We start from the raw sequence: 113,485 nt of genomic DNA on the forward strand, positions 1-113,485 counted from the left end.
ACCGGTTACCTGGGCCGTTGGTCCCTCTACAACGACGCGTGGGGTGAAGAACTCGACACGCTGGTCACCTACTTGGAAGAAGCCGCCGACATGCTCGAAGCCCCGGCGCTGGCCACGCGGGACAAGCCCGGCCTGGTCGGTGGGGCACTGGTGTGGCGCAGGAGGCTCGACCACGCGATGGCGGGCCGGTGGCGGCCCCTGACCGGCTGACCGTGCAAGAGGCCTCCGAGCACGACGCGTTCGGCCATACTGATCACATGATGGGTGTGCCGCTCTCCGTACTCGAAGTCGCGATGGTCCAGAGCGGTACGGACCCCACGGACACCTTGAGGGACACGGCCGAGTTCGCCCGTCGCGTCGAAGGGCTCGGCTACCGACGGCTCTGGTACGCCGAGCATCACCACTCCCCCGCCATCGGCGCCTTCCCGCCGGTGGTGCTGATCGCTCACTCCGCCGCGTCGACGTCCTCCATCCGGCTGGGCTCCGGGGGTGTCCTCGCTCCCAACCATGCTCCGATCATGCTGGCCGAACAGTTCGGCACGCTCGCCGCGTTGCACCCCGATCGCGTCGATCTCGGGATCGGCCGTGGCCCGGGTACCGTGCACGAGGCGACAGCCCTGGCGCTGCGGCGCGGGGCGCGGCCGGCGACGGACGAGGAGTACCGCGACGACGTGGTGGCGACACTGCGTTTCCTGGTCGACGAGGTCGCGCTCGGCTCGCTGCCCGAGCCGTGGCTGCTGGCCTCCAGCGCGGCCGGTGCCGCTGTAGCCGCGCAGCTCGGTCTGCCGATGGCCTTCGCCCACCACTTCCGCCCCGAGAACACCGCTGCCGCGATCGAGCACTACCGCGCCCGCTTCGTGCCGTCCCGCTGGTGCCCGAGCCCGCGTGTGCTGCTGTGCGTGGAGGCGGTGTGCGCCCCGACGCGCGAAGAGGCCGAATGGCTCGTCGGGCCGATGAACGTCGTCAAGGTCGGCCTTCTCCAGGGGCGAAGCGACATCGCCTTTCCCACCCCCGCCGAAGCGGCCGGGCATCCCTTCTCCGACCAGGAGCGGCAGGCCCTCGCGGCGTTCCACGCGCACCAGGCGTACGGCGACCCCGAGACCGTCGTACGCCGTCTGACCGAGCTGACCGACGCGACCGGCGCGCAGGAGTTGATGCTCGTGTCACCGGTGTACGCCCTGAAGGACCGCCTCCGGTCCTTCGAGCTCATCGCCGCGTTGTCACCCGCACAGGGCGGCGAGCCGGTCGCGGCCGTGTAGGGCAGGCCTCCCTGCCTCGCTCAGGGCCCGGCGTCACCGTGTCGGCGGCCACCACTCGAACAGCAGCAGCGTCGCGTCGTCCCGGAGGCTCCCGGGCTGTGCGTCCAGGATCGAGTGGATCAGTCGCCGTAGGGTCTCCGGCGCCAGTTCGCCCGCGGCGGTGGCGCGGATGATGTAGTCGGTGAAGTGCTCCAGGCCGAACATGCCGCCGTCCCGGGTACGGGATTCGGTAACGCCATCGGTGTAGAGCAGCACCCGGTCGCCGGGCTGGAGGGCGATCTCATGGGTCTGCCGGGTGCTCTGGGCGAGCAGCGACGGCAGCCCCATGGGCGGTTCGGGCTCCCGTTCCATGGCGTCGACGAGCAGTCGCTGGTCCCGGATGAGCAGCGGCGCGGGGTGTCCGCAGTTGGTCCAGCGCAGCACGCCGTTCGCCAGGTCGAGCTGGGCGAGGACGCCTGTGCAGAACTGGTCGGGGAGCCACCGCGCCAAGGCGTCGTCCACGCTCTGCACCAGTTCGGGCAGGTCGGCATCGGTGCGCCGGGCGTTGCGGCAGGCGGCGAGCGACACCGCGGTGGTCAGGCCCGAGGCCAGGTTGTGGCCCATGGCATCGAGGACGGCGGCGTGCAGGGTGGTCTCGGTGAGGGAGTGGTCGAAGGCGTCGCCGCCGAGTTCGTAGGCGGGCTCCAGTACGGCCGTGGACACGACGTGCGCCGTGCCGATCGTGCGGGGCGGCAGGAAGGCGCGCAGCATCTCGGCGGGCAGCTGCATCGGTTCGGTGCGGGTCCGTCGTACGAAGGAGTCCTTGTACGCCCGCTTGGACGTGATCATCATGGCCAGCAGCGCGGCGAGTGTACGGCTGCGGCGCAGCGAGGCCGGTGTCAGGGCCGGGGAGCGCACTGCGAGGACGCCGAGCCGCTCCGCGCCGTCCACCAGGGGGAGCCAGGCCTTCATGCCGCCGGCCTCGGACTCCTCAACGCGCAGGGACTGGGTGCGGTACGTCCAGCCGGCGAGCGAGTCGTCGACCGGCAGCGGGGAGCCCGCGGCGGTCAGTGGAACCAGCCGGCGCTGCTGGAGGTCGGCGAGGTAGATCACCGCGTGCTGCAGTCCCAGGGCCTTGGAGCAGCGGGCCACCGCGGTGGGCAGGTCCAGCGCCGCGTTCTCCGGGTCGGCGAGGAACTCCTCCAGCAGACCGTCGCCGGGCTCGGCCGTCACCACCTCGTCTCCTCTCGCCAGGACCGTGGGACGCGGTTCGGGCGCGTCGTTCTGCAGTCTCACATCGCGGCCCGTGGCGTGCCCGGCGACGGGGGCGGGCCGGGGCGGCAGCGGGCCCCGGCGACACCGCCGTACGGATGAGAGGTCCCTTCACGATGTCGAGGTCGGTCGTCAGTCCTCCTGGACCACAGAAAGCACGTTCCCGGCGGGATCGGTGAACCACGCGATCGCAGTGGGGCCGCCCTGGCCGACCCGAACGATGCCCTTCCTGTCGTGGTCGAAGCCCGAGTAGCGCTCTAGGGTCACGCCGCGCCGCTCCAGTTCGGCGACGGCGGCCTCGATGTCGTCCACGGGGAAGTTGAGGATCGTGAAAGTTGCGGGGGTGTGCGTGTCCTTTGGATAGACGAAGACGTGCCCGCCACCTCCGAGCCTCACGATCAGCATGCGCATCTCGCCCTGCCCCATCTCCTCCACCTGGAGGCCGAGGGTCTCACCGTAGAACCGGCGGGCCGCGTCGAGATCGTCGACCGAGAAGCCGCTGTACGCCTGCGATTGTCCGAGCATGCCGTGTGTCTCCTTCGTGGGTGAGCCGTTCTGGCATCTCAGGGCACATCACGCGCGCCGCGGCCGGCGGCGCGCCGCGCTGGCAGCCGTCCGGATGGTCGTGCGTCCTTCAGCCGGGCGGCTCAACTCCCCTACCGCGTTTGCGGATCGACGACGCACACAACGTGGGAGTTGGCCTATACCAAAGTCTTGACAGTGGTTTCCGTCACTTCTTAAATCATGCATTGAAATAAGCGCCGCTCCTCACCCCCTTCACCCCCCACTCATGCCGCTTCGCCGGCGCAGGAGAAGACATGCCCCCTACCTCGCGACCAGCCATCAGAGGCCGCGGTCCGTTGACCGCGGCCTTCGTCGCCGCTGCCACGGCCGCCTCGCTCCTCAGCGCCGTCCAGCCCACCCAGGCCGTCCCGGAACGCGCCGCCGATGCGGCCCCTTCCGCCGCCGCCCTCCCCACCAGTTGGTCCACGGTGGTGAACAGCGGCAGCGGCAAGTGCCTGGACGCGCGAGCGGCCGGCACCGTCAACGGCACGGCGGTGCAGCAGTACGCATGCAACAACAGCACGGCACAGCAGTGGAGCTTCACACCGACCAGCGACGGCTATGTGCGGATCAACAACCGCAACGACGCCCAGCAGGTGGTGGATGTCAGCGATGTGTCCACGGCCGACAACGCGGCCGTGCATCTGTGGACGTACGGCGGCGGCAACAACCAGCAGTGGCAGGCCGTCGACGAGGGCGGTGGCGCCTACCACTTCGTCAACCGGCACAGCGGCAAGTGTCTTGACGTGCCGTCCGCCTCGACGGCCGACAGCGTCCAGCTGGTGCAGTACACCTGCAACGGCTCGGCCGCCCAGCGCTTCCAGGTCGCGCCCGTGAGCACCGCCCCGGGTGATGTCGACCTCGGCCCCAACGTGGCCGTCTTCGATCCGTCGATGCCGTCGTCCACGATCCAGAGCCGACTGGACTCGATATTCCGGCAGCAGGAGACGAACCAGTTCGGCTCCGAGCGCTATGCGGTGATGTTCAAGCCTGGCACGTACAGCAATGACGTCAACGTCGGCTTCTACACGCAGGTGCTGGGCCTGGGCCAGTCCCCCGACTCGGTCACCATCAACGGCGCCGTGCACGTGGAGGCGGACTGGTTCCCGCCGCAGAACGCCACCCACAACTTCTGGCGGGGCGCGGAGAACCTCTCGGTGAATCCCACCGGCGGCACCGACCGCTGGGCCGTCTCCCAGGCGTCCGGGTACCGGCGCATGCACGTGCGCGGCAACCTCGAACTCAGCGACGGCGGCTGGTCCAGCGGCGGCTTCATGGCCGACACGAAGATCGACGGGCAGGTCCGCTCCGGCACGCAGCAGCAGTGGCTGACCCGCAACTCCCAGCTCGGCAGCTGGACCGGCTCCAACTGGAACATGGTCTTCGTCGGCAGCCAGGGCGTACCGGGCAACACGTTCCCCAACCCGCCCTACACCACGGTCAACCAGACCCCGACGGTACGGGAGAAGCCCTTCCTGTACGTCGACAACGCTGGCGCCTACCGCGTGTTCGTGCCCTCCCTGCGGACCAACTCCTCGGCCACGAGCTGGGCGAACGGGGCCGCCGCGGGCAGCTCACTCGGCATCGACCAGTTCTTCGTCGTCAAGCCGGGCGCAACCGCCGCGCAGATCAACGCCGCTCTCGCCGAAGGCAAGAACTTGCTGGTCACGCCGGGCGTCTACCACCTGAACCAGACCCTGCGGGTCACCCGCCCCGACACCGTCGTCCTCGGGCTCGGTCTGGCCACGTTCATCCCGGACAACGGCATCACGGCCATGACGGTCGCCGACGTCGACGGCGTGAAGATCGCGGGCGTCCTCTTCGACGCGGGCACGACCAACTCCCAGACCCTGGTGGAGATCGGGCCGTCCGGCGCCGCCGCCAACCACGGCGCGAACCCCACCTCCCTGCACGACGTGTACTTCCGCGTCGGCGGTGCCGCCGTGGGCAAGGCGACCACCAGCCTCGTCGTCAACAGCGACAACGTCATCGGCGACCACATGTGGATCTGGCGCGGCGACCACGGCAGCGGCATCGGCTGGAACACCAACACCGGCGACACCGGCCTCATCGTCAACGGCGACAACGTCACCATGTACGGCCTGTTCGTCGAGCACTACCAGAAGCACCAGACCATCTGGAACGGCAACGGCGGACGGACGTACTTCTACCAGAACGAAATGCCCTACGACCCGCCCAACCAGGCCGCCTGGATGAACGGCTCCACCCAGGGCTACGCCGCCTACAAGGTCGCCAACTCCGTGACCAGCCACCAGGCGTACGGACTGGGCAGTTACTGCTTCTTCAACGCCAACCCGTCCGTCACCGCCGAGCGCGCCTTCGAGGTCCCCAACACCCCGGGCGTCCGCTTCCAGAACATGGTGACCGTCTCGCTCGGCGGCACCGGAACCATCCGGCACGTCATCAACGACCGGGGCGGCCCCTCCAACTCCACCACCAACGTGGCCAACCTGGTGAGCTACCCGTGAGGCGGCTGGCAGCACGACTGCTGGCGGGGCTGGCGCTGGTGCTGGGGCTGACAGCGGCCCCGGCGCCCGCCGGACTCCACGCCGCCGCCGCGCCCCAGGCGCCCGCCTTCAAGGTCATCGCCTTCTACAACGGCACCTGGGACGCCGCACACATCGACTTCGTCAAGGAAGCCAACGAGTGGTTCCCGCGCACCGCCGCCCAGAACAACTTCACGTACCGGGCGACGACCGACTGGAACCTGCTCTCCAACGGCGGAGTGAACGACTACCAGGTCGTCCTCTTCCTCGACGACGCGCCGGACACCGCGGCCCAGCGAGCCGGCTTCGAGCGGTACATGCGGGCGGGCGGTGGCTGGATGGGCTTCCACGTCTCGGCGTTCACGACCGACGCCGGATCGTGGCCCTGGTACTACAACACCTTCCTCGGCAGCGGGAACTTCAGGTCGAACACGTGGGGTCCCACGACGGCGACCCTGCGCACCGAGGACCGTAGGCACCCCTCGACGACCACGCTGCCGGCCACGTTCACCTCAGCGGTGAGCGAGTGGTACAGCTGGTCCAACGACCTGCGCACCAAACCGAACATCAGGATCCTGGCATCGGTCGACCCGTCGAGCTTCCCCCTGGGCACCGACCCCAACCAGTCCTGGTACAGCGGCTACTACCCGATCCTGTGGACCAACACCCAGTACCGGATGCTGTACGCGAACTTCGGCCACAACGCCATGGACTACGCCACCAACACCCGCCTGTCCTCCACGTTCGCGAGCCCCGCCCAGAACCGCTTCCTCATCGACGGCCTGAAGTGGCTCGGCCGCGCGGCTGAATAGCTGTCACCCTGCCCGCACCCGCTGCCGGCACCAGACGGACGAGGAACGGCTGTGCCCCGAACAGGCGCAGCCGTTCCACGTGTACGGGCGTGAAGTGGTGCCGGATGGCGGTGGCGAGGTCGTCGCGGTCGGGAAGGAGGAGGACGGCCGTGCCGTCGGGCGCCAGGACGCGGTGCAGTTCCGTCCACCAGTGGGAAGGGGCGTTCGCGAGCAGACCGCGGGCCTGGACCTGGGTACCCCAGGGCGGGTTGCACAGCACACGGTCGACGGAATCATCGGGAAGGGGGAGCCGGCCGGCGTCACCAAGGCGGATGGCGACGGGCAGCTCACCGGCGTTGGCGCGGGCCGCGGCGACCGCGTCCGCGGAGACGTCGTAGCCGCGGAAGCGGGCGTCGGGTTGGGCGAGAGCCGCCTCGATGAGCAGGGTGCCGGCTCCGCAGCACGGGTCGAGGACGACGTGGCCGGGGCGGATGTCGGCCAACCGGGCCATGGCTGCGGCGAGCGGCGGGTGCAGGGTGCCCGGGATGGTGCGCTGCTTGTAGGCGCGGCGGTGCAGGGGGCGTTCGTCGAGCCGCAGCATCAGCGTGGCCCGCGTGCCGTCCAAGGTCAGCCGCCAGCCCCAGCAGCCGGCCGGAGGCGGGGTTCCTGCCCGCCGCGAGTGGTACGGGACGCGGAGGCGCCGCGCGAGGGCCTGTCCCACCACGTCCTCGGCGTCGTACCGGGTGAAGGTACGCCGACCGAGGAAGGAGGCCGAGACGTCGATGCCGGTGAACTCCGGGGCGGGCGTCGTCGCGCTGTGGCGGCGCAGGGACAGGAGGTGGTCGATCCCGGCCGGATCGGCGAGCTCGGCGAGGTCGTGCAGGGCCTGTCGCGTCGATCCGACGTCGGGGCGCCGGGCGGCGAGCAGGAACACGTCGTCCGCGGTGCGCAGTGGCATCGCCCTTTGCGTACAGAAATGGACTTCGCGGTGGCGCAGTTCGGTGACGGCGCCGAGCCCGGACCCAAGAACCTCGGCGGCGACCACGGCCTCCAGGCCGCGGAGGCAGCGCGCCACGAGGGGCGTGTGCATGGTGTTGTTTCTTCTTCCACGTCAGCACTCGGGACAGCGCTCCGCTGCCCCGCGTCGTCGGCGACGGGGGATCCTCGCTTCGCCGACGGTGCCTAGCGGAGGTGGAAGAAGTACGTCATGGGCGCAGTCTAGCGGTGGGGTTGCGGGGCCGGAGGCCGTGGCCAGGACCCTGCTCCATCGATATGGCGCAAATGTCCCTTACTGTGACTCGTGATCCAGAGCCTCCGCGGACGGGATGGAGTTGGGGCCGTGGCGTTCGCGGAGCAGTCTGCGGCAGGGGGCAGGCGTCGGTCCTCGGCACCGTTGCTGGCGGTCTGCGCCGGATACTTCATGGTGATCCTGGATGTGACGGTGCTCAATGTCGCCGTGCCGGTGATCGGCCAGGAACTGTCGGCCTCGCTGACCGGCATCCAGTGGATCACCGACGGGTACACCCTGGTCTTCGCCGGCTTCCTGCTGACCGGTGGTGCGTTGGGTGACCGGCTGGGCAATCGTCGGGTCTTCTGCTCGGGCGTCGCGGTGTTCACGGTGTCGTCGGCCGCGTGCGCGCTCGCGCCGAGCACCGCCTTCCTGGTGGTGGCCCGGCTGGTGGAGGGGTTGGGCGCGGCGCTGATCGTGCCTGGTTCCCTGGCGCTGCTCCAGCAGGCCTACCCCGAGCCGGCCGCACGCTCACGGGCCTTTGGGCTGTGGGGTTCGATGGCGGGCATCGCGGCTTCCGCCGGGCCGCTGCTGGGTGGGCTGCTCGTCTCCACGGTGGGCTGGCGCTGGGTGTTCCTGATCAACCTGCCCGTCGGCATGGTCTGTCTGGTACTGACGCTGCGTCACGTCGCACGCTCGCCCCGGCGTGCCGATCGGGCCCTGGACTGGCCGGCGCAGGTCGCGGTCGTGGCCGCGGTGGCGCTGCTGACCGCGTCACTCAACGAGGCCGGCCGGCGCGGCTGGTCCGACCCGGCCGTGCTCGCCGGCGTGGGCCTGGCAGTGCTGGCCGCCGCGGCATTCGTGATGCGCGAGCGGCTGGCCCGCGCTCCTGCCCTGCCGCTGAACCTGCTGCGCTCTCGCGCCATGAGCGGCGGGGCCGCCATCGGCCTGCTGTTCAACTTCGGCTTCTACGGCATGGTGTTCACCGCCAGCCTGTACTTCCAGCATCAGCGCGGCTTCAGCGCCCTCGGTACGGGGCTGGCGCTGTTCCCGGCCGTGGCGATGACCATGTTCGCGTCCGTCCTGTCCGGGCGGCTGACCCGCCGCACGGGCGATCGTCCACTGGTGATCTCCGGCATGCTCCTGGCCGCCGCGGGACTGGCCGGCTGGGCCGCGGCGGGAGCCGATCCCGCCTACGCGCTGCTGGTGGCACCGATGATGGCCGCCGGGTTCGGTACCTCCTTCGCCCTCACCGGCTCGACGGCCACCGTGATGGGCGCGGCGCCCCCGGCGTACTCGGGGGCCGCCTCCGCCCTGTTCAACACCACCCGCCAGATCGGCAGCGCCACCGGGGTGGCCCTCGGCGGCAGCCTGCTCGCAACAGCCACCGACTACAACACCGGCCTGCGCACGAGCATGGCCGTCGGCGCCCTCGCCTACCTCACGGCCGCGGGCCTCGCGTGGCTGTGCGTGCCGGGGAAGTCCGAGAGGGCGTAGGGGACTTGGGGTTGCGGGGCGGGCCACCCGGGGGACGCGCCCCTACGAACGCAAGCGCGCACGCGAATGCGCTGGACCCTCTGCTGCGCCCGGTCGCCGTGGCGGGTGTCGCCAAGGCGTCGCTGAGCGCTCTGGGCGCCCGCCGTGAGGAGCTCCTGGGCCGCGCCGAGGACAGAGCCGGCTGCCAAGGCTTCTCCTCGTCACTCTCGGCGACGACCCTGTGCACGGCTCGCGCTTGTGTGGTGCTCGACGGCACCCCGCTCCTCTGCGGGCGACCGCCGCTCCGCCCCAGGTGACCGCCCCCGAAGGCCTCGTCCCGACACTCAGCGACCCGCGCGTGAAATGCTGGGTGCACAGCCTCACCGAGGCGAACGGAGAGGTGGCGGGTGCGATGGACTGGGCTCGGTTCGCGCAGGATCTGGCGTCGATGGCGCGGGAACTGCTCTCGCAGGAGTCGGTCGATGCCACCCTGGAACGGATCACCAAGTCGGCCACCGACCTGGTAGAGGGCTGCGAAGCGGCCGGCATCCTCGTGCTGCACGGCAAGAAGGTTCAGACGCTGGCGCCCACGGAGCAACTGGTTGTCGACAGTGACCAGCTGCAGGAGCGGCTGCGCGAGGGGCCCTGCTTCGACGCCGCTCGCACCAAGGACGGAGAGCGGGTGTTCCGTATCCCGGACTTCACCCGTGACCAGCCGCGGTGGCCCGCCTTCGCTCCCCAGGCCCACGAGCTCGGGGTGGGCAGCATGATGGGGTTCCTGCTGTACACCGATGACGAAGACCTCGGTGCGCTGAACATCTACTCCCGCAAATGCGGCGCGTTCACCGAGGCCAGCGAGCTGGCCGGCTGGCTGTTGGCCTCGCACGCCGCGGTCGCCTTCTCCAGCGCCCGCGCGCACGCCCAGATGGAGAACGCCGTCGCCACCCGCCACGTGATCGGCGAGGCCATGGGCATTCTCATGGGCAGCCATGACCTCAAAGAGGAACAAGCGTTCGACGTTTTGCGCCGATACTCGCAGAAGAACAACATCAAACTCCGTGAGGTCGCCCGAATGATCTGCGAGCGCGGCAGTCTGTCGTGATGCCGCGGTCGGCTCCCCCGGCTCGAGGTCTGAACCAGAGGAGCCTGGTCAGGCCAGCCCCCAAGGGGAACGCCGCTAAGCCCGGCCTTATCGCCAAGTCCCCATCTCCCCGTGTTTCACGCATGCGCGGAGCCGCACGAATGAAAGCCGCCACTCCAACGGGGGTCTTCGGTGCGGAATGGCCGTGACCTCGGCGGCCGCTCCTTGAGGATCTTGCTCGTCAGCTGCTGTGACCGACCCTGACGAGGAGCGGAAGAAATGTCCCATCGCCGTGTCCGGCCTGCACCGCGTTCCCGCCTGATCACCTGGTGGGCAACCGCCGGTGCGGTCACAGCTCTGGCACTCGGCCTGCCCGGTACGTCGGTGGCGGCCGACCGCCCGGCCCCGCCCGAGGGAGGGATCGCCTCGGCCCCCGCCGCCTTCGTCCGAGGAACCCTCGCCCCGGACGCCGCGCCGCCCGGGGCGAACAACTGGAAGTGCAGGCCGACCGCCGCCCACCCCCGCCCCGTCGTCCTGCTGCACGCGACCCTCACGAACGCCCACACGAACTGGAGCATGCTGTCGCCCCAGCTGAAGAGGGCCGGGTACTGCGTCTTCGCGCCCAACTACGGCGGGGCACCGGGAGTCCCCTTCAAGGGCACCAAACACATCCCCGACTCCGCCCGCGAGATCGCCCGGTACGTCGACCGAGTGCTCAAGGCCACCGGTTCCCGGCAGGTCGACCTGGTGGGGCACTCCCAGGGCGGAGGTCTGCTCCCCCGCTGGTACCTGCGGTTCGAGGGGGGAACGAACCCCGCGCGTCCGTCGCACAACAAGGTGCGCCGGCTCATCGGTCTGGCCCCGTCCAACCACGGCACCACCCTGTCCGGTCTGGGTACCCTCACCACCGCACTCGGCCTCAACCCGACGGTGTCCGCCGTGGCAGGGCAGGCGTACTCGGACCAGCTGGTGGGGTCCCGGGTGAACACCGTGCTCGACCGGGACGGCGACACACAACGAGGCGTCGCCTACACCGTCATCGCCACCCGGTACGACGAGGCCGTCACGCCGTACCGCAACCAGTTCCTCACCGCGGGGCCGGGCGCGACCGTACGCAACATCACTCTCCAGGACATCTGTCCCCAGGACCGCTCCGAGCACCTGTCGATCGCCTACGACTCCAACGCCGCCCAGCTCGTCCTCAACGCCCTCGACCCCGCACATGCCGAACGCGTGCACTGCCGCTTCTCGGCACCCCTCCTCGGCGGGTGACCCCCGCAGATCAGGGACTGTTCGGGGCCGTCCGAGACGCGTTCTGAGGCCATCCGGCCCGGTCAGTTCGACCTGGCCGCGTCGATTGGGCAGAATCAGGGCCATGAGCGAGAACGTGTTCTTCAGTATTTCTGCTAATGGCGAGGACCTCGGCCGAATCGTCTTCCGGCTGTTCGACGATGTCGTGCCCAAGACCGCACGCAACTTCCGTGAGCTGGCCACCGGCCAGCACGGCTACGGCTACAAGGGTTCGCCCTTCCACCGGGTCATCCCGGAGTTCATGCTGCAGGGCGGTGACTTCACCGCGGGCAACGGCACCGGCGGCAAGAGCATCTACGGTGAGACGTTCGCCGACGAGAACTTCCAGCTGAAGCACGACAGGCCGTTCCTGCTCAGCATGGCCAACGCGGGCCCGGGCACCAACGGCTCGCAGTTCTTCGTCACCACCGTGGTGACGCCGTGGCTGGACGGCAAGCACGTCGTCTTCGGCGAGGTCGTCGAGGGTGAGGACGTCGTCAAGGCGGTCGAGGCCCTCGGCAGCCGCTCGGGCTCGACGGCCAAGAAGATCGTCGTCGAGGACTGCGGCATCGTCGCCTGACGCAGCCTCAGCCGCACATCAGGTCCATCAGGTCCGCACCACGCGGACCTGATGGACCTGATCTCTTTTCCGGCGGTCAGTGCGACTCACGGCTGACGTCCGAACCGCTGGAGCCCACGAGGAAGTCGAGGTCGGCGCCGGCGTCGGCCTGAAGGACATGGTCGACGTAGAGGCGTTCCCAGCCGCGCCGGGGGTTGGCGTAGGCCTTGGCGGATGCCTCGCTCGGGCTTCTGCGGGCCAGCTCGCCGGCGGGTACGTCGACGTCGATACGGCGGGCTCGGACGTCCAGGGTGACGAAGTCCCCTGTGCGCACGAGGGCTAGAGGGCCGCCGGCCGCGGCCTCGGGGGCCACGTGCAGGACGACCGTGCCGTATGCCGTGCCGCTCATCCGGCCGTCGCAGACGCGGACCATGTCTCGGACGCCCTGTGCGAGAAGCTTCTGCGGCAGGGGCATGTTCGAGACTTCGGGCATGCCCGGGTAGCCCTTGGGGCCGCAGCCGCGCAGGACGAGGACGGAGTCGGCGTCCACGTCGAGGCCGGGGTCGTCGATGCGGGCGTGGAAGTCCTCGATGGAGTCGAAGACGACGGCCCGGCCGCGGTGACGCAGCAGGTGCGGGGAGGCGGCGGCCGGCTTGATGAGCGCGCCGTCGGGTGCGAGGTTGCCGCGCAGGACGGCGATGCCGCCCTCGGCCACCAGGGGTTCGGCGCGGGTGCGGATGACCTCGGTGTCCCAGATGGGTGCGTCGTCGAGCGCGGCGGCCAGCGGCTCGCCGGTGACCGTCAGGGCGTCGGGGTCGAGCAGGTCGCGGACCTCGCGCAGGACGGCGAGCAACCCGCCGGCGCGGTGGAAGTCCTCCATGAGGAAGCGGCCGGCCGGCTGGAGGTCCACCAGGACCGGTACGCGGGAGCCGATGCGGTCGAAGTCGTCGAGGGACAGGCCGATGCCCAGGCGGCCGGCGATGGCCAGGAGGTGGACGACGGCGTTGGTCGAGCCGCCGATGGCGGCCAGCGCGACGATCGCGTTGTGGAAGGACGCCGTGGTGAGGAAGGTGCCCGGCCGGCGGTCGGCGCCCACCATCTCGACCGCGAGTCGGCCGGTGTGGTGCGCGGCCTCCAGCAGACGGCTGTCGGGGGCGGGGGTCCCGGCCACGCCGGGTACGACCGTGCCGAGGGCCTCGGCCACCAGGGCCATGGTGGAGGCGGTTCCCATGGTGTTGCAGTGGCCGCGGCTGCGGACCATCGCCGACTCGGAGCGGGTGAACTCCTCCTGCGACAGAGTGCCCGCGCGGACCTCTTCCGACAGCCGCCACACATCGGTGCCGCAGCCCAGCGGCATACCGCGGAACGTCCCGGTCAGCATCGGACCGCCGGGCACGACGACGGCGGGTAGATCCACCGACGCCGCGGCCATGAGCAGCGACGGGATCGTCTTGTCGCAGCCGCCCAGTAGGACGACGCCGTCAATGGGGTTGGCCCGCAGCATCTCCTCCGTGGCCATGGCGGCCATGTTGCGCCAGAGCATGGCGGTCGGCCGCACGTTCGTCTCGCCCAGGGACACCACGGGAAGGTCCAGCGGGATGCCGCCCGCCTCGTACACGCCGTCACGCACGGACGACGCGACCTCGTTGAGGTGGGCGTTGCAAGGGGCCAGGTCCGAGGCCGAGTTGGCGATGGCGATCTGCGGCCGACCGGTGAACGCGTCGCCGGGCACGCCTCTGCGCATCCACGCGCGGTGTATGTAGGCGTTGCGGTCCCGTCCCGCGTACCACTGTGCGCTGCGCAGCCTCGCCATGGGACCTCTTCCGGCAGTCGGTACTGAGGTCTACAGTCTGGAACGCCATGGAGCATACGCAGAGGTACGACGGCTCGACAGCCCCCGGTGAGGACGGCCCGACTGCCGTCGGCTCATGCGCGCGTTCGTCCTGACCGCGCCCGGCGCGTACGAGGTCCAGGACCTCCCGGCGCCGGTGGCCGCGCCCGGTGAAGTCGTCGTCGACGTCGAGCGGGTCGGCGTGTGCGGAACCGACATGGAGTTCTTCACCGGCGCCATGGCGTACCTCCACCAAGGGCACTCCTCCTACCCGATACGGCCGGGGCACGAGTGGGCCGGGCGGGTCGCGACGGTCGGCGACGGCATCGACCCGGCCTGGATCGGCCGCCGCGTCATGGGCGACACGATGCTGGGCTGCGGCACCTGCCGCCGCTGTCTTCGAGGGCAGCAGCACGTGTGCGAGAAGCGCCAGGAGGTCGGCATCCGGGGCGGGCGGGCCGGGGCGCTGGCGGAGCAACTCGCCGTACCGGCATCCTCGTTGCACGCCTTGCCCGACTCGGTCGACGCGGTACTGGGCGCTCTCGTCGAGCCGGGCGGCAATGCCCTGCGCGCGGCGCAGGCCGCAGCGGCCCGCGCCGGGGACCGTGCCCTCGTCCTGGGGCCCGGGACCATCGGCCTCCTGGTCGCGTTGTTCCTTCGGGCGGCGGGCGCGGAGGTCCACCTGCTGGACCGCCCCGGCCAATCCCCGGCGTTCGCGCATGCCTTGGGCTTCGGGCACGTATGGGACGAGCGGTCCCTGCCGGACCTGCCCTTCGACGCGGTCGTGGACGCCACGAACGCGGCTCATCTGCCGCAGAAGGCAGTGGAGTTGGTCGAACCGGGCGGCCGGGTCGTGTACATCGGGCTGGCCGGTGAGCCGAGCAGGATCGACACTCGCGCGCTCGTGTTGAAGGACGTGACGGCGGTGGGCATCCTGTCGGCCTCGCCCGGCCTGGACGCCGCCATCCGCGCCTACGCGTCCGGAGCGGTCGACCCCAGGCCCCTCGTGGCAGCGACCGTCGGTCTCGACGAGGTCGGCCCGGTTCTCGCGGGTGGGCGGCCGGAGGGTGCCGGGCCCGGCCCCAAGATCCATGTGGACCCCGGCCTGAACGGTGTCACAGCGATCGCGTCAGGCAGCGCGGACGGGCCGTAGCCGATAGGCGTCCCCGTGTGTGATCACATGGCCGGCGGTCGGCGGCGGGAAGTGCGTGCCCAGCACGAGGGTGTCCGTGTCGGCGACGGAGCCGAGCAGCTTGCGGCGCGATTCCTCGGACAGCCGCGGGTCGATGTCGACGCAGGAGCCGATGGCGGGATGGGCGAACTGGACGGGGTGATGGACGGCATCTCCGGTGATCAGCGCCGATTTCCCGCCGTCGGTCAACTGCACGGCGATGTGGCCGGGGGTATGTCCCGGGGTGGGGAGCAGGCGTATGCCGGGGGCGATGTCGGTGCCCTCGGGCTGCACGTCGACGAGGTCGAGCAGCCCTGCCTCCTCGACCGGGATCACGGAGTCGTCGAACATGTGCCGCCGCGGCTCGTCCATGTCGTAGCCGGCCCAGAACTCCCGCTCGATACGGGAGGTGACGTACCGGGCGTGGGGGAAGGTGGGCACCCACTCGCCGTTGACCTCGTGGGTGTTCCAGCCGACGTGGTCGGTGTGCAGGTGGGTGAGGAGGACCAGGTCGACGGAGTCCGGCGGGAATCCGGCGGCCGTGAGGTGCTCGAGGTAGTCGGTCCGCAGGTCGTGCCAGGCCGGGTTCGTACGCGTCTTGCCGTTGCCGATGCCGGTGTCGACGAGCACGCGCAGACCGCCCGCTTCGAAGGCGAAGCTGTGGCTGTCGATGTGCAGGGTGCCTTGGTGGTCGGCGAAGTCGGGGCGCAGCCAGTCGTGCCGGGAGACCACGTCGGTGGTCGCGTCGGGGAGCAGCCAGGGCCCGGTCGCCGCCGGCAGGGGGACCTCGTCGATGCGGTGGACGGTGAGGTCTCCCACGGTCCAGGAAGGGATGGAGCCCGGGGTGGCGGATTCGTCGACCGATGGGGTGCGAGTGGTCCTGCGCATGAGGTTCCTCCTTCTAAACGCAACAGGTTTGCTTTAAGGAACGCTAGGCCCTACGGTCGCTTAAAGCAAACCGTTAGCTTTTACCGGGAGCAGCTTCATGTCCGCCGATGAACTCACGCCGCCGGAGGCAGGCCGCTGGGCCGCCCGTGCCGGGCTGTCCCTGGACGAGGCCCGCCATGCCGGGGTGGCGGCGACCGCCCAGCACATCCATTCCGTCGTCTCGGTCCTGCGGGAACTGGACTTCGGCGACACCCCACCCGACTGCGCCTTCGATGCGGGCCACCGAACCGGAGAGGAGAGGCACGATGCAGCCGTCTGAGCTCTCCCTCGTCGCCGCGTCCGACGCGATACGGCAGCGGCGACTGTCGCCCGTCGAGCTGGTCGACTCCGTCCTGGATCGCGTCGAGCAGGTCGAGCCGCAGCTGGGGGCCTACGTCACGGTGGCGGCCGAGCAGGCCCGCCGGTCAGCGGTCGCGGCCGAGCGTGAGGCTGCGACAGGCCGCTTCCGGGGCGCGCTGCACGGGATCCCCATGAGCCTGAAGGATCTGATCGATGTCGCGGGCCTGCCGACGACAGCCAGCTCCCGGGTCCGCGCCGGCCACCGCGCCGACTCCGACAGCACGGTGGCCGCACGCCTGGCGGCTGCCGGCGCGGTCCTGGTCGGCAAGACCCACACGCACGAGTTCGCCTACGGCCTGACCACCCCGCAGACACGAAACGCCCGGGACCAGGGCCGGGTCGCCGGCGGCTCCAGCGGCGGGTCGGCCGTCGCCGTGGCGGCCGGGACCGCGACCTTCGCCCTGGGCACGGACACCGGCGGGTCGATCCGGGTGCCCGCCGCACTGAACGGGGTCGTCGGCCTGAAGCCGACGTACGGCCTGGTCCCCCGCCATGGTGTGACGTCGCTGTCCTGGTCGCTGGACCACGTCGGCCCCCTGACGCGCACGGTGGCGGACGCTGCGGTGGTCCTGTCCGCCCTGGCCGGACACGACCCCCGGGACCCGGCCTCACTGCCCGTCCCGTCCGGGAACTACGGGCACGGCGCCGGCGGACCGGGAGCGTCGAGCCCGGACCTGACGGGGGTGCGCGTCGGAGTACCCCGCAACTACTACTTCGACCGCGTCGACCCGCAGGTCGAGACCGCGGTCCGGCGGGCCATCGACCGGTTCAAGGAGCTCGGCGCACGGCTCGTCGAGGTCGAGATCCCGATGACGCGCTACATCCAGGCGACACAGTGGGGCCTGATGGTTCCCGAGGCCACCGCCTACCACGAGCGGACGCTGCGTGCGATGCCCGACCTGTACGGGGCGGACGTACGCATCCTCCTCGAAGCCGGCGAGCTGATGCCCGCCGGGGACTATCTGCGCGCCCGGCGCGCCCGGACCCTGATGCGGCAGGAATGGGCACGGCTGCTGGACGGGGTCGACGTGATCGCCGCCCCGACGGTCCCGACGACCGCGGTGCCGGCCGGCCAGGAGACGCTCACCTGGTCCGACGGCACGGTGGAGAGCGTCTCCGACGCCTACGTACGCCTCTCCGCCCCCGCCAACATCACCGGCGTACCCTCACTGTCCGTACCCGTCGGCAACGACGGCGCCGGGATGCCGATCGGCATGCAGCTCCTCGGACGCGCTCTCGGGGAGGCCATGCTCCTGCGGGTCGGTCACGCGTACGAGCTGAGCGTGCCCGCCCGCGAGACCCAGGCCACTGAAGGGCTCTAAAGCCAAGAATTCGCTTTAGTGGATACAATCCCTGTATGGCTCGCAGACAGATGGTGCGTCCGGGCGGGCGCAGCGCCCGGGTTCAGGCGTCGGTCCACACCGCGGTACGCGAACTCGCCTCGGAGGTGGGGCGGGACGCCCTGACCGTGCCGCTCGTCGCCCAGCGCGCGGGCGTGACGCCGTCGACGATCTACCGCCGCTGGGGCGACCTGCAGGAACTCCTGTCGGACGTCGCCGTCGAGCGCCTGCGCCCGGAGACGGCGCCGGAGGAGCACGGTGACCTGCTCTCCGACCTGACGGCCTGGGCCGAGCAGTTCCTGGACGAGATGGCCTCCCCCGCGGGCCGCGCCTACATCCGCGACGCCCTGCTCGGCGACCCGGACGGCAGCAACGCCGGTCAGTGCTCGGACTACGCGGCCGACCAGATCGGCGTCATCCTGGGCCGCGCGGTCGAGCGCGGGGAAGCCGCTCCCGACGTCGAGACGGTCATCGACCGCGTCGTCGCGCCCCTGATGTACCGCATCCTCTTCCGCCCGGACGGACTGGACGCCGCCTACGCCCGTCGCCTGGTGGCGAGTTCTGCCGGCGCAGGGGCGTGAAGTCCGGCTGGCCAACGAGTGAATCCACCCGCGCGGGGAGCGGCAGCCGCCGTTGGACGGGAAGGCCGTGCTTGTCACCGACAAGCGATGGTCAGGGAGCGTCCCGATGCCGAAGTACCTCATCCAGGCGACCTACACGCCCGAGGGCACCAAGGGGCTGCTCAAGGAGGGCGCGAGCGGCCGTCGCGCCGCTGTCGAACAGGTGGTCACCGGACTCGGCGGCACGGTCGAAGCCATGTACTTCGCCTTCGGTGAGCACGACTTCGTGTGCATCGTCGACTTCCCCGATCCCGTCTCCATGGCCGCTGTCAGCCTCACCGTGAAGGCCAGTGGCGCCCTCCACACCCGGGCCACGCCCCTGTTGACCCTTGAAGAGATCGACGAGGCGGCGCGGCGGCAGGTCCCGTTCCGGGCCCCCGGCAGGTAGGCCGCCGAGTGGGTGAAGGTTTACCTGTGTACTCTCCCGCGCTTCGGGTAGGCCCCAACTTTGATGGAGCCCAGGCCTGAGTCGACCGAGAGAGAACTCTTCGTGGGCCGCGAACCGGATCCCGAGAGCCCCTCGGACATCGTCGGACGGCAGTTCGTCGATGCCGTGGAGAACCTGGTGTCGCTCTGGTTCTCGGCCGTCGAGGAGGTCAGTCCGCGGCTGCCGCCGCGACACATACGCGCCCTGAGGGCCGTACGCCGTCGGCCGGCGCTCAATGTCACCGCCCTGGCCGAGCATCTGCGGGTCGGGCTTCCCACTGCCAGTCGGCTCTGCGACCGGCTCGAGAACGCGGGGCTGCTGCGGCGATGCGTGGAGCCCGGCGACCGGCGTGAGGTGCACCTGGAGTTGACGGCCCAGGGGCGGACGTTCCTGGGGGACGTCACCGAGCGGCTGTCGCTGCGGCTGGCCACCGCCTTCGACGGCGTCCCTGCCGCGCAGCGCGCGCGGCTCGAACAGGCACTGCGCGCCTTCCATGAGGGCGGACTCCCCGACGCCCCGGAACCGGGACCGGAACCCGGTGCGCACGCCGGGCCCGAACGCTGAGCGCGTCGCTCAGGCCTCCGCCGACCGCCGCCGGGCGTCGCCGTGCACGTGGCACAGCAACAGGCATACGTCGTCGTCGTGTTCGGAGTCGTGCAGCAGCGGGTGCAGAAGCCGGTCGGCCGAGGCATCCAGTTCGTCTTCGAGTTCGGCCGGGCGGAAGTCACCCAGTACCTCGGCGAGTCGCTGGATGCCGGGGTCGATGCCGTGGGCGCGGCGTTCCACCAGCCCGTCGGTGTACAGCGCCAGAGTCGATCCGGGCGGAAGCGGCACGGTGTGGTCGCGGATCTCCTGTTTCAGCGGGATGCCGAGCATCGCGCCGGGCTTGGCGTCGAGCGTGTGCACCTGGCCGTCGGGGGTGCGCAGCACGGGTGGCGGATGGCCGGCGGCGGCCCAGGTGAGTGTGGGGTCGTCCGGGTGGAAGCGCGCGATGACCGCGGTGGCGTAGAGGTCGAGGCGCAGGCGGTGCAGGAACAGGTGCAGTCGCGTGAGGAGTTCGCCGGGGCTGCTGCCGTCGACGGCGTAGGCGCGCAGCGCGGTGCGCAGCTGGCTCATCATCACCGCGGCGTGCAGCCCGTGGCCGGTGACGTCCCCGATGACGGTGATCAGGCTGCCGTCGGGCTGGCGGAAGGCGTCGTACCAGTCACCGCCGATGTTGAGGCCCCGGGTGGCCGGGAGGTAGCGCGCGGCCAGGGTCAGGCCTTCTGTGGTGGGCAGGTCGGTGAGCAGGGCGCGTTGCAGGGTCTCGGCGATGTCCCGGTTGTGCTCGAAGCGCCTGGCGTTCTCCAACGCGATGCTGGCTCTTCGGGTCAGCTCGATGAGCATGACGGCGTCGTCGGCGTCCCAGCGCTCGTCGGGCGCCGACAGGGTGAGGACGCCCTGCGAGGTCCGGCGGGAGAGCAGAGGGATGCACAGGAGGGGGCGGCCGGGGTCGAGGGCCGAGGGCGGCCGGTCGTCGACGCCGGGCAGGCCGCCGGGGTGGTCGGCGGCGTACTGCGGGCGCCCGCGGCGGGCGGCGAGGACGGCGGCGGCCGGATGAGGGCCGCTGCGCAGCGCGTCGTCCACACCGTCGAACAGCCAGACGTCGACGCTGCGCGCGTATCTCGGCACCAGCAGGGCGGGCAGGAGCCGCACAATGGCCTCGGGGTTGAGAGAGGCCGTCAGGGCGGCGCTGGCATCCGCCAGGAAGGTCAGTCGGCCGCGGGCGTTCTCCGCCTCCTTGCGGGCCTTCTGCTCGGCGTCGAACAGCTGGCGCTGGGCACGGCCGGCTGCGTCCAGGTCCGCGTGCAGGGCCAGCACGCCCTGGTTGGTCTGGTGGAGTTCCTCGCGGTGGAAGGCGACCAGCGCCTCCTGCTCGTCGAGCCGCTCCAGCAGCAGGGCCGCGTCCTCGTCGGCACCGAACAGGGCCTCGGCAAGCGTCGCCGGATCGTCGGCCGCGTGCTCGCCGCCGGAGACGTCCGCGTCCTCGGCGCAGGGGACGGACGCGCGCCACGGGGGCTGCCGGTCCTCGGTGCGACGCTTGGCCGGGGCCACCTCGACGTTGAAGTCGCCCCCGCCGGGTGACAGGGCCGTTGCCACGTCGACCCGCCAGTCACCGCCCTTGGTCAGGCACTGCTTCAGCTGTGCGGTGAGCGCGGTGACCAGGCGGGTGCGCTCGACGGGGGGCACTCCGCATGCGGCGGCCAGCCGCGCCGTGGCGATCCGGGCCTGCGCGGCGTCGGTGATGCTGCGGACGTACCAGGTGCGGGTCATGACGAGCGGTCCGGAGGGCAGGGGCTCAGCACGACGACGGCGGTGTCGTCGCGTACCGGCCGGGCGGCGCTGCTGGCGTCCCGCACGATCGAGGCGGCGATCACGGCGGGGTCGAGGGACGTCGGGGCGTGGACGGCCGGGCCGGGACTCCAGCGGCTCGGCAGGCCGTCGCTGTGCAGGACCAGGAGGCAGTCGTCCGTCCAGGTCTCCTGGCGCGCGGGCAGGTGTGCGGGGAAGTGGGCACCGACGATGCCGGGGTGCGAGACCAGTCCGTGCCAGCTGTCGCCGCGGCGCAGCCGGGCCCCTACGTTGCCCACTCCGGCGAAGTGGAGCCGTCCGGCGGTGACGTCGAGGTGTGCGACCGCCACGGCCGCGCCCCTGGTGTCGCGCAGCGCGCCGTGCAGCCGCCGCAGCAGGTCGGCCGGTGGCAGGTGCGGCGCGGTGCGCACGGCCTCCACCGCGGCGGAGGAGGCCCGGGCCGCCAGGGGGCCGTGACCGAGGCCGTCGGCCAGCATCAGCGTCACGCGGTCCGACGTCCGGACGCACGCCCAGGCGTCGCCGGAGAACTCCGCAGCCGCGAGGGGGACGTTGACTCCCCCGGCCCGCACCGGGAGCGGGCCGGAGTGCGGGGCGGCGGTGTCTCGCCTCGGGCCGGGACCGACCCTGGCCATGACGATCGTTCCCCGGCCGGGTGTGCTGTGCAGTCCGAAGTCGTCGGCCGTGCGCAGGCAGGTGCCGAGACCGGCACCGAGGGAGGCGGTGGTCGAGTAGCCGTCACGCAACGCCGCGTCGCTGTCACGCATGCCCGGCCCGTGGTCGACGGCCATGATCTGCACCATGGAGATCCTCTCGTCACCGTAGGCCGGAACGGGTGGGCCCACGAGGTCGAGCAGTATCTGCCCGCCACCGGCGTGCTTGAGCAGATTGGTGGCGAGTTCGGTTGCCACGAGCTCGGCGCCGGCGACCCGGTCCTCGGCGAGCCCTACCTGGCGGGCCGCGGCCCCGGCCGCCACGCGGACGTCGCGTACGCGGGTCGAGTCGTGCACCGGCACCTCCCAGACGCGCGGCATCAGGGCGCCTCTCGAGGACGGGGCGGCCCGGAGATCCAGGACGTCACCGTCACGGTGGTGCCGCTGCCACGGCTGCTGTCGATGGAGAACTCGTGGACCAGGCGCCGGGATCCGCCCAGTCCCATCCCGAGCCCCTCACCGGATGTGTAGCCGTCGCTCAGGGCCTGGTCCAGATCGCCGATGCCGGGTCCCTCGTCGCTGAAGACGAGACGCAGCCCCTGCAGCCCGCCGCTGGTCACCTCCGTGCACTCCATCTGTCCCCCGCCGCCGTGCACGAGGGCGTTGCGCGCCAGCTCACTGGCCGCCGTGACGAGTTTGGTCTGCTCGACCAGGCCGAACCCGAGTTGGGCGGTCACCTGCCGCACATGCTGCCGCACCCGCACCAGATCGAGGTCCGAGTGGATCGGCAGGCAGGCGGAGACGCTGCCGGTGCTGTGGGTCACGAGCGCTCCAGGCGTGCACGCCCGCCGCGGGGCAGGACCGAAACCTCGGCGCCGAGCAGGTGCATGGCGTCCTCGGTGCTGAGGGCGGTGCGCAGCCCCGGCAGGGTCAGGCCGAGTTCCACCAGGGTGATGGCCACCGCCGGGCGCATCCCGGCGACCACGGTCTGAGCCGCCAGCAGCCTGGTCATGGCCGCGATGTCACTGAGCACGCGGCCCATGAAGGAGTCGACGATCTCGACACCGGACAGGTCGATGACCACACCGGTGACCGTGCTGTCGGAGACCGTCTCGCCGATGTCCTGCCGGAGCCGCTCCGCCGTGCTGTCGTACAGGTCGCCCTGGAGGGTGACCAGAAGGACCCCGCCGAGCCTCAGTACGGGCACATGGCCTTCGTACGGGAAGGTGGCCACGCCCGTCACCGGGGCTCCACGGCCGATGTGGGGTTCGGCACGATGTGGGCGCCCTGCTGCTGCAGGGCGTAGGCCAGAGCGTCGGCGAGACTGGCTCGGGTGAGCACGTCGCTCAGGTCGATGCCGAGGTGGACGATGGTCTGCGCGATGGCAGGGCGGATTCCGGAGACTATGCACTCCGCTCCCATGAGTCGCGCCGCCGCCACGGTCTTCATCAGGTGCTGCGCCACCAGGGAGTCGACGGTGGGCACTCCGGTGATGTCCAGGATGGCGATGCGGGCGTGCTGCTCGACGACTGCATCCAGGAGCGTCTCCATCACCACCTGACTGCGCGCGCTGTCGAGCGTGCCGATCAGCGGTACGGCGACGATACCTTCCCACAACTTGATCACGGGGGTGGCGATTTCGAGCATTTCGAGCCGCTGACGGTTGATGAGTTCCTGCCCGGCGACCGTCGCCGTCTCCTGCATCACCAGGCGCAGTGTGCCCATCAGCACGGTCAGGGCCGTCGTGCACTCCCGCACATGCTCGGCGGGTGCCTCGGCGAGCTCGTCGAGCAGGAGGTCGGTGACGGGCACTCGCAGCGCGTCCAGCTCGGCCGAGATCTGCCCGAGGGTGGCGCCGGCCCGCGCCCGGGACTGCGCCGTACGCGCCAACTGCTCGCGGACGACCGTGAACCCGTCCGCCTCCGAGTCTTCGACACGCCTCGACGTGGCCACCGCGGCAAGCGCCTCCACAACGGCCCGGCCGGCTTCCACCGCCTCGTCCCGGGAGACGGTGAACACGGTGCGGAACAGCGCCGCGTCGGCCCAGCGCTGCGCGATCTGCTCCCTGCGCTGCCGCAGGAAGTCCCCGACCTCCTCAGCCGGATCGGTCTGGTCTTTTGCCGCTTGCTGCTCCGGCACGTACTTCCCTCCTCATACGGTGTGCGCTGCCCCGAACGCACGGGGAGCGCCGGACGGTACGGTCACGATGCCTGCCGAGGCCCGAACCAGTCCAGGCAGACCACCAGCGCATCGTCGTCGGGCACGGGTGTGCCGCGGTGACCTGCCAGTTCCCTCAGAACGGCGCGGGGGACCTCGGCCGCGGGCAGCAGGCTGGTGGACACGATGGCCCGGGCGAGCGCGCGCTCCCCGTACCGCTCACCACCGGGTGCGGCGACGGCGTACACCCCGTCGCTGGCGAAGACGAGCCGGTCCCCGGGCTCGATTTCGACGTCGAGCTGCTGGGCGGTGTAGTCCGTCTCCTCGAACATGCCGAGGGGCAACTGCTCCTCGAACTCGACGGCGGTGACGGTACGGCCGCGCAGCCGCAGCATCTGCGGGGAGCCCGCGTCGACGACCTGCAGCCGGCCCGTGCGCAGGTCGAGGTCTAGCAGGAGCACGGACAGGTGGGCGTCTCCCCGGTACTGGGCGTAGACGGCCTGGTCGGCGAGTGCGGCCTGGTCCGCGATGGACAGGCCCGCACGCCGTGCGTTGCGCAGCGCGTTGATGCCCAGGTTGGTCAGCAGGGAGGCCTCGATGCCCTCGCCCATGCCGTTGGTGATGTAGAGCATCAGGCGGTCGGCGTCCGCGGACCAGTCGAAGTTGTCGCCGAAGATCGCGTAGGCGGGTTCCAGTTGGGCGCCGACCGCGTATTCGGGGCGGGTGCAGGAGCGGCCCGGCAGGAGTTGCCACTGCATCTCCGCCGCCAGGGTGAGCCGGTCGGTGCGGCGCGCCCGGACGTACACATCGGTGTCCCGGTCGGCGACGACCACTTCGTGCCCCAGCACCTTCGCCACCTCGGCCAGTTCGTCCAGGCACTCGTCGGCCCGGGCTGCGGAGGGCATCGTAACCGCCAGGACGCCCAGCCGGTCGCCCCGCACGGTAACCGGCAGGTGCAGGCGCACCCGGCCGTCAGCCAGCTTCTCGACGAAGGGTTCCTGGGACCCGAAGGCCCGACCCGCGGGAGTGCCGTAGGCCGGCACGGACTCGGGCGGGTTCGGTGCCGTGTGGACGGCCTGGAGTGTGTGGAGGCTGTAGTCGGCCAGGTAGAGCTGGACGGTCTTCGCCGCGTAGTCGTCGCACAGTACTTCGCGGACCGCGTCCACCAGTTGGTGCGGGGCCGCGGAGCGAAGTGCCCGCTCGGCTGCCACGAATCTGTTCACGATGCTGGATACGCCATTCCTGTCACAGTGACGGCGCTGGACCCGCGCTGCCGCGGACGCCGCCCGTCGGTCCTTCTTGTCCGTATCTAGTGTTCTGCACGTATTGTCCGAACCGGTGGGCTGACAGTGCCCGTGAAGCCTGAAAGAGTGGCAGCGTGACTTCCTTCAACTCGCAACCGCGGCCGGACGAGGTGGCGCGTGTGACCTCCGAGGCGGCCGAGTTGCTGGAGGTCTTGTGGGGCCGGGCCTCGACCGCGCCGGTGTCCGCCTCTCAGATTCGCGTGCTGTTCATCCTGGAGCACAGCGACGGCATCAACCTGCGCATGCTCGCCGAGGCCCTCGGCTCCACGCCGCCGTCGACCAGCCGGCTGTGCGACCGCCTGCAGGCGGTCGGCTTCGTAGAGCGGGCGCCCAGCGCCTCCAGCCGCCGCGAGCTGCGGCTGCACCTGAGCCGTCGCGGACGGACCTTTCTGACCGAGCTGCGCGCGCGACGCGAGGCCGCGCTGCAGTCCGTGCTGGAGCAGATGCCCGCCACCAAGCGGACCGCTCTGCTGGAGGGCCTGGAGGCGTTCTGCGCCGCGGCGTCCGCGGAGATCCACGAAGGCGACGAAGCCTCCGACGCCAGGAGCGCCTGAATCCCGCCGACGCCGTGATGCGGCGCCTGGACAGGGCTGGGTACGCGCCGCCGCCCGGCGACGCGGACCGCCGTCGTTGCTGACCGGCACGTTCCGCACCCCTCCCACACTTGACTCGCTCACTCTGTTGCCTCATGGCCATAGTTGTCAAACGGCAACTGTTGGGCATGCGGGTGCGGCTCGCGATCGATGAACTGCCTCTTCGGGCAGCGGTCTTCAGTCCGTAACAGTCATCGTTCCGAAGCGGCCATCACTCCGCCGTCGCGGCCGGGGGCCCGGGATTCGGCCCCGCGTCCGCGGTGGCGAGCGCCTCCTCGACACTCCCCACGATCGGGACGGTGATGCTGACACCGGTGAGATCCATGATCCGCCGGACGGCGGGCGTCGGGGAGATCACATACACACCCCCCGGAATCTCCCTCACCTCCTGATACGCCCGCAGCACGATGTTCATGCCGGACGAGTCCATGAAGGGGACGCCGGCGATGTCGAGCAGGAAGTGGCGTCGGCCATGGTGCAGCTGATTGGCGAGGTGATGCTGCAACTCGGTCGCTGTATCCATGTCCAGGTCGCCCTCGACCGTTAGCAGCACGGCATCCTCGCGGGGCACTTCCACCTTGATCGACAAGGGATTCTGGGCAACGGACACAAGTACCTCCACAGGCGTTGGCGATCGTGACGGGTGCCCCGACGAACGGATTCAATGCATCGTGGAGCGAAGAATTCCCGGCAACCGGCCGATCGCGCCTCTCGCGGGCCCGTCGCAGGCGGTTTCGGGCATGACGCTCCTGTGCTGCACGCGTGTTGACCGTCCGTCGATGCGTTCGGCCGCCTACCCCCGAATCTCCCCAGCACACGGGGCACGTGCGAGCGAGTGGTACCCCGTCACGTTTCCGGGTGCCGCTTCTGACTGCTTTTGCGTGCAAGGGCTGGGCGGACGGTTTGGCGGGCGGTCGACGGGTCACGCGATTAGGGAGACATCACAGGATGTGGAGGAGGGAAGGGAACTCGGGCCTCCTCGCCTCTGTCAGGGAGCGTAAGGATGAGTGAGCAGTACCGGACCGGTGTCACCAAGAGCTCAGCGAGCGCAGGCCGTGTGCGCCGGGGGCCGCGGAGTCCAGCGGAGGCGCGCGGCGCTGTGCGGCAGGTCCTGTCCGAACAGTCGCACGCCCGCGGCGCCGCCTGCGAGCCGGACACCCTCTCGGACGCCCTGCTGGTGGCGTCGGAACTGACGACGAACGCGATGCTGCACGGCGGCGGCGTCACCGGCTTCGACGTCGAGGTCGTCGGCGAGGACCTGTATCTGTCCGTCAGCGACCGCGAGCGCCGCCGGCCGGTCGCCCTCGACCCGATCGACCGCCACGGCCGCCACCGCTGCGGAGGCCGCGGCTGGCCGATCGTCTGCAGGCTGTCCCGCACGGTGCTGGTCTCCGACCTCCCGACGGGCGGCAAGCGCGTCACCGCGGTGCTGCCGCTCCCGACGGAGTGCCGGGAGCGGGTCAACAGGGTCTGACGTGGCTGGGTCGGCTTGCCGACCTGATCGGGCGGGGCGCAGGTGGTGGGCCGAGCCGGGGAGGCTGCCGTGGCCGACGAGGTTGGCCGGGGCGACGCGGACTGGCCTCCGTGCCGACGGAGGAGACCGGTGGGTCGGTGCGATGGGGCCGGTGCGGCGACGGGACGGACCTGGGGGTCAGTGCGATGGGGCCCGGTGGGCCGACGGGACTGACCGGTGGGCTGGCGCGGAGAGGCCGGCGAGCCAACGGGACGGGGCAGTGGCCGGTGTAGTGGGCCCGGTAGGCCGCGGGAGAGGCGGCGGGCCGACAGGACGGGCCAGTGGCTGGCGTCATGAGCCGGTGGACCAGCGGGAGAGGCCAGTATCCGGCGCGGAGAGGCCGGTGGGCCGGCGGGGCCGGGAGCGGACAACAGGGCTCGACGCGGTCGGGTCGGCTACCGAACGGCCCGACGCGGGCGGGTCCGCTACCGACCTGATCGGATGGCGCACGGATGAGGGCCACCCCAGAGAGGCTGCCGCAACCGACGGGGACTGGCCGAGCGCCGGCGCGGCGAGGTCGGTGAGCCGATGGAACAGGCCGGTGGGTCGGCGCGATGAGGCCGGCGGTCCGACTGGACATACCGGTGCCCGAGGGCCGACAGGCCGAGGGCCGACAGGCCGAGGGCCGACAGGCCGAGGGCCGACAGGCCACTTGGCCGCGGCCCACGTTTGCTGATGCCACTCATGCGAACCGGCCGACGCCCAGCTGGGCGTCGGCCGGCAACCTCAGAATCAAGATGCTCGGGGTCAGGCGACCCCGGGTTCCAGCAGCCCCGCGCGCAGTTGCTTGATGATGCGGCTGATGAGGCGGGAGACGTGCATCTGGGAGACGCCGATCCGTTCGGCGATCTGCGCCTGGGTGAGCTCCTCGACGAAACGCAGATGGATGATCCGGCGCTCCCGGTCGTCCAGCCCGGCGATCAGGGGCGCCAACGAGTGGAAGTCCTCGACGAGTTCCAGCGAGGGATCCTCCTCGCCGAGCAGGTCGGCCAGAACGGACTCGCCGTTCTCGGCGTCGGAGGTGACGGCCGCGTCGAGGGAGGCGGACTGGTAGCAGTTGGAGGCCTTGCGGGCCTCGATCACCTCTTCCTCGGAGAGGGACATCAGCTCCGAGAGTTCGCGGGTGGTCGGCATGCGGCCCAGCCGGGAACTGAGTTCCTCGGTCGCCTTCGCCAACTCGGCACGCGCCTCCTGCAACCGGCGCGGCACATGGACCGCCCAGCTCGTGTCCCGGAAGAACCGCTTGATCTCGCCGACGATGTACGGGACCGCGAACGTCGTGAACTCGACCTCCCGAGAGACCTCGAAGCGGTCGATGGCCTTGATCAGCCCGATGGTCCCGACCTGGACCACGTCCTCCAACGAGTCCCCACGCGTGCGGAACCGCGAAGCCGCGTACCGCACGAGCGAGAGGTTCATCTCGATCAGCGTGTTACGTACGTACTGGTATTCGTGCGTGCCCTCTTCCAGCATGACCAGTCGGTCGAAGAACTGACGCGACAACTGACGTGCGTCCTGAGGGCTCACCCTCGTCGGATCCTCGACCAGCGGCAGCGCCGCCCCCTGCGTCGTGACCGTCTCCTGTGCCGTGGCCGTTGCCTGCGCCACCGTCACGGCTGCCATGCTGCCCTCCCGATCGCCGGAACCTGCTTTCGGTTCCCCGCGTGCCCGAGTTCTCGCGACTCACTCCTCTGCTGTCGTAAGGATCGCGGCACGAAAGCAAGTTCTGGCGTGAAGTCGCCCTTGAGAACGGCCGATCCGGCCACCGAGTCCGCGGATGCACCGGAGGGGCGCCGGCACTCCGTCGCCCACCGGCGTCGGAATCGGACGGCCCTTCTACGTCCGTTCGTTTGCGTGGTGAGTTGCGGGGCATGCGGATTTTCGTGCTTCGGACCAGAGGCGCCACGGTGCGAGAGGTGTGACCGCTCCAGGGCCTTCGTGCCCTATGCACCGTTTCCCACGGAGATTCCCTGAGAACGTCGTTCAGGAGCTGTTCCTCATGCTGGTTGAAACGTCCGCACATGGTTCCGACATCTCTGCCCGCCCCCGCGTGTCCGGCGGACGCGTCCACGACGACGCCCCCGACACCGCGGCCGACTTCACCCGGCTGGCCGCTCTGCCCGAAGGGCCCGAGCGCGACGCCGTCCGCGACGAACTGGCCCGGGCCTGGCTGCCCATGGCCCACCGCATCGCCGGCCGCTTCCGCAACCGCGGTGAGTCGCTGGAGGATCTGCGTCAGGTCGCGGCCCTCGGGCTGGTGAAGGCGATAGACCGGTTCGAGCCGGGGCGAGGAGCCTTCGAGAGCTACGCGGTGCCCACCATCACGGGCGAGATCAAGCGGCACTTCCGCGACCGGATGTGGGCTCTCAGGGTTCCCCGTCGCGTCCAGGAGCTGCGCAACAAGGTACGGGTCGCGCGCCGCGACCTCGTCACGACCTCGGGCGGCTCCACCCCCTCGGTCGCCGAGGTCGCCGCCCACGCGGGAATGACAGAGGAAGAGGTCAAGGCGGGGCTGGAGGCGCTGGACAGCTTCAGCACCCTGTCCCTCGACGCCGAGATGTCCTCCAGCGACGACGGCTTCAGCCTCGCCGACACGATCGGCAGCAATGAGGAGGCGTACGACGTCGTCATAGACCGGGAGGCGGTGAAGGAGGGGCTGCGGCGGCTTCCCGAGCGCGAGCGCGCCATCCTGTACATGCGGTTCTTCGAGGACATGACGCAGAGCCGTATCGCCGAGCAGCTGGGGATCTCCCAGATGCATGTCTCCCGCCTCATCAGCCGGTGCTGCGCGCAGGTACGGGAAGAGGCGCTCGACCGGGGGAACCGGTCCTGAGGCCACGCCGGCAGCAACCGCACCGCATGCGTGCGTGCGACGCAACAGTCGGCCCCTCGCGAGGCCTTCCATCGCCCATTGCTTTCCATGCAGGCCCGGCCGCCCCGCTCGGCGGCGGGCACCACGATCACTTCATCCGGGAGCGGATACCCATGCTGATGCCCCATCCGGCGATGCTGCGCAGACTCGTCGAGGAGTACGAGGCGCTCGTGGCCCACGACAGCGACCTCGAGGCCGGCACCGGTCGGCGTGACCTGCGCGCGCAGGACCTGGCCTACACGCTGTGCGTGTCGACCGGCACCCGCGAGGTGGGCAAGGCCCTGGAGGTGGCCCGTCACATGCTCGCCGCCGCGCACGACCCCGTTGCGGCGCAGCTGAAGCGACACGTGATCACGGCGGGCCTGGACGAGCCTTCGGCGGCGCAGGGACCGGCGGTGGTCGGCTGAGATGCACCAGGGGGACACGGCTCGGAGCGGCAACGGAGAGGGAAGCGATGTGAGCACCGACAGAATCTGGTCGTACCGTCCCGGGAGCGGCCACCAGGAGGGGCGGACGCTCACCGGGTTCAAGGTCGAGGCGACCGACGGTGTCATCGGCCATGTGGACCGCCAGGGCGACGGCACTCCCCTGCGCCACCTGATCGTCGACACGGGCGTATGGGTTTTCGGCAGGAGTCTGCTGGTCCCCGCCGGGATGATCACCGGCATCGACATGGCGGCCCGTTCGGTCACCGTGGGGTGCACCCGCGAGGAGGCCAAGGCGGCGCCCCGTTTCAGCACGGACCGCGAGACGCTCGATCCCGAGTACCTGTCCGCCGTCGGTGCGTACTACGCGACTTTGCGCCATGATTCGGGCGAGTCCGGGTAGCAGAGCCGCAAGAACACGGTCGGACGACGAGGAGCGGAGACAACGACGTGCGAGGAATGGTGAAGTGACGGGAGCCGCAATCTTCTTGGTGCGCACCTGTGATGCTCAGGGAGTGACGGGCATTCCGCAGGCAGCGTACGAGCAGCCGTGAAGCCGATGGAACGCCGTCCGTCCGGGGACGTCGGGACCGCGCCCGCCAGGCCGGTCCCGATCACCAGCGCGGCGGCGGCGCGGAGCTATGTGCGGTCGGTCGTGGCGGAGGGATGGCGCGCACCGTCCGGCCCGGCGGGTGAGCGGGCCGTCACGGATCTCCTGCTGGTGGTGTCGGAACTGGTCACCAACGCGATCCGGCACGGCGGCGGCCTCGCGGGGTTCGAGGTGACGCTGCTGCCCGATGCCGTGCACCTGAGCGTGCACGACTACAGCGACGCCGTGCCCTCCGCGGCCTACGGGCCCGGCACGCTGCCGCTCGTGCATGAGGGCAGCGGATACGGCTGGCCGCTGATCATCCGCCTGACCCGCGAGATCAGCATCGAGCGCCGCCGGGAGGGCGGCAAGACGGTCAGCGTGCTGGTGCCCCTGGCGTGAGGGGCCGAGGTGAGAGGCCGCCCGCCGAGGCGGGCGCCTCACCAGGGAAGGAACGCGTGCACGTCCTTGCCGTCGTCGCGCACCACCACGCTCACCTGATCGCACAGCGTGTGGATCAGGTACCAGCCGATGCCGCCGCCGGTGCCATTGCCGGGGTGGAACGGACGCGGCTCGGGTGGCGTGGTGCTGGTGTCACTGAACGTCACATGCACACCGTCGAACGTCCTGCGCAACATGAGCCGCAGCGGCCCCGGTGCGTACTGGATCGCATTGGCCGCCAGCTCGCTGACGACCAGCAGGATGTCGTCCCGGTACTCGGGCGTCGTCGGCGGCACCGACCGCGCGAGCGTGGTCAGGAACTCCTCCGCGCTGAGGCGGGCTCTCGTCACATCGCCAAATCCCCCGTCAAGCCTGACCTCCCAGTCCTCGATCTCTTCGGACGACGGTTTCTTCCCGCCCCCACGCGATTCGGTCGCCATCACACCTTCTTCGGCCCGCTGTCGTTGGCCGCGTGACTCTGTCGTGCATCTTTCTCACCGCTGCTGGTTCCCAGGCTGAGCACGGATACGCGTACGGAACGGTAGGAGCCTGCGGGACATCGCGGAAGAGGGAGGCCACGGGGCCTGCTGCGCCGGCTCTGGATGCGGCGCATCCCGACTTGATAGGCAAGCGGCGACTTGCCTATGCTGGGGTCGTGGCCGACGACCTTTTCAAAGCCTTGGCCGACCCCACCCGCCGCACGATTCTCGACGAGCTCACGGAGAAGTCCGGGCAGACACTGTTCGAGATCTGCGCGCGGCTGAGCATGAAGCATCAGCTCGGCATCTCGCGTCAGGGGGTCTCCCAGCACCTGGCCGTGCTGGAGGCCGCCGGGCTCGTGGAGACCAGGCGGGAGGGCCGCTACAAGTTCCACGACCTGAACACGGCCCCGCTGCGGCAGATCACCGAGCGATGGCTCGTGCCCGACCCATCCGGACCCGAGGAGAGCACCCCATGAAGATCCACCTGACCAGCGTCTTTGTCGACGACCAGGCCAAGGCCGAGCACTTCTACACCGAGATCCTGGGCTTCGTGAAGAAGCACGACGTCCCGGTGGGCGAGAAGGACCGCTGGCTGACCGTCGTCTCACCCGACGAGCCCGGCGGCACCGAACTCCTCCTGGAGCCCGCCGGCCACCCGGCCGTGAAGACGTATCGCGACGCCCTCGTCCAGGACGGCATTCCCCTCGCCCAATTCGCCGTCGACGACGTCCACGCGGAGTACGAACGCCTGAGCAACCTCGGCGTCCGCTTCACCCAGGAACCCGTGGACATGGGCCCCGTCACCACCGCAGTCCTCGACGACACCTGCGGCAACCTGATCCAGATCGCCACGGAGCCGCAGTAGGCGGTCGGCCCCCGCGATTCGGCGGGCCCTCCCTCAGGACAGGGCTCTTCGCCCCCGGCCCTGGCCGAGACATCTCCCAACGCGTCGTACAACTCCGGCTGTTAGCTTCTGACTGACGTGGCGTCACAGTTGGGGGGCGGACGGGCATGCAGGACCGGAGTCCAGCGGAGCGGATCGCCGGGTTGCGGCGGCGCATCGACGCCTACGAGAGCGGCGCAGGGGCTCCCGCCGTGCTCGGGCCGCAGGCCCTCGACGATGCCTACGCGGTGCTCGGCCTGCTCGACGGGCCCGAGGTGGAGGCGGCAACGGCGGAGGTGCTGGCCTGGTTCTTCTGGTACCGGCAGCGGGAGAGCTCCGACCCGGAGGACGCCCAGCAGGCGGCCTGGGCCGCCGTACGGCTCTTCGTGCTCATCCATGAGGGCGTACCGGACGCGGCGACCCCGCCGGAGCTCGACCGGATGCTCGCCGTGCACGACGCCGCTCTGGCCATGAATCCCGTCCAGGCCCGTGAGCTGGTCGACTGGGCGGTCGCGGCGCCCCAGCCCGAACCGCTGTACGGGGCGTTGGAGGTACTCGAAGCGGCGCAGGACATCGCCGGGCGGACTCCGGGGGCGCCCGACGAGCCCGAGTTCCAGTTCCTGTACGGGTATCTGCTGCGGACCAAGTTCGAACGTGAAGGCGTACGGGAGGATCTCCTTGACGCACTCACGGCGTTGCGGGCGGCCACCTCGCGCCCGCCGCCGAACGCCGAAAGGCGCGGCGTGTGGTTCGCCAACCTGGGGCACGCCCTGATGCTCGCCTACCAATACGCGTACGAGGACTCCCTGGCGGCGGCGGTGTCGGCCCTGCGTACGGCACTCACCGGTCTGGCACCGGATTCCCGGGAGCGGCTCATCTGTCTGCAGAACCTCGGCTCGGCGTTGCTGCTCGGCAACGAGTGGGGCGAGGCCGCGGCCGTGCTCGTGGAAGCCGAAGCCACCGCGCCGGACGGGAGCGTCACCCAGGCGGAGATCCGCAGCAACCTCGGGCAGGCGCTCTTCGCCCGCTACGAGGCGCACGGCAGCCACGACGATCTGACGGCGGCCCTTCAGGCGCTGCAGGCGGCGCACGGCGCCGAGTTGCCCGAGCCGTACGGCGCCAGGGTACGGGCCGCGAGCGCGCCGATGGTCGGCTTCGCTCTGCTCGCCCGGGCCTGCGCTCCCGGAGCAGTCACCGAGGCGGCTGCTGAGCTGGACGCCGCGGAAGAGGTGGTGGGGGGCGCCCTGCGGGAGGCCGCTGCTGATGGCGACGGCTCGGCGGGAGCGAGTGACCTGGGCAGCGGCCCGGCCGACGCCCCGGACCTGAGCGGTAGTCCGGCGCAGGCGCCCGGCCCCGACATGCGGGGACGCGCTCTGGCGCCGAACCGGCAGATCGCCCAGCTTCTCCACGTGCGCGCCCGGATCCGCTACGAGCGCCACAGGATCACGGGGGACGGAGCCGATCTCGACGCAGCGGTGCAGGACTCCGAGGACGCACTCCACTCGGCCGCGCTCTCTCCTTCGCACCGGGCGGTGGCGCAGCATGTTCTGGCCAGCGCCCTGCGGGACCGGTTCGTGCTGGGCGGCGTCCTCGCGGACATCGACCGGGCCGTCGAAATGGCCCGTCAGTGCCTCGCGATCGATGAGGAAACGGAACCGTCCCCGACGGCACGGCTGCACTTGCTCGCCGACGCCCTTGTCCGCCGCGGACAGAGCACAGGAGCCCGGACCGACCTGGACGAAGCCGTCGCCCTGTGCACCGAGGGCTCGGCCGCTGCGCCGGGCACCGGGCCGCCCGAACTGCTGGCTGTCCGGGGCAGCGCCCTGCACAGCCGTGCCCTGGTGGCCGGTGACAGCGTCGATCTGGACGTCGCGATTGCCGTGTACCGCAGGGCAATCGACTCGTCGTACGGCCTTGACGCAGACCCGCCCGGTACGGACCGCACTCGGCCGGATCCCGACCCGAACCCCGCGCGGTCGGGTCTGTGCCTCGCTCTGGAGCACCGCTTCGAGCGCTTCGGCGCACGCTCCGACATCGACGAGGCGGTCGCTCTTGCCGAGGCCACCGTGCGGGACGCCCGGACGCGCGACCGATGCGTCGCCCTCAACCTGCACACCATCGCCCTGCGCAACCGGTACGTGCGCTACCGCGACCCCGCCGACCTGGACGCCGCAGTCGAGACCGGCATCGCCGCCGTCGAGGCGACTCCACCGGCGCACTACCAGCGTCCGGCCCACCTCTCCAACCTGGGCCTGACGCTCTTCGAACGGTTCGAGGCGACCCAGGACATGGCCGACATCGACGCGGCTGTCGACACGTTGCGCGCGGCCGTGGACGCCCTGCCGCACAGCCACGCGCACCGCCCCGGACTGCTGACGAACTGGGCGCTCGCCCTCGCACAGCGCCATGAGCGCACCGCCCGGTGGCAGGACGCGGAGCAGGCGATCGAAGCGGTCGGGAACGCACTCGACTCGCTCGCCGAAGACCATCCGGACCGCGCCGCCCAGCAGTACCTCCTGGCCGGCCTGTTGCGCGCAAGGGGAACCTCCCGGTGGTCGGCCGAGCGCGCCGCGGAGGACCTGACCGCCGCCGACGAGGCCCTGCGAGCGGCGGCGGCCACACCGGGAGCACCGCCAAGCGTGCGCATGGCGGCACTGCGCCTGGGTGCCGAGGCGCAGACGGACCCGGCGGCCGCGCTCGAACGCTACGAACAGGCCGTGGACTGCCTGCAGTTGCTCGCCTGGCACGGGCTGAGCAGACGCGACCGCGAGGACCATCTCAGCGCCATCGACTCGCTCACCCAGGACGCCGCTGCGGCCGCGCTCGACGCAGGCCGCCCGCAGCGCGCGGTCGAACTCCTCGAACACGGCCGCTCCGTACTGTGGAACCACGCCCTGGACACCGGCGCCGACCTGTGGGACCTGCGCGCCACCGCACCTCACCTCGCCGAAAGAGTGGAGACGTTGCGTACCCAGCTGCGGCTGCTCGATGTGCCGGACGCGGTGGTGCAGCGACCCGGCGACGTCTTCACCTCCCGAACACCGAGCCCACAGGCGGACCGGGGTATCGCCCTGGGGCACGAGTGGGACGCTCTGATCGCCACGATCCGCAAGGATCTGCCGGGCTTCGAGGATTTCATGCGGCCACCCGGGTTCGAGAGTCTGCGCACGGCGGCGGCCGAAGGCACCGTGGTCCTGCTCAATGTCTCCAAGCGCCGCAGCGACGCCCTCCTGCTGACCTCCGACGACCTACGGGTCGTCCCGCTCCCACAGCTCTCCCCCGGCCTCGCGGAGCAGCAGATGGCCTGGTACCTGTCGGCCCTGCTGTACTACGACGAACCCGAGATGACCCTCGAGAAGCACGCCATGCTCGAGGAGTCCATGGCGCTCACACTGAACTGGCTGTGGCACTCGGTCGCCGAACCCGTCCTGGACGCGCTGGGTCACACCGACTCCCCGTCCCGCGACGGCCGTTGGCCTCGGATCTGGTGGTGCCCCACGGGCTCGCTCGCCTTCCTGCCCCTGCACGCGGCGGGCCAGCACCTGCCGGCTCCCGTGCCGGATGCGTGTGTGCTCGACCGGGTCGTCTCCTCGTACACCCCGACCCTTCGGGCGCTGATCCGCAGCCGCGCCCAGGCTCCCGCGCGGGGCGAGCGCAGGCGCATGCTGATGGTGGCGATGCCCGAGACCCCGGGCCGCAGGCCCCTCCCCAACGCGGCATACGACATGGAGCAGATCAGTGAGTCCTTCGCCGGCAGGTGCACGGTGCGCTCCGGCGCTGCGGCCACCCGCGAGACGGTGCTCACCGACCTCGCCACGCACGCGTGGGCACACTTCTCGTGCCATGGGGATCAGGAGCGCGGCGACCCGTCGCGCAGCGGCCTGTATCTGCACGACGGTTGTCTGACGGTCGCCGACATCGCACAACTGAGACTGGAACAGGCCGAGTTCGCGATGCTGGCGGGTTGCAGGACGGCGGTGAGCGGCTTCATGCTGCCCGACGAGGCGATCCATCCCGCCGCGGCGCTACAGGTCGCCGGCTACCGGCACGTCCTGGCCACGATGTGGAGCGTCAACGACCGCATCGCGGGGGAGATTGTCGACAGCGTGTACGAAGCCCTCGTGCGTGAGGGCGAGTTGGCGGCCGAGGACTGTGCGACGGCCCTGCACCACGCGGTGCGGGAGTTGCGAGCCAAGCCCCGGATGCCGCTGGTGGGCTGGACGCCCTTCATCCACCACGGACCGTAGGAGGCACCCATGGCAGACGAGGAAACCGGGCCGCGGCCGAAACGCAGACGCCCGCCGCTGGACGACGGCGAATCGGTGATCGTGTACGGCGACAACCGGGGCGGACAGGCCGTCGCACCGGGCGCAGCGGTCCCGACCCCGGTCTCCCAGCGCCCCGCGGCCCCGCCGAGCGCGCTGCCGCAGCAGCCGGACGCCGCGACCTCCGAACCGGACGGGCAGGAGGACTAGCGCCCCCATGCCCAGCACCTTCCTCGGTCTGGTCCTGCTCGTGGTGTGTCTCGTGCCGGGTTTCGTGTACTCCGCGGCACGCGACACCGTGCTGCCCGAGCGGACCTCGTCGGCGTTTCGCGAGACGACCCGGGTGGTCCTGGCGAGTCTCGCCCTCGACACGCTCGCCCTCGCGGTGTTCGGCGCGCTGCGAGCGACGGCGCCCGGCATCACCCCGGACGTGGGGCGCCTGGTCCGCGAGGGGTGGGGCTACGCACGGGACCACTATCTGGCGCTGGCCTGGTGGTCGCTGGCAGTCCTCGCTGTCGCGGCCGTCTTGGGGGCGGGTGCGGCCCGGCTGCTGCCACGCGGCGCCGGACCGGTCACCGTTGAGTCGTCCTGGTGGCTCCTGCTCGGCCGCTACCCCGCCGAGGCCGGTGCCAAGTCCGCGTACGTCGGTTGCGAACTGGTGGACGGCTCGTATCTCGGCGGCACGCTGAAGCACTTCGCGCACCAGGCGGAGGAGACCGGGGACCGTGAACTGGCCCTGGTCGCCCCGCTCGAATACCGCCCGCAGCCCGGACAGCCCGTACGGCCCCTCACCGGGCATCAGTTGGTGTCGGTGAGTGCCAGGCAGATCAAGTTCCTGACCGTCACCTATCTGGACCACGTTCCGACCGACGCACCGCGGCCCGAGCCGCGAGGGGAGAGCACAGCATGAGCGAGTTTCCCTACGCCTTCCACGTCGAGCTCCACCGCACCTTCGGGCTCCGCCTGGAACCGGGTCCGGTCGTGGGTCCCGACCCCGTCGAAGCCGCTCTGTCCGGCCACCGCCTGGGCATACGGCTGCGCCCCACGGGACCTGATCAGGCGTCGATCGTGGGACTTGCCGCGGAGATCACCGACCGGTTGCCGCCGACCACACGCAGCGTGATGACCGACGACGTCCTGGAGCCCTGGGAGCCGGACCTCGCCCTGCTTCTCGACACCAACCCGCCCGAACTACGGATGCTGCCGAGCGCGCCGCCCCTGTCCAGCACCGAACCCATCCACTCCCTCGACCTGGCACCCATCACCGCCGACCTCCGCGTCACCCGCTGGCTGCTGCGCGTCCAGGTCAACTGCGCGGGAGAGCTCTACGAGCATGTTCATCCGCTGTACGCGACGGCCACCACGAACATGCTGGAGATCGTCGGCGACCGGAGGAGTCCGATGCTGCCCGACCAGGTCGCGCCGACCCACTGGCACGGGCCGGAACACCGTTCGGCCCGGTGAGGGGATCAGCCTCCGTCAGCCGACCCGCCCGGCAATGGTCCGCGCGCACACCAGGGACTCGGTGTGCGTCGTGTCCACCTCCAGGTCATAGCCGACCCCTTCGTGCACCAGGTCCGCCTGCAGTACGGCCATCCCCTGGACCCGGTCTCCGCGTGCGACCTCACGGCCCGCGGCGACCGCGCTGTCGCACCTGACGCCGACCCACAGCACGGCGAGGCCGCTCAGTGCCTTCTGCCACCGGTGCTGGGACACCGCCCCGCCGAGGAAGACGTCGTCGACGATCACCCTGGCGCCCGCACGGGCCGTCGCGGCGACCCCCTCGATCCAGGCCGCGTCCAACGCGCGGAAGTCGTCCCCGACGCTCACCCCGCCGTCCGGCGCGAACGTGATCCCCTCGTCCGCCCCCTGCATCCTCGCGGGCAGGGCGGCGACGAACGAGTCGACCCCGAACGCCAGCCACGGGTCCGGCAGTACGGCTTGGAGACACCGTACGATCCCGGACTTCCCCGAGCTGGAACCGCCGTTCAGCACGATTACCTGTGTAGTCACCGCGCCACACTAGGGCGTTTCCCACCCTGCCCCCACGGAATTTCCCGCTGCCCGCCCCCGGCGAAGAACTCGGCGAGCGGCAGAATCGCCGCGCCGACCGTGACCGCGTCCGGACCGAGGTCTCCGAGATCGATGGAGACGCGCTCGGCCGGATGACGCAGGGCGTAGGCGGCTGCGTAGCGGCGTACGGCGGGCAGGATGCGGGGGCCGAGCCGCAGTGCTGCCCAGCCGCCGATGAGGATGCGTTCGGGCTGGAAGAGGTTGATCAGGTCGGACAGGCCGGCGCCCAGATATTCGGCCGCCTCCTCGAGGACGGCGAGGGCCGCCGGGTCGGCGTCGGTTCCTGCGGCGGGGTGGGCAGCGGCAAGCATCGCCGTCAGTGCGGTCTCCTCGTCGACGCCCTCCGGTGGGTGGCCGCCCTCCTCGCGCCAGCGGTCGAGGAGCGCCTCCGCACCCGCGTAGGCGTCCAGACAGCCAAGGGCCCCGCAGCGGCAGCGGCGCCCCCGGACCCGTACGGTCAGATGCCCCCACTCGACGGACCGGCCCTGCTCCACCTCCTGTGTGACGAGGCAGGCGCCGACGCCGGAGCCGAAGAGGACGACCACCGCGCTGCGGGCGCCGCGACCGGCGCCGAACCACATCTCGGCGTGGCCCAGGGTCCGGGCGCCGTTGTCGATGAAGTACGGGACGGTATCGGGGAGTTCGCACGTCGAGCGGAGCAGGGATTCGAGCGGTACGGCGTCCCAGCCGATCGTCTGGCCGTGGACCACGGCGCCCTGGTCAGGGGTGCGGGCGACGATGCCGGGGACGCCGATGCCCACGCCGAGGAGCTGTTCGGGGGCGATGTCCGTCTCGGCGAGGACCTCGGTGATGCCGTCTCGGATGTGGCCGACGATGACTTCGACGTCGTAGCCCTGGCGCTCCAGCGGCCGTTCGGTGCGGGCGAGTTCGGTGAGGGTGAGGTCGAGGAGCTCGACGCGTACGCGGGTCTCGCCGACGTCGACGCCGATCATGTGGCCGCCGGCGGGGGCCACGCGCAGCAGGGTGCGGGGGCGGCCGCCGTCGGACTCGACGGTTCCGGCCTCCTCGACGAGGCCGTCGGCCATGAGCTCCGCGACCACGTTGCTGATGGAACCGCCACTCAGTCCGGTGGCCGGGGCCAGTTCGAAACGGCTCAACGGCCCGTCGAAATACAACCGTTGCAGTACGACGGTGCGATTGCCCCGTCGCAGGTCACGCACTGTCCGCCCGTTCCGCCCTGCCATGTGGGTCCCTTCCGACGCCGCCTGAACAGCAACATACCGCCGCGCAGTCTCTTGACGCGCCCTTCCTTCGGGTCTTAAATCACGCTCTAAATTAACCCATGAGCGGCGTTCGGGAAGTGAACGCTCGCGTTGGGTATCCCTCAGGAAAGGGACCCCTGAGCCATGCGCAGAATCCGAGCCGCGGCCGTCGGTGCCGTCACCGTTTCCCTGTTGACCGCCGTGACCGCCTGCGGTGGCGGCTCGTCGACGGGCGGCGGGTCCAACGACTCACCGAAGACGCTCACCTACTGGGCCTCCAACCAGGGCGCCAGCATCGAGGTCGACAAGAAGGTCCTCCAGCCCGAGCTCGACAAGTTCGAGAAGCAGACCGGGATCGAGGTGAAGCTGGAGGTCATCCCCTGGTCGGACCTGCTGAACCGGATCCTCACCGCGACCACCTCCGGCCAGGGCCCCGACGTCCTGAACATCGGCAACACCTGGAGCGCCTCACTGCAGGCCACCGGCGCGCTGCTGCCCTGGGACGAGAAGAACTTCAGCGCGATCGGCGGCAAGGACCGCTTCGTCGACTCCGCGCTCGGCTCGACCGGCGCGCAGGGCCAGGATCCGGCGGCCGTACCGCTGTACTCGATGGCGTACGCGCTCTACTACAACAAGAAGCTGTTCGCCGACGCGGGCATAGCCAAGCCCCCGGCCACCTGGGACGACCTGGTCGCCGCGGGCAAGAAGCTGTCGGGGGACGGCAAGTGGGGCCTGGGCGCCGAGGGTTCGAACCCGTCGGAGAACATCCACCACGTCTTCGTCTTCGCCAAGCAGCACGGCGCCGACTTCTTCACCGCCGACGGCAAGCCCGACTTCACGAACGACGGCGCGGTCGACGCGGTCAAGCAGTACGTCGACCTGATGGCCAAGGACAAGGTCATCGCGCCGGGCAACGCCGAGTACGCCCAGAACCAGTCGGTCAGCGACTTCGCCAAGGGCAAGGCCGCGATGCTGCTGTGGCAGAGCGCGTCCGCCAACCTCGAGTCCCAGGGCATGAGCGCGGACTCCTACGGTGTCGCGCCCGTTCCGGTGCAGTCCGGAACCCCCGGCACCGACAAGCAGGTCAACTCCATCGTGGCCGGCATCAATCTCGCCGTGTTCAAGAACACCGACAACGTCGACGGCGCCAAGAAGTTCGTGAAGTTCATGACCAGCGACGAGGAACAGAAGGTCCTGAACACCGCGTTCAGCTCGATCCCGCCGGTGAAGGGCGCCCAGTCGGACGCCTCCTTCAACGCCGGGGCCAACGCCGTCCTGAAGGACACCCTCGCCCACAGCGCAGCCGCGATGCCGCAGGTCGCCGACGAGTCCCAGTTCGAGACGGCCGTCGGTACGGCCGTGAAGGACCTGTTCGCCGACGCGGCCGCCGGGCGTCCGGTCACCGCCGACTCGGTGAAGGCGGCGCTCGAGAAGGCCCAGCAGCAGATGCCGACGAAGTGAGCACGATGACGACCGCTGCTCCCGCGGAGGCGGCCCCGCACAGCTCGTCCGGGTCGGCGGAGCAAACGCCCCGCTTCCGCCGCCCCGGGCGGATCCGCCGTATCGCACTGCCGTATCTGCTGCTCCTGCCGGCCCTGATCCTCGAACTCCTGGTCCATCTGGTGCCGATGGTGATGGGCATCGTGATGAGCTTCAAGGAGCTCACGCAGTTCTACATCCGCGACTGGGGCGCCGCACCCTGGACGGGCCTGTCCAACTACGAGGTGTCGGTGGACTTCGACGCCCCGGTCGGCGAGGCGCTGCTGCACTCCTTCTTCGTCACCGTCGCCTTCACCCTGCTGTCGGTGGGCCTGTGCTGGCTGATCGGTACGGCGGCGGCGATCTACATGCAGGACACCTTCCGCGGCCGCGGCCTGCTGCGTGCCCTGTTCCTGGTGCCGTACGCGCTGCCCGTGTACGCGGCGGTCATCACCTGGGTGTTCATGTTCCAGCACGACAACGGGCTGGTGAACCATGTCCTGCACGACCAGCTGGGCCTCACCGACAAGCCGTCCTTCTGGCTCATCGGCGACAACAGCTTCGTCGCGCTGCTCGTCGTGTCGGTGTGGAAGGGCTGGCCGTTCGCCTTCCTCATCGTCATGGCCGGTCTGCAGAACATCCCCAAGGAGCAGTACGAGGCCGCGTCCCTCGACGGTGCCGGCATGTGGCAGCAGATCCGCCGGATCACCCTGCCCTCGCTGCGCCCGGTCAACCAGGTCCTGGTGCTCGTGCTGTTCCTGTGGACGTTCAACGACTTCAACACGCCGTTCGTCCTGTTCGGCAGGACCGCGCCGCAGGCCGCGGACCTCATCTCGGTCCACATCTACCAGGCGTCGTTCGTCACCTGGAACTTCGGCGCCGGTTCCGCCATGTCCGTCCTGCTGCTGCTCTTCCTGCTCGTGGTGACGGGCGTCTACCTCCTGCTGACCTCCCGAGGAAGGAAGACGGCCGATGTCTAGCACCTCCCGGGCACCCCGCTCACCGATGGCTCCGCCACCGTCCTACTACTGGTCCCGGCGGATCTTCCTCACCCTGCTCACCGGATTCGTCCTGGTGCCGGTCTACGTCATGGTCTCCAGCTCGCTGAAGCCACTCGCCGACGTCTCCGGGGAGTTCCGCTGGCTGCCGAGCGAGCTGACGATCCGGCCGTACATCGACATCTGGTCGACCATCCCGCTCGCCCGCTACTTCGTGAACTCGCTGATCGTGGCGGGCGCGGCGACCGTCTGCTCGGTGGTGATCGCGGTGTTCGCGGCCTACGCGGTCAGCCGCCACAACTTCCGGGGCAAGCGCGTCTTCACGGTCACCGTCCTGTCCACGCAGATGTTCCCCGGCATCCTCTTCCTGCTGCCGCTGTTCCTGATCTACGTCAACATCGGCAACGCCACCGGTATCGCCCTGTTCGGCTCGCGCGGCGGTCTGATCCTGACGTATCTGACGTTCTCGCTGCCGTTCTCGATCTGGATGCTGATCGGGTACCTGGACTCGGTGCCGCGCGACCTGGACGAGGCGGCGATGGTCGACGGCTGCGGGCCGCTCGGGGCGCTGTTCCGGGTCGTCGTGCCGGCGGCGATCCCGGGCATCGTCGCGGTCGCCGTGTACGCCTTCATGACCGCCTGGGGCGAAGTGCTGTTCGCCTCGGTGATGACCAACGACACCACCCGCACACTCGCCGTCGGACTCCAGGGCTACTCCACGCTCAACAACGTCTACTGGAACCAGATCATGGCCGCCTCGCTGGTCGTCAGCGTGCCCGTGGTCGCCGGGTTCCTGCTTCTGCAGCGCTATCTCGTCACCGGCCTGACGGCGGGAGCCGTCAAGTGACCGGCGCTGCCGTCTCCGACTCCGCATCCTCCGACTCCGCTGTCTCCGAAGGGAACTCCGTGACCATCGACCTTGCCGCACTCCCCGAGGATTTCCTGTGGGGCACGGCCACGTCGGCCTACCAGATCGAGGGAGCCGTCGCCGAGGACGGCCGCTCACCCTCGATCTGGGACACGTTCTCGCACACTCCCGGCAAGATCGACAACAATGACCACGGCGACGTCGCCTGCGACCACTACCACCGCTGGCGCGAGGACATCGCGCTGATGCGCCGACTGGGCACCAACGCCTACCGGTTGTCGATCGCCTGGCCGCGTGTGGTGCCGGGCGGCGACGGGCCGGTCAACGCGAAGGGCCTGGACTTCTACGACGCGTTGATCGACGGCCTGCTGGAGGCGGGCATCACTCCGTCCGTCACCCTCTACCACTGGGACCTGCCCCAGGCGCTCCAGGACCGGGGCGGCTGGCCGGCGCGCGACACCGCCCGGCACTTCGGCTCGTACGCGGCGGTCGTCGCCGAGCGTCTCGGCGACCGTGTCCAGCACTGGACCACGCTCAACGAGCCGCTGTGCTCCGCCTGGATCGGCCACCTGGAAGGCAAGATGGCGCCGGGCCTGACCGACCTCACGGCGGCCGTCCACGCCTCCTACCACCTCCTCCTCGGCCACGGCCTGGCAGCGCAGGCGATCCGGGCGGCGGCACCCGGCGCACAGGTCGGCATCGTCAACAACCTGTCCGCCGTCGAAGCCGCCACCGAGCGCCCCGAGGACGTCGCGGCGGCCCGGCGCCAAGACGGCCACACCAACCGCTGGTGGCTGGACCCGGTTCACGGCCGTGGCTTCCCGAAGGACATGCGCGAGGTCTACGCCGCCGCCTCCGGCGTCGAACTCCCGGAGCAGCCGGGCGACTTGGAGACGATCGCGCAGCCGCTGGACTGGCTGGGCCTCAACTACTACTTCTCCTCCACCGTCGCCGACGACCCCACCGGACCGGCCCCGCACGTCCGCACCATCCGCCGTCCCGGCGTACCCCGCACGGGCATGGACTGGGAGATCGACGCATCCGGCATCGAACGCCTGCTGCTCCGGCTGGCGCAGGACTACGGCACCCGCAAGCTGTACGTCACGGAGAACGGCTCGGCCTACCCCGATGTCGTACGCCCCGACGGGACGGTGCACGACCCGGAGCGCCAGGAGTACCTGACCGGCCACCTCGCGGCGTGCGCGTCCGCCGCCCGCAAGGGAGCCCCGCTGGCCGGCTACTTCGCCTGGTCGCTGCTGGACAACTTCGAGTGGGCCTACGGCTACGACAAGCGCTTCGGTCTGGTCCATGTCGACTACCGCACCCAGGCCCGCACCATCAAGGGCAGCGGCCACCGGTACGCGGACATCATCCGGGCGCATACGGAAAGGGCACGCCGCGCCGCTCAGCAGCCCGGCGGCCCCGCAGTGCCGATGAGCCGGCACCACGAGGGCGCCTACGCGGCCGACGCCGTGCCGGGCGGCGCCGGTTGAGCCGCAGGCATCGCGGTGCCTGCGGCCGGGCAGTCGACCGGGGAACGGTCCCCGCGGTGGTCGTACGCTCCGCGGGTGACCGTTCGCCGGCCTCTACCGGCGGCTGCGCACGAGCAGGTAGAGGAAGTACGGCGTGCCGATCACCGCGGTCATCAGACCGGCGCCGAGTTGGGCGGGCGCGATCACGGTGCGGCCGAGCACGTCAGCGGTGCAGACGAGAGCGGCGCCGAGCAGCACGGAGACCGGGATCACCCGGACGTGCGGTCGGCCCACGAGCGCCCGGGCCGCGTGCGGGGCGACCAGGCCCACGAAGCCGATCGTGCCCGCGGCGGCGACCGCGGTGGCGGCGAGCAGGACGCTCAGGAGGAGGAAGCCGAGGCGCCCGCGCGCCAGGTTGAGCCCGAGCAGCCTCGGGGTGTCCTCGTCGAGGCACACGAGGTCGAGTTCCGCGCGCCGCAGGGCAGCGACGGCCACGCCGATGGCGAGGACGGCTGCGAGCGGTGCGATGTCGGGCAGGGTCCGTCCGTAGGTGGAACCGGACAGCCAGGTCAGGGCCTTCGCGGCGTTGAACGGGTCGGTGAGGACGATCAGCAGGCTGACCAGCGCGGTGGAGCCGGTGGCCATGCCGATGCCGACGAGGACGAGCCGGTTCTGCTGGAATCCGCCTCGCGCGGCGAGCCCGAAGACGATGACGGAGCTGATCGCCGCGCCCGCGAACGCCGCCCCGGCGACACTCCACGATCCGGCCAGGGGCACGGTCGTCACCAGGAGCACCGCGCCGAGCGCCGCCCCGCCGGAGACGCCCAGGACGCCGGGCTCCGCGAGCGGATTGCGCGTGACGGCCTGGACGAGGGTTCCGGACAGGGCGAGTGCCGCGCCCGCGAGGAGCGCGGCGAGAACCCGGGGCACGCGTGTGTCGAGTACGAACGAGACGGCCCGGCCTGCCCGGCCCTGCGCCCAGTTGACGACGTCGCCCAGCAGCAGCTTGCTGTCGCCGAGCAGCACCGCGGCGATGGTCACGCCGACGAGCACCGCCACCAGGACGACCGTGGTGATGACGAAGACGGTCCGGCTTTTGATGCGCAACCGGTCGGGTGCGGCGGCCGCGGCCGTGTCCTTCAGCCGCGTGGCCATCACGATCAGGAACGCGGCGCCGACGAGACTGGTGACGACACCCGTCGGCACGGCGACCGCCAGATCCGTCGGCACGAGGGCCCGCAGCAGGACGTCCGAGCCGAGGACCAGCGCCGCGCCGGTCAGGCCCGCGACCGGAAGACTCGCATGCGCCCGGGTGAACCCGCGGAATCTGCGGGCGAGGGGACGCACGAGTGCGGGGGCGCACAGGCCGACGAAGCCGATGGGCCCGGCGAGGGTGACGGCAGCCGCGGAGAGCAGCGCCGCGCACACGACCGCCGTGACCCGGGTGGCGCGCACCGGCACGCCGAGCCCGCGGGCGGCGTCGTCGCCGAGGGCCAGGGCGTCGACTCGGCGGGCGACCAGCAGCAGCCCGAGGAGGCCGATGACGCCGAGCGGCGCGAGCTGGGCCACGCCGTCGAACCCGCTCTGGGCGATGCTGCCCTGGTTCCACTGGTAGAGGCCCTGCGTCTCCTGGGGGAAGAGCAGGAGCAGCCCCTCGGTCACGGCGTTCAGGCCGAGGGCGAGGGCGCTGCCGGCGAGCACGAGCCGGACGGTGCCCGCGCCCAGGCCGGACAGACCGAGCACGACGGACACCGCCACGAGGCCCCCGGCGAACGCGACGCCGGAGGAGGCGAGCAGGGGCAGCGACACGCCGGTGACCGCGGCCAGCCCGAGAGCCAGGTAGGAGCCCGCGTTCACGGCGAGGGTGTCGGGCGAGGCGAGCACGTTGCGGCTGATCGCCTGCAGGGTGGCACCCGCCATCCCGAGTAGGGCCCCCACGAGGAGCCCGGCGGCCATGCGCGGCAGCCGGGACGCGATGACGACGGAGGCGTCGGCCGGGTCGGCCCGGCCGGTGAGCGCCTTGAACACCTCGCCGGCGCCGACGGCGGCCGTGCCCTGCGTGATGTCCACGACCGCCAGACCTGCGACCAGCAGGACCAGAGCGGCCGTCACCGCGGCCGCGCCGGTCCGGGACGTGCCGGTGGCCGCGGGCGGACGGGTGGCGGGAGTTGTCGCGGTGACGGCCATGGTGTTACTTCGTCAGCTCCTTGACGAGGGCGTCGATGTACGCCCCCATCGACTCCTCACCGCCGAACATCCAGATGCCGTCGGGCAGTCGGTGGACGTTGCCCTTCTTCACGAACGGCAGCGAGGTCCACACCTTGTCCTTGGACAAGGCGCCGGTGGCGGTGAACGGGGTGCTGCTCTTGTCGCCGTCGTTGGCGATGTAGGCGAACTGCACGTCGTCGCCCAGCTTGGTGAGCCCCTCGACGTCGGTGGTGCCGAGCCCGTAGTCCTTGTCGCCCTTGACCGTCCAGGCGTTCTTGAGACCGAGCTCCTCGTTGACCGCACCGATGAGCGAGCCGCCGGTGAACGGCCTGATGGAGACCTGGTTGGAGATGTCGTAGCCGTCGGCGAAGGCGAACTCGGCGCCGTCGAGGCCGGCGTCCGCGAGGGCCTTCTTGCCTTCGGCGACCTTCGCGTCGAACTCGTCCTTGATCTTCTCGGCCTGCTCGGTGGTGCCGGTGGCCTTGGCGACGAGGTCGAGGTTCTTCGTCATCTGCCCGATCGGGTCGGCGGCGTCGGCGGACCGCACCTCCAGGACGGGGGCGACCTTGCGCAGCTGCTTCACGGCCGCCGGCGGCAGGTCGGTGCTGGCGACGATGAGGTCGGGCGCCAGCGCGGCGATCGTGTCCATGCTGGGCTCGCCGCGGGTGCCGATGTCCTTCGGCTCGTTCTTCAGCGGGACCGCGGTGTCCCAGGTGTTGTAGCCCTTGACGTCGGCGACGCCGACCGGGTCGACACCCAGCGACACCAGGAGCTCGACCTCGTGCCACTCGGTTCCGACGACCTTCTTGGCCGGCCCGTCGAGTTCGACCTTCTTGCCGGAGGCGTCCGTGAGGGTGATGGCCTCGCCGGCCTTCTTCGCGTCGTCGCTGTCGGCGGCGGGCTCGGTGGTACCGCAGGCGGTCAGGGTGAGGGCCGCGGCGGTGGCGACGGCCGCGGTCGTGAGGAGGCGTCTCATGAGGGTGTGCTGAGCCTTTCGGTTCGCGTGTGGTGCCGGCCGATCGCGCGGGTGCGCAGCCGGCCCGTCAGGGGGTCGGTGTCGACTTCGATGCGGATGCCGTAGATGTCGGTCAGCCGCTGAGCCGTCAGTACGTCCTCGGGGAGACCGTCCGCGACGATCCGCCCCTCGTGGAGGAGCACGATCCGGTCGGCGAGGGCCGCGGCCTGGTCGAGGTCGTGCAGGACGGCGCCCACGGCGATCCCGTGGTCGTCCGCCAAGTCGCGGATGAGGTCGAGGAGCTCGATCTGGTAGCGCAGGTCGAGGTAGGTCGTCGGCTCGTCGAGGAGCAGTACGCCGGTCTCCTGCGCGAGGCAGCCGGCGAGCCACACGCGCTGGAGCTGCCCGCCGGAGAGATGCTCGGCGCCCCGTTCGGCGAGCTCGGCGACGCCGGTCATGGTGAGCGCGCGCGCCACCGCGGCAGGGCCGCCCGGGTCGGCCCGGCCCCAACGGCCCCGGTACGGGTAGCGGCCGAATTCCACGACGTCCCGCACGGTCAGGCCGCTGGGCGTGGGGCGCCCCTGCGTCAACAGGGCCACGCGGCGCGAGAACTCACGCGGGGTCAGCGCCAGTGCGTCGGCGCCGTCGATGACGAGCGTCGCGCTCCTGGGCCGCTGCAACCGCGAGACCGTACGCAGCAGTGTTGACTTCCCACTGCCGTTCGGCCCCACCAGCACGGTCACTTCACCCGGCCGCAGCGTCACCGACGCGTCGTGTACGACGTCCACGCCCTCGTAGGCCACGGTGACATCCGTGGCCGACAGCTCATGACCGCGGGGGCTCAGCGCCGCGGAGATCTCTTCACCTGCTTGCACGCGGCAAAGGTTAGCCTAACCTTACTCAAATCTGTGAGGGGTGGGGGGAGCCGAGCGCAAGAAGGGGATCAGCCAAAGGTCGACTCCCCGCCGGGCGGCTCCCTACGAAGCCCGCCCGGGATCCAGGGCGTCTCGCGCCGCCGTCATGATCTCCGCCACGATCCGAGCCTTCAGGTTCGAGTACGCCAGCAGAGTCGACGCCCGAAGTCGCGTTCCTGGTGACCCGGCCCGCGGACCTGCTCGTACTCGACGAACCGACGAACCACATCGCGCTCGACCTGATCGAGGACCTGGAGGCGGCGTTGGCGGCGTACTCGGGAGCGGTCTCGCACGACCGCGGCTTCCGCGAGCGGTTCGCCGGGGAGCGGTTGGCGCTGCGCGCCGGACACAGGTACTGAACGCGCTCCCCCGCGAGCTTGTCATGCCCGTATCTAGACCTCTGAGGTTCGCTGGTTCACGGTGGTCCCTCCTATCCGCCCTACCGGCCTGGAGGGACACCCGGTGAGACGAAGGCGATTTGTGGCAGGGGCGATCGGCACACTCTCGGCAGTCGCGCTCGGCCCGGGCCAGGCCCTGGCCGACGCACCGACGCCCCGGACGCAGGGCTGGCAGGCCGTGCCGGCACCCGGCAGCACTCCGGCCGCGCAGCTGCGGCGTATCGCCGCTGTCGGGCCTCAACTGGCCTGGGCCGTGGGCGAGGAGGCCCGCGGCGGGCCGTCGCAGGGGCGAGCCCTGGCCATGATGTGGAACGGCAGCGCATGGACGAAGACCGACCTCTTACACCTGAACCACACGCGCCTGAGCGATGTCGCCGGTGTCTGCGCGACCGCGGCGTGGAGCGTGGGCCGGCCCGTCGGCACCGGCAGCCCGCTGCTGCGCTGGGACGGAACCACCTGGCGCGAGGCCACGTTCCCGGGCCAGGGCGAGGCGGACGTCCGGTTGAACGCGGTGGCGGTCGGCCCGGAACGGCAGGTGTGGATCTGCGGCAGCCAAGGCGGCGCTGCCCGTCTGCTGCACGGGGACGGGCAACGCTGGCGATGGCTGGACCCGCTGCCCGTGGCGAGCGTGAATCTGTACCGGGTGGTCCTGCGCTCGCCCGGCGAGGTCTGGGTGAGCGGCGACCAGTCGAACGGCGGCGGCTGGTCGGGCCTCGTGGCCCGCTGGGACGGCGCGTGGACCGTACTGCCCCCGGTCCCGGGCCTGCGCCTGAGCATCGCCGATCTCCACTCGGCCGGTCCGGACGATGTATGGGCGGTGGGCACCGAGATGGGCGTCGGAGGGCCGCCCGGCCGCCCGGGCAACCCGTCCCTGAGCCACTGGGACGGTACGGCCTGGACGCGGGTGGAAGCGGGCTTCGTCGCCGGCTCGTTGACCGGAATCGCAGGCGATGCGCAGGGCCAAGCCGCGTGGATCTCGGGCTGGAACTTCCACGACCAGAGTCGCAGTACGTACCTGCGCCGGGACGGAAGCACCTGGACCCTCGCTCGGGGCCCGGCCGGCGCGGCGCCGGCGCCGTATCTCAATGCCGTGACGTCCATCCCCGGTACCAGCGGGTTCTGGTCGGCCGGTATGACGAGCCCGACCCCGTTTCCACCGACCGAGGCGTACACGGAACGCCTCGAATCCTGAGCCGGATCCGGGACAGAGGGTGAGGGTGGGTCGGACCGCCCAAGCTGTGCCGCTGGGCGAGCCCGGCTCAGTCGGCGCTGTCGGCTTCGACGTCCTCGGCGTCCTCGGCGATCGCCCGGTCCCGGGCGTCTTTCAGCGCGACGCGGAACTTCTCCAGCAGGCCTTCCATGGCCCCGGAGGTCCAGGACTCATGGATCTCCGGCGGGTCGCACAGCCCGTACTTCGGGCCCGCGTGACGCAGCAGCAGGCGCAGCGTCGGCTCGGTCACCCACAGCGGGCCCGGCTCGTCCCGGTTGTGCTGGGCGAGGGCGCCCGCGACGGCGGAGCCGATCAGGTCCGGGCTGTCGGCGGTCTTCAGCCGACGGCCGACGGGCACGACCTTGACCCCGCGCGCCGCCGGGCTCTGCCTGCCGCCGGACGCCGGCTGACGGAACTCGCCCGGAGGGGCAGGGCTCTCCGCCGCCACGGGCTCCACCCGTTGTGCGGGCCCGGCCGTGCCGCACTCGGCAGAGTCCAGGTGCTGTGGGAACCCGGCCACCTGATGCCCGGCGAGCTGTCCGCACAGCACACAGGGCCGAGGCGCGGACAGGGCCTCGACATCGTCGGCATCGTCCGGGTCCGGCACGGGAACGGAGTAGCCCGGTAGGAACTGGACGTCGCCGATCACCGCGAACCCTGACCCAAGTCGCCGCAGCACTGTCGGATTCTCACCGCGGAGAGCAGCCCCGATCCGATCCATTCGCCAATCGCCTGTCACCGCGAACCCTGATTCAAGCCGTGGCGGCGCCGTGGGGTCCCCACTAGCCCTGTCGTTTGGATCATCTCGGCATCGCGGGCCCTGGCCCGCACATCTGCCGCGTTGTCGTCGGTCGCCGACTCCCCCACTCCCGACATCGCTCGAGCGGGGGTACCCCCATCGCGTCGACTCCCTCCTCCGCCATGCACCTGCACGCACCACACCCCGCTCGGGTCCGCCAAGAGGAACCGATTGTCACAGCCGAGCTGATCCAAAGGACAGGGCCTAGCCCCCCGTCGACTTCAGCCACTTGTCGCCGCCGAGCGGGAACTCGTAGGCCGGTCGCCCGTTGTTGCCGCTCGTCCGGAACGGCTTGCCGTTGTCGTCGACGACCAGCGTGCCCGTTCGGCCCCCGCTCGACCAGGTCAGCTCCAGATACCAGGTCACGTCGTACGCCGAGGCGTCGGCTGTGATTTTGAAGACCTCCGGGTCCGACTCGCTCACCTTGAAGGAGAAGTCGCGCTGATCGGCCCCGGCCACGACGACCGGACGCGCGGCGTCGAGGGCGACGGTGAAGGGACGTGTCGGTACCCCACCGCCGCACCCGACGCCCATCACGTAGTCGTTCCAGGCCAGTGGCGTGTCCTTGCGGACCACGCGGACCTCGAGGCCCTCGATCACCACGGTCTCCCTGCCGGTGCCCTGGACGGTCAGCGTCACCAGTTGCTCCCCGGCCGTCACCGCCTTGTTCGCCCCGACCCAGGCCGGCGCGTCCTGCTCGACCGGGGGCGGGCCGATATCCGTCGCGGGCCGGTCGATCAAGTAGTGCTGGTAGCAGGGGTGTTCCCAGCTGTACGGGCGGACGTTCACGGTCAGCGGTGGCGTGGCGTCCGTCTTGTCACCGGCGTCTGCGCCGCCGTTGGGCCCGTTCTTCGTCGGGGTCCCGGATGGCGACGGGGAGTTCGTCCCGCCCGACGTGGCGCTCGGCGAGCCGGACGGCGACGACTGCGGCGTGGACTTGGTCGGTGGGGCGGCGACGTCCTTCGGGGCGGCGGCACCGACGCTGCCGCCCCGGTCGTCGCCCTGACTCCCGTCCGACGGCAGATTCATGGCGAGCGCGGCGGCCCCCAGAACGGCGGCCACCGCGACACCGGCGAGGAGTGCGGTACGGCGGCGAGGGCGGGCCGGGTCGGTGCGCTGGTGGGCACCGACGACGTCGTCAGGGGCGGGACCCGGAGTGGGCTCGGGAGCGGGCGTCGCCTCGGACCCGGTCTGGGCAGGGTCGGGCACGACGGCCGCCCCGGCATCGGAGGCGGTCGGCGCGTCGGGCGCAGGGGGAATCACGCCTGCCTCGGCGGGGCTCTCACCGGCCCCCGCAGGGCCGGCCCCGGCCTCCCCGGGGCCCGAAGTCGCCTCCGCCGCCCCCTTCCTGCCCCGCAACGCATCCGCCAGCACCCACCGTCGATGCAGCTCGACCAGTTCCTCCGGCGAGGCCTTGCACAGCCGGGCGAGCCGCTCCACGGGCGCGTAGTCGGTGGGGACGGCATCCCCGTTGCAGTACCGGTGCAGCGTCGAGGTGCTCATGTGCAGCCGTTTGCCGAGAACCCCGTAGCTGAGTCCCGAGCGGTCCTTCAACTGCCTCAGAGACGCCGCGAAATCGGTCGCAGCTGTGCCTTGCGACACCGTTCCTCCATCCCCCGTGTCCCGTTCCCCCGTTCCAGGGAATGGACGTTTCTCCAGGTCAGATCCATCGCAGCCGTTCCAGTGTCCCTGATCGCCAGCCGGATGTGGCGGCCGGAACGGATCACCGGACAAGCTCAGGTCATCCAAGCACGTCGCTCCCGGCAACCGGTCGAGCGGATGCCTTCAAGTCCTTTGCAATGACAAGGAATCAGCCATGCGCACCTTCCGCCACGCCCGGCTTCTCGCCGCCACCGGCGCCGCCGTCACCGTCCTCGCCCTCACCGCATGCGAGAACGGTTCCGGCACTCGCGACGAGGGCGCCTCGCGGACAACGTCACCGTCCGCGGCGCCGGACGCGTCAACGCCCGCGCAGGACCAGTCGTCCGATCAGCCGGGGCGGAGCGCGGGCTCCGGGCAGCAGTCGGACCAGCCCTCGCAGCCGGGCAAGCCCGCAGAGAACGGCACCAGCGCCGGAAGTGGCAGCGCCAGCGGCGCGAACGGAGACGGGGACGGGGACGGGGAAGCGAACGCCCCGGGGGATCTGACCATCTGCAACGGCTCCAACACCAAGACCACGGCCAAGCCCGTCCCCCGACCGCTGAACCACATGCTGCTCACCGTCACCAACACCGGCTCGAAGCCGTGCGCCCTGATGTACTACCCGGTGCTCCGATTCGACGAGATGCAGTGGGTGCCGCAGGCGTTCGACGACACCAAGCCGCAGGCCGTGCCGACGCTGGAGCCGGGCGCCTCGGGCTACGCGGGCGTCCGGCTCAGCGCGGGCGACGGCAGCGGTACGGGCGGCGACACCGCCCGAGCACTCACGATCGCCTTCCAGGGCAGGACGCCGAACAGCTCCGGCGGACCGTCGGCCACCCCGCCCCTGCCGGCGAAGGGCGTCTACTACGACAGTGCCCTGAGCGTCACTTACTGGCAGACGGACATGGAGACGGCCCTCAACTGACAGGCCATCCACGTGACTTACTCGTCGCCGAGAACGCATCAGCACGGGCGAGATCGAAGTCTCCGTGGTCGCTGCCGAGTCCCTGGGCCACCAAGGCCGCCGCGGCGCCGCCGAGGACGGCGGAGTCGTAGGGCGTGCGGCCCAGGCCCATGCCGCGTACGAACCCGGCCGAGAAGGCGTCGCCGCAGCCGGTGGTGTCCACGACGTCGATCGCGAAGGCGGGTACCTTCTCGGTGCCCTCGGGGGTCACCAGCAGGGCACCGTCACCGCCGCGGGTGACCGCGACCAGGCCTGCTCCGGCAGCGAGGAGCTTCTTCGCCCCCGCCACCACGTCCTCCTCACCGGTGAAGCCGAGAACCTGGTCCTCGTTGGGCAGCATGTGGTCGACGTACGGCAGCGCCGACTCGATCTGCTCGAAACTCCCGAGGGCGCCGGGCGCGAGGAGGTCCACGGAGGTGACCACGTCGTGCTCCTTGGCGTACGACAGGACGCGCGTGGCGGTGTCGGGGCCGATGAGTTCGGGTCCGCCGAGGTGGAGGTGGGTCGCCGCGGCGATCGCGTCCCAGGGCACGTCGTCGGGGCCGTACGTGATGTTGGCGCCCAGCAGGTGCAGCGAGGGCCGGTCGCCGTTGGGGCGGATGGGCAGGACGCTCGCGGAGGTGGGGGTGTCGGTGCGGCGGACGAGGAAGCGGGTGTCGATGCCCGCCGCGTCGAGCAGTTGGACGAGCATGTCCCCGGTGGGGTCCGAGCCGATCGCGCCGGCGCTGCTGACGGACGCGCCGAGTTTGGCGAGGGTGAGCGCGGTGCCGCCGGCTGTTCCGGCGGCGGTCATCCTGATGTCCTCCACGAGGGTCGCGCCCTGGCCCTCGGGGATCTCCTCCACCGGCCGCACCAGCACGTCCAGCACATGCACGCCCATCGTGACGACGTTCATCGGTGTCCCTCCTGCGCGGGTGGTACGGGGTGGGTGGTGCCGTAGTTCCGGGCGAGCGCGGCCTCGATCACCGCGAGTTGCTGGTGTTCGTCGAGAACGCGGGGCTTCCCGAGGGCGGCCGCGTGCTGGTAGACGCCGCACGCCCACTCCAGCAGCAGGGCGTGCCCAACCGCCTTGGCCAGCGTGGGAGCGTGGGTGACCGCTCCGTGGCTGGCCATCAGCGCGGCGCCACGGCCCTCCAGCGCCGTAAGGACGGACTCGGCGAGTTCCGGTGTGCCGAACGTGGCGTACGGCGCCACGCGCACCGAGCCCCCCAGGCTCAGCAACTGGTAGTGGATGCAGGGCAGTTCGTCGAGTACGCAGGACAGCGCGGTCGCCATCGGGGCGTGGGTGTGGACGACCGCGCCGGAGCCGTAGCGGCGGTAGACACCGAGGTGCAGGTCCAGTTCGGAGGTGGGTTCCAGGGTCCCGGCCACGATGTTTCCGTCGAGGTCGACCACGGTCACCTGGTCGGCCGTCAGTTCCGCGAGCACCGCGCCCGTGGCCGTGACCGCGACACGGTCCTCGACCCGCGTGCTGACGTTGCCGGCCGTGCCGATGAGCAGCCCCTCCGCCCCCAGGCGACGGCACGCCTCGGCCACGGCGGCGCGCTCCTGACCCAGCGCTGGGCTTGAGTCGGTCATGTACGCGACGCTAACGTAAACCTGAAACTATGTCACGTTCAGCTTCGGAGGCCGCACATGGGCGATCCCGCCCCGCAATCCGGCGGCGGCACCTGGCATGTCCCGTTGCGCCGCACTCCCCAGCAGGCGCGCAGCAAGGCCCGGCTGGCCCGCGTGCTCCAGGCGGCGGAGCGCGTTCTGGTCGACGAGGGCGTCCAGGCGCTGACCACGACCCGCATCGCCGCCGAGGCGCGGGTCTCGGTCGGTTCGCTGTATCAGTACCTGCCCGACCGCGACGCGATCATCGATGCCCTGGCGGCCGGGTACTTCGCCCGGCTCGAGAGCACCATGGACGACCTCGTACGCGCCGCCGCGGCCGAGCAGTGGGACGACCCGGTCGGCGTGCTCATCGACGCGTACGCCGCGATCTATCGCACCGAGCACGGCTTCAGGGCCCTGTGGTTCGGCAGCGTCCTCACCGAGCGGACCCGGGCCGCGGACCGTGAGCACAAGCGCCGTATGGCGGACGGAATCCGGCGCATCCTGCTGGCCCTCGACGTCGCCCAGGACGACGAGGCGCTCGCTCGGGCCTGCCACGCCGCGATCCTCGCCGCCGACGCCCTCGCCCAGGAGGCCTTCCGCCGTGACCCCGAGGGCGACCCGGGGGTTCTCGACGAAGCCAGGCTCATGCTGCGGGGGTACCTCACCGGTGTCGCCGCACGCTATGAGGGGCCGTAGGGCAGGTGACGGACAGGATCCGGCGCGCGGGACCCGGCAATGCCCACGGCGTCGGAGTGCGACTCTGACATCCTGGCTGTGTGCCGAAACCGTCTCCTGTCACCCCTGATGCCCCCGCCCACATACACACCCCGCTCCTCACCCAGCAGTGGCTCGACCTCGCCTTCATCCACTGGGCCGTGGAGCCGGATGTCGTGGCGGGTCTGCTGCCGCGGGGTACCGTTCCGGACACGCATGAGGGGGTCACGTACGTCGGGCTCGTCGCCTTCCGGATGCATCGGGTCGGCTGGCTGCGGCTGCCCGGGGTGCCGTATCTCGGGACCTTTCCCGAGACCAACGTGCGCCTGTACTCGGTGGACGCACATGGGCGGCGCGGGGTCGTGTTCCGGTCGATGGACGCGTCCCGGCTGATCCCGGTGGTGATGGGGCGGGTCGGATTCCGGCTGCCGTATCTGTGGTCCCGGATGGCCGTGCGCTCGGTCGGCGACACGGTCACGTACACCAGCTCCCGTCGCTGGCCAGGGCCGCGCGGCGCGTCGAGTCGGATCACCGTACGCACCGGTGCGCGCATCGAGGAGCCCACCGGGCTCGAGCACTTCCTCACCGCTCGCTGGGGCATGCACAACGCCTTCTTCGGCGGTCCCGAGCCGGTGGCGTACCTGCCCAACCACCACCCTCGGTGGCCGCTGTACCGTGCCGAGCTGGTCACCTGCGAGGAGAACCTGATCACCGCGGCCGGGCTGCCGGCCCCGAGCACCGCGCCGGTCAGCGTCCTGTACTCCCCCGGTGTGCCGGTCCGTCTGGGCCGCCCGGCACGGCCGGCGGGCATCCCCACGCCATGATCGGCGGATGAGGGCAGCGGCACTCCCCGGACGGAGCTGCGAGCCCGCAAAGCCCAGGGGGCCCGGACCGGGATGACCGGTCCGGGCCCCCTGGAACGCATCGGCGTCAGTCGCCGTTACGGGGTGTCCGTCCGCACCCTCACTCGGCGCGGCGCCTCGTGCGCATGAGCAGCAGGAAGCCGCCCATCAGGAGCACGGCGCCGGCCGCGGCCGGCCACAGCGACGTGCCCGTCTCCGCCAGGTCACCATTCCCGACCGCTTGCGGCTGCGTCCCGGAACCGCTGCCGGAGTCGTCGCCGACCGCGGCGGGCTGGGTCTGCGCGGGAGTGCTTCCCGAGCCGCCCTGCGCCTGGCCGCCTTCGGCCTCGTTCGCCGTGGGGGTGCCGTCGGCCTTGGGCGCCACCGTGCTCGACAGGGTGGGCTTGCCGTCCTCCTCCGCCGGTTCGGTCGCGGGCTTCTCGGTCGCAGGCTCGTCCGCTGCGGGCTTCTCCGTCGCGGGCTCCTGCGTGGCGGGCTCGTCGGTCGCGGGGTCCTCGGTCGCCGGCGCGTCGGTCGGCTTGTCCCCGTCGTCGCCGGGCTCCGGCTTGTCGTTGCCGGGATCGTCGTTCCCGGCCGGCGGGGTGCTGGGAGCCTGCGTCGGCTCCTCGGTCGGCTCCTCGTCGCCCGGTTCGCCGCCGTCGCCCGCGCCGGCGCCGCACTTGCGGCCCTCGTTGATGCAGTCGACCATCTCGCCCATCAGGTCCTCGCTGAAGACGTTGATGAAGTCGCCGTGGTCGGTGACCGGCTTGTGCAGCTGCTCCGGGAAGGAGTCCACCGCAAACAGCGGGGTCGTCTTCCCGCCGTCCTGGAGGCTGGGCGCGTCGACGTCGTACACGATCCGCTGCACCAGTTGCGGGATGGCCTTGAAGCCGTTGGCGCAGCTGCCGTCGGCCGCCGCGAACGCCACGTGGGTGCGGTGGTTGGCACTGTCGATGTTCTGTCCGTCCCAGCAACTCTGGAACTTGAAGGTGCGCACCACGTCACTGCCCTGCGGGCACAGCGGGTACTTGTCCTTCAGCTGCCGGTCCTCGAAGCCGGTGCAGCTCCAGGAGGCGTTGGCGTTGGCGGTGCCGTTGACGAACGCCTTGGCGTCGCCGGTGATGATGCGCAGCAGGCGCGGCATCTCGGTGACCTTGCTGCGGGGGTTGCCCACGAAGTCCAGCGTCACTTCCTTGGGAGTGACGATCTCGCCGGCGTTGCCCTCGATTCCACCGCCGGGCGAATTGGCGTCCTGTTCCTGCGTTCCGTTCTGGAGCCGGATCACGGGCCAGTAGTACGTGGACTTGTCGTTCTGGTCGACGCAGCTCGTCTCGGCGTTCGCCAGGTCCTCGTCGCTCGCGAAGGCGTCGTTGGACTGGTTGCCGATGTAGTCGTGGAAGTGGTGGGCGCCGTTGGAGACGCCGGGGGCCACGATGACGTTGTCGGAGTTGAACAGGCCGTTCTCGTTGACGCCGCAGCTGGTGGCGAAGGTGCCCCGGGAGGCTTCCTTCTGCGGGGCCGGGCTGGACACGTTCGGCTGGACGGCCTTGATGTCCACGTAGTCCGCGGCGACCGGGCCGTTGCCCGCCTGTCCGCCGTTGCCCTGCTGGTCGCCGTTCCCGGGCTGCTGGTTGCCCTGGTCAGCGCCGTCCTGGTTGTCGCCGCCCTGTTCCTGGTCGCCGCCGTTGCCGTCCTCACCGGTGCCGTTGTCCGCGGCGCGCAGCGTGCAGGCGGCGAGGGAGTCCAGGCCTTCGGGCCGGTCCCCCACGCGGTCGACGGCGACGGCGATCCGCTCGATCGTCGCGGCCCGCTTGTCCTTGAGCGGATTCATGATCGCGCTGTCGGCGAAGCCGGCGTCCTGCTGGATGGCCTGAGCCGACTCCTGCAGCCGCTGGTAGGCCTCGGCTATCTGCTGGTCGAGGAGCGCGAGTTCCTTCGCGACGTCCTCCCGTGCTCCGTCCGGCACGTCTGTCAGTTCGCTGCCGACATCCGGGCAGTCGATCGTGCCGGCCGGGGTGGACAGCGTCCGGGCGGGGTCTGCTCCGCCGTCCTCGGTGGCCGAGGCATAGACGTTGGCCGCGACCAGGCCGCCGCCGCCCAACATCAGCGCGACCGCTGCAAAAGTCGCGCGCCGTGCGCCCGTGGGGCGTCTTCGCGTGCTGCGTCCCAAGGAAGTACTCCTACGCCTCGTGATCGGTCAGGGCATGAAAATCCCCCGGTCCAATACGGAGACGGGCCGCGTTGTGTTCAAACGCCTCACGGATTCACAGAAATTTCTCACAACGAAGGTAAACACCCTGGTCAGTGTGGGGTGTTGGGAGACGCTGCCGTTCAGGTCAGCCCATCAGACCGGCGGCGAGCGTGGCCCCGAGCTCCCAGCAGGCCTCGGTGTCCGCCCTGGTGGGCTCGCCCGTGACGGTCACCGGATTCGCCGCCCGGCGCCAGCCCAGGCCCGTTGTGATCGAGTCGATCGCCCGTACCGCCCCGGTGACGTCGCTGCCACCGTGCACGTAGTAGCCGAAGGGCCGGCCCTGGGTCGCGTCCAGGCAGGGGTAGTAGACCTGGTCGAAGAAATGCTTGAGGGCTCCTGAGATGTAGCCGAGGTTCGCCGGGGTGGCGAGGAGGTAGCCGTCGGCGGCCAGCACGTCGGAGGCCGTGGCCGACAGCGCCGGCCGGCGCACGACCTCGACGTTCTCGATCTCCGGCGCCGTGGCACCGGAGATGAGGGCTTCGAGCATGGCCTGGCAGTTGGGCGAGGGCGTGTGATGCACGATCAGCAAGGTGGGCACATCCGAACCCTGCCGGGGTGCCCGTTCACGACGCAACCCTGACGTGCGGAGTGTTGCCCTCAGCTCTCGGGGATCACGGCGTTGACCCTGGCTACCGCGGCCGACAGATGTTCCTGCACCTCTTCGGGCAGCGCATCGCCCTTGACCGCGGTGACGAGGTCACCGGCCAGGGAATGCAGTTTGGTGTTGGTGTTCTGGGAGGCCGTGACCAGCACCGTCCAGGCCTCCTCCGAGCTCAGGCTGAACGAGGCCATCAGGATTCCGCGGGCCAGGTCGATGGTGGGCCGGGTCTGCATCGCCCGGCGCAGTTGGGCGACTTCTATCCGCAGATCGTGATGGGCGCCCTCGGGCGCCTCCGGGTCCTGGGCTTGCCCATCGACCGCGGCATGCCCGCCCGGACGCCCGTCCGGGTCGATCCGGCCGAACAGCGAGTGCGTGCCGGTCAGGGAGAGCAGGCGGTCGACTGCCGTACTGGTTGCCTGGATCGCGACCGTCTTGCCCTGCTCCAAGGCGAGGTGGCGCATGTTGAGCAGGATGTTGAGGGTCGAGCAGTCGCAGAAGGAGACCCCCTCCAGATGCAGGTCGATGCCACGGACCGAGCGGTTCAGAGCTTCACGCAGGACGCTCCGGAGTCGCTCGCTGCTGTCGAGGTCGAGCTCTCCGGAGACCTTCACCATGACCCTGTCGCCGTCCGCGCCAACGGTGGTGACCAGCGGCCACGACGAAGCCGCCGCCGGTCCGCCGCCGCAGTTCACGCGGTCGGCAGCGCCCCTGTTGGGGGGCTGTGCAGAGGACGCGAGCTCGGGCATGACCGCCTCTCTCTCAGGTACTCCCCGTCTGACTACAAGAGTGAACCCGAACTGCGGAACACGTCAACAGATACATGAAATTGAGTGCGTGTATTTGTATTCGTGAACACCCAGCCGTACTCTTGGGGCATGGACGGAGTCCCTGAGCCGCACACCGGATGGACGTTTCTGACGAACCATGCCCGCGTCCTCGCGGCCATCGCCGACAACCCGAACGTGCGGATCCGGAACATCGCCGCGCACTGCCGACTCACCGAGCGCGCTGTCCAGAAGATCATTTCGGACCTGGAGCAGGACGGCTATCTGTCCCACACCCGCGAGGGACGCACCAACACCTACCGGATCGAGGCCGGCAAGGTGCTGCGGCACCCCGCCGAGGCCGGACTGCCGGTGGCCGAACTGCTCTCGCTGCTCATCCAGGCCGAGGCCGGGCACACCTCCGCCCCGGAGCAGCTCAGGACGGCGCGCCCGCGGATGCCCGTGGACGGCGGATGACCCGCAGAGCGTGGATGACCTGCCGATTGCGCCCGCTTCGCGGAGTGCTGATGACCGGCTGACCGCGCGTGCCCCGCGGAAGGCCCGTTGTCCGCTGACGGCGCGTGCCCCGCGGAAAGCGCGTTGCCTGCTAGCGGCGCGTGCCCCGCGAAGGGCGCATGACCTGCGGATGGCGTGTGACCTGCGGGTGCCGCATGCCCCGCACAGACGACATGACTCGGCCACGGAGGGCGGCCGGTCGCCTGACTCGGCCGCCCGGGAGACACCGGTGGCCCGGCCTCAGCACAGGACGCGCAGTGCTCCCGGCAGAACCCTGACCGTGACCGGCAGGGTGGCCTCCACCTCGCCGTCCGCGCCGTAGGGCACCTCGCGGTCGGCCGCGATACGGATCTCCCTGCCCCGCAGGATCTGCACCTGGGGGCGATGGACGTGGGCGCCGGTCTTGAGCTCGTTCATCAGGGCGAAGAACAGCCGGCGCGGCGCCTCGCGGATCATCACGACGTCCAGCAGACCGTCGTCGACACGGGCGTCGGGGGCGATCAGGCGGCCGGATCCGTAGTAGCCGGAGTTGGCGGCCACGACCGTGTAGCCGGTGTGCAGATGTTCCTGGCCGTCGACGGTGACCCGGTAGCGCGCGGGGCGCCAGGTGGTGACGGCGCGCAGACCGCCCGCGTAGTAGGAGGCCGAGCCGCGCAGCACTGTGGCCTCGTTGGCGTGGCGGTTGGCCAGGGCGTCGACGCCGGCGTACACGCTGCCGAGGACCACCGTGCGGTCGTGTACGGCCGACTCGACCTCGATCGTGTCGACCTGCCGGGGTTCGTTGTGGAGCAGTACCTCGGCGAGGGCGGCGGGCTCGGTGGGCAGTTTCAGCGCCCGGGCGAAGTCGTTGCCGCGGCCGGCGGGGACCAGGCCGAGCAGTGCGTCGGTGCCGCTGAGGGCCCCGCCGACACCGCCGGCGATTCCGTCGCCGCCGACGGCGAGCACCACCCGGCCCCGCTCCCCGGCGTCACGGGCCAGTCCCTGCGCGTGGGCCAGGCTGCGGCTGTACTCGGTTTCCAGGTCGGCCCCGGCCTCCCGCAGCGGCCTGGCCACGTTCAGCAGTGCGGCAGCTGAGGCGGATCCGCCCGCCGTGGGGTTGACGATGGCGGTGAACTGTCGCATCGGGGGTGCCTTTCGGGCCGACGGGAGGGTGCTGCCGGAGGCGGGCGGAGGAGGTGGGTGAGCCGGGGGTGAACAGGCGCGGTGAGGTCAGTCGAGGGGCAGGAGGACCCCGGGGTTGAGCAGACCCTGCGGGTCCAGCCGGCGCTTCACCGCCTGCAGGGCCTCGATGCCGAGGGGGCCCGCCTCGCGGACGTACCAGTCGCGGTGGTCGGTGCCCACGCCGTGGTGGTGGCTGATGGTGCCGCCCGCGGCAAGGATCGCCTCGTTGGCTGCGTGCTTGGCCTTCTCCCAGTGCACCACCGGTTCGTCGCCCTGCGCCGAGACGACGGTGAAGTACAGCGAGGCACCGTTCTCGTAGACGTGGGAGATGTGGCACATGATCAGGGGAGGGGTGCCGGCCTCGGTGAGCGTGGTGGACAGGGCGTCGCGGACGGACGCGTACAGCTCGGGCACGCGCGACCAGAAGGTCGCCGTCTCCAGCGTCTCGACGAACGCCCCGGCGTCCAGCAAGGAGTCCCGCAGGTAGGGGGCCGAATAGCGGCCGTGCGCCCAGCGCCGGCCGGGTTCCTCGCCCAGCGGGGTTCCGCCGCAGTCCCGAAGGACGGCCGACGCGCGCTCGCGGCAGTACGAGGTGTCCTCGTCGGTGCCTTCGTAGCCGGCGATCGCCGTGCATCCCGGGGACTGCTGCCCGTCGACGGCGGCACCTATGGCGTCGGGCTGGGCAAGGCCGATCAGCGTCTCGGTCTCGTCGGACAGTCGCAGCACCGTCGGGCGCGGGCCGTCCTGGGCGAGGCGGCGCAGCGCGGCGGCGCCCGCCTCGAAGGAGTCGAAGCGCCAGCCCTCGTACACGCGGGTCGCGGGTACGGGACGGATCCGCACGGTGACGGACGTGATGACGCCGAACGCGCCCTCCGAGCCGAGCACGAGCTGCCGCAGGTCGGGGCCGGCCGCCGAGCGAGGCGCGCGGCCGGTGTCGAGGGTGCCCTCGGGGGTGGCGACGGTCAGGCCCAGGACCATCTCGTCGAAGCGGCCGTAGCCGGCGGACGCCTGGCCGCTGGAGCGGGCGGCGGCGAACCCGCCGATGGTGGCCCACTCGAAGGACTGGGGGAAGTGGCCGAGCGTGAATCCCTGTTCGGCCAGCAGCACCTCCGCCTGCGGTGCGCGCAGCCCGGGCTGCAGGGTGGCGGTGCGGGAGACCGGGTCGAGGGCGAGCAACTGGTCCATGCGGCGCAGGTCCAGGGCGACGAAGGAACCGCGCCGGGCGGGGGCGAGGCCGCCGACGACGGACGTACCACCGCCGAACGGGACGACGGCCAGGCCGTGTTCGGCGCAGGCGCGCACTGCCGCGAGCACGTCGTCGTGGCCGGCGGGGAGCACGACGGCCGCGGGGATGTCGTCGACCTCTCCCTCGCGCATCCGGAGCAGGTCGGGGGTGGACTTGCCGCGCGTGTGCCGGATGCGGCTCTCCGCGTCGGTGCGGACGTGCTCCTCGCCGCCGACCGCCGCGGACAGGGCCTGGAGCGCGGCGGGTTCGAGTCCCGGCTCGGGTACGGCGATGTCCGCCAGGGCGACCGGCTCGGCGGCGCGCGGCTTGACGCCGAGCCAATCGCGCAGCAGCCCGGTCACGGTCTCGGGCAGCGGCGCCGCCTTGGCCGGGTCGCCCCAGCCGCTCCACAGCATGTCCATTGGCTGTTGTCCTCACCGGTCGATTCAAGCGATGCCGTGTCCCGGACGGCCCCGCAGGCGTTACACTGTGACACATGACGCCTATTCGTCACAACCACTCGGACAGCGACGCGGTGCTCGACGCGGTACGCGACTGCGTCCTGGCCGTCGGAGTCCGCCGTACGACGCTGACCGACGTGGCCCGCCGCGCGGGTGTCTCCCGGATGACGCTGTACAGACGGTGGCCCGATGTGCGCTCCCTGGTGGGCGACCTCATGACCCGCGAATGGGTCGCGGTGGCCACGGCGGCCATGCCCGAGCGGCGGCCCGGTACGAGCGCGCGCGGCCTGATCGTCGACGGGCTCGTGACCGGGGTGGGCGCCTTCCGCGCCCATCCGCTCTTCCGGAAGATCGTTGACGTCGATCCGGAACTGCTGCTCCCCTACGTCCTCGACCGCCGCGGCGCGAGCCAGCAGGCCCTTCTCGCCCTGCTGGCCGACGGTCTGCGCGAAGGCCACGCCGACGGGTCGGTACGCGCCGGCCATGTCGAACGGCAGGCACGGGCCCTGCTGCTGATCGTCCAGTCCTTCACCCTGTCCTTGCGGACCATGACCGACGAGGACGACGCCGACCTGAGCAGTGAGGCCTTCCTGGCGGAACTGCGCAGCATCCTGGAAAGGACCCTCACGCCATGAGCCCCGCCACTCCCCCGGTTCCCGGATCGTCCCTGTCCGCCGCCCGGCGCTCGCGCGAACTGGCCGAGGCCGTCGGCGGTCCGGCCGTGGACGTCCTGGTCGTCGGGCTGGGCGCGACGGGCGCCGGGGTCGCCCTGGACGCCGCGGCCCGCGGTCTGTCGGTGGTCGCCGTCGATGCCCATGACCTGGCCTTCGGAACCTCACGCTTCAGCAGCAAGCTCATCCACGGCGGGCTGCGCTATCTCGCCTCCGCGCAGCTCGACGTGGCCCACGAAAGCGCCGTCGAGCGTGGGGTGTTGATGGAGCGCACGGCGCCGCATCTGGTGCGGGCCCAGCCCTTCGTGCTGCCCCTGACCCCCCTGGTCTCCCGGGGCCAGTCCGCCCTGGCCTGGGCCGGATTCCGCGCCGGTGACACCCTGCGTCTGACGGCCCGCACGGCCCGCGCCACCCTGCCCGCCCCGCGCCGGCTCTCCGCGGTGGAGACCCGGCACCTCGCGCCCGCCCTGCGCACCCAGGGCCTGCGCGGCGGCCTGCTGTCCTGGGACGGCCGGCTCACCGACGACGCCCGGCTGGTGACCGCGATCGCCCGCACCGCCGCCGCACGCGACGCACGCATCCTGACTCGCGTCAGGGCTTTGGAACTCACCGCGTCCGGCGCCCGCATACGTGACGAACTCACCGGCGAGGAAGGCGAGATCAGGGCCCGCGCCGTGATCAACGCGTCCGGCGTCTGGGCGGGCGACCTGGTGGAGGGCATCCGGATCCGCCCCTCACGCGGCACCCACCTCGTCCTGCGCTCCGACCGCCTCGGCCCCCTGCCCGCAGGGCTGCACGTCCCGGTCCCCGGCGAGACCAACCGTTTCGTCCTCGTCCTGCCCCAGGGCGACGGCCGCGTCTATGTCGGGCTCACCGACGAACCCGTCGAGGGCGACATCCCCGACGTTCCCCAGGTCCCCGAGACGGACATCGGCTTCCTCCTCGACGTCCTCGGCTCCGTCCTGGACCTCCCCGTCCAACGCGACGACGTCGTGGGCGCGTTCGCGGGCCTTCGCCCCCTGCTCGACACCACCCCGACGGCACGCTCCGGCTCGGCTCCGCGGACCGCCGACATCTCCCGGCGGCACGCGGTGGTCACCTCGCCGGACGGCGTGATCACCGTGGTCGGCGGCAAGCTCACCACCTATCGGCGCATGGCCCAGGACGCCGTCGACGCGGCCATCAGCGCGCGCCGGCTCACCGCCGGCCCCTCCCCCACGGCCACCCTGCCCCTCGTCGGCGCCGCATCACCCGCCACCCTCGGCTCCCTCCAGGCGCCGCACCGCCTCATCCAGCGCTACGGCACCGAGGCTCCGGCCATCCACGCACTCGCCGCCCAGGATCCCCGCCTGGCCGAACCCGTGCTGCCGGGGCATCCCGTCACCAACGCCGAACTGCTGTGGGCCGTACGCAACGAAGGCGCCCTGGACGAGGCCGACCTGCTCGACCGGCGTACCCGGATCGGGCTGGTGCCTGCCGATCGCGCGGCTGCGCTCGAGGCCGTACGCCAGGTCTGGTCCGACGTGTCCGCCTGAGGACGCCGTACGTCAGCCGCCGGTGCGCCGAAGCCGCCACACGTGGTCGTCCCGGAAGCCCTCCAGCCCCTCGGGTGACTCGCTCGGCTTGCGTACCGTGTCCAGCGTCTCCACGCTCCAGTCGGCCTCCGGCAGGGCGAGTTCGTCGAGGACGCCCCGCAGGGTGGGGAACTCCGCGTCGAAGGGTGGCTCGGTCTGCCAGGACGGCCAGCCGGCGTGCATGACGATCAGCAAAGTGCCGCCCGCCGCGACCGCAGCTGCGGCCTGCCGCAGAACCCGCTGCTGATCCAGGGCGACCGGTGACTGCAGGAACTGAGCGTTCACCAGGTCGAAGGAACCCTCGGGGAACGACTCTCCCAGCACGTGCCGTTCCCAGGACGTACGGTCGCTCACGCCGGCCTCGGCGGCGTGCAGGGCGGCACGTTCCAAAGCCGTGTGCGCGATGTCGACGCCGGTGACCCGCCAGCCGCGCGAGGCGAGCCACACCGCGTCACCTCCTTCGCCGCATCCAAGGTCGAGCGCACTTCCCGGTGCGAGCTCGGCGGCCTCACGCACGAGCAACGCGTTGGGGCGGCCGCTCCACAGCCGCCCGTCGCGGTCGCGGTAGCGGGCCTCCCAGAACTCGGCGGCCTTCAGTGCGGATGTCTCGGTCATGGCGCCTCCCGTATGCACGGATGTCGTGGTGGGACACGGGCAGCGCGAGGGCTCCCGGTCCACGCTGATGAAGCCTGCGGGAGGCCTTGGCGGGAGACAAACAGTGTTGCCGGTTCAGCAAAGCGCGGGACGAGCGACCACAGGACTACGACCTTGGTCCCGGTCCACCTGAGCCCGCGGCCCGATCTACCGAACCCGCGCCCCGCCTAGCCTCACAGCATGCGTATCGGACTACTTGGCACCGGCAACGTCGCACGAGCACTGGCCCATGGATGGCGCGCCGCAGGGCACGACGTATTACTGGGTTCACGCAACCCGAAGGAACGCGCGGACCTCGGCCTCCCCGTGGCAGGTCTGAGCGAGACGGCGGCCCACGCGGAGGTTCTGGTCAACGCCACCCCCGGGACCGTCTCCGTGGAACTGCTGCACTCCATCGGGGCACCGGCACTGGCCGGCACCTTGCTGATCGATGTCGGGGTCGGCCTCAGCGACGACTACACCGAACTCTCCCACCCCAACAGCAGCCTGGGTGAACAGATCCAGGAGGCCTTCCCCCTGACCCCCGTCGTCAAGACGCTGTGCACCATGGACGCCACCGTGATGATCGCCCCGAACGATCTCGACGGCCCCAGCACCGTATTCCTCTCCGGCGACGACGCCGAGGCCAAGCGGACGACCGGCCGACTGCTCACCGACCTCGGCTGGGCCCCGTCGTCCCAACTCGACATCGGCGGCATCCGCACCGCGCGCGGTCAGGAGCACTTCGCGTTGCTCTTCATGGGGATCGCGGGCGGCGTGGGCGCGCACACGTTCAACATCAAGGTGGTCACCCGCGCCGCCGTCGAGTAGGTCACTCCCCCGGCGCCTCCAACCAGAAGCCCGCGCGCGTGCGCCAGAGGTCGAGGAGTGCGGTGTCGCCCTTTGTCTCTACGGCGGCTGTCGGCCGACGGTAGAAGTACAGGAGGAGGTCGGTCACCGGGCCGCGTGCGGTCGCGGTCGTGGGGGCGTCGCCGGGTCCGGGGCGCCAGACGGGGTGCTCGCCCGTGAGGTCGACGAGCCATTCTCCGGCGTCGGTCGCGTCGAAGTGGAGCCTGCGGTCCGGACCGAGCAGGTCGGGCAGGTCCGGACCCGGCTCGAACGCCTCGGGGAATGTCGAGAACTCCAGCCATTCCTGCACCGCGTCGACGGCGAGGTCGCCATCGAGCGCGAACTCCGCCCCCGTCGCCAGGGCGGCGTCGGCCCGGTGCAGGGCGGTCTCGTAGGTCATGCGCCTGGCCCAGAACGCCACGGGCCCCGATCGCTCGTCGGACGGGTTCCACGCGTGCGCTTCGGGGCCAACTGCGCGGAGCGTGGCACTGAACCGTGCCGCGCCTTCGGTGAGCCACGGGAGGAGGAAGTCCTCGTGCTCGTGGGTGTACGAGGTCACGTCGTTCACGCCGTCGTCGGGGATCGGACCGGTGGCGCGGGTCCGTACGATCTCCTCGGCCCACCGGTGGTCACCGCCCACGTGCCGCAGCAGCTGGCCGAGGTTCCAGCCGGGGCAGGAGAGCACCGGGGCGGTCATGTCCGCGCCGCGCACATGGGCGGTGAGCTGCTCGGTCTGGGAGACGATCGCGTCGCAGTAGCGGTCGAAGGGCAGCGAGGTCATCGCCTCATGATGCCGCAGGGCCACAATCCGCTCTGTCGGTGGTCTCGGATACTGTGTGCCGCCTGAGCAAGATCAGAAAGAGCAGGATCGGGTGGGGAGATCACCATGTTGGTGGGGGCGGGACAGGTACGGCGCCGGCTGGCGCAGGTGGCTTTGCTGGCAGGGGTGCTGACGGGCTGTTCGGGGGCGGCCGAGGACGACCCGAAGACGTCGGCGAGCGCATCGACGTCGGCGTCCGCGTCGGCCGAGGCGGCGAGTGACGGTTATACGGCGGTGAAGCGCGGGGGCACCATCGGCGCCGCCGGATCGGACTGCGAGCTCCCCGTCACCTTCGACATCGCCCAGTACTGGGAGGCGGAGGCCGTCGCCGCCGGGACGGGGAAGGACGAGGCGGGTGGCAGCGAGGACAGCGAGCTGGCGCAGGAGATCGCCGACGCGCTGCTGCACCAGGGTCCTGTCACGGCGGCCTGCGAAGTGGACGCCAAGCCTGCGGGGAACATCGGCTTCCTGCGGATCTGGACGGGCGAACCGGGTGACGAGGACGCCCGCACCGTGCTGGAGGCCTTCCTGGCCGACGAGAACGGCGTGAGCAAGGCGAAGTACAGCGCGTTCAAGGCGGGCGCCCTCGCCGGTGCCGAGGTGAAGTACCTCGTCACGAGCAAACTCCTGGAGGAGACGAAGGAGGAAACCGCCCTGGCCGTCACCACCGAGAAGGGGCCGGTCGTCATACACCTCGGCGGTATGGACACCGAGGAGCACCGGGCGATGCTGCCGGCCTACGAACTGGCAAAGAGGACGCTGCGGGTCGGCTGAGCGACGGGTGTGTCCGGCGCGAGGGGAGGGCCGCCGCGCCGGACACCGGTCCTGAGCCCGTACGGTGCCGGTTCGACACCGGTCCCGAGTCGGTCAGGAAGCCGTACAGGAACCGACCACCGGGGCCGCGTCGGTGCCGTTCTTCATGACCGTGAAGCCGAAGCTGGTCGACGCTCCGGCGGCCAGGGTGCCGTTGCCGTTCGGCCTCATCGTCATGAGGTTGCCGCTGGTGTCCCAGCTGGGTGTGCCGTTCCAGGTTGTGGAGACCTTCTGCGGGGGTGTCACGGTGACGGTCGCGGTCCAGTTGCTGATCCCTGAACTCCCCGCGGTGATGGTGACCTTGCCGTTGAAGCGGTCACTCCATTCTTCGGCCTTGCTGTAGGTCGCCGTGCAGGCGGCGCCGGGAGTGCCGCCGCCGGAGGAGGAGCCGCCGAGCGCGGTCAGGACCGCGGTGTACGCCGGCTTCTTGTTGTAGTTGCCGTCGAACAGCAGGGGCGTTCCACTGGCGCGCCAGGAGTACTTGTCGGTGACGCCCCATACGGTGATGCCGGTGCAGCGCGAGACGGCCAGGCAGGCCCGTGTCACGTTGGTGTAGCTGTTGGCCTGTGCCGTGCCCGAGCCCTCGATGTCCAGCTCGGTGATCTGCACGTCGACGCCGAGGTCGGCGAAGCGCTGCAGGTTCGCCTGGTAGTCGGACGGGACCGGGGAGGCGCTGTTGAAGTGGGACTGGAAGCCGACGCAGTCGATCGGTACGCCGCGGGACTTGAAGTCCCTGACCAGGTTGTAGACGGCATTGCTCTTCGCGTTGACGCCGTCGGTGTTGTAATCGTTGTAGCAGAGCTTGGCGGCGGGGTCCGCGGCGCGGGCGGTGCGGAACGCCTCCTCGATGAAGCCGTTGCCCAGCTTGTCCTGGAAGGGCGAGCTGCGACGCGCGCCGCTGCTGCCGTCCTGGAAGGCCTCGTTGACGACGTCCCAGGAGTGGATCTTGCCCTTGTAGTGCTGCATGACCTGGGTGATGTGGTTGTTCATCGCCGATCTGAGGTCGGCGGTGCCGAGTCCCGCGACCCAGCTCGGTAACTGGGAGTGCCAGACCAGGGTGTGGCCGCGGACCTTCATGCCCCGGCTCTGGGCGTGGTTCACGATCTGGTCGGCGGAGCCGAAGGTGAAGGTGCCGCGGGTGCGCTCGGTGGCGTCCCACTTCATCTCGTTCTCCGGCGTCGCCGAGTTGAACTCGGTGTCGAGCGTCGAGGCGTACGGGGCTTCGCCCAGGTGGTTCGCGGCGACGGCGGCGCCGAAGTAGCGGCCCTTCTCGGCTGCCGCGGCGCCGAGGGTACTGGCCGCCTCGGCGGTGCCCGCGAGGGCGGTGACACCGCCGACGGCGAGCAGTCCCGCCGTGCCGAGGGCCAGTGCGGTGCGGGTGCGCGAGCGGCGAGGGCGACGCTCGGGAGGCGGGTCGATGGATGTGCGGGTCACCATCTCGTCCCCTTCCTAGGGCTTCGAAAGTTTCGGATGGATTTCCGAATTTCGCGGCAGACCCTAGGAGCGACACCCATTGCCGTCAACAGACCGCACACCCACCGGCCTCAGTTGGCTCAAGAAAGCCCCTCCACGACACCCGTCAGCGGTTCGAAAGTTTCGATTCGCTCTACGACCCCGTGCCGGTGTAGAACGCGATCGTCGCCGTCGTCGTGGCCGCGACGACCTGTCCATCGGCGCCCGAGGCGGTGTAAGCCTCGCCCCACAGCTCGCCGGACCGGGTCGCGTACGCCTTGCCCTCGTCCGAGAGCTGCCAGGCCTCGGACTCCTCCTTGCTCATCCCGCCGCCGGCGAGGTGCATGGCGAGGCCCAGCAGCCCCAGGTCCCAGCCGACGCCCACGGCTCCCGGCCCGAACTGGTCCCAGAACTCGTCCGGCACGACGGCCACGTGCTCCAGCTCCAGCACCGTGCGCTCCTCGCCGTCCGGCGTGATCCGCACCTCGACCTCGCTGAACCCCGGGTCGGGCCCGTACAGCCAGCTCACGCGCAGCCGCGTGGGCTCCTCGCATTCGAGGATCTCGCCCCCGGCGTTGCCCTCCAGCTGGTAGCGCCCGCCGACCTTGAACTCCCCGCTGACGGGCAGGAACCAGCGGCTGATCCGCTCGGGCGACGTCACCGCGTCCCACACGTCGGCCAACTCGGCGTCGTACGTGCGCCGCAGCAGCACCGTGCGGGCCTCGCCCGCCTCGACCTGCCGTGCACCGACCTGCCGGTGCAGGCGGTTCAACTCGTCGACGATCTCACTCATCCCCGCTCGCTTCCTTTCTGAGCCTGCGCTCGCGCTTGCCTCGCGCGAGTTCCGTTCCGAGGGCGTCGAGCCGCTGCTCCCAGAAGCCGCGGAACCTCTCCAGCCACGCGTCCACCTCGCGCAGCGGCGCGGCATCAACGGCGTACAGCCGACGCGTGCCCTCCGCCCGCACGGACGCGAAGCCGCTCTCGCGCAGCACCCGCAGGTGCTGCGACACGGCTGGTTGGGAGATTCCGAACTCGTCCTGGATCACGGCACCGATGTCGCCCGATGCCTGCTCGCCGGTCGCGAGCAGCTCCAATATCCGGCGCCTGACCGGATCACCCAGCACATCGAATGCGTGCACGGCTTCACTATGCCAGCGACTGCTTATATAAGGCAAGGCTTAAATAATGGTCCTGGACGGGCCGCGGCCCGAGCGGGATGTCCGCCTGCCGCGTACCCCTCCCCCCGCCCTATCCCCGGTCGGCGAGGAACCCGTCGAGTGCCGCGGTCAGTTCGGCCGGCTTCTCCACCGGCAGTTCGTGGCCGGCATCCAGGACACGGATCACCGCGTCGGGGTAGGCCTTGGCCATCCGCAGCATCTGGGCGAGTGGCAGTTGGATGTCGTGGTAGCCGTGCACCATGAGGGTGGGCGTGCGAATCTCGCCGACCCGGTCCAGCACATCGAAGGCACGCATGGCGCCGTAGAGCGTCATGACGACTTCGCGGGGGGTGTCGGCGGAGGCGCGGATGTACTCGCGGATCTCTTCTCGCGGGTGGCCGGGGGCGAAGGCGCGCTGGATGTTGGTGGCGACGAACAGCTTGAAGGGGGCGAGCGTCGAGGCGGCCATCAGCAGGGCACGGCCCCGGCTGTAGGCCATCCTGCCGATGGAGTTCACCAGCACCATGCGCTCGACCCGCTCCGGGTGGGCGAGGGTGATGGTCTGGGCGATCATCCCGCCCATGGAGTGGCCGATGATCGCGAACCGCTCGATCTCGAGGTGGTCGAGAACGGCGAGCACGTCCTTGGCCAGGTCGTCGATCGTGCGCGCTCCCGCCCCGCTGCTGTCGCCGTGCCCGCGCAGATCGAGCCGGACGACGCGCCGCTTCTCGGCGAAGTGAGCCACCTGGTGGTCCCAGCGATGCCGGTTCGCCGTCCAGCCGTGGACGAACACCAGGGGCACACCCGAGCCCTCGCGGGGGCCCTCGTCGTCGTACGTCAGCGTCGCGCCGTCGACTTCGAGCTGCGGCATGGGTGGCCTCCTGGGATACGGCGGGAACGGTCTGGTTACTGACCGGTACGGTAACCGGCGGCGTGCCCTGCCGTCACCGCCGTTCGTCCAGGAAATCGAGGATGTGCCCGAACACGTCGAGGGCCGCTCCCCTGCCGAGGAACGTGTCCAGATGGCCGTAGCCGGGGATCTCGGTGTACGTCACGTCCAGTTGCGGCTGGCGGTGGGCGAGGACGTCGCGGCACAGCTCCTGGGAGTCGAGCCACAGGCCGTTCTCGCTGCCCGCCAGGAGCAGTACGGGGGTGTCGATGCGGGCCGCCGCGTCCAGGGCGTTCTGCGGAAGGGCCCGGTAGCGCTGGTCGGTGTCGTGCCAGCGGACGACGGTGCGGGCCAGTTCGATGCGGCGCAGGTGCGGCAGGATCCACAGCGGAGCGGGGCCGAGGAGGTCGGCGAGGCGGTGGTGGGTCGTGTCGGTCAGGTGCTCGTGGACGAACAGGGAGGCCCCGGTTCCCCAGGCCGAGTTGTGCAGGATCTGGCAGGTGGGGTCCGGGCAGGCCGCCTTGCGGGAGGCGAGGGCGAACAGCGGGGTGTACTTCGACCGCAGACCGACCTTGCGGAAGTCGACGGGGATGTGGTCGATACGGGACTTCAGCAGCTCCCCGGCCAGCGTCATGCGCAGGGAGGTCCGGCCCGCGAGCTTCGGTGTGAGGAACACGCCCTGGGACACCACGCCGGCAAGTCCGGGGACCAGGCCCGCCGTCATGCTCAGGGAGAGGGTGAGGGAGCCGATGCAGTGGGCGACGGCGAACAGGGGGCGGTCGCCGATGCGGGTGCGGATGTGGCGGACGGCCTCGGGGATGTCGTAGAGGGCGACGTCGTCGTAGGTGTAGCGGCGGCCCGTCTCGTTGTACGGGAGGCGGCAGCTGCCTCGCCAGTCGAGCAGCCAGGGCTCGTAGCCCTCGTCCAGCAGGACGTCGACGAGGTTGCGGGTCTCGGGCAGCAGGAACATGTCGGCCGAGGCGGTGTGCCCGTGCAGGAGCAGGACGGCGGGGCGGCCCCGGTCGCCGGTGTCGATGCGGGTCAGGCCGAGACGCACGCCGTCGCTGGTGTGGAACGGGATCTCCTCGACCCTGGTCGGGTCGAGGCGGTGCTGGAGGGGGCGCAGGATCGTGGTGGTCCTCACCTTGCGCAGGGCCGGCCTTGCGGTCCTGGGGTTCGTCGTCCGGAAGATCATCGGTGGTGCTCCGTGGGGGTCTGGGTGCGGCGCAGGTCGAGCAGGTCCGCGGCGGCGCGGGCGAAGGGCCCGAGCAGGCCGCGGCCCATCTCCAGGCCGAACCAGGCGAGCCAGGTCAGCTTGGCGGCGCGTTTCTCCTGGCTGGTCAGGCGCGGGTCGACCTTGATGCCGTCGATCTGGTCGCGCACGTAGGAGTCCGCGGGGACGACGACCTCGCCGGCCAGGCTCGCCGGTTCGCCCTCGCGGCCGAGCTCCACGGTGAGGGCCCGGGTCTGGCGCCAGACGTCGCGGCGGGCGCGGGCGTACTTGTGCCCCTCCAGCCACCAGCGGTCACCGTCGGCGTCCGTCAACTCCATTCGGTAGCGCAGGAGTTGGTGGCGCAAGCCGTGGCGGTGCGGGATGCCTTCCTCGGGGCGGATCCAGATGTCGCCGCGTTCCACGGTCAGCGGCTCGGCGTGCACGGCCGGGCAGGTGACCTGGCCGCGTACGTCGACGCGGCGGTCCGCCACCAGCTGGTGCATGCTCGCGATGGAGAGGGTCAGGGACATCGAGCAAGGGCTGTCGGGCGCGGCTCCGACGGGGCCGACGCTGCCCTCGGTGCTCTCGTCGAACCAGAGGTAGGGCTGGTCCTCCTTGTGCGGGAGGCGGGCCAGACCGTCGCCGGCGAGGCGTTCGAACGTCTTCAGCTGGGCGCGGGCGTCGTAGCGGGCGGCCGGCGGCAGGCCGAGTGCCTCGACCAGTGCCGTGGTCCGGTCGGCGACGGCGGCCGGGCCCTTCAGGGTCGCCTCGCACAGCTTCAGGGCGGTGGGGCTCTGCAACACGCGGGTGAGGAAGGCCAGTTCGGGGACCGGATCGGCCTGCAGGCGGGCCAGAGCGTCGGTGCGCCACTCGTCCCAGTCCTGTACGCGGACGTGCATGCCGCCGAGCGCCATGTCCTGCACGACGTCGTCGAGGGTGTTGGGGACGCCGGTGAGGTTGTAGTCGAAGCCCCAGGCGTCGGGTTCGCAGATGGCGGCGACCGCGACGCGGCTGACCCAGTCGACCGGGGCGGCGTTGAGGTAGCGGAACGCGGGGACGGTGCGGAACCGGCCGAAGGCCGAGATGAGGCCGCTGCTGAGGTCCTGGGGGTTGTAGGCGCCGGTCCTGCTGTGGCCGCCGATTCCGCCGGGGCGCAGGGCGGTGACGACCAGGCCGTGGTCGCGGGCCCGGCGCAGGGCGACCTCCGCGGCCCACTTGGTCTGGTCGTAGCCGGCGATCAGGCGGTCGATGTGCGCGAACGGGTCGTCCTCGCCCATGGAGGGGATGCCGACCTCGTTGAAGACGGCGATCGAGGAGATGTGGTGGAGGGGCTTGGGGCGCCCGGTCGCGGCGAGTTCGGCCAGGGTGAGGGCGCCGAGGACGTTGCTGCCGCGCAGGGACTGGTACCCGCGCAGGAAGTCCACCGCAGCCGCGACGCCGACGACGCTGTCCAGCTCCTGGGCGAGGCTGTTCCAGAGGTCGTCGGACAGGCCCAGATGGGGGTGGCGCATGTCGCCGGGGAGGACGGTGATGCGGCGGCGCACCTCCGACGACCAGGGCAGCGAGTAGCTCTTGAGCGCCTCGCCGAGCCGGGTGGTGGCCGCTTCCTCGTCGGCGGCACGGACCAGGCAGTAGACGTGGGCGTCGCTGTGGCGCAGCAGGTCCAGGAGCATATGGCTGCCGAGGAAGCCCGTGGCGCCGGTCAGCAGGATACGGCGGGGCGGCAGGGGGTCGGGCGAGGCGGTGAAGGGGAGACGGTCGGCGAGCGCCAGGTCGGCGAGGATCTGGGTGAGGTCCTCGGGGCGGGCCGTGGTGTCCGAGGGGGTGGTGCGGGCAATGGTCGGGGGTGGCGGCGGGGCGGTGATGGCCGTGGGTGGGGCGGTGGCTGCCGGGAGCTGAACCGTCCGGACCGCCACAGGTGCCGGCGCTTGCGGTACGACTGCTTCCGCTCCGGCAGTTTCCGGTACGGCCGTTGCCGGTCCGCCGGCCGGGGCCCCGGTGCTGCTTGCGAACCCCCGTCTGGCCAGGTTGATCGGCCGGGCGTCGGCGAACACCTCGTCCAGGTCGATCTCCATGCCCAGCTCGTCCTCCAGCGCGGCGACGAGCTCCACGGCATTGACGGAGGTGCCCCCGGCGTCGAAGAAGTCGGCGTCGGGTGCCAGCTGTCCCGCGGGGACGTAACGGCCGGCCACGGCTGCGACGGCGGCCGCGAGGGTCTCCACGTCAGGCGGAGCGGGGCTGTCGGTGTCGGTGCCGGACGGCGCACCCGCGCTGATCGCGACCGTCTGCTGCGGAGTTGAAGGTCCCTCGGCCTCCGGCTGCGTGGGCGGCGCAGCCGATCCCGCGACCCTGGCCAGCAGGTCGGTCACGGACAGACCGAGCCCACCCCGCTCCATCTCCTCCGCGGTCGCCCGCTGTTCGGCGGCTGCCGACACGTTCTCGTTCACCTCACGCATGAGAGCCCTTCACGGTGTTGCCCTGCCCTTTGATCGGTACTGACCGGTCGGTTGCCGACCGTCACTGCCGCCGCCACGAGCGGAACGCCCGCAGTTGTTCCGGCGTGACCACGGCCTCCAGTCGGTCGTCGTCCTGGTCGCCGCCGCCCAGTGCCGACAGCAGACGGCGGGCCGGGGTGTTGCGCGGCGTGCGCTCCGCTGTGAGGCGGACCTTGGCGCAGTCCAGTTCCTCGGCGCGGTCGGCCAGCCATTGCAGCAGCCGCTCCTCGACTCCCCGGCCGAGTGCACGGCAGCTCATCAGCCAGGCCAACACGTCGAGTTGGTCACCCTGGCGGTGCACCGCGAGCAGGCCGATCTGGCCGTAGTCGCCGAACCTGTCACGGGCCGCGGCCGTCCAGACCTCACCGCGTTCGCGCCACCGGGCGACATCGCCGCCGTCGGTGGAGCGGGCGCGGAGGGTGAACTGGTTGGTGCGGGCGACGAGTTGCTCCGCGCGCTGGACATCGGCGTCGGCCAGGGCCCGGATGTCGACCTCCAGGTCCAGCTGGTCCAGGAACTCCTCGAAGCTCGCCTGTTCGCGGACGGCGTCCCGCTCCCGCTCCTGCTCGTAGAACCGTGCCCGCAGCGCGTCCTCGGCCGTCGCAGCGGCAGGGACCAGCGGCCACAAACGGCTTAGGAAGTCGGGGAGTTCGGCGACCGAGGGGCAGGTCACCGACAGCACCTGCGGCAGCGCCGAGCGCATCCTGGCAATCTCGGCCGGGTTGTCGTCGAGGAACAGGAAGCTGTCCAGGCCCAGGTTGAGCGTCTGCGCCACGTCGGCCAGGCGCGTTGGCTTCGGCCCCCACGCCGCGGAGAGCACGCTGAAGTGCTCGGCCTTCAACGCGCTGTCCGGGCGGTCCAGTACGGCGCGGACCGTGTCCTCGTCGTTGTTGCTGACCAGGACGAGCAGGGCGCCCGCCGCGCGCCACTGCAGCAACCGGCGCGCCAGCAGGTCTCGCGGTCCGGTCAGGTCCACGGCCTCGGGGCCGATCTCCCCGGCCACGCCGCCCCACAGGGTCTCGTCGCCGTCGACCGCGATCACCTTCGGCGCCGGGCGGCGGACCGCCCGTACGACCTCGGCGAGGCGGAGGGCCACGGCTGCCTGGAAGTGCGGGGTGAACGGGAGGTGGGCCAGGCGTTCGGTGCGCTCGTCGAAACGTTCCTCGACGGGGTGGTGGCGGGTCCACTCGTCGGGGCCGAGCACCGCGATGCCCGGCACCTGGGCCACCTCGGCAGCGATCTCCTCTTCCCATCGCCGCAAGCGGTCCTCACCCTGCGCGGCGGGCAGGAAGCCGACGATCAGCGGCTTGCGGGTGCGCTCGGCCACCGCACGCAGGGCGGCCGGGTAGGCGGTGCGCAGTTCGGCCAACAGGGCGTCGTCGACGGGGCCGAAGCGTTGCAGGTCGGTGGCCCGCAGGAGTACGACGCCCGCCGTCGTGCCGGGGTCGGCGAACACGCCGGACGGGTCGCGCAGGCTCGCGGGCACGTGGTGGTACGGGGCCTCGGCGACGGTCGTCACGCTGCCGTCCCGTACCGACTCGTTGACCGCCGTCTCACACATCAGCGGCAGGTTGCCGAGGGCGAAGGTGGCGGCGAGGGCGAGGGTGTGGGTGTGGGCCGGTGTCGGTGTCGCACGAACCGGACCCGTCGCGTCCTGCGCCGTCTCCGCGAGCAGACTCACCAGCGCCTCGCCCAGCTCGGCGACCGTCGCCGCGTCCAGGATGTCGAGGTTGTGGTCGAGGCGGATCCGGCCCGCGTCCGGCGTCATGGTGACCATGAGGTCGAGGTCGGAGTGGCCCGTGCCCGCCGGCAGCACCTCCAAGCCGGTCAACCCGCCCGCGGCGCGTACGTAGTTGAAGTACACCTCCACCAGCGGCGCGTTCGCCCGGTACAGGCCCTGCTGGGCGAGCACCGGCAGTACGTCGGAGAACATCGCGCCCTTGGTCAGGACCCGCTGCAGCCGCCCGTCGGTGCGGCGGAGCACCTCCTCGATGCGCTCGCCCGCGTGCGCCTCGGCCGGGAAGGGCACCGGCACGCCGAAGAAGCCCAGGGCGTCGTACGCGTCGGCGTGGATGCGTGTGTCGACGGGCACGGCGAGGACGAAGCGTTCGAGCTCGCGCTTCCTGGCCAGCAGGACCGTCAGGGTGCCGAGGCAGAAGGCGGCCGGGGTCACGGCCAGACGGCTCGCGGCGGCCGAGATACGCTCCATGAGCCCGTCGGGAATGGGCACGGTGACGTTGCCGGCGCGGTACGAGCGGGTGTCAGGCCGCGGTCGGCTGAGGGTGAGGTCGAGGCGTGCGCTGCCTCGGAAGGCCTCGCGCCACTCGTCCGATTCGGCCCGGCTCTCGGTATTCCCGACGCCGCGCCCGTCGGCTTGCTCGCCGGTCTGCTGGGCCTCGATCAGCAGCGCGATGTCTCGGTTGGTGACCGTGTCGCCGAGCATGTCGCCGGACAGCTCGGCGTCGATCTCGCTCGCCACCAGCAGCAGCGACTGCAGGTCACTGACCGCGTGGTGGGCGCCGTACACCAGCATCTGGCCTCGCTCGCCGCCGTCCAGCAGCTCGAAGCGCCACAGCGGCGCGACGGCCAGGTCGAACGGCGGTTCAAGGAGCTCGCGCAGCCGGTCGGCGGCATCGAAGGAGACCTCGTCCGGCACGACCGTCCACCGCAACAGCGGTTCCGGCAGTTCGCGGTGCACTCGCAGTTCGCGCCCGCCCTCGGCCGCGGTGACGATGGCGGTGCGCAGGGCCGCGTGCCGTGCGGTGAGGCGGCCGAGGATGGCGGTCAGTGTCTCAGGGGCGGTCGGCGTGGTGAGGCGTACGGCGAGGCCGACGGCGTGGGCCGCGTCGGGCATGCCGGGCTGGGCGCTGCGCAGCAGCCGTACGACGTCGCGGGTCGCGGGGTGCAGTTCGGTCGCCGGTACCTCGGTGGTGTGTTGCGGCTCGTCGTCCTGTGCCGTGGTCCGCCGTTCCGGCAGCGCCGTGCTCAGGGCTTGGGCGAGGCCGCGCATGTCGGCGGCCGAGAAGACGGTGGCCGCGGGGAGTTCGACGCCGAGTTCACGGGCGAAGGCGTTGCGCAGCCGCACGAGCATGAGGGAGTCGAGGCCGAGTTCCTTCAGGGCCGTGGTGGCGGAGACCTGCACCGCGCCACCGGCGACCTCGCCGACCCTGGCGCGTACGTATGCCTCCAGGCGTACGGTCCGCTCGTGGTCGGTCGTCGCCGCGAACACCTTCTTGACCAGGTCGTCCGTGCCGGGCGTACCGGTGGGGACGGTGACCAGGTCGGCCAGGATGGGGCGGGTGCGGGCCGCGTCCGGGTCGAGGGACAGCAACTCCCAGTCCAGGGCCATGGGGGCGAGCTGGCGGCGGCCGGTGCTGAGCACGCGCTCGAAGAGCTCGCCGCCGTCCTGTGCCGAGAAGGCGACCAGGCCTGAGCGGCCGGTCTCCGCCTCGCGGACGCCGGACTCGGACACCATGCCCACTTCGGACCAGGCGCCCCAGTCCAGGCTCAGCGCACGACGGTCCGTGCGGGAGAGGTGGTGCGCCCAGGCATCGAGGAAGGCGTTCGCCGCCGAGTACGGGCTCTGCCCGGCCGAGCCGAGCAGACCGGCCGCCGAGGCGAACAGCACGAAGTCCGCTGCTTCCGGGGTCAGTTCGGTGAGCAGGGCGGTGCCCAGGACCTTGGGGCCGAGGACGCCCAGGACGCGCTCGTCGGTCAGGTTGGCGATGGTGGCGTCGTCCAGGACGCCGGCCGCGTGCACGACCCCGGTGATCGGGCCGAGCGCGTGTCGTACGGCGTCCAGGGCGGCGGCCAGCCCGTCGCGGTCGGCGACGTCCGCGCGCGCCAAGTGCACGGTCACGCCCCGCTCTTCGAGCCCCTGGATCCAGCCCATGGCCTCCGCGGCAGGCGCGCTCCGGCTCATCAGGGCCAGCCGGCGGGCGCCGCGGCGGACCAGGCGCTCGGCGACGACCCGCCCGAGACCGCCCAGGCCGCCGGTGATCAGATACACGCCGTCCGGGGTGGTGGCCCCGTGCCCGGCGTCGTCCGGGCGGGTGCGGGTCAGGCGAGGCACCAGTCGGCCGGTCTCGCGCAGCGCGACGAGCCGTTCGTCGTCGGCGTGCCGCAGCTGGGTCCACAGGGCGTCGACGCCGTCCGTCGGAGGGAGGTCGATGAGGGTGGTCCTCAGCTCCGGGTGTTCCTGCGCCGCGGCGAGGCCGAAGCCCCAGGCGAGCGCTTGCTGAGGATGCGTCACCTGCGTGCTGTCACCAGCGGCTTGACTGCCGCGCGCCACGACGAAGAGCCGGGGCGCCGGTCCCTGCGCCCGCTCGGCGAATGTGCGCACCACATGGAGGGTGCTCAGGCAGCACAGCCGCGCCGCCTTCTCGGCGGTACCGGCATCCTCGATCGCGGGAGCGTCAAGTGCGGTCAACTGGATGACGCGCTCGGGTGGTTCGCTTGCGAAGGCCTCGTCGAGGAGGCGGCGCAGATGCTGCGGGTCGGCCGGGTCGAGGACGTACCGGCCGGCGCCCTCGGCGGCGAAAGCCTCGCCTCTGCGGGCAATCACGTACGACACCGAGGTGCCCAGCCGCTCGACGAGTTGGGCTGCCACGCCCGACTCGTCGGCCAGGATGAGCCAACTGCCTTGCGCAGGGGGCTCGTTGGCGATCGAGCGGGGCTGCCAGCGAGTCTCGAACAGCGCGCCGTCCAGGGGTGAGAGCGCGGCCAGCTCGAATTCCTCTGCCTCCAGCAGGAGTTGGTCCTTCTCGTCGTACAGCCGGAGGTCGAGCGTCGCGGTGTCGCCGGAAACGGATCGCAGCTCGCAGGTCACCCACGCGGGCGTGGAGCGGAGACCGGTGTGGCGGAGCCGGCCGACCCCGGCAGGGATGAACGCCCGCCCCTCGGGTGCGTCGCCGGGCAGCGCGGCCGTGTGGAAGGCGGCGTCGAGGACGGCCGGGTGGAGGAGATGACCGGCGGCGGGCTTGTCGGCCAGTCGGGCGAGGGCGGTGGATGGGGCTCGGTGGCCCGACTCCAGGCCTCGGAAGGCGGGGCCGTAGTCGATGCCGAGGGCGGCGAGGGCGCCGTAGACGGCGGGCAGGTCGACCGGCTCGGTGCATTGCTCGCGCAGCGCGGCGAGTGACTCGCCGGCCTCGACAGCGGGCTCGGCGATGGGCTCCGCAGGCGTGACCGGCGTGACGGCGATCCGTCCGGCGACGTGGCGCTCCCAGGGAGCGCGCTGTCCGCCGCCGGTGGGCGCCGAGGCGATGGTGAAGTCCCGGAAGCCGTCGTTGGCGGGCCGCAGGACCAGTTGCAGTCGGGTCGGCCGGGACTCGTGAAGGCGCAGCGCCTGGAGGAACCTGACGTCGGCGAGCCGTACGTCGCCGCCGTCCTGCACGGTGGACGCGGCTTCCAGTGCCATGTCGAGGAAGGCGGCGCCGGGCAGCCAGACCTCGCCGGTCACCCGGTGGTCGGTCAGATAGGCGAAGCGGCTGTCCCGCAGGTCCACCTCGCTCTGGAACAGGTGCCGGTCGGCTTCGTCGCTGGCCTCGACGTGCGTGCCCAGGAGCGGCGAGGCGCCGGTCGCGGTGGCCGGGGCGGGTGCGAGCCAGTGGCGTTCGCGGGCGAAGGCGTAGGTGGGCAGGTCGGCACGCCGGCCGTCAGGGAACAGCGCCGACCAGTCGGGCGTGTGGCCGCCCGTGTACAACTCCCCCAGCCTGCGCAGCAGTACGTCCTGTCCGCCCCGCTGGCGGCGCAGCGAGCCGACGCTCACCGCGTCGATCCCGGCGTCCGCGGCCACCGCTTCGATGGACGAGCCGAGCGAGGGGTGCGGGCTGAGCTCGACGAAGTAGCGGTAGCCGTCGTCCAGCATGCGCCGGATCGTGTCGGCGAAGCGGACGGGCTCGCTCAGGTTGGCGTACCAGTAGGCGGGGTCCAGGCGGTCTCCGGGCACGGGCTCCGCCAGCACCGTCGAATAGAGCGGGATCGTGGTCCCGGTGCCCCGGATGCCGGACCAGCGGTCGAGCAGGTCTTCGCGGAGCGGGGCCATCAGCGGGGTGTGCGAGGCGAACGGGGTCGACAGCGACCGTGCCTCGATCCCCTGCTCGTCCAGGCTCCGGCTCAGCTCGGCCAGCGCTTCGCTGTCGCCGGAGACGGCCGTGGAGTGCGGGCTGTTGACGGCGGCCACGAACAGCCGGCCGGCGTACGGCGCGAGGAGTTCCTCGACGCGCGGGCGCGGCAGGTTCAGGGACAGCATGCCGCCCTTGCCCGCGACCGGTGCGACCGCCTGGGCGCGCCCGGTCACGACGGCCACGGCGTCGTCCAGGGTGAGGGCGCCCGCGCCGTAAGCGGCGGCCATCTCGCCCAGGCTGTGCCCGATCACGGCATCCGGGGTGACGCCGAGCGAGCGCCAGGCGGCCGTCAGTGCCGCGTTCACCGCGAACAGGGCCGGCTGCAGATACTCGGTCCGCTCCAGGGGGGTGAACTCCTCCGGCGCGCGCAGCGCGTTGAGCACCGACCAGCCGACGTGCCGCTGGACCGCCTCGTCGATCCGGGTCAGCTCCTCGTGGAAGGCCTCCGACTGGGTCATCAGGTCCAGGCCCATGCCGGGCCATTGCCCGCCGTGCCCCGCATAGACGAAGGCGACCTTGCCCGTCTGCTCCTCCCGGAACGGCGGCAGCGTGATCTGTCCGGCAGCCAACTCGCCCAGGACGGACCGCAGTTCGTTGGGGTCCTCGGCCAGGACTGCGATGCGTCTTTCGAAGTGGGTGCGGTGGCGGGCCAAGGTGTGGGCGAGGTCCGGCAGCGCGGCGCCGTCGGTGTCCTCGGCGAGGTGACGGGCCAGGGCGGCCGCCTGTCCGCGCAGGCCCTCCTCGCTGCGGCCGGACAGGACGAACAGCCGCTGTCCGGCGGGCAGTTCGGCCGCGGTCTCCGGCACGGGCGCCCCGGCGGCCTCCTCCACGATCACGTGGGCGTTGGTGCCGCTGATCCCGAACGCGCTCACACCGGCACGCCGTACCCGCTCCGCCGACGCCGGCCAGGCCGTCTCCTCCCGCAGCAGGTGCAGGCCGCTGTCCGTCCAGTCGACGTGGCGGCTGGGTGTGTCCGCGTGCAGGGTGCGCGGGAGGGTCTCGTGGTGCAGGGCCTGCACGACCTTGATCAGGCCGATCACGCCGGAAGCCGCCTGTGCGTGCCCGATGTTGGACTTCAGCGAGCCCAGGTACAGCGGGCGCTCGTCGGTGCGCGTGGCACCGAAGACCTCCGCGAGGGCGTTCGCCTCGATCGGGTCGCCCAGGGTCGTGCCCGTGCCGTGCGCCTCGACGTAGTCGATGTCGGCGGGCCGAAGCCCGGACTGGTCCAGGGCGCGCCGGATCACCTGCTCCTGCGCGGGCCCGTTCGGCGCGGACAGGCCCTGGCTGCGGCCGTCCTGGTTGACGGCGGTGCCGCGCAGCACGGCCAGGATCCGGTCGCCGTCCCGCCGGGCGTCGCTCAGTCGTTTCAGTACCACCATGCCGGCGCCCTCGGCCCAGATGGCACCGTCGGCGGCATCGGAGAAGGAGCGGCAGCGGCCCGTCGGCGACAGGCCGCGCAGCCTGCTGAACTCGACGAAGGTCTGCGGCGTGACCATCAGCGTGACGCCGCCTGCGAGCGCCAGGTCGCACTCCCCCGCCCGCAGCGCCTGGGCCGCCAGATGCACGGCCACCAGAGACGAGGAGCAGGCGGTGTCCACCGTCAGCGCCGGGCCGTTCAGCCCGAGCGTGTACGCGAGCCGGCCGGAGGCCACGCTCAGCGCGGAGCCGGTACCGACGTAGCCGTCCAGTTGGTCGAGCCGGGTGCCGGACAGGTAGTCGCTGCCGAACATGCCGACGTACACACCCGTCGTGCTGCCCGCGAGGTCGGCGGGCACGATTCCGGCGCGTTCCAACGACTCCCAGGCGGTCTCAAGTAGCAGCCGTTGCTGCGGGTCCATGGCCGCCGCCTCCTTCGGCGTGATGCCGAAGAAGCCGGCGTCGAAGGAGTCGATGTCGTCGAGGAACCCGCCCTCGCGCGCGTACGACTTGCCCAGCGCGTCCGGGTCGGGGTCGTACAGCGACTCGACGTCCCACCGACCCGCCGGGAACGGTCCGACCGCGTCCCGGCCCTCGGCGACGAGGCGCCACAGGCCCTCCGGGTCGCTCACTCCGCCGGGCACGCGGCAGGCCATGGCGACGAGGGCCACCGGCTCGTCCGAGCACGGCGAGGCCGTGGTCTCGGGCACGGGCTTCCGGCTCGTACGGCCTGCGGTCGCGAGAGCGCCCGCCAGCAGGTACTCGGCGAGGCGGGTGGGCGTGGGGTGGTCGAAGAGGAGGGTGGCGGGGAGCTTGCTGCCGATTCGGGTGCTGATGCGGTTGCGCAGGTCGACCGCCGTCACCGAGTCCATGCCGAGGTCGCGGAGCGGCTGGTCGGGGCGCACGGACTCCGCAGAGCGCAGGCCGAGCGCGTGAGCGGCCTCCTCGCGGACCAGGGCGAGGACACGAGCGGCGCGTTCGGGCTCCGGGAGCCGGGCCAGACGGTCGGCCAGGGTGTGGCTGCCGACCTGGGCGGAGCGGGGTGCGGGGAACAGGGAGCGCCACAGTGCTCCCGTCGGGGCAGCCGCCCTGAGGCGGGGCAGATCCAGAGCCCAGGCCACCAGGTGCGGGGCGTCGCGCCGCAGGGACAGCTCGGTCAGCTCGCAACCCTGGTCGGGGGTGATGGCGCGGTGGCCGAGTCGGGCCATCCGTTCCAGGTCGGCGTGCTCGGCGGCGAGCCCCTCGCCCGCCCAGGCCCCGAAGGAGACCGAGGTGCCGGGCAGGCCCAGGGCGCGCCGGTGGTGGGCGAGTTGGTCGAGGAAGACGTTGGCGGCGGCGTAGTTGGCCTGGCCCGCGTTGCCGACGACTCCCGCGGCCGAGGAGACCAGGAGGAAGAGGCCGAGCGGGTGGCCTGCGGTGAGCCGGTGCAGGTGTGCGGCACCGTCGACCTTGGGGCGCAGTACGTGGGCGAGCCGTTCGGGGGTCAGTTCGGCGATCACGCCGTCGGCGAGGACTCCGGCGCAGTGGACGACGCCACGCAGCGGCGACTGGTCATCGAAGCGCGCCAGCACGCCCGCCACGGCCGTCTCGTCCCCGACATCGCACGCGGCGACCTCGACCTCGGCGCCGTACGCGGCCAACTCGGCGGTGACTTCGATCGCGCGGGGGTCGGCAGTGCCTTGACGAGACGTCAGCAGCAGGCGCGGGACGCCGTTTTCGGCCAGAACGCGGGCTATGTTGCGGCCCACCGCGCCGAGGCCTCCGGTGATCAGCACCGTGCCGTCGGTGGGGATCGCGGCAGCGGGACGGTCGGAAGGTGCGGGTCGGGCACGGACCAGGCGCGGCGCGAGCAACTCGCCTCCACGCAGGGCGAGTTCCGGCTCGTCGGCGACGGCCACTGTGGTGAGCAGCGGCGGCTCGTCACTGCCGTCCACGTCGAGCAGGGTCAGCCCGAGGTCGGGGTGTTCGGTACGGGCGCTGCGGGCCAGGCCCCACAACACCGACTGGGCGGGCTCGGGGACGGTGTCGCCGTCGGCGGCTGCGATCGCTCCGCGGGTCACCCAGATGATGCGTGTGGGCCCCTCCCCGGGCGGGAGGGCGATCAGCGTCTGGAGTTCCGCCAGGGCCGTTGCTGCCAACTCGTGTGCTGCAGCCGCCGTTTGGATGTCGGCCGTAGGTCGGGGCCAGAATCGTACGACGGTGTCGGCGCCCTCGTCGGAGGACTGGACGCCGGCCGCGCGCAGGTCGCGCAGAGCCGCCGGGACGGCCGGGTCCGACTCGTCGCCGTGGACGGCCCATGCGGGGCCGGTCGCCTCCGCCGGCCGCTCCGGTGCGGCTGCCGTCTCCTCCGGTACGGCCGTCCACGCCACCTCGTACAGGTGCCGGGCGTTCTCCGAGGCGCCGGCCAGGTCGGCCGGGTTCACGGCCCGGAGGCGCACGCCCTCCAGTCGGCCTGCCGGAAAGCCGTCGGCGTCCCACAGGGTGACGTCCAGCCTGAGGTCCGTACCGGAACCGCCACTGCGGCGGACGGACACGGTCAGGTCCGTCGTGCCGACGGGAGGCAGGACGCAGCGGGCCATCGCGACCGGCAGCAGGACCCGCTGGTCGGAGATGTCGAGGGCGGCGGCGACGTGGAGGGCGGCGTCCAGGAGCGCCGGGTGCACCGGGTAGGGGTCGGCCGTGTCACGGGCCGCGGTGGGCAGCGTGAGGTGGGCGATCAGGGTTCCGTCGCCGGTCGCGGCGGCTCGTCGTACGCCCTGGAAGGCCGGGCCGTAGCCGAGGCCCAGCCGGTTCAGCCGCTCGTAGGTGTCCTCGCTCCAGGCCGGTTCGGCGGTCTCGGGCCAGGTCGGAGGCTCGTCGGTCGGCGCGGTGGCCGACTCGGCGGAGGCGGAGGCGGTGGCGTGCAGGGTCCAGTCGGTGGCTTCCTGGCCCCGTGGCCGGCTGTGGACCGTGATCTCCGGAACCGTTCCGGCGGTGACCACCTCGACGGACACCTCTACCGTGCCGGTGCCGGGCAGGGTGAGCGGTGCGAGGAGGAGCAGGTCGGTTACGTCGGCAGGGGTGTCCGGGCGGGCCGCGGCGAGGGCGGCGCGGCAGAGCTCCATCAGGGTGGTGCCCGAGACCACGGTCCGGTCGAAGACCTTGTGGTCGGCAAGCCACTCCGCGGTGGCCGGGGACCACTCGTTGCGGAACGTCCAGCGGGTCTCGTCCGCCGACTGGAGCTGGATGCCGAGCAGCGGGTGCGCGGCGCGGTCGAAGAGGCCGGGAGCGGTCGCGGAGGCGGCGGCTTCGATCCAGTGGCGCTGCGCGTCCCAGGCGTAGGTCGGCAGATCCGCAGGGGTGGTGTGCGGGACCATGCGGCGCCAGTCGAGTCGCCGTCCGTGAACGTGGAGTTCGGCGGCGGCGCGGTCGAGGCAGGCGGGGCCGTCCTCGTCGCGGCGCAGCGATCCGACCGCGACCAGGTCCTCGTTGATCGTGCTCAGTGCGGTGAGCAATGAGGGGTGCGGGCTCAGTTCGACGAAGTAGCGGTAGCCGTCGGCGGACATGCGCTCGACGGTGGGCGCGAAGCGGACGGGTTCGCGCAGGTTGGTGTACCAGTAGTCGGCTTCGAGTTCCTCGGTGACCGGCTCGGCCGTGACGGTGGAGTACCAGGCGACGGACGTGGGGTAGGTGGTGACGCCGTCGAGTTCGTCGAGGATCGTCGCGCGGACCGGTTCGACCTGGGTGCTGTGGGAGGCGTAGTCGACGTCGAGGCGGCGGACGAAGACCTGCTGCCGGTCGAGGTCGGCGAGAAGGGCTTCCACGGCGTCGACGGCACCGGCGATCACGGTCGAGCGGCCGCTGTTGACGGCGGCGACACCGATCTCGCCGCCGTGGTCGGCGAGTCGGGCCTCGACGTCGGTGTGCGGCAGCGCGACAACGGCCATCGTGCCGGTGCCGGACAGCTCGGTCAGGGCCTGGCTGCGCAGCGCGACCACGGCCGCGGCGTCGTTGAGGCTGAGCACCCCGGCGACGCAGGCCGCGGCGACCTCGCCCTGGCTGTGCCCGACGACCGCGTCCGGCCGTATGCCACGGGCGCGCCACACGGCGGCGAGGGACACCATCACGGCGAACAGCACCGGTTGGACGACGTCTACGCGGTCCAGGGCCGGGGCGCTCGCGTCGCCGCGCAGGACGGACGTCACCGACCAGTCGGTGAAGGGGCGCAGGGCGGCGTCGCAGCGGTCCAGCTCGTCGGCGAAAACGGGGTCCCGGTCGAGGAGGTCACGCGCCATGCCGGCCCATTGGGAGCCCTGTCCGGGGAACACGAACGCCAACTTGCCTGTGAGGCCGGTCTGTTGAGAGGCGATGACCGGCTCCACGTCTGGCCCGCCGTCGGCGAGGGCTCGCAGCGCGGTGAGCAGTTCGTCGCGGTCGCTCGCCTGGAGGACGGCTCGGTGCTCGAAGTGGGTGCGATGGTGAGCCAGGGTCGCGGCGACGTTGGGGAGCGGCAACTCGGGCTGCTGAGCGAGGGTTCCGAGAAGGCGTCCCGCCTGTCCCCGCAGTGCGGGGAGGGTGCGGGCGGAGAGCGGGAAGAGAGTCGTACCGGGAAGGTCGGCAGGGGGCTGCGGTTGCGTCGGCTCCTCGGGCGCCTCCTCCAGCACCACATGGGCGTTCGTGCCGCTGATGCCGAAAGCGCTCACGCCGGCGCGCCGTACCCGCTCGGGGTCCCGTGGCCAGGCCTGGGTCTCGTCGAGGACACGCAGGCCGCCGTGCGCCCAGTCGATGTGCTCGGTCGGGGTCTCGGCGTGCAGGGACGCCGGTATCCGCTCGTGGTGGAGGGCCAGCACGGTCTTGATGACACCGGCGATGCCCGCCGCGGCCTGGGTGTGGCCGATGTTGGACTTCAGGGAGCCGACGCCGAGGGGGCGGTCGGCGGGGCGGTCGGGGCCGAAGACGGCGGCCAGGGCGCGGCCCTCGATGGGGTCGCCCAACGGGGTGCCGGTGCCGTGCGCCTCGATGTGGTCCAGGTCGTGCGGCTGGAGCCCGGCCGTGTCGAGTGCGGCCCTCAACACCCGTTCCTGAGCGGGGCCGTTGGGGGCGCTGAGGCCCTGGCTGCGGCCGTCCTGGTTGATCGCCGAGCCCTTGACGACGGCGAGGATCCGGTCGCCGTCGCGGCGCGCGTCCGCCAGCCTCTTGAGCAGGACCACACCACAGCCCTCGGCCCACACCACGCCGTCCGCGTCGGCCGAGAACGGGCTGCACCGCCCGGACGGCGACAGTCCGCGCAGCCTGCTGAACTCGACGTGCCCGCGCGGCGTCACCAGCAGCGTCGCCCCGCCCGCCAGAGCGAGGTCGCACTCGCCGCCGGCCAGGGCCCGAGCCGCCAGGTGCAGGGCGACCAGGGAGGACGAGCAGGCTGTGTCGACGGTGACCGCCGGGCCCTGAAGGCCGAGGGTGTAGGCGATACGTCCGGACGCCACGCTGGACGCCGAGCCGGTGCCGACGTGCCCGTCGAGCTGGTCCAGGGCGGCCGAGGCGAGGTAGCCGCTGTCGTACAGGCCGATGTAGACGCCCGTGGAGCTGCCGTTCAGGGTGTCCGGGACGATCCCGGCGCGCTCGATCGCCTCCCAGCCGGTCTGCAGGAGCAGCCGCTGCTGAGGGTCCATGGCCGCGGCCTCACGGGGCGAGATCCCGAAGAAGGGCGCGTCGAAGCGGTCGATCCCGGCGAGGTAGCCGCCGCGCAGGGAGTACGCCTTGCCGGTGGCCTCCGGGTCGGGATCGTGCAGGCCCTGGGTGTCCCAACGGCCCGCCGGCACCTCGGTGATGGCGTCCTCGCCCGTGCCGAGCAGTCGCCACAGGGCCTCGGGGTCGTCGGCGCCGCCCGGGAAGCGGCAGGCCATGGAGATGATGGCGATGTCGTCGTCCTGGCGCCCGGCCGCGCCCGCCCGGGCGGGCGCGGCGGTCGCCGCCTGCGTGGGCCCGTCGTCGAACACCGCGACGGCGAGGGCCGTGATGGTCGGGTGATTGAAGACGAGCGACGGGTCCAGGATCCGCCCCGTCAGCGCGGACAGCTCAGCGGCCAGCGTCACCAACTGCCTTGACCCCAGTCCCAATTCGGCGATCGGACGGTCCGGGTCGACGGCCGAGGGGGTGAGCCCGGCCGCCTCGGCGACGGCCGACTCCAACCAGGCCCGCACTCCCTCCGGTGTGGTCAGGGACGGCTCGAAGGACTGCTTCGGCGACTCGTGCGCAGGCATGTAGACAGGTGTCCTCGTGGATTCGGGCAAGTGCTGTGGCCGTACGGCGGTGGACCGGGCGGGATCAGCTCAGGACGGGTGCGTCGAGCACGGCGAGGGTGCCGCCCAGGTAGGCCGTGCGGGTGGCGCGGCGCTGGATCTTGCCGCTGGACGTCTTGGGGATGGTGCCCGGTTGGACCAGGACGACGTCACGCACCGACAGGCCGTGGGCCTCGCCGATCCCACTGCGGATGACGTCGATGATCTTCTCCGCTTCGGCTGCCGCGTCGGGGGCGATCTCGGCGACGATGACGGGCTGCTCGCCGGCCGCTCCCTCGTCGCCCCCTGCCACGGACTCCGTGGCTTGCGCGACCTCCACGGAGAACGCGGCGGTGCAGCCGGGGCGCAGGGCGGGGTGGGACATCTCGGCGGTCAGTTCCAGGTCCTGCGGGTAGTGGTTGCGTCCGTCGATGACGATCAGGTCCTTCAGGCGCCCGGTGACGAACAGTTCGCCGTCCCGCAGGAACCCGAGGTCGCCGGTGCGCAGGAAGCGGCCCTCGTGGCCGGACAGCGTCGCGCGGAAGGTCTCGCGGGTGGCGAGGGCGTTGCGCCAGTAGCCCTTGGCGACGCTCGCGCCGCGCACCCAGATCTCGCCGACCTCGCCCTCGGGCAGTTCCTCGTGCCGTTCGGGGTCGGCGATGGCGACGGTGAGGTCGGGCCCGGGGCGGCCCGAGCTGACGGCCGCGGCGTCGGTCCGTCCGGCGTGCGGGCCGGTCTCGGGGGCCTGGAGCAGGGTGGGCGGGGTGTGGACCGTGCCGCCGGTGACCATGAGGGTTGCCTCGGCCAGGCCGTAGCAGGGGTAGAGAGCCTCGCGGCGGAAGCCGGCCGGGGCGAAGGTCTCGGTGAAGCGGCGCAGGGTGGCGGCGCGTACGGGTTCGGCGCCGTTGAACGCGACCCGCCAGCTGCTGAGGTCGAGGCCGTCGAGGAGTCCGGGTCCGGCGTGCTTGAGGGCGAGTTCGTACGCGAAGTTGGGGCCGCCGCTGGTGTGCGGGCGGTAGCGGCTGATCGCGGTCAGCCAGCGCTGGGGCTGCTGCAGGAAGTGCAGCGGCGAGAACAGCGTGGCGGTGGCGCCGAGGTGGACGGTGTTGAGGACCGGGCCTATGAGGCCCATGTCGTGGTACACGGGCAGCCAGCTGACGAACATCTCGTGGTCGTACTCGGCGAGGACGTCCGGCGTGTGGCCCATGCGCTCGGTGATGACCCGCTCGTTGTCCAGCAGGTTTCCGTGGGTGACCATGACGCCGCGCGGGGCGGAGGTGGAGCCGGAGGTGTACTGGAGGAAGGCGACCGAGTCGGCGGTGAGGTCGGGCTCGCGCCAGGCGGCGGCCGCCTCGTCGGGGATGTCCTCGGTGGCGACGCAGGTGATATCGGCGAGCTCGGGCAGGTGCTCCACCATGCCGGACAGGGCCGTGATCACCTCGCGGCCGCCCAGGATCACCTTGGCGTCGGCGTCGGCGATGAGCCGCTTCATCCGGGTGAGGGCGCGGTGGTTCTGCGAACGACCCTGCGGCGGGACGCCCGGGACGGCCACCACGCCGGCCGAGAGACAGCCGAGGTAGCCGCAGATGAACTCCAGGCCGGGCGGGTACAGCAGCATGGCGCGGGAGCCGGCCAGGCCGCGCTCCTGGAGCCAGGCTGCGACGGCGTGGGACCGGTCGGCGAGACGGGCGTACGAGATCTCCTGGATCTCACCGTCGCAGTCGCCGGTGGCGAGGTAGCGGTAGGCGGTTCGGTCGGGGTGGTGGGCGGCGTGCTTGGTCAGCAGATCGACCAGGGATCGAACCATGTTGCGAGTCTCACCTGTCTGGATCGGTGGGCGAGGAACTGGAGTTCGAGGCTCAGCCGCTGGATGGACACAGCACCTGATCGGCCCGGGCCCCCTTGCCCGACCGTTCGTCCCGACGACTCGCCGAGGAGCGACGACGCTGATCCGCCGACTCCTCACGTCCCCCGTGTGGCTTGCTACCAGCGAGTTGAACGATAGCAACTCCGTTCGGTCCGACGGGCCGAACGGGTGTTAACCCTACGTGTCCGAACTCAGCTCGCGCAGTGAGGTATGTCGCACACCCGACGGTCGCCTCCGGCGTTCTCGTTCCTGACCGAGCACCCGTCGTCCCAACAGGCCCATACGGCACCCCCCGGGGGCAGACAAAGACGCCAACTCCCCTATGCCGTAGGCAATACAGACAGTCTCAGGCAGAAGTGAGCAGAGTTCCAGCAGTTGCGAAATCAAGTATCGATCGACCGTGCGAGATCGGTCGATGACGGTGTGTACTGTGCTGCGAACGCCTCGTCCCACGGCCGCGGACCGAACCCTGCCCCACTGCCCCGAACCGACTTCCCTGGGAAACCGACTCGATGATCGAACTACCGGACCTGGCGACCGGCGGTCTCGCCGTCGGCATGCTGTCCGCGCTCGCCTTGGGCGGCGGGCTGCTGCACGCACAGCGTCAACAGGCCAGGCAGCGCGCCGAGATCACCGCCCTGCGTCGCCAACTCGAAGGCGTGCTGGAGGCGTTCACCGCCGAGGTGGAGCATCTGGCGGCGCAGCGCGTCCCGGCCGCCGCCCGTCAGCTGGCTCACCCCCATGTCGCCGTACCGGGTCCACTGCATCCGCAGACCGCGGGGTCGCCGCTCGGTCCCGCGCTGGAGAGCGTGCTGAACGGACTGCGCACGGAGCTGTCCACCCAGCGCACGCGCATCGACGCGGCGGCACAGGCCGGCATGCGCGGGGCCACCCGCGAGATCCAGGCTGCGCTGTACCGGCTGCAGGACGCCCTTCGGCAGCTACAGCAGAAGTACGACGACCCGGAGTTGGCGCAGACCCTGTTCCAACTGGACCACGAGAACGAGCAGTCGCTGCGGCGGGCACAGGTCGCGGCCGTGGTGTGCGGGGCATGGGTCGGGCTGGCCCGGGAGGAGTCGCATCTGGTGGAGGCGGTGACCGGCGGCCAGGCCAGGCTCGCGGGCTACCACCGGGTCCGGGTCCACAACCACCTCACCGCCGGCACCGCGCTCGTGTCCCACGCCGTGGAGCCCGTCGCGATCATCGTCGCCGAACTCCTCGACAACGCCCTGCGGCACTCCGCACCGGACACGGACGTCGTGGTCAACCTGGAGCACGTCCATCACGGCGTCTGCGTCACGGTCGACGACGCGGGCCTGGGCATGACCCAGGAGGAACGCGACCGCGCGCAGCGGCTGGTGGCGGGTTCGGAGCCGATTCTCCTCACCGACCTCGGAGATCCGCCGCGCATGGGTCTCGCCGCGATCGGGCAGCTGACCAGGCAGTTCGATCTGGGCGTGGACGTGTCCTCGCCGTCGCCCTACGGCGGGGTCCGGGCGGTGCTGCGCGTCGACAGCCATCTGCTCAGCCATATCGACCCCGCCGAGCGACCGCCCGCGGCGAGTGCGCCGCGCTCCACTCGCAAGGCCTCCCGGGACGAAGCGACCGTCGACACCGGAACCCAGGCATCCGTCGGCGACGACCCCGGCACCGAAGCATCCGCCGGCGCCGCCTCGGAAAGCGGGGCGTCCGGCACCTCGCACGGATACGGCGCCGACCATGACGCCGACGTCTCCGGCCCCGTCTCCGGGCATCACGCCCCGAGCGACACGGGTGGTCTGCCCCGGCGCCGGCGTCGCGCACAGGTCGCCGCGGCGGCGGGTGACATGCCCGCAGCGCGGCCCGCGGTGCGCCGACCGGAGCGGGCCGCCGCCGCGCTGGGTGCGCTGCAGGCCGGTACCGCGGCCGCTCGGTCCGCTGCCGACGAGGACGCCGACGCCGCCTCCACCGCCCCACCGAAGACCGAGCCGGAGAGCGAGGGTGCGGCGCAGCGGCCGACCGAAGCCGCGGCGAACGACACCGAACAGACCGACCATGAAGGGGGAACGGCTCGATGACCAGCCGCGATACGGGAGACACGGCGTGGGTGCTCGATCCGATCCTGCAGGTGCCGCACGTGGTCGCCGCCGTGCTGCTCACGCGGGACGGACTGGTGACCGGGTACACCGACGCACTGAGCCGGCCCTCGGCCGAGCGGGTGGCCGCGATCACCAGCACCGTGCAGGCGGCGTGCCGTACGGCGGCGGCCGCGTTCGCCGACCGGGAGGGCGCCGAGGTACGGCAGGTGGTGATCGAGTCGGACCACGGGTATGTGCTCATCGTGCCGACGGACCACGGCACCTGCGTGGCCGCCTACGGGGACGAGGAGGTGCGCCTGGACCTGCTCGCGCACCGGGTGCACTCGCAGGTGGCGCGGCTGGGCGAGAAGGCGATGGCCGCCGCGCCCCGAGGCGGCGACGGCGACGCACGGGCATGACGGGCCGCCGCGGCGGCCGTCCCCTGGTTCCCGCGTATCTGTCCACCGGCGGTGTGGCCCGGCCCAGCCGGCCCCAGCTGGAGCGGCTGTCGGTGCTCACGGGCACCGGCACACCCGCGCCGACCGGCCTGCCGGCCGCCCAACTCGCCCTGCTGGACGCCCTGGACGCCGGTTCGCTGACGGTCGTGGAGGCCGCTGCGCTGCTGCGGCTGCCGGTGTCCGCGGTGCGTGTGCTGGCGGCCGAACTCGTCGACCGGGACCTGGCGCTGGCCCGTGCGCCGATCCCGCCCGCCGGACGCTTCGACCCCGACCTGCTGAAGAGAGTGGCCGATGGCCTTCGCGCCCTCAAACACCACCCGTGACACCGGCGTCCCCGGCACCGCAAGCCCGGCCGCGGACATCCACCTGCCCGACACCGCCCGCGACCTGGTCAAGATCCTGGTCGCCGGCCCCTTCGGCGTGGGCAAGACGACCCTGATCGACTCCGTCTCCGAGATCCGGCCCCTGCACACCGAGGAGCCGCTCAGCGAGGCGTCCGCGCAGGTGGACGATCTCGCCGGAGTGCGGGACAAGACGACGACCACCGTAGCCGTCGACTTCGGCCGGATCAGCCTGCCCGGCGGGGTGGTGCTGTACCTGTTCGGCACGCCCGGGCAGGAACGGTTCCGGGCGCTGTGGGACGACATCGCGTACGGCGCGCTGGGCGCCCTGATCCTGGTCGACAGCCGGCGGATCGACGCCTCGTTCGACGTACTGGGATTGGTGGAGGAGACGGGACTGCCGTACGCGGTCGCCTTCAACGCCTTCCCGGACGCGCCCCGGCACCACACCGAGGAACAACTGCGCGCCGCCCTGGACCTGGAGGCGGGCACACCCATGGTGACCTGTGACGCGCGGGACGCCGACTCGTCCGTGGACGCGCTGCTCGCACTGGTCCAGCACCTGATCGACCGTCACGTTCCGGAGGACCGGTGACCACCCACTCCCCCGACCGGCAGACCTTCTCGCGCTCCGCCCCCGTGCGGCTGTGGGAGGACGGCTTCGCGCTGGATCCGTACCGCTACTACGAGTCCCTTCGCGCCCAGGGCCCGGTCGGCTGGGCGGAGTTGGCGCCGGGTGTACCGGCGTACGTCGTCACCGACCGGCGGGCGGCGCTGGATCTGCTGCACGACACGGACACCTTCTCGCACGACCCGCGGCCGTGGGAGGCCACGGTCGCCGACGACTCGCCGATCCTCGGCATGATGCGCTGGCGGCCCAACACGCTGTTCGCGGACGGCGCGGCCCATGTCCGCTACCGCACCTCGCTGATCGACACCTTCGACCTGATCGAGCCGCACGACCTGCGGGCGCGTGTGCACCGGGCGGTACGGGTGCTGGTGAGCCGGTTCGGGCCGAAGGGCGAGGCCGATCTGGTGGCCGAGTTCACCCGGCCGCTGATGGCATTGGTGTTCAACAGCCTCTTCGGGATGCCCGACAGCCAGAGCGACCGGCTCAACGCCGCGCTGGGCAAGCTGATGGAGGGCGGCGCCGAAGCGGCCGAGGGCGAGGCGGAGTTCGGCGGCTACGTACTGGAGCTGATCGCCGCCAAGGCCGAGCGGCGGGGCGACGACCTGCCGAGCCGGCTCCTTGACCACCCCGCCGGGCTCACCCCCGAGGAGGTCACCTGGCAGGTGTTCCTCACCCTCGGCGCCGGGCACGAGCCGACGGCCAACCTGGTGTCGAACGCGCTCTCCCGCATCCTCGGCAACCCGCTGTACTACTCCACCCTCACCAGCGGCGCCCGCCCCGTCATGGACGCGGTGGTGGAGGTGCTCCATCACGAGACGCCGCTCGCCAACTACGGCATCCACTACGCCCGCAACCCGGTGTCCTTCCACGGCACATGGATCAGGGCCGCGGTGCCGGTGGTCGTCTCCTACGGGGCGCTCGCGCACTTCGCCGAGCAGGAGGTCACCGGCGGACGCCACCCCAAGGACGCCTCGCACCTGTCCTGGTCGGCGGGCCCGCACGCCTGCCCGGTCCGGCAGCACACGCTGCTGATCGCCACCGAGGCGATCGAGCGGCTCACCCAGTGGCTGCCCGACCTTGAGCCGGTGCTGCCCCGGGCGCGCCTGACCTGGCGGCCCGGCCCCTTCCACCGCTCGCTGACCTCACTGCCCGTCCGGTTCAGCCCTCGCTCCCCCGACCACCCAGGAGTTCCGTCGTGACCGTGACCGACCGCCTCGACCGCGTCGCCATCGACCCGTTCGGCGCCGACATCGCCGCCGAGAGCGCCCGGCTGCGCTCCCTCGGCCCGATCGTGCCCGTGGAACTGCCCGGCGGCATCCCCGCGTGGGCGCCCACGGGCTACGGCACCCTCAAGGCACTCATCCTCGACCCGCGGGTCAGCAAGGACCCCCGACAGCACTGGCGGCTGTGGCCCGAGATAGGAGAACACCCCTCCTGGGGCTGGATCCTGGGCTGGGTCGGCGTGATCAACATGCTGTCGACGTACGGCGCCGACCACACGCGGCTGCGCAGGCTGGTCGCGCCGAGCTTCACCCAGCGGCGCACGGAGAAGATGCGGCCGCGGGTGGAGGCGATCACCGCGGAGCTGCTCGACGCGCTCGACAAAGGCGGCGCGGACGGCGCCGGTGGCGCGGTAGTCGATCTGAAGGCCGGATTCGCCCACCCGCTGCCGATGCGGATGATCTGCGAACTGTTCGGTGTGCCCGAGGAGTTGCGGGAGGACACCGCCGAGCTCATCGCGGCCATCATGGACACCTCCGACCCGAGCCCGGAGCACGCCGCGTTCGTGCAGCAGCAGATCGGCACCGTGCTGGGGGCGCTGATCGCCCACCGCAGCGAGCACCCCGGGGACGATCTGACGACCGAGCTGATCCGGGTGCGCGACGAGGACGGTGACCGGCTCAGCGACGAGGAGCTTCTGTACACACTGCTGCTGGTGATCGGCGCCGGGTTCGAGACGACCGTCAATCTCATCGGCAACGCGGTCGTCGCACTGCTGACCCACCCCGAGCAGCTGGCCGCCGTACGCTCCGGGGAGATCGGCTGGGACGCGGTGATCGACGAGACTCTGCGGGTGCACCCGTCGATCGCATCCCTGCCCCTGCGGTTCGCCGTGACGGACATCGAGGTGGGCGACGTGACCATTGCCGCCGGGGACGCCATCATCACCACGTACGCCGCCGCCGGGCTGGATCCCGTGCACTACGGGCCGGACGCGGACAGCTTCGACGCCTCGCGCGGGGCCGACGACCATCTGGCGTTCGGGATCGGAGTGCACCGGTGCATCGGCGCTCCGCTGGCCCGCGTCGAGGCCCTGACGGCGTTGCCCGCGTTGCTCGACCGCTTCCCCGACCTGCACCTGGCCGTCGGCGCGGACGAGCTGCGTCAGGTGCCGTCGTTCATCGCGTTCGGATGGCAGGAGATTCCGGTGCGGCTGCAGGCCTGAACCGGACACGCGCGGGGACGCGACCGGTCCCCCGTTCCGGTCGTGCCCCCGCGGGAAGACGAACCTACGTCGACGACGCAGGCCTTGGGTATCGCATCCGTGCCCGATGTGCCGCCCTGGGGGCTCACCTGTGCACAAGTGAGTCCGGAAGGCCCGATTTCGGCGCGGGCAGGGCGGGCTGATCCAGATCACCCACCGCGAGATGGGCCAGGACGACCTCGTACAGGTCGCTGCCGCCGGCGAGGAGCTGGCGTTCCAAAACGGGTTCCGCGCTGCGGACGTGCTCGCGGACGGTCTGGGCGTGCACGCCGAGGGTCTGCGCGGCACGCTCGGCGTTGCCGCCCTCGGCGATCCAGGTACGCAGAGTCCGGCGCAGGTCACGCGTGTCGTCCTCCAGGCGCGCGAGCACATCCTGCGCCCAGGTGCGCAGGGCGGGCCCGGACAGCAGGTCGCGCAGCGAGGCCTGAGCGCCTGCCGCGGAACCGTCCGCGTCGGGTACGTCCGCCAGGCTCACCTGGGTGTTGAGTGCCAGGTGGACCACGGCACGGGCGGTCACGTCGGAGAAGTCCGTACGCAGCAGGGCTTCCACGCGTTCCATGCGGGCGCGGACGGTGTTGCGGCTGACGCCGAGGACCTTGGCGGCGCTCACGGCCGTGAACTCCAGGCCCAGCCGGGTGGTGGCGAGCAGTTCCGCGCGGGTGTGGTGCGCGAGGGTGTCGAGCGGGTGCAGGACATTGGCCGCCCAGCCGCGCAGGGGCGCCGGGTCGATGAGGCGCTCGGGGTGGGTGCGTTCGGCGTAGACCGCGGCTTTCCCGGGCCGGAAGTGCGCCACGGCCAGGGCGCTCACTGCCTGCCCGTACGCGGTGGCCGTGCGGGCCAGGCTCTGGCGGGCGCTGCCGCCGATGAACGTGCGCGGGCGCGGGCCGATCAGCGTCCGCAGTTCCCTGGCCTCCGCCTCGCCGGGCGTGACGACGATGACGTGCTCGTCCACCGCCGGGCAGAGCACGACCAGCGCCCGCTCGCCCGTCACGTCGATGCACTCCTCGGCGAGCCGGTCGCGCTCCTGCACGGTGCACTCGACGACGTAGACACACGCGGAGTCCGTGTCCAGCAGGCCGGGCCACAGTCCCGCGGCGACGCGCCGTGCCGAGACGGTGTCCTCCACCATCAGCAACTGCAGGATCGCCAGCCGCAGATCGGACGTCGCCCGCTCGAGCCGGCGCCCGGCTGCGGTCGTCTCGCCCGCCTTCAGCAGCAGTTCGATGACCTGGACGGTGTGCGTGACGATGTCGGAGCTGCGCCGGTCGAAAGGCGTCTCGCGCGACACCGCGAGCACGCCCGCCGACGCCGGGTGCGGGTACGACACCCGGACCATACGCAGGTGGCGGCCCTGGCCCTCCCAGGCGGCCGACGCGATCCGGCCGGCGGCGACGGCCGCGACGAGGTCGTCGTCCAGGTCCGGCAGCGTGCCCGCGAGCAGCGCGCCCGTGTCGTCCTGCAGTGAGGCGGTGCCCTGCACGGCGTCGGCGAGCCAGGCGACGACCCTGCCGACGTCCCGTCCGTTCGGCCGCAGGTGGTCCAGCAACTCCTCCGCCCACGCGGAGGCCTCGGCGCTCCTCGCCCCCGTCCGACGGACCCCGTCCTCTCTGCCAGCCATGTCGGCCTTCACCTCGCCCTGCACGTCACTCACGGCATACCGCCCGGGACGTTACCTCACGCCGCCCTCATCAACACCGTGCCGGACGGCCCGGTCAGCCGAACCGATACATGGACGCACCAGCTATTCGGGCGCCTGCGCAGCCGCATGGCCTCCAGGGCATAGGCTCGGTGAATGGCGAAGTACTTCGACGTGCACCCCGACAATCCTCAGCCGCGCACCATCTCCCAGGTCGCCGACAGCGTCCGCGCAGGTGCGCTCATCGCGTATCCGACGGACTCCTGCTATGCGCTGGGCTGCCGGTTGGGCAGCCGTGACGGCATCGACCGGATCCGGACCATTCGCCGCCTGGACGACCGGCACCACTTCACCCTCGTCTGCCAGGACTTCGCGCAGCTCGGCCAGTTCGTGCGGGTCGACAACGACGTGTTCCGCGCGATCAAGGCGTCGACGCCCGGCAGCTACACGTTCATCCTGCCCGCGACGAGGGAGGTGCCGCGCATGCTCCAGCACCCGAAGAAGAAGACGGTCGGCGTGCGCATCCCCGACCACGTCGTCACGCATGCGCTGCTCACCGAGCTCGGGGAGCCGCTGCTGTCGAGCACGCTGCTGCTGCCCGACGAGGACGAGCCGATGACGCAGGGCTGGGAGATCAAGGACCGGCTCGACCATGTGCTGGACGCGGTCGTCGACTCCGGGGAGTGCGGCACCGAGCCGACGACGGTCATCGACTTCTCGGGCGGCGAGGCGGAGATCGTGCGGAAGGGAGCGGGGGACACGTCCCGATTCGAGTAAAGCCGTCCCCAAGTGGGAGGGGGTGCCGCGGCCCGTTTGTGTGGTGCCTGAAACCATGTGCGCGACCCGGTACCGCCGGGTCGGCGACGCGTTCGCCGTGGACCGCGCAGAGAGGCAACCCCCATGACCTCCGTACAGGGAACAGACGTGGACGTCCCCACCGAGGACGGTGCAGCGGACGCCTACCTGGCCCACCCGGGCGACGGACTTCCCCGGCCGGGCGTCCTCCTCTACCAGGACGCCTTCGGGCTGCGTCCGCAGCTGCGGTCGATGGCCGACCGGCTCGCCGGCGCGGGATACGCGGTCCTGGTGCCGAACGTCTTCTACCGGCACGGGCGCAGCCCGGTGTTCGATCTGCCCGAGTTCATCGACCCCGCCACCCGGCCCGGGCTGTTCGACAGCATCGGCCCGGTCATGCAGTCCCTGACGCCCGAGCTCGCCGTGCGGGACGCCGGTGCCTATCTGCGCTGGATGGCCGAACGGCCCGAGTTCGCCGACGGTCCCGTCGCCCTCACCGGCTATTGCATGGGCGCGCGGCTCGCCCTGCGCACCGCCGGTGCCTACCCGGATCGGGTGGCCGCGGCGGCCGGTTTCCACGGCGGGCAACTGGCGACCGACGCGCCGGACAGCCCGCATCTGGCCGCCGAACACGTCACCGCCGAGCTGTACTTCGGCCACGCCGACGCCGACCACTCGATGCCTCCCGAGCAGATGGAGCGCCTGGCCGCCGCGCTCACCGAGGCCGGGGTCCGCCACCGGTACGAGGTCTACGAAGGCGCCCACCACGGATACACGCAGGCCGACACCGCCGCGTACGACAGGACCGCGGACGAGCGGCACTGGGCGGCGCTGCTCGATCTGCTGAAGCGGACGTTCTGAGCCGCACGCCGCCGAAGAGCCCCGGACCGCGTGGTCCGGGGCTCTCACCATGCTCGGGTGCCGTCCGGTCAGAAGGGCGGTGCGTCCTGTGTGCATCTCGTTCCTGGCGGCGGGAGGACGCCGTCGATGAGGCAACGGCGCCACGGAACCGGGAGGGGAAGAGGTTGGCGTAGGCCGGGTCACACTCGTCGCGGAGGCGGCCCAGTTCCCGGTAGGCGTCGATATGCCGAACCACGGCTCACGTCGGGCGAGTTGCCGGCCGACCGGACATCGCCTGGTCGAGGGCGGGCGGGTTTCGTACCGTGCCGTCGAGGGCTAGGGTCTGGGTGCAGCGAGTCACGAGGAGATGAGGCATGGTCGGTCTTCCGAGCGCGCGTTGACGTTGTAGGCCGTGACCGGCCTGTCATCGCGTGCTGCCCTTGATGTTGCGGCACAGCGAGCTTTCCCCTGCCTGAACCGACGGTGCGCCCGTGGTGCGCCCGGTGACGGCCTCGTTGTCGGCAACCCAAGGGATTCCCGTGCCGTCCGCTTCCTCCCCCGTATCCGATTCCGGTCGCACTCCCCCGTCGAGCCTGCGGCGGAACGCCGACTTCCGCAGACTCTGGCTGGGTCAGACAGCTTCCCAACTCGGTGAACACGCAAGTCTGGTGGTTCTGCCGCTCTTCGCCGTCCTGACGCTCCATGCCAGTGCCGCCCAGCTGGGTGCCCTTCGCGCGGTGGGGCAGGCGCCGATCCTGTTGCTCTCGCTCTTCGTCGGCGCGTGGGTGGACAGGTGGCGGACCCGCACGACCATGGTGCTCACGGACGTCGGCCGGGCTCTGGCACTGGGCGCCGCCGCCCTGGCCGGCCTCTTCGGTTGGCTCGGCCTGCCCGGCCTGCTTGCGCTCGCCTTCGCCGTCGGGGCCCTGTCCGTGTTCTTCGACGTGGCATACCAGGCGTCTCTCGTACGCCTGGTGGAACGCGGCCAACTGGTGCGAGGCAACAGCGCGCTCGAGGGCAGCCGGTCCGCGGCTCAGATCGGCGGTCCCGCTCTCGGCGGCACGATGGTGTCGCTGCTGTCGGCGCCGCTTGCTGCCGCCTCCAGCGCGCTGTTCTTCGCGCTGTCGTTCCTGTCGATCCGGCGAATCCGCCGATCCGAACCGCTCCCGGACCGCCCGCAACACCCACACCCCCCTCGGGTCCGGCGGCAAATCCATGAGGGCCTGCGTTTCGTCGCCGGCGATACCGCGCTGCGGACCGTGTGCCTGGCCTCGGCCGCCTTCCAGTTCTCCTTCGCGGCCACCATGACCGTCTATCTGCTCTTCCTGCCGCGGGAACTGCACCTGTCGGGCACGGCCGTAGGGCTGACGCTTGCGGCGGCGGGGCCGGGTGCGCTGCTGGGCTCCCTGCTGGCCGCGCGCCTGCCGAGGCGGTTCGGCCATGGCGCGGTGCTCGTGGGTGCGGCGGCACTCGGCGACGGCGTGTTCCTGTGTGTGCCCGCGCTGCACGGTTCTTCCGCCGCAACGGTTGCCGCTCTCCTTGCGGTCGGCTTCGTGTTCGGGTTCGGCGGCCAGCTGGTGAACGTCACGGTCATGGCCGTCCGGCAGGCCGTCACTCCGGACGGGATGCAGGGCCGCGCGGCCGCGACGATCACGTTCGTCGGCGGGGGGTTGACCCCGCTCGGTTCCCTGCTCGGCGGGTTCCTCGCTCAGGAGTGGGGGCTGCGCACAAGTCTCCTGGTGACGGCGGCGGGCATGATGCTGTCCCCGGTGATCATGGCGCTGTCCCCGCTCGCGCTCCTGGGACGGGAGCTACCGGTCGCGCACGGCGCGCCGGCCTTCAGCTCGACGGGCGACTCATGCCGGTGCGGGGCTTGGTGGCGTGGACGATGGCGGAGTGCATGCCGTCGGCGACCGGGTGGGTCGGGGTGATCTCGATGTCCGTGAAGCCCGCGGCCTGCAGACCCTGCCGGTACTCGGCGAAGGACAGCGCGCCGGCGATGCAGCCGACGTAGTCGCCGCGCTCGGCCCGCTGCTCCGGGGTGAGGGTGTCGTCGGCGACCACGTCAAAGACGCCGATACGGCCGCCGGGCCGGAGGACGCGGAACGTCTCGGCGAAGACGGCGGGCTTGTCGACGGACAAATTGATCACGCAGTTGGAAATCACCACGTCGATGGTGTCCGCGGGCAGCGGGATCGATTCGATGGCGCCCTTGAGGAACTCGACGTTGGTCGCGCCCGCCTTGGCGGCGTTGGCGAGCGCGAGTTGGAGCATCTCGTCGGTCATGTCCAGTCCGTACGCCTTCCCGTTGGGGCCGACGCGGCGGGCGGAGAGCAGGACGTCGATGCCGCCGCCGGAGCCGAGGTCGAGGACGCGGTCGCCCTCACGGAGCTCGGCGACCGCCGTGGGGTTGCCGCAGCCGAGGGAGGCGGCCACCGCTTGGGCGGGCAGGGCGTCGCGTTCGTCGGCGGCGTAGAGGGTGGAGCCGAAGTTCTCGTCGACCTCGACGGCCTGCGGCCCGCAGCATGCGGTGCCGCCCTCGGTGACCTGTACGGCGGCTGCGGCGTATCGCATGCGGACGGTTTCACGCAGGTCAGTGGACTGCTCGGTCATGTCTGACTCCTGGGTGACGAGGGGGAGGTCACGCCCCGGAAGGGCTTGTATTGATGTTCTTTGATGCAAGCTTGCGCCTTGGATCGAAGAACGTCAACATAGAGGCATGTCGAAACAAGAGCTTGAGGTGATCGGCCAGGACACGGACGACGCCTGCTGCGGCCGACTGGCGTCCGCACCGCTGGCCGACGAGCGGGCGGCGGAGCTGGCCAAGGTGTTCAAGGCGCTCGGGGACCCGGTCCGGCTGCGCCTGCTGTCGATGATCGCCTCCCGGGAGGGGGGCGAGGTCTGCGTCTGCGAGATGACACCCGCGTTCGACCTGTCCCAGCCGACGATCTCCCACCACCTCAAGCTGCTCCGCCAGGCCGGCCTGATCGACTGCGAACGCCGTGGCACGTGGGTCTACTACTGGGTGCTGCCGGGCACCCTGGACAAGCTCGCCGAATTCCTCACCACACCGCGGACCGCGCAGGCGCCCGCCTGACTGCTCACTGCTCGGTGGGTGTCGGAGGGTGGTCTCGTTGCCACTGCCAGGTCCACAACGCGGAGAGGCGGTGATCGTGCTCCCAACCGGGGCGGGAGAGCGAGCCCACGCGTTTGATCGCCTCCTCGGTGCGCGCGTCGTCCCGCCGGAGAAGCCCGTAGGCGGCGTTGAGACGCGTCGTGAATTCATCCTCGTCGAGCAGGGCCGCAAGGGCGTCCGCGACTGCCGCTGTGCGGTCCTTGCTGGGCGCAACGGCCTCTGCGGCGCCGCCCCGCACTGCGGCGACGGGATCGCGCAGCAGCGTGACGAGGGCGTCCGTCACCTCGCGGCTGCCGTCATGGGCCGCAGCGAGCACCCGGCCGGCCTGATCACGCACGTCCCCGTCCTCGTCCGAGGCGAGAACCAGCAGTGCGGCCCGTGCTTCCGGACTCCAGTAGGGCGGGAGCGCATCCCAGTCGAGGAGCAGGTCGGGAACCCGGGCGCGGACGCGGGGGTCCGGGTGATCGGCGTGCCGGAATCCGACGCCCTCCGTCTCCCGGTGCCCTGTCTCGCTCAGGACGCGGAGCACCTCCGCGAGGATCTCGGGGTCCTCCTCACCTTCGGCCGCCCATGCGACGAGCAGGTCCGCCGACTCCTTCTCGTAGGAGTTCCGCCAGCTCCCGTGCCCCATCACGTACCAGAAGATCACGTCGACGACGAACCTGCGGTGGTGCGGATCCGGGCTGTGCCGGTACGCCGTGACAGCGGACCACGTCTCCTTGCTCCGGCGTTCGCTGAGGACCGACCGTACGGACGCCCAGGCGACATGGTCCGGATCGCGCGGCTCCACCGCCCTGGCCACCAGCTCGGCCACGGGCGTCAGGATGCGGAAGGCCCACTCCAGGTCCGTGAGGATCGCGCTGTGCCCGGCGCGGACCGTGCGGTCGCCGAGGGTCAGCTGCTCCACGTGGTCGTACTCGTCGTCCAGCACCCGGACCCGGTGGGCGGGGCCGGACGCGCCCGTCAGGCGCCGGAGTTCGCCCTCCGCACCCGACTCGTGCAAGCGCCGGGCCAGGGCCAGCAGTCGCTCCCGTTCCGCCTCGGGCAGGCGAAGTCGCGGCTCCCGGCCCAGGACGGCTCCCACCATCGCCGGTGAGCCGCCCTCGACCGCCCGGACCAGCGGAGTCGTTCCGTCCGGCAGCAGCCGGTCCGGATCCGCGCCGCCCTCGACCAGCACCCGCGCGACGCCGGCGTCGAAGGCGGCGACCGCCGGACACAGCACCGGCAGCCCGTCGTCAGTGACCGTGTCCGGGGCGGCTCCCGACTCCAGCAGCGCCCTCGCGGCCTCTGCGTCCCCGCGTCGCACCGCCGCGACGAGCTCCGTAGCGTCCAAGTTTTCGCTGTCCCCCCGCCTCGTACCGACCGCCCGTCTGTCCTGCTCTCCGCCGAGCAGGCAAGACCGGCCCAGGTGAGGGTAGTTCCGCCGTTCCTGGGCCGCGACAGGATTTACGCCGCGCCCCACTCCCCGCCCCGCAGTCGGCTACTTCAGGGATTCGAAGTACGCCTTCTGCGCCGGGTAGTACTGCTCGAACTCGGGCTGGGGCCCGCCCGTGCGGGCGGCGGTGAGCATGTCCAGGTAGTACTCCCAGCCCGGGCCCGTCTCACCGAGTTGTTCCGTCGAGGTGAGGTGGTGGATCAGCCGGAGCTCGGTGGTGCCGTCGGCCTCGGCCAGGAGCAGCTCCAGGGACCACGAGCCGACGGCGTCATCCGTCATGACGGCGAGTCGGTGCGGCGGTTCGCAGGCTTCGATCCGCATCGGGTACCAGGGTGCCGACTCCTCGAACACCAACTGCACCTCGACCGTCCGGCCGGGCCCGGCCTCGCCGCGCCAGGGGCCGAACCAGCGGGCGGTACGCTCCGGTTCGGTGACACTCGCCCAGACGTCGTCGACCGGGGCACGGTAGGTGCGGGTGATGATCAGGTCGTACCCCGTCGAGGTGGGTACGAGCTGCCCGGTGGGTTCAGGGTTCATGCCGTGTCCTCCTGGGGCGCGGTTCGCGGGGTGTCGGCGGGGGTCGAACGGGTGCGGCCCCTGCGCGTCCGGTGGACCTCGGTCTCCAGCGCCGCGAGGCGCTGCGACCAGTCGGACCGCTGGGTGTCGAACTGGGCGAGCCAGTCGGTGAGGGGCCCCAGCCGCGAGCGGTTGAGCGAGTAGCGCCGATGACGTCCGGACTGCTCGTCCCGGACGAGACCGCTCTCGCGCAGCACCCGCAGATGACGGCTCACCGCCGGCCGGCTGATGGAGAACCCGGCGGCGATGTCGCCCGCCGTCAGCGGCGCGTGTCGCAACATGACCAGGATCTCCCGGCGCACGGGATCGGCGATCGCGTCGGCCACGTCCGTCAGTTCGTCCACGGAAAAAGCGTAACCCATCGGTTACGCATTTGCGGCGGAGGCAGGCAAGCGGGCGGCATTCCAGATGTCGGGGCGAGCGTGGGGGACCCAACCGCGGATATGCGTCACCGGGAGGGCGGGCGCAAGCTGGACGTGTGCCCGCTTCGTCCGCCGGCGCCAGACGTGTGGGGAGAACTCGGATGACTTCGATGGCGAACCTGCCGGAGGTGGTGTCGCGCGAGGAGTGGGTCGCCGCCCGTAGGGAGCTGTTGGCCAAGGAGAAGGAGCTGACGCGGGCCCGTGACCGGGTCAACGCCGAGCGGCGGCGGCTGCCGATGGTGCGCGTCGACAAGCCGTACACCTTCGAGGGGCCGGACGGGCAGGTCGGTCTGCTCGATCTGTTCGAGGGGCGGCCCCAGCTCGTCATGCACCACTTCATGTGGACCTACGACATCGACGCGGACGGCACCGAGCACCCCCGCGACACGGGCTGCTCGAGCTGCTCCTCCGCGGCTGACCAGATCCCCGCCAGGCTGCGGCAGCTGCACGTCCGTAACACGACGCTGGCCGCGGTGAGCCGGGCGCCGTACGCGAAGCTCGCCGCGTACCGGGCGCGGATGGGGTGGACGTTCCCCTGGTATTCCTCGGCCGGCAGCGACTTCAACTACGACTTCCACTCCACCGTCGACGACCGGGTCGCACCGGTTGAGGTCGACCAGCGCACCGAGGCCGAGCTGGCCGAGGCCGGAACGCCGTGGTCGGAGGCCATGCGCGGCGACTATCCGGGCATCAGCGCGTTTCTGCGCGTCGGGGACGACGTCTTCCACACCTACTCCACGTTCGGCCGCGGCATCGAGGAGTTCCACAACGGCTATCCGCACCTCGACCTCACCGCGCTCGGCCGCCAGGAGGCGTGGGAGGAGCCCAAGGGCCGCGCGGAGCCGCTCGGAATGCAGGTCGGCGGGCCCGGTCTGCGACTGCCCGACGAGTACGACGCCTGACGACGACGCCCGACGTCGACGCGACATGCCGACCGCCGCCCGACGGTCCTGCCGTCGGGTGTGCGGGGTTTACCGTCGGCGGCATGGACGGTGATCGCCGAGGGTGGCTCGCGTGTGTGCTCAGCGGGGCGGTGTTCGCCGTGTGCATGGCCGGCACCACGCTGCCGACTCCGCTGTACGGCCACTACCAGGACAAGTTCGGGTTCTCCGAGCTGACGGTCACCGTCGTCTACGCCGTGTACGCCTTCGGAGTCATCGGCGTGCTGCTGCTGGCGGGCAATGCCTCGGACGCCGTGGGCAGGCGTCCGGTGATTTTGCCGGGACTGGGATTCGCGGCTGCGAGTGCCGTCTGCTTCCTGTGCGCCACGGGGCTGGGCTGGCTGTACGCGGGACGGCTGCTGTCGGGACTGTCCGCCGGTCTGCTCACCGGGGCCGCGACGGCGTACGTGATGGAGCTGGCCCCGCAAGGTGGCGCCTCCCGGGCCACGTTGGTCGCGACCGCCGCCAACATGGGCGGACTGGGCTGCGGTCCGCTGCTCGCCGGAGTGCTGGCTCAGTACGCTCCGTGGCCGCTGTACCTGCCGTTCATCGTTCACCTCGCGCTCGTGGCGTGCGCGGTCGCCGTGCTGGTGTGGCTCCCGGAGACCGTACGGGAGCGACGGTCACTGCGTACGGTGCGGCCGCAACGGCCCAGCCTGCCCGCGCAGGTGAGGGCGGTGTTCGGGCCGGCGGCGATCGCCTCGTTCGTGGGTTTCGCGCTGTTCGGGGTGTTCACATCGGTCAGCCCGGCGTTCCTGGCCGAGTCCCTCAACGAACGCAACCACGCCGTCAGCGGGCTGGTCGTGGCGCTGGCCTTCTTCGCCTCGACCGCCGGGCAACTGGCCGTCGGCCCGGTCGGGGTGGGGCGATCGCTGCCACTGGGCTGCGCCGTCCTCCTCGGCGGGCTGGCGCTGCTCGCGGGCGCACTGTGGTGGGACCTGCTGTGGCTGGTCGTGCTGAGCGCGATCGTCGGCGGAATCGGGCAGGGGCTGTCGTTCCGCGGGGCACTGTCCGCGATCGCCGCAGCGTCTCCGGCGGAGCAGCGCGCGGCGGTGATCTCGACGCTGTTCGTGGTGGCCTACGCGGGCATCTCGGTTCCGGTGATCGGTGTGGGCCTCCTGACGGAACCGATGGGGTTGGAGGGCGCGGGCCTGGTGTTCATCGCCTGTATGACCGTCCTGGTTTCGAGCGCGGCCGCCTATCTGCTGCGGCGGCCGGTACCGGTGGAGGCCTGACCCTGTGCGGGCACGGTGCGCCGCACAGGTCCGAGCCGGTCCGCGGCAGCTGGGCCCTGTCTTTGGATCAGCTCGGCTGTGAGGATCGGTTCCTCTTGGCCCAGGCGCTTTCGGGGAACGGCAGGGAAGCGAGCCAGTCGGTCAGCAGTGCGTTGGTCTCCTCGGGGCGTTCCTGCTGGATCCAGTGGCCGCAGCCGTCGAGGACGTGTGACGAGCTCAGGCTGGGCAGGGTCGCGGGGAAGGCCTTGATCGCGTCGGCCAGCCATGTGGTCGAGGCGTCCAGTGCGCCGCCGAGGAACAGCGAGGGCTGGGTGATGGGGGCGCCGGTGTGGTCGGCCAGATCGGCCCAGTCGCGGTCCATGTTCCGATAGCGGTTCAGGGCGCCGGTCATGCCGGTGCGTTCGAACTCTCCCGCGTAGACGTCCAGGTCCGACTCGTCGAGCCAGGCGGGCACCCGGCCGGCCGGGAACCTGTCCCGCAGCGTGCCACCGGGGCCGACGAAGTGCGGGTCCGGGGCGTCGGCGGCCGGCAGGGTGTCGGCGGACAGGGCGGCGTAGAAGCCCGCGAGCCAGCCTCGGACGTCCGGCTCGATCTCGGCCTCGGCCCGACCGGGCTGCTGGAAGTAGGAGACATAGAACTCGTCCGGGCCGCCCAAGTGCGCGAAGACCTCGCTCGGCTTCGGACCGCCGGGCGGGGTGTAGGGCACGCTCAACAGCCCGACCGCGCGGAACACGTCGGGTCGCAGCAGCGCGGAGGTCGCCGCGATGGTCGCGCCCCAGTCGTGCCCGACGATCACCGCGGACCGCTCACCGAGGGCCTCCACCACGGCGACGTTGTCCTCCACCAGCTCCAGCATCCGGTACGAGTCCACCGACTCCGGCCTGGAGGAGCGCCCGTAACCGCGCACGTCCAGGGCGACCGTGCGGTACCCGGCCGCGGCCAGCGCCGGCAGTTGGTGGCGCCACGAGTACCAGGACTCCGGGAAGCCGTGCACGAGGAGGACGAGCGGCCCCGTCCCCGCTTCCGCGAGATGGAGCCTTCCGGCGGGAGCGGGTACCAGGCGGTGTGTGACGTCCGTTGTCTGGGCGGGGTGCGACATGAGTCCTCCGGAACTCCGATCGGTGGCCGCGCCGGGCGTCGCGGCCTCAAGGGAAGGCGCGAGGGTCCGCGCGTCGTCCCGCCATCGTGGGTCGCGTGCCGCGGCGTCGCGAACCTCGTTGCCGGTTCGGCAACATCGGCCCTCGGGCGTCCGGTGCAGGGGGTGTGACGCTGTCGGCGGCCCGCTCAGTCGCGTACCCGATCCGTCCGTGCCGACAGCCCCCGGCGCAGACACTCGGCCAGCCGGGTGGCGATGGTGCCGTCGGGGTCGAGGCGAGGGTTGAAGATCGTGACGTCGAGTCCTACGGCTCGCGGGTCGCCCAGTGCCGTCCGCAGCACGCTCTCCAGCTCTTCCCAGGTCAGCCCGCCGGGTAGGCGGTAGTCGACGGCGGGCATGATCGCGTCGTCCAGGACATCGACGTCCAGGTGGACCCAGAACCCGGTACGCGCGCCTGCGGTGAGCCGGTCGACGGCGCCGCGCGCTGCCGTGGCGGCGCCCGCCGCGCGCACTCCTTCGAGGTCGATCGCCTGCAGCGCGGGGGGAAGCGGCTGCATGCCCGCCTGAGCCGATTCGTCGGCGTCGCGGAAGCCGAGGGCCACGACGTCCTCGTCGCGCACCAGGGGGCCGCGGTCCTCGAGGTCGGTGAGCAGCCGGGGGCCTCGGCCGGTGGCCAGGGCGAGGTCCATCGAGGCCGCCTCGCCGTACGGCTCGGCCGAGGGCTGGTAGAAGTCGGTGTGGCCGTCGAGGAACAGCAGGCCGTGGCGTCCGCGGCGGCGCAGGGCGAGGAGGTTGCCGAGCAGGATGCTGCAGTCTCCGCCCAGGACGACCGGGAAACGGCCGCCGTCGAGGACGTCTCCGACGGCGTCGGCGAGGCGGGCGGAGTACTCCGCGATGGCCTGGGGGTTGAGGACTCCGGTGCCGGGGTCCCGCGTCGGGTCGTAGGCCGGCGGTTGGACGCGGCCGGCCCGTACCGCGTGGAGACCGTCCGGCAGGCCGGCGTCGAGCAGGGCCGTCGGCAGGTCCTGGACCCCGGACGGCCGCAGGCCGAGGACGGACGGTGCCTCGATGATCGCGAGCTCCTGCATGTCCGGCCCTTCCCGTCACTGCCTGCCGCCGCTCTCCCCTCCATCTGTGCCACATCCGGTGGACGGCCACCACTTGTGGCCCGCCGGTGCGGGGAAGGCTGGAGCCCGTGCGCGCCGCCCTAGTAGCAGGCATTCCAGACCGCGATTCCCGTCTGGCTGAAACTCGCCGCTGCCTGACCGGAGTTGCCCCACGGTGATACACATTTCAACGGCTACCGGCGGTAAAGGCTTGCTTTGCACATCCTTCACACGTACACCTTGCTCCACAACTGGCCAGAACTCTGGGGGGCGTTGGCTCATGGAAGGCACGGTTGACGGGTTCCGCTACGGTGTGGTGACCCCGGTGGCAGCCGATTTGATGGCCTGCCTGGGAGCAGCGTTAGGACTGCGGTGCATCGTCCGGTCCTTGCTCAACGAACAGTCGTGGAAACCCGGTTGGCTGGCGCTCGGCGCCGCGTCGATCGGCTGCGGCATCTGGACGATGCACTTCATCGCCATGATCGGCTTCGAGGTCGAGGAGACCCGGATCCGTTACGACGCCGGTCTCACCGTCCTCAGCCTCGCCGTGGCGATCCTGGTGGTCGGCATCGGCGTGTTCGTCGTGGGCTACCAGGGCGCGAGCAGGCGCACGCTGGCCGGCGCGGGCGTCGTCACCGGACTCGGTGTGGCGGCCATGCACTATCTGGGCATGGCGGCGCTGCGCCTCGACGGCAGCATCCGGTACGACACGTTCACGGTGGGACTCTCCGTCCTGATCGCGATCGTCGCCGCGACCGCCGCTCTGTGGGCGGCCGTCACCATCCGCGGCTTCCTCACCAGTCTCGGCGCCAGCCTGGTCATGGGCGTGGCCGTGTCCGGGATGCACTACACCGGCATGGCCGCCGTCAGCGTCCATCTGCACGGCACGACCGGCGCGTCATGGGCGGGCGACTCGTCCTCCTCGCTGCTGCTTCCCATGCTCCTGGGGCCGATCGTCTTCCTCGTCCTGGCCGGCGTGGTGGTGATGTTCGACCCGCTGCTGGTCCTCGGCGAGGGCGAGCGCAGCCGCCCCGGCACAGCACGCCGGTTCGGCACGGCCCAGCGACCCGGCACCCGACAACAGCCCGACCACGACCCCGGGGTCAGGGCCCCTGCCCGCACCCCGCAGCCCAACCGGGAACCGTACGCCCGCAAGTGGTGACCCGGGAGCGCGGCGACGCGCCGGGGCGGCGCTCCCCCCTCTCGACCTTCTCTAGATCATTGTTACGGTGCACCGGTGTCTGACTCCTCACGCGATACCGCCGAAGGCGCCGGCTGGGGCGCCCCCGAACTGGGCACGTACAAGCGGCTGATGCCGACCAAGGTCGAGAAGATCTCCTGGCTCAACCCCAAGATGCTGTGGGCCGCCCGCAACGGCGTGCTCGCGTCCTGGTTCGGGGATCCCACGGGCCGTACCCGCAGCCGCTGGGTGGCGCAGCGGACGGCCGCGGGCTCGCCCGCCGACAAGGTGATCCGGCGCGACGACCCGGACCGGTTCTCGTTCCTCGTCATCGGCGACA

Annotated in this window: 95 protein-coding genes and 5 pseudogenes (2 of these 100 only partly in view); 54 read left to right on the forward strand and 46 right to left on the reverse strand. The window is 71.3% G+C overall.

Annotation, left to right across the window (positions count from 1 at the left end; genetic code table 11):
* Both AB5J55_RS01715 and AB5J55_RS01720 read left to right on the forward strand, forming a co-directional pair.
* Positions 1–210, forward strand: the 3' end of a protein-coding gene (locus AB5J55_RS01715) for an SMI1/KNR4 family protein (RefSeq protein WP_369268905.1). Its footprint begins 744 nt before the window's first position; the window shows 210 of its 954 coding nt (coding positions 745–954); the start codon falls outside the window, past its left edge; it ends in the stop codon at positions 208–210.
* 47 nt (positions 211–257) lie between these two features.
* Positions 258–1,259, forward strand: a complete 1,002-nt coding sequence (locus tag AB5J55_RS01720; protein ID WP_369268906.1) for an LLM class flavin-dependent oxidoreductase — start codon at positions 258–260, stop codon at positions 1,257–1,259.
* Between the two features lie 33 nt (positions 1,260–1,292).
* On the opposite strand, the gene AB5J55_RS01725 is transcribed toward AB5J55_RS01720, so the two are convergent.
* Positions 1,293–2,447 carry a PP2C family protein-serine/threonine phosphatase gene (locus tag AB5J55_RS01725; RefSeq protein WP_369276057.1) on the reverse strand — a complete coding sequence of 385 codons (1,155 nt, stop codon included), beginning with the start codon at positions 2,445–2,447 and terminating at the stop codon, positions 1,293–1,295.
* 195 nt (positions 2,448–2,642) lie between these two features.
* Positions 2,643–3,035, reverse strand: coding sequence for a VOC family protein (locus AB5J55_RS01730; protein WP_369268907.1), 393 nt, complete (start codon positions 3,033–3,035; stop codon positions 2,643–2,645).
* Positions 3,036–3,328: 293 nt separating this feature from the next.
* Here AB5J55_RS01730 and AB5J55_RS01735 point away from each other — a divergent pair, with 293 nt between their 5' ends.
* A complete protein-coding gene (locus AB5J55_RS01735; RefSeq protein ID WP_369268908.1) occupies positions 3,329–5,563 on the forward strand; it encodes an RICIN domain-containing protein in 2,235 nt (744 codons plus the stop codon).
* Positions 5,560–6,378: pseudogene (locus tag AB5J55_RS01740) on the forward strand (ThuA domain-containing protein); the annotation flags it as partial. The gene AB5J55_RS01735 and the pseudogene AB5J55_RS01740, both read left to right, overlap by 4 nt.
* On the opposite strand, the gene AB5J55_RS01745 reads toward AB5J55_RS01740, so the two are convergent.
* Positions 6,353–7,462 (reverse strand): methyltransferase domain-containing protein, encoded by a 1,110-nt coding sequence (locus tag AB5J55_RS01745; RefSeq protein ID WP_369268909.1) that lies wholly within the window; start codon positions 7,460–7,462, stop codon positions 6,353–6,355. The pseudogene AB5J55_RS01740 and the gene AB5J55_RS01745 overlap by 26 nt on opposite strands.
* Positions 7,463–7,711: 249 nt before the next feature.
* On the opposite strand from AB5J55_RS01745, the gene AB5J55_RS01750 reads away from it, so the two are divergent.
* From AB5J55_RS01750 to AB5J55_RS01765, 4 genes are all read left to right on the forward strand, one after another.
* Positions 7,712–9,097 carry an MFS transporter gene (locus AB5J55_RS01750; RefSeq protein ID WP_369268910.1) on the forward strand — a complete coding sequence of 462 codons (1,386 nt, stop codon included), beginning with the start codon at positions 7,712–7,714 and terminating at the stop codon, positions 9,095–9,097.
* Between the two features lie 391 nt (positions 9,098–9,488).
* Positions 9,489–10,178 carry a GAF and ANTAR domain-containing protein gene (locus tag AB5J55_RS01755; protein ID WP_369276058.1) on the forward strand — a complete coding sequence of 230 codons (690 nt, stop codon included), beginning with the start codon at positions 9,489–9,491 and terminating at the stop codon, positions 10,176–10,178.
* A 258-nt stretch (positions 10,179–10,436) separates the two neighbouring features.
* A complete protein-coding gene (locus AB5J55_RS01760) occupies positions 10,437–11,429 on the forward strand; it encodes an esterase/lipase family protein (protein WP_369268911.1) in 993 nt (330 codons plus the stop codon).
* Positions 11,430–11,532: 103 nt separating this feature from the next.
* The gene (locus tag AB5J55_RS01765) at positions 11,533–12,027 is read left to right on the forward strand and encodes a peptidylprolyl isomerase (RefSeq protein ID WP_369268912.1); all 495 of its coding nucleotides are present in this window, start codon (positions 11,533–11,535) and stop codon (positions 12,025–12,027) included.
* Between the two features lie 76 nt (positions 12,028–12,103).
* On the opposite strand, the gene AB5J55_RS01770 is transcribed toward AB5J55_RS01765, so the two are convergent.
* Entirely contained in the window at positions 12,104–13,819 is a 1,716-nt protein-coding gene (locus AB5J55_RS01770) for an IlvD/Edd family dehydratase (protein WP_369268913.1), read from the reverse strand.
* 115 nt (positions 13,820–13,934) lie between these two features.
* Here AB5J55_RS01770 and AB5J55_RS01775 point away from each other — a divergent pair, with 115 nt between their 5' ends.
* On the forward strand, positions 13,935–14,990 hold the full coding sequence (locus AB5J55_RS01775; RefSeq protein ID WP_369268914.1) for a zinc-binding dehydrogenase: 1,056 nt from the start codon (positions 13,935–13,937) through the stop codon (positions 14,988–14,990).
* Here the strand turns inward: AB5J55_RS01775 and AB5J55_RS01780 are convergent.
* The gene (locus tag AB5J55_RS01780; protein WP_369268915.1) at positions 14,967–15,896 is read right to left on the reverse strand and encodes an MBL fold metallo-hydrolase; all 930 of its coding nucleotides are present in this window, start codon (positions 15,894–15,896) and stop codon (positions 14,967–14,969) included. The two genes, AB5J55_RS01775 and AB5J55_RS01780, sit on opposite strands and share 24 nt — an antisense overlap.
* Before the next feature lie 97 nt (positions 15,897–15,993).
* Between AB5J55_RS01780 and AB5J55_RS01785 the strand changes: the two genes are divergently transcribed.
* From AB5J55_RS01785 to AB5J55_RS01805, 5 genes are all read left to right on the forward strand, one after another.
* Entirely contained in the window at positions 15,994–16,215 is a 222-nt protein-coding gene (locus AB5J55_RS01785; RefSeq protein WP_369268916.1) for a hypothetical protein, read from the forward strand.
* The gene (locus AB5J55_RS01790; protein WP_369268917.1) at positions 16,202–17,617 is read left to right on the forward strand and encodes an amidase; all 1,416 of its coding nucleotides are present in this window, start codon (positions 16,202–16,204) and stop codon (positions 17,615–17,617) included. Before AB5J55_RS01785 ends, AB5J55_RS01790 begins: the two co-directional genes overlap by 14 nt.
* A 35-nt stretch (positions 17,618–17,652) precedes the next feature.
* Positions 17,653–18,216: a TetR/AcrR family transcriptional regulator gene (locus AB5J55_RS01795; protein WP_369268918.1), complete on the forward strand. Its 564-nt coding sequence runs from the start codon at positions 17,653–17,655 to the stop codon at positions 18,214–18,216.
* A gap of 106 nt (positions 18,217–18,322) precedes the next feature.
* Entirely contained in the window at positions 18,323–18,643 is a 321-nt protein-coding gene (locus AB5J55_RS01800; RefSeq protein ID WP_369268919.1) for a GYD domain-containing protein, read from the forward strand.
* Between the two features lie 102 nt (positions 18,644–18,745).
* Positions 18,746–19,246, forward strand: a complete 501-nt coding sequence (locus AB5J55_RS01805; RefSeq protein ID WP_369268920.1) for a MarR family winged helix-turn-helix transcriptional regulator — start codon at positions 18,746–18,748, stop codon at positions 19,244–19,246.
* 9 nt (positions 19,247–19,255) lie between these two features.
* Here the strand turns inward: AB5J55_RS01805 and AB5J55_RS01810 are convergent, their stop codons facing one another.
* The 6 genes from AB5J55_RS01810 to AB5J55_RS01835 all read right to left on the reverse strand — a co-directional run bounded on the left by AB5J55_RS01810 (position 19,256) and on the right by AB5J55_RS01835 (position 25,064).
* Complete coding sequence (locus AB5J55_RS01810) at positions 19,256–20,995, reverse strand: PP2C family protein-serine/threonine phosphatase (protein ID WP_369268921.1); 1,740 nt, start codon at positions 20,993–20,995, stop codon at positions 19,256–19,258.
* On the reverse strand, positions 20,992–22,065 hold the full coding sequence (locus AB5J55_RS01815; RefSeq protein ID WP_369268922.1) for a SpoIIE family protein phosphatase: 1,074 nt from the start codon (positions 22,063–22,065) through the stop codon (positions 20,992–20,994). Before AB5J55_RS01815 ends, AB5J55_RS01810 begins: the two co-directional genes overlap by 4 nt.
* Positions 22,065–22,508: an anti-sigma regulatory factor gene (locus tag AB5J55_RS01820; protein WP_369268923.1), complete on the reverse strand. Its 444-nt coding sequence runs from the start codon at positions 22,506–22,508 to the stop codon at positions 22,065–22,067. Before AB5J55_RS01820 ends, AB5J55_RS01815 begins: the two co-directional genes overlap by 1 nt.
* A complete protein-coding gene (locus tag AB5J55_RS01825; protein ID WP_369268924.1) occupies positions 22,505–22,927 on the reverse strand; it encodes an STAS domain-containing protein in 423 nt (140 codons plus the stop codon). The genes AB5J55_RS01820 and AB5J55_RS01825 overlap by 4 nt, the downstream gene beginning before the upstream one ends.
* A complete protein-coding gene (locus AB5J55_RS01830) occupies positions 22,924–23,823 on the reverse strand; it encodes an STAS domain-containing protein (RefSeq protein WP_369268926.1) in 900 nt (299 codons plus the stop codon). Before AB5J55_RS01830 ends, AB5J55_RS01825 begins: the two co-directional genes overlap by 4 nt.
* A gap of 62 nt (positions 23,824–23,885) precedes the next feature.
* A complete protein-coding gene (locus AB5J55_RS01835; RefSeq protein ID WP_369268927.1) occupies positions 23,886–25,064 on the reverse strand; it encodes a PP2C family protein-serine/threonine phosphatase in 1,179 nt (392 codons plus the stop codon).
* Between the two features lie 200 nt (positions 25,065–25,264).
* On the opposite strand from AB5J55_RS01835, the gene AB5J55_RS01840 reads away from it, so the two are divergent.
* Entirely contained in the window at positions 25,265–25,699 is a 435-nt protein-coding gene (locus tag AB5J55_RS01840; RefSeq protein WP_369268928.1) for a MarR family winged helix-turn-helix transcriptional regulator, read from the forward strand.
* A gap of 250 nt (positions 25,700–25,949) precedes the next feature.
* Here AB5J55_RS01840 and AB5J55_RS01845 read toward each other — a convergent pair whose 3' ends face one another.
* Complete coding sequence (locus AB5J55_RS01845) at positions 25,950–26,348, reverse strand: STAS domain-containing protein (RefSeq protein ID WP_369268929.1); 399 nt, start codon at positions 26,346–26,348, stop codon at positions 25,950–25,952.
* Positions 26,349–26,741: 393 nt separating this feature from the next.
* Between AB5J55_RS01845 and AB5J55_RS01850 the strand changes: the two genes are divergently transcribed.
* The gene (locus tag AB5J55_RS01850) at positions 26,742–27,212 is read left to right on the forward strand and encodes an ATP-binding protein (RefSeq protein WP_369268930.1); all 471 of its coding nucleotides are present in this window, start codon (positions 26,742–26,744) and stop codon (positions 27,210–27,212) included.
* A gap of 786 nt (positions 27,213–27,998) precedes the next feature.
* On the opposite strand, the gene AB5J55_RS01855 is transcribed toward AB5J55_RS01850, so the two are convergent.
* Positions 27,999–28,874 carry an RNA polymerase sigma factor SigF gene (locus tag AB5J55_RS01855; protein ID WP_369268932.1) on the reverse strand — a complete coding sequence of 292 codons (876 nt, stop codon included), beginning with the start codon at positions 28,872–28,874 and terminating at the stop codon, positions 27,999–28,001.
* Between the two features lie 376 nt (positions 28,875–29,250).
* Between AB5J55_RS01855 and AB5J55_RS01860 the strand changes: the two genes are divergently transcribed.
* The 4 genes from AB5J55_RS01860 (at position 29,251) to AB5J55_RS01875 (ending at position 31,539) form a co-directional block, all read left to right on the forward strand.
* Positions 29,251–30,084, forward strand: a complete 834-nt coding sequence (locus AB5J55_RS01860; RefSeq protein ID WP_369268933.1) for a SigB/SigF/SigG family RNA polymerase sigma factor — start codon at positions 29,251–29,253, stop codon at positions 30,082–30,084.
* A 152-nt stretch (positions 30,085–30,236) separates the two neighbouring features.
* Positions 30,237–30,530, forward strand: coding sequence for a DUF5133 domain-containing protein (locus AB5J55_RS01865; protein WP_369268934.1), 294 nt, complete (start codon positions 30,237–30,239; stop codon positions 30,528–30,530).
* A gap of 49 nt (positions 30,531–30,579) precedes the next feature.
* Complete coding sequence (locus AB5J55_RS01870) at positions 30,580–30,951, forward strand: PRC-barrel domain containing protein (RefSeq protein ID WP_369268935.1); 372 nt, start codon at positions 30,580–30,582, stop codon at positions 30,949–30,951.
* A 156-nt stretch (positions 30,952–31,107) separates the two neighbouring features.
* Positions 31,108–31,539, forward strand: a complete 432-nt coding sequence (locus tag AB5J55_RS01875; protein WP_369268936.1) for an ATP-binding protein — start codon at positions 31,108–31,110, stop codon at positions 31,537–31,539.
* A gap of 38 nt (positions 31,540–31,577) precedes the next feature.
* Here the strand turns inward: AB5J55_RS01875 and AB5J55_RS01880 are convergent, their stop codons facing one another.
* Positions 31,578–32,018 (reverse strand): ATP-binding protein, encoded by a 441-nt coding sequence (locus tag AB5J55_RS01880; protein WP_369268937.1) that lies wholly within the window; start codon positions 32,016–32,018, stop codon positions 31,578–31,580.
* 215 nt (positions 32,019–32,233) lie between these two features.
* Here AB5J55_RS01880 and AB5J55_RS01885 point away from each other — a divergent pair, with 215 nt between their 5' ends.
* The 6 genes from AB5J55_RS01885 (at position 32,234) to AB5J55_RS01910 (ending at position 38,672) form a co-directional block, all read left to right on the forward strand.
* Positions 32,234–32,536: an ArsR/SmtB family transcription factor gene (locus AB5J55_RS01885; protein WP_369268938.1), complete on the forward strand. Its 303-nt coding sequence runs from the start codon at positions 32,234–32,236 to the stop codon at positions 32,534–32,536.
* Positions 32,533–32,925 (forward strand): VOC family protein, encoded by a 393-nt coding sequence (locus AB5J55_RS01890; protein WP_369268939.1) that lies wholly within the window; start codon positions 32,533–32,535, stop codon positions 32,923–32,925. Before AB5J55_RS01885 ends, AB5J55_RS01890 begins: the two co-directional genes overlap by 4 nt.
* Before the next feature lie 146 nt (positions 32,926–33,071).
* Positions 33,072–37,190, forward strand: coding sequence for a CHAT domain-containing protein (locus AB5J55_RS01895; protein ID WP_369268940.1), 4,119 nt, complete (start codon positions 33,072–33,074; stop codon positions 37,188–37,190).
* A gap of 9 nt (positions 37,191–37,199) precedes the next feature.
* On the forward strand, positions 37,200–37,418 hold the full coding sequence (locus tag AB5J55_RS01900) for a hypothetical protein (protein ID WP_369268941.1): 219 nt from the start codon (positions 37,200–37,202) through the stop codon (positions 37,416–37,418).
* Between the two features lie 7 nt (positions 37,419–37,425).
* Positions 37,426–38,118, forward strand: a complete 693-nt coding sequence (locus AB5J55_RS01905; protein ID WP_369268942.1) for a DUF6338 family protein — start codon at positions 37,426–37,428, stop codon at positions 38,116–38,118.
* On the forward strand, positions 38,115–38,672 hold the full coding sequence (locus AB5J55_RS01910) for a hypothetical protein (protein WP_369268943.1): 558 nt from the start codon (positions 38,115–38,117) through the stop codon (positions 38,670–38,672). Before AB5J55_RS01905 ends, AB5J55_RS01910 begins: the two co-directional genes overlap by 4 nt.
* A gap of 15 nt (positions 38,673–38,687) precedes the next feature.
* Here AB5J55_RS01910 and cpt read toward each other — a convergent pair whose 3' ends face one another.
* Positions 38,688–39,221, reverse strand: coding sequence for a chloramphenicol phosphotransferase CPT (gene cpt / locus AB5J55_RS01915; protein WP_369268944.1), 534 nt, complete (start codon positions 39,219–39,221; stop codon positions 38,688–38,690).
* Complete coding sequence (locus tag AB5J55_RS01920) at positions 39,218–40,486, reverse strand: ROK family protein (RefSeq protein WP_369268945.1); 1,269 nt, start codon at positions 40,484–40,486, stop codon at positions 39,218–39,220. Before AB5J55_RS01920 ends, cpt begins: the two co-directional genes overlap by 4 nt.
* Before the next feature lie 162 nt (positions 40,487–40,648).
* Here AB5J55_RS01920 and AB5J55_RS01925 point away from each other — a divergent pair, with 162 nt between their 5' ends.
* The 4 genes and pseudogenes from AB5J55_RS01925 to AB5J55_RS01940 all read left to right on the forward strand — a co-directional run.
* Positions 40,649–41,965, forward strand: coding sequence for a sugar ABC transporter substrate-binding protein (locus AB5J55_RS01925; protein ID WP_369268946.1), 1,317 nt, complete (start codon positions 40,649–40,651; stop codon positions 41,963–41,965).
* 5 nt (positions 41,966–41,970) lie between these two features.
* Positions 41,971–42,963, forward strand: a complete 993-nt coding sequence (locus AB5J55_RS01930; protein WP_369268947.1) for a carbohydrate ABC transporter permease — start codon at positions 41,971–41,973, stop codon at positions 42,961–42,963.
* Positions 42,964–42,988: 25 nt separating this feature from the next.
* Positions 42,989–43,828 carry a carbohydrate ABC transporter permease gene (locus AB5J55_RS01935; protein ID WP_369276059.1) on the forward strand — a complete coding sequence of 280 codons (840 nt, stop codon included), beginning with the start codon at positions 42,989–42,991 and terminating at the stop codon, positions 43,826–43,828.
* A 59-nt stretch (positions 43,829–43,887) separates the two neighbouring features.
* Positions 43,888–45,255 (forward strand): annotated as a pseudogene (locus AB5J55_RS01940) (GH1 family beta-glucosidase); the annotation flags it as partial.
* 180 nt (positions 45,256–45,435) lie between these two features.
* Here the strand turns inward: AB5J55_RS01940 and AB5J55_RS01945 are convergent.
* Genes AB5J55_RS01945 through AB5J55_RS01955 form a run of 3 tightly spaced genes read right to left on the reverse strand, consistent with a single transcriptional unit; the run spans position 45,436 to position 49,359 of the window.
* Entirely contained in the window at positions 45,436–47,508 is a 2,073-nt protein-coding gene (locus AB5J55_RS01945; protein WP_369268948.1) for an iron ABC transporter permease, read from the reverse strand.
* Positions 47,509–47,512: 4 nt separating this feature from the next.
* A complete protein-coding gene (locus AB5J55_RS01950) occupies positions 47,513–48,505 on the reverse strand; it encodes an iron-siderophore ABC transporter substrate-binding protein (protein ID WP_369268949.1) in 993 nt (330 codons plus the stop codon).
* Entirely contained in the window at positions 48,502–49,359 is an 858-nt protein-coding gene (locus tag AB5J55_RS01955; RefSeq protein WP_369268950.1) for an ABC transporter ATP-binding protein, read from the reverse strand. Before AB5J55_RS01955 ends, AB5J55_RS01950 begins: the two co-directional genes overlap by 4 nt.
* Before the next feature lie 206 nt (positions 49,360–49,565).
* On the opposite strand from AB5J55_RS01955, the pseudogene AB5J55_RS01960 reads away from it, so the two are divergent.
* Both AB5J55_RS01960 and AB5J55_RS01965 read left to right on the forward strand, forming a co-directional pair.
* Positions 49,566–49,757: pseudogene (locus tag AB5J55_RS01960) on the forward strand (ABC transporter ATP-binding protein); the annotation flags it as partial.
* Between the two features lie 121 nt (positions 49,758–49,878).
* Positions 49,879–50,988, forward strand: a complete 1,110-nt coding sequence (locus tag AB5J55_RS01965) for a hypothetical protein (RefSeq protein WP_369268951.1) — start codon at positions 49,879–49,881, stop codon at positions 50,986–50,988.
* A gap of 100 nt (positions 50,989–51,088) precedes the next feature.
* On the opposite strand, the pseudogene AB5J55_RS01970 reads toward AB5J55_RS01965, so the two are convergent.
* From AB5J55_RS01970 to AB5J55_RS01980, 3 genes and pseudogenes are all read right to left on the reverse strand, one after another.
* Positions 51,089–51,598 (reverse strand): annotated as a pseudogene (locus AB5J55_RS01970) (hypothetical protein); the annotation flags it as partial.
* Between the two features lie 6 nt (positions 51,599–51,604).
* A pseudogene (locus AB5J55_RS01975) lies at positions 51,605–51,745 on the reverse strand (diadenosine tetraphosphate hydrolase); the annotation flags it as partial.
* Positions 51,746–52,009: 264 nt separating this feature from the next.
* The gene (locus tag AB5J55_RS01980) at positions 52,010–53,407 is read right to left on the reverse strand and encodes a helix-turn-helix domain-containing protein (RefSeq protein ID WP_369268952.1); all 1,398 of its coding nucleotides are present in this window, start codon (positions 53,405–53,407) and stop codon (positions 52,010–52,012) included.
* 214 nt (positions 53,408–53,621) lie between these two features.
* Between AB5J55_RS01980 and AB5J55_RS01985 the strand changes: the two genes are divergently transcribed.
* Complete coding sequence (locus AB5J55_RS01985) at positions 53,622–54,371, forward strand: DUF4232 domain-containing protein (protein ID WP_369268953.1); 750 nt, start codon at positions 53,622–53,624, stop codon at positions 54,369–54,371.
* Here AB5J55_RS01985 and AB5J55_RS01990 read toward each other — a convergent pair.
* Both AB5J55_RS01990 and AB5J55_RS01995 read right to left on the reverse strand, forming a co-directional pair.
* The gene (locus AB5J55_RS01990; protein ID WP_369268954.1) at positions 54,364–55,305 is read right to left on the reverse strand and encodes a carbohydrate kinase family protein; all 942 of its coding nucleotides are present in this window, start codon (positions 55,303–55,305) and stop codon (positions 54,364–54,366) included. The genes AB5J55_RS01985 and AB5J55_RS01990 overlap by 8 nt on opposite strands.
* Positions 55,302–55,988: a class II aldolase/adducin family protein gene (locus AB5J55_RS01995; RefSeq protein WP_369268955.1), complete on the reverse strand. Its 687-nt coding sequence runs from the start codon at positions 55,986–55,988 to the stop codon at positions 55,302–55,304. Before AB5J55_RS01995 ends, AB5J55_RS01990 begins: the two co-directional genes overlap by 4 nt.
* A 57-nt stretch (positions 55,989–56,045) precedes the next feature.
* On the opposite strand from AB5J55_RS01995, the gene AB5J55_RS02000 reads away from it, so the two are divergent.
* Both AB5J55_RS02000 and AB5J55_RS02005 read left to right on the forward strand, forming a co-directional pair.
* Positions 56,046–56,705 carry a TetR family transcriptional regulator gene (locus AB5J55_RS02000; RefSeq protein ID WP_369268956.1) on the forward strand — a complete coding sequence of 220 codons (660 nt, stop codon included), beginning with the start codon at positions 56,046–56,048 and terminating at the stop codon, positions 56,703–56,705.
* Between the two features lie 80 nt (positions 56,706–56,785).
* The gene (locus tag AB5J55_RS02005; RefSeq protein ID WP_369268957.1) at positions 56,786–57,547 is read left to right on the forward strand and encodes a YqjF family protein; all 762 of its coding nucleotides are present in this window, start codon (positions 56,786–56,788) and stop codon (positions 57,545–57,547) included.
* Positions 57,548–57,686: 139 nt separating this feature from the next.
* On the opposite strand, the gene AB5J55_RS02010 is transcribed toward AB5J55_RS02005, so the two are convergent.
* The 3 genes from AB5J55_RS02010 to AB5J55_RS02020 all read right to left on the reverse strand — a co-directional run bounded on the left by AB5J55_RS02010 (position 57,687) and on the right by AB5J55_RS02020 (position 61,163).
* Positions 57,687–59,669, reverse strand: coding sequence for a DUF1996 domain-containing protein (locus AB5J55_RS02010; RefSeq protein WP_369276060.1), 1,983 nt, complete (start codon positions 59,667–59,669; stop codon positions 57,687–57,689).
* 232 nt (positions 59,670–59,901) lie between these two features.
* Positions 59,902–60,354 carry a flavodoxin family protein gene (locus AB5J55_RS02015; protein ID WP_369268958.1) on the reverse strand — a complete coding sequence of 151 codons (453 nt, stop codon included), beginning with the start codon at positions 60,352–60,354 and terminating at the stop codon, positions 59,902–59,904.
* A gap of 59 nt (positions 60,355–60,413) precedes the next feature.
* Positions 60,414–61,163 carry an anti-sigma factor antagonist gene (locus AB5J55_RS02020; protein ID WP_369268959.1) on the reverse strand — a complete coding sequence of 250 codons (750 nt, stop codon included), beginning with the start codon at positions 61,161–61,163 and terminating at the stop codon, positions 60,414–60,416.
* Positions 61,164–61,292: 129 nt separating this feature from the next.
* On the opposite strand from AB5J55_RS02020, the gene AB5J55_RS02025 reads away from it, so the two are divergent.
* Entirely contained in the window at positions 61,293–61,658 is a 366-nt protein-coding gene (locus AB5J55_RS02025) for a helix-turn-helix transcriptional regulator (RefSeq protein WP_369268960.1), read from the forward strand.
* 279 nt (positions 61,659–61,937) lie between these two features.
* Here the strand turns inward: AB5J55_RS02025 and AB5J55_RS02030 are convergent, their stop codons facing one another.
* Both AB5J55_RS02030 and AB5J55_RS02035 read right to left on the reverse strand, forming a co-directional pair.
* Entirely contained in the window at positions 61,938–62,819 is an 882-nt protein-coding gene (locus AB5J55_RS02030) for a YegS/Rv2252/BmrU family lipid kinase (RefSeq protein WP_369268961.1), read from the reverse strand.
* Between the two features lie 87 nt (positions 62,820–62,906).
* The gene (locus AB5J55_RS02035; protein WP_369268962.1) at positions 62,907–64,505 is read right to left on the reverse strand and encodes an FAD-binding oxidoreductase; all 1,599 of its coding nucleotides are present in this window, start codon (positions 64,503–64,505) and stop codon (positions 62,907–62,909) included.
* A 74-nt stretch (positions 64,506–64,579) separates the two neighbouring features.
* Between AB5J55_RS02035 and AB5J55_RS02040 the strand changes: the two genes are divergently transcribed.
* On the forward strand, positions 64,580–65,179 hold the full coding sequence (locus tag AB5J55_RS02040) for a TetR/AcrR family transcriptional regulator (protein ID WP_369268963.1): 600 nt from the start codon (positions 64,580–64,582) through the stop codon (positions 65,177–65,179).
* Entirely contained in the window at positions 65,176–66,750 is a 1,575-nt protein-coding gene (locus AB5J55_RS02045) for an FAD-dependent oxidoreductase (RefSeq protein ID WP_369268964.1), read from the forward strand. The genes AB5J55_RS02040 and AB5J55_RS02045 overlap by 4 nt, the downstream gene beginning before the upstream one ends.
* 12 nt (positions 66,751–66,762) lie before the next feature.
* Here the strand turns inward: AB5J55_RS02045 and AB5J55_RS02050 are convergent, their stop codons facing one another.
* Positions 66,763–67,404 carry a class I SAM-dependent methyltransferase gene (locus AB5J55_RS02050; RefSeq protein WP_369268965.1) on the reverse strand — a complete coding sequence of 214 codons (642 nt, stop codon included), beginning with the start codon at positions 67,402–67,404 and terminating at the stop codon, positions 66,763–66,765.
* 219 nt (positions 67,405–67,623) lie between these two features.
* Between AB5J55_RS02050 and AB5J55_RS02055 the strand changes: the two genes are divergently transcribed.
* Positions 67,624–68,253: an NADPH-dependent F420 reductase gene (locus AB5J55_RS02055; protein ID WP_369268966.1), complete on the forward strand. Its 630-nt coding sequence runs from the start codon at positions 67,624–67,626 to the stop codon at positions 68,251–68,253.
* A 1-nt stretch (position 68,254) separates the two neighbouring features.
* On the opposite strand, the gene AB5J55_RS02060 is transcribed toward AB5J55_RS02055, so the two are convergent.
* Positions 68,255–69,052 (reverse strand): maleylpyruvate isomerase family mycothiol-dependent enzyme, encoded by a 798-nt coding sequence (locus AB5J55_RS02060; RefSeq protein ID WP_369268967.1) that lies wholly within the window; start codon positions 69,050–69,052, stop codon positions 68,255–68,257.
* A 105-nt stretch (positions 69,053–69,157) separates the two neighbouring features.
* Between AB5J55_RS02060 and AB5J55_RS02065 the strand changes: the two genes are divergently transcribed.
* Complete coding sequence (locus AB5J55_RS02065) at positions 69,158–69,865, forward strand: lipoprotein (RefSeq protein ID WP_369268968.1); 708 nt, start codon at positions 69,158–69,160, stop codon at positions 69,863–69,865.
* Positions 69,866–69,958: 93 nt separating this feature from the next.
* Here the strand turns inward: AB5J55_RS02065 and AB5J55_RS02070 are convergent, their stop codons facing one another.
* From AB5J55_RS02070 to AB5J55_RS02105, 8 genes are all read right to left on the reverse strand, one after another.
* Complete coding sequence (locus AB5J55_RS02070) at positions 69,959–71,341, reverse strand: endo-1,4-beta-xylanase (RefSeq protein WP_369268969.1); 1,383 nt, start codon at positions 71,339–71,341, stop codon at positions 69,959–69,961.
* A gap of 169 nt (positions 71,342–71,510) precedes the next feature.
* Positions 71,511–72,149 carry an SRPBCC family protein gene (locus tag AB5J55_RS02075; protein ID WP_369268970.1) on the reverse strand — a complete coding sequence of 213 codons (639 nt, stop codon included), beginning with the start codon at positions 72,147–72,149 and terminating at the stop codon, positions 71,511–71,513.
* Entirely contained in the window at positions 72,142–72,495 is a 354-nt protein-coding gene (locus AB5J55_RS02080; RefSeq protein WP_369268971.1) for an ArsR/SmtB family transcription factor, read from the reverse strand. Before AB5J55_RS02080 ends, AB5J55_RS02075 begins: the two co-directional genes overlap by 8 nt.
* Positions 72,496–72,604: 109 nt before the next feature.
* Positions 72,605–73,384 carry an alpha/beta fold hydrolase gene (locus AB5J55_RS02085; protein WP_369268972.1) on the reverse strand — a complete coding sequence of 260 codons (780 nt, stop codon included), beginning with the start codon at positions 73,382–73,384 and terminating at the stop codon, positions 72,605–72,607.
* Positions 73,385–73,457: 73 nt separating this feature from the next.
* On the reverse strand, positions 73,458–74,597 hold the full coding sequence (locus AB5J55_RS02090; RefSeq protein ID WP_369268973.1) for an alpha/beta hydrolase: 1,140 nt from the start codon (positions 74,595–74,597) through the stop codon (positions 73,458–73,460).
* Positions 74,594–77,071, reverse strand: a complete 2,478-nt coding sequence (locus tag AB5J55_RS02095) for a thioester reductase domain-containing protein (RefSeq protein ID WP_369268974.1) — start codon at positions 77,069–77,071, stop codon at positions 74,594–74,596. The genes AB5J55_RS02090 and AB5J55_RS02095 overlap by 4 nt, the downstream gene beginning before the upstream one ends.
* 61 nt (positions 77,072–77,132) lie before the next feature.
* On the reverse strand, positions 77,133–90,890 hold the full coding sequence (locus AB5J55_RS02100; protein WP_369268975.1) for an SDR family NAD(P)-dependent oxidoreductase: 13,758 nt from the start codon (positions 90,888–90,890) through the stop codon (positions 77,133–77,135).
* A 64-nt stretch (positions 90,891–90,954) separates the two neighbouring features.
* Positions 90,955–92,715, reverse strand: a complete 1,761-nt coding sequence (locus AB5J55_RS02105) for a fatty acyl-AMP ligase (protein WP_369268976.1) — start codon at positions 92,713–92,715, stop codon at positions 90,955–90,957.
* Between the two features lie 572 nt (positions 92,716–93,287).
* Here AB5J55_RS02105 and AB5J55_RS02110 point away from each other — a divergent pair.
* The 6 genes from AB5J55_RS02110 to AB5J55_RS02135 are packed head-to-tail and all read left to right on the forward strand — an operon-like array spanning position 93,288 to position 98,708.
* Positions 93,288–94,832, forward strand: a complete 1,545-nt coding sequence (locus tag AB5J55_RS02110) for an ATP-binding protein (RefSeq protein ID WP_369268977.1) — start codon at positions 93,288–93,290, stop codon at positions 94,830–94,832.
* The gene (locus AB5J55_RS02115; protein ID WP_328883901.1) at positions 94,829–95,251 is read left to right on the forward strand and encodes a roadblock/LC7 domain-containing protein; all 423 of its coding nucleotides are present in this window, start codon (positions 94,829–94,831) and stop codon (positions 95,249–95,251) included. The genes AB5J55_RS02110 and AB5J55_RS02115 overlap by 4 nt, the downstream gene beginning before the upstream one ends.
* Positions 95,248–95,613, forward strand: a complete 366-nt coding sequence (locus tag AB5J55_RS02120) for a DUF742 domain-containing protein (RefSeq protein WP_369268978.1) — start codon at positions 95,248–95,250, stop codon at positions 95,611–95,613. Before AB5J55_RS02115 ends, AB5J55_RS02120 begins: the two co-directional genes overlap by 4 nt.
* Complete coding sequence (locus tag AB5J55_RS02125; RefSeq protein WP_369268979.1) at positions 95,582–96,226, forward strand: ATP/GTP-binding protein; 645 nt, start codon at positions 95,582–95,584, stop codon at positions 96,224–96,226. Before AB5J55_RS02120 ends, AB5J55_RS02125 begins: the two co-directional genes overlap by 32 nt.
* Complete coding sequence (locus AB5J55_RS02130; protein ID WP_369268980.1) at positions 96,223–97,461, forward strand: cytochrome P450; 1,239 nt, start codon at positions 96,223–96,225, stop codon at positions 97,459–97,461. Before AB5J55_RS02125 ends, AB5J55_RS02130 begins: the two co-directional genes overlap by 4 nt.
* On the forward strand, positions 97,458–98,708 hold the full coding sequence (locus tag AB5J55_RS02135) for a cytochrome P450 (protein ID WP_369268981.1): 1,251 nt from the start codon (positions 97,458–97,460) through the stop codon (positions 98,706–98,708). Before AB5J55_RS02130 ends, AB5J55_RS02135 begins: the two co-directional genes overlap by 4 nt.
* A gap of 124 nt (positions 98,709–98,832) precedes the next feature.
* Here the strand turns inward: AB5J55_RS02135 and AB5J55_RS02140 are convergent, their stop codons facing one another.
* Positions 98,833–100,365 (reverse strand): helix-turn-helix domain-containing protein, encoded by a 1,533-nt coding sequence (locus AB5J55_RS02140; RefSeq protein WP_369268982.1) that lies wholly within the window; start codon positions 100,363–100,365, stop codon positions 98,833–98,835.
* A gap of 174 nt (positions 100,366–100,539) precedes the next feature.
* Between AB5J55_RS02140 and AB5J55_RS02145 the strand changes: the two genes are divergently transcribed.
* From AB5J55_RS02145 to AB5J55_RS02155, 3 genes are all read left to right on the forward strand, one after another.
* The gene (locus tag AB5J55_RS02145; RefSeq protein WP_369268983.1) at positions 100,540–101,160 is read left to right on the forward strand and encodes an L-threonylcarbamoyladenylate synthase; all 621 of its coding nucleotides are present in this window, start codon (positions 100,540–100,542) and stop codon (positions 101,158–101,160) included.
* A gap of 123 nt (positions 101,161–101,283) precedes the next feature.
* A complete protein-coding gene (locus AB5J55_RS02150) occupies positions 101,284–102,039 on the forward strand; it encodes a dienelactone hydrolase family protein (RefSeq protein ID WP_369268984.1) in 756 nt (251 codons plus the stop codon).
* A 518-nt stretch (positions 102,040–102,557) separates the two neighbouring features.
* Entirely contained in the window at positions 102,558–103,949 is a 1,392-nt protein-coding gene (locus AB5J55_RS02155) for an MFS transporter (RefSeq protein WP_369268985.1), read from the forward strand.
* Here AB5J55_RS02155 and arsM read toward each other — a convergent pair.
* Entirely contained in the window at positions 103,858–104,631 is a 774-nt protein-coding gene (arsM, locus tag AB5J55_RS02160; protein WP_369268986.1) for an arsenite methyltransferase, read from the reverse strand. The two genes, AB5J55_RS02155 and arsM, sit on opposite strands and share 92 nt — an antisense overlap.
* A gap of 106 nt (positions 104,632–104,737) precedes the next feature.
* On the opposite strand from arsM, the gene AB5J55_RS02165 reads away from it, so the two are divergent.
* Positions 104,738–105,115 (forward strand): ArsR/SmtB family transcription factor, encoded by a 378-nt coding sequence (locus tag AB5J55_RS02165; protein WP_369268987.1) that lies wholly within the window; start codon positions 104,738–104,740, stop codon positions 105,113–105,115.
* Positions 105,116–105,119: 4 nt separating this feature from the next.
* Here AB5J55_RS02165 and AB5J55_RS02170 read toward each other — a convergent pair whose 3' ends face one another.
* From AB5J55_RS02170 to AB5J55_RS02180, 3 genes are all read right to left on the reverse strand, one after another.
* Positions 105,120–106,487, reverse strand: coding sequence for a HEAT repeat domain-containing protein (locus AB5J55_RS02170; protein ID WP_369268988.1), 1,368 nt, complete (start codon positions 106,485–106,487; stop codon positions 105,120–105,122).
* Between the two features lie 147 nt (positions 106,488–106,634).
* The gene (locus tag AB5J55_RS02175) at positions 106,635–107,126 is read right to left on the reverse strand and encodes an SRPBCC family protein (RefSeq protein ID WP_369268989.1); all 492 of its coding nucleotides are present in this window, start codon (positions 107,124–107,126) and stop codon (positions 106,635–106,637) included.
* Complete coding sequence (locus tag AB5J55_RS02180; RefSeq protein WP_369268990.1) at positions 107,123–107,509, reverse strand: metalloregulator ArsR/SmtB family transcription factor; 387 nt, start codon at positions 107,507–107,509, stop codon at positions 107,123–107,125. The genes AB5J55_RS02175 and AB5J55_RS02180 overlap by 4 nt, the downstream gene beginning before the upstream one ends.
* A 179-nt stretch (positions 107,510–107,688) precedes the next feature.
* Between AB5J55_RS02180 and AB5J55_RS02185 the strand changes: the two genes are divergently transcribed.
* Together AB5J55_RS02185 and AB5J55_RS02190 are read left to right on the forward strand one after the other, a co-directional pair.
* Positions 107,689–108,489 (forward strand): DUF899 domain-containing protein, encoded by an 801-nt coding sequence (locus AB5J55_RS02185; RefSeq protein ID WP_369268991.1) that lies wholly within the window; start codon positions 107,689–107,691, stop codon positions 108,487–108,489.
* 83 nt (positions 108,490–108,572) lie between these two features.
* Entirely contained in the window at positions 108,573–109,763 is a 1,191-nt protein-coding gene (locus AB5J55_RS02190; RefSeq protein WP_369268992.1) for an MFS transporter, read from the forward strand.
* Positions 109,764–109,830: 67 nt separating this feature from the next.
* Here the strand turns inward: AB5J55_RS02190 and AB5J55_RS02195 are convergent, their stop codons facing one another.
* A complete protein-coding gene (locus tag AB5J55_RS02195) occupies positions 109,831–110,862 on the reverse strand; it encodes an alpha/beta fold hydrolase (RefSeq protein WP_369268993.1) in 1,032 nt (343 codons plus the stop codon).
* Between the two features lie 185 nt (positions 110,863–111,047).
* Complete coding sequence (locus tag AB5J55_RS02200; RefSeq protein WP_369268994.1) at positions 111,048–111,947, reverse strand: arginase family protein; 900 nt, start codon at positions 111,945–111,947, stop codon at positions 111,048–111,050.
* A 298-nt stretch (positions 111,948–112,245) separates the two neighbouring features.
* Here AB5J55_RS02200 and AB5J55_RS02205 point away from each other — a divergent pair, with 298 nt between their 5' ends.
* Positions 112,246–113,127, forward strand: a complete 882-nt coding sequence (locus AB5J55_RS02205) for an MHYT domain-containing protein (RefSeq protein ID WP_369268995.1) — start codon at positions 112,246–112,248, stop codon at positions 113,125–113,127.
* 75 nt (positions 113,128–113,202) lie between these two features.
* A protein-coding gene (locus AB5J55_RS02210) for a metallophosphoesterase (protein WP_369268996.1) crosses the window boundary here: on the forward strand, positions 113,203–113,485 show its 5' portion. The gene runs 1,220 nt beyond the window's last position; 283 of the gene's 1,503 nt are visible here — the first part of the coding sequence; it begins with the start codon at positions 113,203–113,205; its stop codon lies beyond the right edge, outside the window.

The organism is Streptomyces sp. R11, assembly GCF_041051905.1.
In the GTDB taxonomy this organism is placed as follows: domain Bacteria; phylum Actinomycetota; class Actinomycetes; order Streptomycetales; family Streptomycetaceae; genus Streptomyces.

Excerpts from the sequence above, each read along its gene's own strand:
- AB5J55_RS01920 (WP_369268945.1), bottom strand. The coding sequence starts at position 40,486 with ATGGCAGGGCGGAACGGGCGGACAGTGCGTGACCTGCGACGGGGCAAT.
- AB5J55_RS01755 (WP_369276058.1), top strand. The coding sequence starts at position 9,489 with ATGGACTGGGCTCGGTTCGCGCAGGATCTGGCGTCGATGGCGCGGGAA.
- AB5J55_RS02125 (WP_369268979.1), top strand. The coding sequence starts at position 95,582 with ATGGCCTTCGCGCCCTCAAACACCACCCGTGACACCGGCGTCCCCGGC.
- AB5J55_RS02200 (WP_369268994.1), bottom strand. The coding sequence starts at position 111,947 with ATGCAGGAGCTCGCGATCATCGAGGCACCGTCCGTCCTCGGCCTGCGG.
- AB5J55_RS01880 (WP_369268937.1), bottom strand. The coding sequence starts at position 32,018 with ATGGCGACCGAATCGCGTGGGGGCGGGAAGAAACCGTCGTCCGAAGAG.
- AB5J55_RS01790 (WP_369268917.1), top strand. The coding sequence starts at position 16,202 with ATGCAGCCGTCTGAGCTCTCCCTCGTCGCCGCGTCCGACGCGATACGG.
- AB5J55_RS01990 (WP_369268954.1), bottom strand. The coding sequence starts at position 55,305 with ATGAACGTCGTCACGATGGGCGTGCATGTGCTGGACGTGCTGGTGCGG.
- arsM (WP_369268986.1), bottom strand. The coding sequence starts at position 104,631 with ATGACCGAGCAGTCCACTGACCTGCGTGAAACCGTCCGCATGCGATAC.
- AB5J55_RS01735 (WP_369268908.1), top strand. The coding sequence starts at position 3,329 with ATGCCCCCTACCTCGCGACCAGCCATCAGAGGCCGCGGTCCGTTGACC.
- AB5J55_RS01810 (WP_369268921.1), bottom strand. The coding sequence starts at position 20,995 with ATGACCCGCACCTGGTACGTCCGCAGCATCACCGACGCCGCGCAGGCC.
- AB5J55_RS01855 (WP_369268932.1), bottom strand. The coding sequence starts at position 28,874 with ATGGCAGCCGTGACGGTGGCGCAGGCAACGGCCACGGCACAGGAGACG.
- AB5J55_RS02070 (WP_369268969.1), bottom strand. The coding sequence starts at position 71,341 with ATGGTGACCCGCACATCCATCGACCCGCCTCCCGAGCGTCGCCCTCGC.
- AB5J55_RS02090 (WP_369268973.1), bottom strand. The coding sequence starts at position 74,597 with ATGATCTTCCGGACGACGAACCCCAGGACCGCAAGGCCGGCCCTGCGC.
- AB5J55_RS02045 (WP_369268964.1), top strand. The coding sequence starts at position 65,176 with ATGAGCCCCGCCACTCCCCCGGTTCCCGGATCGTCCCTGTCCGCCGCC.
- AB5J55_RS02000 (WP_369268956.1), top strand. The coding sequence starts at position 56,046 with ATGGGCGATCCCGCCCCGCAATCCGGCGGCGGCACCTGGCATGTCCCG.
- AB5J55_RS02145 (WP_369268983.1), top strand. The coding sequence starts at position 100,540 with ATGGCGAAGTACTTCGACGTGCACCCCGACAATCCTCAGCCGCGCACC.
- AB5J55_RS02065 (WP_369268968.1), top strand. The coding sequence starts at position 69,158 with ATGTTGGTGGGGGCGGGACAGGTACGGCGCCGGCTGGCGCAGGTGGCT.
- AB5J55_RS02165 (WP_369268987.1), top strand. The coding sequence starts at position 104,738 with ATGTCGAAACAAGAGCTTGAGGTGATCGGCCAGGACACGGACGACGCC.
- AB5J55_RS01730 (WP_369268907.1), bottom strand. The coding sequence starts at position 3,035 with ATGCTCGGACAATCGCAGGCGTACAGCGGCTTCTCGGTCGACGATCTC.
- AB5J55_RS02105 (WP_369268976.1), bottom strand. The coding sequence starts at position 92,715 with ATGGTTCGATCCCTGGTCGATCTGCTGACCAAGCACGCCGCCCACCAC.
- AB5J55_RS01795 (WP_369268918.1), top strand. The coding sequence starts at position 17,653 with ATGGCTCGCAGACAGATGGTGCGTCCGGGCGGGCGCAGCGCCCGGGTT.
- AB5J55_RS01935 (WP_369276059.1), top strand. The coding sequence starts at position 42,989 with ATGGCTCCGCCACCGTCCTACTACTGGTCCCGGCGGATCTTCCTCACC.
- AB5J55_RS02050 (WP_369268965.1), bottom strand. The coding sequence starts at position 67,404 with ATGACCGAGACATCCGCACTGAAGGCCGCCGAGTTCTGGGAGGCCCGC.
- AB5J55_RS02100 (WP_369268975.1), bottom strand. The coding sequence starts at position 90,890 with ATGCCTGCGCACGAGTCGCCGAAGCAGTCCTTCGAGCCGTCCCTGACC.
- AB5J55_RS02205 (WP_369268995.1), top strand. The coding sequence starts at position 112,246 with ATGGAAGGCACGGTTGACGGGTTCCGCTACGGTGTGGTGACCCCGGTG.
- AB5J55_RS01850 (WP_369268930.1), top strand. The coding sequence starts at position 26,742 with ATGAGTGAGCAGTACCGGACCGGTGTCACCAAGAGCTCAGCGAGCGCA.
- AB5J55_RS01860 (WP_369268933.1), top strand. The coding sequence starts at position 29,251 with ATGCTGGTTGAAACGTCCGCACATGGTTCCGACATCTCTGCCCGCCCC.
- AB5J55_RS01950 (WP_369268949.1), bottom strand. The coding sequence starts at position 48,505 with ATGAGACGCCTCCTCACGACCGCGGCCGTCGCCACCGCCGCGGCCCTC.
- AB5J55_RS01925 (WP_369268946.1), top strand. The coding sequence starts at position 40,649 with ATGCGCAGAATCCGAGCCGCGGCCGTCGGTGCCGTCACCGTTTCCCTG.
- AB5J55_RS02020 (WP_369268959.1), bottom strand. The coding sequence starts at position 61,163 with ATGCCCGAGCTCGCGTCCTCTGCACAGCCCCCCAACAGGGGCGCTGCC.
- AB5J55_RS02185 (WP_369268991.1), top strand. The coding sequence starts at position 107,689 with ATGACTTCGATGGCGAACCTGCCGGAGGTGGTGTCGCGCGAGGAGTGG.
- AB5J55_RS02195 (WP_369268993.1), bottom strand. The coding sequence starts at position 110,862 with ATGTCGCACCCCGCCCAGACAACGGACGTCACACACCGCCTGGTACCC.
- AB5J55_RS02035 (WP_369268962.1), bottom strand. The coding sequence starts at position 64,505 with ATGGACATGCTGTGGAGCGGCTGGGGCGACCCGGCCAAGGCGGCGCCG.
- AB5J55_RS01875 (WP_369268936.1), top strand. The coding sequence starts at position 31,108 with ATGGAACGCCGTCCGTCCGGGGACGTCGGGACCGCGCCCGCCAGGCCG.
- AB5J55_RS01775 (WP_369268914.1), top strand. The coding sequence starts at position 13,935 with ATGCGCGCGTTCGTCCTGACCGCGCCCGGCGCGTACGAGGTCCAGGAC.
- AB5J55_RS01800 (WP_369268919.1), top strand. The coding sequence starts at position 18,323 with ATGCCGAAGTACCTCATCCAGGCGACCTACACGCCCGAGGGCACCAAG.
- AB5J55_RS01765 (WP_369268912.1), top strand. The coding sequence starts at position 11,533 with ATGAGCGAGAACGTGTTCTTCAGTATTTCTGCTAATGGCGAGGACCTC.
- AB5J55_RS01985 (WP_369268953.1), top strand. The coding sequence starts at position 53,622 with ATGCGCACCTTCCGCCACGCCCGGCTTCTCGCCGCCACCGGCGCCGCC.
- AB5J55_RS01910 (WP_369268943.1), top strand. The coding sequence starts at position 38,115 with ATGAGCGAGTTTCCCTACGCCTTCCACGTCGAGCTCCACCGCACCTTC.
- AB5J55_RS02150 (WP_369268984.1), top strand. The coding sequence starts at position 101,284 with ATGACCTCCGTACAGGGAACAGACGTGGACGTCCCCACCGAGGACGGT.
- AB5J55_RS01785 (WP_369268916.1), top strand. The coding sequence starts at position 15,994 with ATGTCCGCCGATGAACTCACGCCGCCGGAGGCAGGCCGCTGGGCCGCC.
- AB5J55_RS01865 (WP_369268934.1), top strand. The coding sequence starts at position 30,237 with ATGCTGATGCCCCATCCGGCGATGCTGCGCAGACTCGTCGAGGAGTAC.
- AB5J55_RS01760 (WP_369268911.1), top strand. The coding sequence starts at position 10,437 with ATGTCCCATCGCCGTGTCCGGCCTGCACCGCGTTCCCGCCTGATCACC.
- AB5J55_RS02025 (WP_369268960.1), top strand. The coding sequence starts at position 61,293 with ATGGACGGAGTCCCTGAGCCGCACACCGGATGGACGTTTCTGACGAAC.
- AB5J55_RS01745 (WP_369268909.1), bottom strand. The coding sequence starts at position 7,462 with ATGCACACGCCCCTCGTGGCGCGCTGCCTCCGCGGCCTGGAGGCCGTG.
- AB5J55_RS02010 (WP_369276060.1), bottom strand. The coding sequence starts at position 59,669 with ATGTTGGGCGGCGGCGGCCTGGTCGCGGCCAACGTCTATGCCTCGGCC.
- AB5J55_RS02115 (WP_328883901.1), top strand. The coding sequence starts at position 94,829 with ATGACCAGCCGCGATACGGGAGACACGGCGTGGGTGCTCGATCCGATC.
- AB5J55_RS02075 (WP_369268970.1), bottom strand. The coding sequence starts at position 72,149 with ATGAGTGAGATCGTCGACGAGTTGAACCGCCTGCACCGGCAGGTCGGT.
- AB5J55_RS02175 (WP_369268989.1), bottom strand. The coding sequence starts at position 107,126 with ATGAACCCTGAACCCACCGGGCAGCTCGTACCCACCTCGACGGGGTAC.
- AB5J55_RS02140 (WP_369268982.1), bottom strand. The coding sequence starts at position 100,365 with ATGGCTGGCAGAGAGGACGGGGTCCGTCGGACGGGGGCGAGGAGCGCC.
- AB5J55_RS01720 (WP_369268906.1), top strand. The coding sequence starts at position 258 with ATGATGGGTGTGCCGCTCTCCGTACTCGAAGTCGCGATGGTCCAGAGC.
- AB5J55_RS01900 (WP_369268941.1), top strand. The coding sequence starts at position 37,200 with ATGGCAGACGAGGAAACCGGGCCGCGGCCGAAACGCAGACGCCCGCCG.
- AB5J55_RS02030 (WP_369268961.1), bottom strand. The coding sequence starts at position 62,819 with ATGCGACAGTTCACCGCCATCGTCAACCCCACGGCGGGCGGATCCGCC.
- AB5J55_RS02060 (WP_369268967.1), bottom strand. The coding sequence starts at position 69,052 with ATGACCTCGCTGCCCTTCGACCGCTACTGCGACGCGATCGTCTCCCAG.
- AB5J55_RS01780 (WP_369268915.1), bottom strand. The coding sequence starts at position 15,896 with ATGCGCAGGACCACTCGCACCCCATCGGTCGACGAATCCGCCACCCCG.
- AB5J55_RS02120 (WP_369268978.1), top strand. The coding sequence starts at position 95,248 with ATGACGGGCCGCCGCGGCGGCCGTCCCCTGGTTCCCGCGTATCTGTCC.
- AB5J55_RS01815 (WP_369268922.1), bottom strand. The coding sequence starts at position 22,065 with ATGCCGCGCGTCTGGGAGGTGCCGGTGCACGACTCGACCCGCGTACGC.
- AB5J55_RS01895 (WP_369268940.1), top strand. The coding sequence starts at position 33,072 with ATGCAGGACCGGAGTCCAGCGGAGCGGATCGCCGGGTTGCGGCGGCGC.
- AB5J55_RS01930 (WP_369268947.1), top strand. The coding sequence starts at position 41,971 with ATGACGACCGCTGCTCCCGCGGAGGCGGCCCCGCACAGCTCGTCCGGG.
- AB5J55_RS01945 (WP_369268948.1), bottom strand. The coding sequence starts at position 47,508 with ATGGCCGTCACCGCGACAACTCCCGCCACCCGTCCGCCCGCGGCCACC.
- AB5J55_RS02190 (WP_369268992.1), top strand. The coding sequence starts at position 108,573 with ATGGACGGTGATCGCCGAGGGTGGCTCGCGTGTGTGCTCAGCGGGGCG.
- AB5J55_RS01905 (WP_369268942.1), top strand. The coding sequence starts at position 37,426 with ATGCCCAGCACCTTCCTCGGTCTGGTCCTGCTCGTGGTGTGTCTCGTG.
- AB5J55_RS01770 (WP_369268913.1), bottom strand. The coding sequence starts at position 13,819 with ATGGCGAGGCTGCGCAGCGCACAGTGGTACGCGGGACGGGACCGCAAC.
- AB5J55_RS02055 (WP_369268966.1), top strand. The coding sequence starts at position 67,624 with ATGCGTATCGGACTACTTGGCACCGGCAACGTCGCACGAGCACTGGCC.
- AB5J55_RS01995 (WP_369268955.1), bottom strand. The coding sequence starts at position 55,988 with ATGACCGACTCAAGCCCAGCGCTGGGTCAGGAGCGCGCCGCCGTGGCC.
- AB5J55_RS02040 (WP_369268963.1), top strand. The coding sequence starts at position 64,580 with ATGACGCCTATTCGTCACAACCACTCGGACAGCGACGCGGTGCTCGAC.
- AB5J55_RS02085 (WP_369268972.1), bottom strand. The coding sequence starts at position 73,384 with ATGCCGCAGCTCGAAGTCGACGGCGCGACGCTGACGTACGACGACGAG.
- AB5J55_RS02110 (WP_369268977.1), top strand. The coding sequence starts at position 93,288 with ATGATCGAACTACCGGACCTGGCGACCGGCGGTCTCGCCGTCGGCATG.
- AB5J55_RS01890 (WP_369268939.1), top strand. The coding sequence starts at position 32,533 with ATGAAGATCCACCTGACCAGCGTCTTTGTCGACGACCAGGCCAAGGCC.
- AB5J55_RS02095 (WP_369268974.1), bottom strand. The coding sequence starts at position 77,071 with ATGCGTGAGGTGAACGAGAACGTGTCGGCAGCCGCCGAACAGCGGGCG.